Below are 115,343 nucleotides of genomic sequence, written 5' to 3'. Positions count from 1 at the left end.
CATGATTAAAGATATCTGGGAAGTAGATATTTGGAGACTTACCGCCCAGCTCAACCGTTGATGGAATCAAGCTTTCAGCCGCACATTTCAATATGTGGTGGCCGACTTCTGTCGAACCGGTAAATGCCAATTTCGCCAAACGATCGCTGGTTGCTAACGCTTGACCCGCTTCACTACCAAAACCATTGACGATGTTGACTACGCCTGCTGGTAGAAGATCGGCGATCTTCTCCATCATCACCAAGATCGATGTCGGTGTTTGCTCGGCTGGCTTCATCACCACACAACAGCCCGCAGCCAGTGCAGGTGCCAATTTCCAAGCCGCCATTAAAATCGGGAAGTTCCAAGGAATGATCTGGCCGACTACACCAATTGGTTCAGGGAAGTGGTAACTCGCCGTGTTTGAATCGAGCTCTGCTGCGCTGCCTTCTTGCGCACGAATACAACCCGCAAAGTAACGGAAGTGATCGACAACCAAAGGAATATCTGCTGCCAAAGTTTCACGCACAGGCTTGCCGTTTTCCCACGTCTCAGCGACTGCGATTTCTTCTAGGTTCGCTTCAATGCGATCGGCAATTTTAAGTAGGATGTTGGAGCGCTCAGTCACACTGGTCGAAGCCCAACTTGCACGAGCTGCATGCGCGGCATCAAGTGCCAAGCTAATGTCCGCCTCGGTTGAACGTGCCACTTGGCAATACACCTGACCATTCACTGGGGAAGTGTTATCAAAATACTCGCCGCTGACAGGCTTCACCCACTCGCCACCGATAAAATTATCGTATTGCGCTTTAAAGTTCACCACTGCGTTATCACTACCCGGCTGTGCGTAAATCATAGTTAGATCCTTCTTAGATTTTTAGTCGTTGTTCATTCGTTATTGAGCTTATGTTGTCGAGCTAGCATGGCGGCTTCCCTTGAGGACAGATCTCATGAAAAGAGCTCTAAAAAAGAGTGTCACCATGTTTATACTTTCTGTTTAAAACACTGATACTGCGTGTTTTCTTCACAACAGTAACAACGCAAATCACACGCCAGAACTTCAAAACTTGTTGTTAATAAATTGTAAAACTATGATTACCAAACGTTTACAACCCAAAGTGAGTTGGCATTGAACGGACGTCTGGAAACCACACCAGTGTTCAACTGTTCCAAATTGGTACACCCTCACTGTTACGACATGGAACAGTCATGCACCTTCAACAAGCAAACACCTCAGATTGGCTTTCATCCTCTTGGCACCGCAGCACAGAAGCGGGTCTAAAACAGAGACGACTTCCTGAAGACATTCGCCTGCCACAATCAATCCTTAAACAGCGACGTCATCAATCGTCCGACTTGATTCATATCGTCGAACGTAATACTCTCCCTCTGTTTAATCAGATGTTTGCACGCACTGACAGTCGTTTGATCCTGACGGATATTGAAGGGGTAATTCTGGCAAGTTGGGGACAGGAGCGGTTTAAGGAGAAGCTGACATCAATTGCACTCAGCTCTGGAGCATGTTGGCAGGAACAACTTAAAGGCACCAACGCGATTGGCACCGCCATTGTTGAAGCGAAACCCGTATCCATCATTGGCGAACAACACTTCATCCACCAGCATCGATTTATCAGCTGCTCAGCAAGCCCAGTGTTCGATCATCAAGGTCAAATGGTTGGCGTCTTGGACATTACTAGCGAGCAACAACAACACGACAGTTCGGTACAATTGCTGGTTCAAAATATGGTTCAGCTTGTTGAGAACCAGCTACTGAGTCACATTCCACAAGGCACCACTCGAATCGATCTCGCGTGTGAGAAATCTTTATTACACAGTGGTTGGCAAGGGATTGTGATAGCCAATGAAGCTGGCGAAGTAGTGGCGCACAATCAGGTTGCCTCTCAACTATTAGATCAAACCTCGATCGTCGGCGAATGCATAGATACCCTCTTCAACCGAACCTCATTAGATACGCCTTTTGTGTTTGAGAAACAGCTCCTCAAACAAGCAACTGCAAAGCGCACTCGCTCTATTTCGGCATCGTGTGATTTGCACCATGGTGAACAACAGATAGAACACGCTTGGCAGCAAGCCAATAAGGTTATCGACAAAGGGATCAGCTTGTTGATCTTAGGTGAAACAGGCGTTGGTAAGGGCGAGTTTGTTAAGGCGTTACACAAGCAAAGCCAACGTAAATCGGCCCCCTTGGTGGCGGTGAATTGTGGTGCACTACCGAAAGATCTTATCGAATCAGAACTGTTTGGCTACGCACCGGGCGCTTTCACTGGCGCAAGCCACAAAGGATTCCAAGGTAAGATCCGCCAAGCAGACAAGGGCATTCTATTTTTGGATGAAATTGCCGACATGCCATTGGAGGCTCAGTGTCGATTGCTGCATGTTCTACAAGATAAGTCAGTAGTGCCTGTTGGCTCAAATCAGAGCTACCAAGTCGATTGTCAGATCATCGCCGCGACTCATAAAAACCTAGAACAGTTGGTCGCTACGGGGGAATTTCGACAAGATCTCTTTTACAGACTAAACGGCTTAGCCTTCACCTTGCCAAGCCTGCAACATCGACAAGACAAGCACGCCCTAATCGAACACATTCATCGTAAATACGCAGAAGACGAACAGACAATCTGCCCGCATTTGATGAGTTTACTGTGCGCCTATTCTTGGCCAGGCAATATTCGCGAGTTAGACAACTTACTTAAGGTTGCTTCTCTATTGGCAAGTGATGAACGACAACTCACCTTAGAACATGTACCTAGCCACCTTGCTCAACATCTCACGTCGTTAGCACACGATAATCAGCATCAGCTAATGACTCCTAATGCCATCAAAGGTACAGCGAGTAACGATTTAAGAAGTACCGTTGAAGAAACCTTGTTGCAAACGTATCAAGCGAACCAAGGCAACATCAGCAAGACATCTCGAATACTCGGCATCAGCCGCAATACCATTTATCGAAAGCTAAAGAGCTTGGGGATTCTTCAATAAAATATGCACAATGATTTGGTTCCTCAGATTGAACATGCAACGCATAAACACACACTTTATAAGTGGATATAATGCGCTTCGGATTAAATTAAAACGTGAGCAAAGTCACGTAATGAGTAATCCATATTCAGGACACTCTCAAACTACAACTTCTTGATTTACCGACAAATAAATATCATCAATAAATTTAAAAGATCAATGAATACAAATAGCTAATGAAATAATTACGGCCATTTGCTTGCCTTATAGAACTCGCCCACAAGATATAAATCTGAGCACTATGCAATCCTATTTATAATTTTGATCACCCTATTCTTTTTGTGTTCATTATTTTGAATTTTCCATTCACTTATCTTGTTTAAAATCTCTGGAAAACTACCACTATTTGGCTACAGGGATCATATGTTTAACAGTATACGTACGCGAATTGCGGTGAGTGCAGGTGGAGCAATGGCTTTCACTCTGTTGATCGCAATGGGCATGACCACCAGCGCCTTTACCGATGTGAACCAACAAGTCACTGAAAAAGTAAAGACACAGCTGACAGACGCAACAACGACAGATTTACAAAACACAGCCATTCAACAAGGTTTGAACATTGCCAACCAACTTGATCCTGTACTAGCAAACCTTAAGCAAGCACGATCCATTATTGAGTTAAGTTCAGAAACCAATGCAAGCGCAGACCTTATCGTTAAACAGTTTACTGCCGCCTTGGAAGCACAAAACAAAGCTGTATTTGCAGGCTACATGGTGTGGGAGAACAAGACTTGGCCACAACAAACCGATCTGAATAACGAGATCAGCTTGGACACTGAATTAGGTTTTAACAGTCAGGGCTACCTTGCGCCTTTCTTCTCTCCAAATGATCAGAACAGCTTTGACGCCGTCGCAATGGAGAGCTTTAGCAATACCGAGCTAAACAGCAACGGTGAGCACAAAGACGACTGGCACTTAATGCCATACCAAACCGGTAAGACATTTGTGATGGAACCCTATTTCTATCCAGTTCGCGGTAAGCAAGAGCTCATCACTACCATCAGCCAACCAATCAAACAAGACGGGAAAATCATTGGCTCAATTGGTTTTGATTTGTCTTTGTTTGAGCTTCAAAGCCAAAGCGAATTGCTTGCACGTAACTTGTTTGATGGCGAAGGAAAAATCCTTATTACATCATGGAAAGGCATAACTCTCGCCAACAGCCGAGCTGGAAACATGGTGGGTAAAAAAGTCTCTTCTGAATTGGAATCCGAATGGTCGACAATTCAATCTATCGCTAAGCGAGAAGGGGCTGGTCTTGTTAATTTCGGCGGCGATGAGTACGCAATTACCGCAATTGAGACCAGTGATGCTCCATGGGTAGTCATGGTGTCGGTTCCCAGTAGTCACCTTACAAAAAGCGTCGACAACTACACACAATGGAGTGATGCACAGAATTCAAAAGCACTTGAAAAAGGTGTGTGGGCGGGGCTCATCGCAGCTATTCTAGGCATTGCCTCAATGGCATTCATTGCCAATTCTCTGGGCAAGGTTCTGAACAACTTAGTGGAGCGTTTTAAAGATGCAGCACAAGGCGAAGGCGACTTAACTTACCGCATTGAAGTGAAAGGAAAAGATGAAACCGCTCAGCTTGCACACTGGTTCAATACTTTCCTATCTCGTATGCAAGAGATGCTACTTACCGTTATGGTAACGGCCGACCAAGTAGATAAAAACGCAACAGAAGGCCAAGCTCGTGCTGAAGTTTCACGTGACCAGTTGAACTCTCAGGTTAACGAGGTGAACTCACTTGCAACCGCGATCAATGAAATGAGTGCGACTGCGCAAGAAGTGGCAAGTTCAGCGGTTCAAGCAGCCGCAGCCGCAAGCCAAGTACAAAGCAACAGTCTCAATGGCATGACACGCATGGACAATGCCGCCAGCGCAGTAGACAACTTAGCTGTGCAGGTAAATGACGCACAGCAACAAACGCAAAATTTGGTCGATTCGAGCACCGCTATTCAAGGTATCTTGAGCGAGATTGGCGGTATTGCAGAACAAACAAACCTACTAGCGCTTAACGCTGCGATTGAGGCTGCACGTGCAGGTGAAGCAGGACGAGGCTTTGCTGTCGTGGCAGATGAAGTGCGTAACCTCGCCAATCGCACTCAAGGTTCGACAGAAGAGATTCGTTCGATGTTGGCTCGCCTAGAACAAGAGACTCAATCTATCGTGATATTGATGGAGCAAAGCCAGAAGCAAGCGAATGACACCAAAGGGGAAACCCAAGCAGCACATCTAGCACTATCTGAAATCAACCAAGCGATTGAAGTGATTAACGACATGAACAATCAGATTGCTTCCGCGGCTGAAGAGCAAAGCTCAGTATCAGAAGAGATTAACCGCAATGTAGTGATCATCAATGACACCGCCGTGGAAGTGATGGGCACCATGACATCATCAGTAGCAATCAGTAATGAGCTGACAATGAAAGCCGGAGATTTGCACGGTGAGTTAAGTAAGTTCAAGCTTTCTTAATTACCAACAACGTCTCACAATAACTAGGCCGAGAAACGCGATGTTCTCGGCCTCTTCATTTCTTAATTTCCGCTCAACTTCAAACTCATCGATTGCAATTCATTTATCAAAGTTCATCTAACAAAGATTGCTTAATAAAACTGTCCTAACCAAACTATCCCTATAAAATATCCCAATATAAACACAGCTAATCAGACTCTAATTCCACAAGCTGATTGAGCACTTCTTTATCCAATACAGGGTGATGTTTGCTCGCTAAGATCAATACAATATCGACCGAAGGCAGTGGCGGCATATCATCAAGTATTTTCAAATCAGAAGTCACGCTGAGCTTACCCATCGCGCCAATGGCTAAACCCGCTTTGACGATGGCACGCTGCGCCGAAGCGGTATTGCTACACGCCAACAATTGATAAGGCGTACCCTGCTTAGTTAAACCATTCACTGCTGCAGCGTGATATTTACAGTCCGTTTGAAACAAGGCTAATGGAACAGGCTTGGAACCATCAAACGCATAATCAGGGCTACTAATCCAAACCCCAATATCACTGGTGAGCCAATGCCCCTCTTCGCTGTCGGGCGCTCGGGTGACAATCGCCGCATCAAGCCTTCCGTCATCCAACCACTCTCTCAGCGTAATGCTCGGCAGGCTAAATATTTGGATTGAACAGGTGGGTTCCGCTTTCTGCAACAGGCGAATCACTTTTGGCAGAATAGTGTCGTTGTAGTCTTCAGGGCAGCCGAGTCGCAGAGGTTGTTTGTCTTCGTAACGCTTTACTTGCTTGAGGGCTGTATTGTGGAGCGCTACCAACTGTTCGGCATGAGAACGCAGCGCTAAGCCAGCTTCAGTCAGTATTAAATTACGTCCTTCTTTCTGGAAAAGAGTGACGTTGAGTTCTTCTTCCAGTTTGCGCATCTGAGCACTAAATGCCGATTGGGTGCGGTTGATCTGTTTCGCGGCACGCGTAAAGCTACTGGTTTCTACAAACGCGAGAAAGCCTCGCAACGCATCAATGTCCATATTGAAATCACCACCCATCGTTTTTATTAATGTATTGCATCAAAATTATCCGTTAGTGCCTCGCAATACAATCCCCTAAGCTCAAATGCATGCCCTAGGCTCAAAACATACCCACCAAACGCAAGGAAGCAACGATGCAGCTTTATATTGGAAACCAGAACTACTCAACTTGGTCACTGCGCGCATGGCTAATATTCGACAACTACAACCTCAATGCAGAAGTCATTAAGCTCAAACTTTTCACCTCTGATTTCTACGACACTCTGGCGAAAGTGACACCAACGGCCAAGGTTCCAACCTTAGTTGATGGCGACGTTGCGGTGTGGGATTCACTGGCCATTCTCGAATACGTTAACGACGCCCACTTGAACGGCGCAGCATGGCCCAGTTCAGTGAAAGAACGCGCTCATGCCCGAGCAATTTCCGCAGAAATGCACTCTGGATTTTTTGCCATCAGAAATGAAATGCCGATGAACTGCCGCGCACAACGAAAGCTCACACTCAGTGAATACGCATTGAAAGACATCGCTCGTATTGATGCAATTTGGTCAGCACAAATGGAGCAACATCCAGAAGGCTGGTTGTTTGGTGAATGGTCGATTGCCGATGCGATGTTTGCACCTGTGGCGTTGCGTGTAGAAACTTATGGAATAGAGCTTTCAGAAAAAGCAAAACAATATCAGCAACGCGTGCTCAACAGCCCATCAATACAAAAATGGCTAGCAGAGGCAAGCTTAGAAACCGATGTGGTTGAAGAAGATGAGGCGGGAAAGCCTGTATAAAATACAAGACACCCTTTCAAGGCTCACCAGTCTGTGAGCCTTTATTTAAACCTTAATAATTTGATCGATTGTGATCACCGAATCACAATGTGCAGATGTGATTGTTTATATTCAACTAAATTCAAATCATTAAGATAAACATCATGTTACGAGCAACGATCGCATTACTCAGCGTGGCCAGCTTGGCCGTATCCGCCAATGTCACCCTTCCCACTGGAGAAGACTGGATCAATCATGCCTCTGAAGGGCTCGCACCTTACTGGCTGATGCCTAGCGCTCAGGGAGAACCGGTAGGCAACTTCCCTACTTTCCGTTGTGATGATGGCACCTTGCTCGATGTATCTGATGTGTGTCCTGAATTGAATAGAGGCTGGATCACTCCGCACTTTGGCAAGGAGTTCACGCGCATGAAATCACGCCAAACCTATGCCTACGGCGTGCTCTATCACCTTACTGGAGACAAACAAGCTTTAGCGCTTGCCAAGCAAGGTGCCTACTACCTCATTGATCAACTAGAAGATAAGCAAAATGGTGGCTTTATTGGCTACACAAAAAAGGGAAAAGCAGGACAGGATTGGCAGCAACGTACCTCTCAAGATCAAGCGTATGCATTAGTTGGCCTTGCCATGTACTACTACCTGACCCAAGACAAAAAGGTAGAAGAAGCACTCATCGCCCAACAAGCTTTTATCTTTGATAAATATCGACTTAGCGACAACAGCGGTCTTGCTTGGGTACTTGCTGACGGTGAAGATGGCAGTGCAAAACGACGCGAACTGGTCGCGCAACTTGATCAAATAAACGGCTATCTGTTGTTAGTCGCACCTCTGCTCAAAGAGCCCGTCAAATCCAAATGGCTTGATGACTTAAACTGGCTCACGCAAGCCATGATTGACCAATACCATTCTGAAGATCAACAACGCTTCTACGGGGCTATTCACGATAAAGCTGCGATGATGCCGAATGCCAATCACAACGATTTTGGGCACACCATCAAAGCATATTGGATGACCTATCTAACCGGTCATGCATTAGATAATTCCGATTGGTCGGAATTTGGTTTAGACGGCATGAAACACACTCTGGATCAGGCGCAATATCAGAAAGACTTTGCCAATGTATCTAACTACTTTGGTGAGCGACTTCAGAAAATGTGGCAAGGGCAAGATATCACGGGCTGGCAAAGCAGACCGCACAGCCAGTGGGCGTCATCATGGGAGTGGGCTGAGCTTGATCAAGCGGCTATGACGGTTTCGCTGGTCGATGGTTCAATGAAAGACGTCCTGCAATACACCCTACCGACCTTTCATGATGTATGGGTCGACCACAAATACGGTGGCGTTGGGCTTGATCCTAAGCGTACTAAAGCTTTCCATTGGGGCAATGGCTATCACCAATTTGAACATGCGCTGATTGGCTATTTATATGCTCAGCAAGTTGACGCTAAACTGGCTGTATTGCACTACGCAAGACCGACCAACAGCAATATGCCAATGGAACCGTATTACTATCAAGGAGACGTGGTTAAGTTGGAGAAACTTGGAGATGGAACGCAGAAGGTCAGCTTCAATAACATTCGACCTTAAGATCTGATATTCGCTCATCGATACTTTTGCTGTGGTTTACAGTTAAGACGAAAAAGATGAGTGACTAGCTGTTCGCAAAGCCTGAGAAGAAAAGATGCTTTTCAGGCTTTTGAAATACAATCGAACAACATTTATTGGTAGGGTTTGAAATGACTTTATAAACAAATTTTCACGATCAGATAAATCTTATCGGGCCTCAAGTGAAACAGCAAAAGACATCGGAAAAATCACTTCTTATTATTCTGCTCAACCAGCTTTTCATTCCACGCTTCGTTGCCGTCTCGCTTACTGACATCATACTCAGAACAGAACTGCGATATGGTCATGTTGTTATCGCCCGTCGCTAACTTTAATGCCAACTGAACTTGTTGAAGCTTGCTTTGAAGGCGAAGGTTTTGGCCTGCCTTTGGGCTTTTTTCTTTGGCGAACTTTAAAGCGGCGTGTTTACGCTCGGCAGCGCCAGCTCGGCGATCCGCTTCTGATAATAGATATTTTAGCTGCGCGACACTCTTGCCCTTCTTAAAGGCAGGCTCAAGCAACTCAACGCATTCATCAAATGATGGATTTATAACATATGGATCAATTCTATGCGCTTGTTGACGCATCCACTCTAGCGCGAGCTTTTCATCTGACATTTTGCAATCTTTACCAATAAAACAGCCGTACATGGTATCGCTCAATAGCAAACCGCTGCAATAAAAAATTGAGTAACTTTTGCCTTTTTAATTAGAGCTTGTCGTTAAGTATCAATAACACCAAATCCAACCGCTGCCTTAACCCCGCAACGAAGAGCCAAACTTGACGCTATTGATACCTCATTAGGCCTTTTTAACGCATCACAAACAGCTCTTCGTGATAATTTTGGTCAACATTGAACTTGTACGTATCGAGTTCTTTTTTAAGCGAGGTTGAGAACAACTCTGGCCCACAAAAATACAACTCATAAACATTTAGATCACCACATTGACTCGCGATTCTCTCTGCGTTTAATCGCGGAGAGTGCAAGGTATCTATTACGTTCAGCTTCACACCGACTTGATGCGCAAGGTGCCATAATTCATCGACTAAATGCTCATCGACACCGCGAGTACAGTAAAACAGTTCAATTCGAGGATGAGTTTTCTCTGTTTTGAGCGCTTCAAGCGTTGCAAAAAACGACGCTATTCCGACACCACCAGCAATCCAAATCTGTGGCTTGTTTAGGTCAAACTCAAGTCGACCATAAGGCCCTTCCACCGTAACCGCATCGCCCGCCTTTACTCGCTCAACTAACCCATTAGTAAAATCACCCAACTCTTTAATCAAGAAACGCAGTTCTGAATCTTCGCTACCTGACACAATAGTAAACGGATGAGGATCTTCATTACCAAAGCGTAAGTACGCAAACTGCCCTGCTTTGTGTCCTCGCCATGATGTACTTGGCTTTAGCACTAACTCCATCACTTCAGCTTTGGGAAAGTAGCGAGTGGAAACGACAGAAGCAGAGTGACGATTACGACGCCCTACAAAGCCCAATAAACTGTAAATCGCCGCAACAGACCCAACCAAAGCAAATGCCACTGTTAGGTAGTAAATTGGTTCGCCCCAATAGGCATGTTTGAGAAGTAATACTGAGTGAAAAGCGATCAATAGGTACGCGACCGACATAAAACGATGTGACAATTTAAACGGTTTGTATTTCACAGCCGCCCACAACGACGCCACCAGTAAAACGAGTAATAGGTAAAAGCCCCACTCTCCAATGTTTTCAGCAAAGCCGTGGAGTCCATTGACCCATGCTTCCCAACCAGACAATGTTCTTGCAGGGCCTGAACCATCGTGTCGAACAGGCTTAGCCAACACTTCAGACATCACTAGCCATTTAGGAATCTGGTACCACAACCAGTGTGTCACACCCAGTGCTACGCCGCCTATACCTAGCCATTTGTGGACTCGATACGCTTTATCCATACCGTTGAGCCAATTCTCAACCATAGGTAAACGCATCGCCAAAATCATGGTGATGGACATTAACATCAGAGACAAAATACCCGAGTACTGAATCATGGCAGAACGCCATTCAAATACGTTGTTTGAAGCGAAGAGTTGCGGTTCCATCGCAAACCAAAAGGCTGACATTGTGGCAATCATTGCCCAGATGATATTGCGGACTGATTTCATTTTTTAACACTCATAAAGACGACATCATTACTTTAGCTTGCGTGATGTAAAGCGACGTCAACATACGTAAATCTATGCAAATGATCTCGCCCGTTGTGCAGTAGTAGAGGTAAAAGAGACAGGCTGCCCACGACCAAACTAACCACTCTGCTGATCGATAGAGGATGCTTCTGCGTAAATATGAGTTGGTTAGTGAACAAGTCGTCGAAACAAAAGTGAGAAGAAGAGAAAATATGAAGGAAATGACCCTTTCAAGACAAGATATCCAAGCAATGGATCAACGTGAGCGTGCTCGTTTAATTAATTCCTTATCGGGGTTCAAAAGCGCTAACCTTATTGGCACCTGCGATAAACAAGGGCTAGAAAATCTTGCTGTGGTGAGTTCTGTGGTTCACCTAGGGTCAAATCCCCCCTTGTTTGGCTTCATCGTCCGACCTGCAGAAAGTCGCCGTCATACATTAGAGAACATCCTGGAAACTAAACATTTCACCATCAACAGCATCGGTGCGGGCTTTGTTCAAAAAGCCCATCAAACTTCCGCTCGTTACCCTAAATCAATCTCAGAGTTTAACGCGGTCGGTCTCACGTCCTATTACGATGATGTGTTCCCTGCTCCGTTTGTCTTGGAAAGCCCTCTGAAAATAGGCTTGGCTTTCAAAGAAAAAATCACAATTGAAAGTAACCAAACCCAAATGTTGATTGGTGAAGTTGTTACGGTTCACGCGCCAAAACGTGCTGTGATGCCGGACGGCTACCTAGATTTAGAAGCGTTAGATTTAGTCACTATTTCTGGGCTAGACAGCTATCATGTCACGCAGAGGTTACATCGTTTAAGCTATGCCAAACCAAACAAGCCGCTGTTTCCACTGACCCACGAAGGTAGCCCAACCTCATGGGAAGCTTTCGAACACAATCTAACTCATTTTGTTCGGTAATTTACTCACAAAGGTGCTAACTTTCGTTCATAAATACTATTCATAACGGTGTGGTTTAAAGAATATGGCTCAATGCCCAGCATCCGATAAGAATGCTCCACTTAATTCTCATCTAACATCTTTATTTCCACCGAACACCTTTATTTCCACCTAACATCTTTCTCCAAGGACCCCTTTGAAGTTAACCCACTTTAAATACAAAACGCGCAAAGGCCCAGACTACCGACATGGCGATCAGGTGTCATTCATGGACATCAAACAGACCTTCGGTATGGGCAGCATCCGTGTGGGCGCTTGGGTAACGAAAGAAGAGAAAGAACTGGCTGCAAATCTGATCTTCGACTCGTTAGCAGACTTGGCTTACATCTTGGCTCTGCCGCCAGAAGCCATTGGCCTTCGCGGCACGCTCGGTTTAGCTTTCGGCAGTGGCGGAAGAAAAGGCGTACAAGCACACTACGCACCAAATCAAAGAGAGTTAGCCCTTGCTAAGAATGCAGGAGCTGGTGCTCTCGCCCACGAGTTCTGGCATGCATTTGACCACTACATCGCTGAGAAAGCGTTTGAAATCGGCGACACCTCTGGCCCTCGTAAGCAAATCTTGTTCGCCAGCGACTGTTGGCTACACGATAGAAAAGTACGCCCTCATCCATTAAACGAGAGTTTGATGTCTCTGTTCGATGCCACACTACTCAGCGACAACAATCTGGATAAGCACGACTACGTTGCACGCAGTGTTATTGCCGACAAGGCAACGTCTGCCCGTTACTTCTCACTACCAACAGAAATGATGGCGCGAGCCTTTGAAGCTACGATCGAGTCCTGCTCAGATATCGAGAATTCTTACTTAGTCGATGGCACGACCAAACCGGATATGTTCCCGCTTTATCCAGACCTCACGCATCGCAAAGAGATTTATGAAGCGCTGCAAGGTTACTTCGCGCCGTTGGGCCGATCTCTAAGTAAATAGCATTTTGAGTCAGTAACACTCTGCAGATTTACGTGAGTGACATGTACCATAAGTTGATCATGTGTAACCTCTGAGATAACATGTACAACAAGCGGAACATGTACAATAGTTAATTCATGAATGATTAACTATTCTGTGTATATTGAAAGATTAAACATATCCAAAAACAACAGGGTAAATAAGTGATGAATATTATTTCTTTTACTGAGGCAAGAAATAGCCTTAAGTCTGTGCTCGATAGAGTGGTAGACGATTCTGATGTTACGGTAATAACCAGACGAGATTCAGAAGATGCCGTGGTAATGTCTCTTGATCATTTTAATTCAATGCAAGAAACCTTGTACCTAATGAGCTCGCCTAAAAACGCTGAAAGATTGGCTGAATCCATTGCTCAACTCGAAGCCGGAAATACAACCGTTCGAGAATTGAATAATGACGAATGATCGAAAGATTGTATTTACAGATAATGCTTGGGAAGATTACCTATACTGGCAAACCCAAGACAAGAAAACGCTCAAGAAACTAAATAAGTTGATTGAAGCTGCCAAAAGAACGCCCTTTGAAGGGATTGGAAAGCCGGAGCCACTAGTCGGCAACCTGTCTGGATTTTGGTCAAGACGAATCGATGACAAGAATCGATTAGTGTATAAAGCAGATGACGATAACTTTTACATAATTGCTTGTCGTCACCACTATTAAAAGCAGTAAGCAGCACATAGAAAGGGCAGTGATGATCAGTTGGCCATCTTTAGTAAAACTCGACGGTGATGATGAACTTATTTACGTCGCGTCCGAGAACGATTTTCAAGCGGAATGCTCAGAGATGATCTTGGGCGAAGAGGATTACCTCATCGATTCAGTTGGCGACAGTTACTCGCTTCAATCGAGCTCAAATCAACTGTCTCTAGCGAAACGAACTGAACACTATTCGACTGAAAGCGTGACCAAACTGATTCGAAACCACGAGTTCCAGAAAGCTGAAGTGTGCCTGATGAAGATCCACTTCTTAACGATAGAAGAAGCGATTCAGTCTTTGGCTTTTGAGGCTCGCTAATACTGCTTAAGAGCTCGTATCAAAGCTAATTCCCAAGACAGATTAAACAAAAACAGCGCCAATTCAGGCGCTGTTTTTCGTTGTTGTCTTAGCTATCTCAAAGAAAGCTAATTCATTAAGCGATAAAAATCTGAGCCAGTGCGTAGCCTAAGCAACATGCGCCTACTACACCGATCAAACCAACCGACATAAATGAGTGGTTGAAGTACCACTTACCAATCTTGGTGGTGCCAGACACATCGAAGTTCACCGTTGCGATATCTGATGGGTAGTTCGGGATGAAGAAGTAGCCGTAAACCGCTGGCATCAAGCCGATAAGCAGTGCTGGATCTAATCCTAAGCCAAGGCCAACCGGTAGCATCATACGTGCAGTAGCGGCTTGCGAATTCACCACAACCGATACGATGAATAGCGCTAGCGCAAACGTCCATGGGTAGTTAGTCACCATTTCCACGATGCCAGATTTGAACTGAGGCATTGCGTATTGGAAATAGGTATCCGACATCCAAGCGATACCGAAGATAGCAATCGCTGCCACCATACCCGATTTGAATACCACGCCGTTTGGCACGTCACGTGGGTCGGTTTTGGTTGCCAGCAAGATGATACCGCCGAAACAGAGCATCATCATCTGGATGATCACCGACATCTTGATTGGCTTCTCGCCATCTACAATGGTTCTGATCTCAGGCACCATCGCCACGATAACAATCACCACAATCGACAATAGGAAAATCAATACTGCATTACGAGCCGAAGTTGGAAGCACTTCATCCAAAGAGGTCGCGGTGGTGCTTTCAATGCGCTTTTTCCACTCAGGATCTTTTAGGCGAGCTTGGTATTCAGGATCGTCGCTCAGTTCTTTACCACGTTTCAAGCTATACAGAGAAAGCAAAAGTGTGCCGAACAAGGTTGCAGGAACCGTCACCATCAGAATAGAAAGCAGAGTAATAGAGTGTTGGATATCAGAAAGTTGTGCGAGGTAATAAACCACAGCAGCAGAAATTGGAGATGCAGTAATCGCCAGTTGAGAGGCAACAGACGCAGCCGCCATTGGGCGCTCAGGACGAATACCATTCTTCAACGCAACATCGCCGATGATTGGCATAATTGAGTAAACCGCGTGGCCAGTACCCAATAAGAAAGTCATCGAGTAAGTCACGAACGGTGCTATCAAGGTGACGCGTTTCGGGTTCTTTCTCAGTACCCTTTCCGCAACTTGAAGCATGTATTTCAAGCCACCAGCCGCTTCGAGGATCGAAGCACAGGTAACAACAGCGAGGATGATCAGCATTACGGTGACAGGTGGTGACGTTGGTGGCATCTTGAAGACAAACACCTCGATAACCAAACCAATCCCAGAAACAACACCTAAGCCAATACCGCCATACCGAGACCCGATATAAAGTACGACTAATAAAAATAGAAACTCAAAATACAACATAAGCAACCTTGCTAAAAAATGTGGACTAATTATATTTTGTCCTTTAGTTCAGCCTTTTACTTATTACTTGGTCACACTATGATTGCAGGCTTCCGCAAATTGTTTTTTATAAGATTATGGTCACGCTAACGCGTCTGTAAGTTTATGAATTGTAATAGGAAGCTAGGCACTCAACCGAGATTTGTTATGTATGATAACCATTATTGTGTCTGTTAGAACCGCCTGACCTATCAAACATCAGACTCATAACTGAACGATATTATTCCAACGCAAGTTAATCAGGCTTCGCCTCATCTAGAAGCATATTACCGAGACAATTCGTCATATTCTTACTGAACACTGACTCGCCTATCTCCAGGCACTATGTCAAAATACTCGCCCTCACGACGACAACACATAAAGAACCACGGATATGAATTTTCAAGCTGCTATTTTTGATATGGATGGACTGCTGCTCGACACCGAGCGACTTTGTATGCAGGTTTTTGAAGAAGCATGTCACGCGCAAGGCGTTCCGTTTTTGCAGGATGTTTACCTAGGCATCATTGGTTGTAACGCAAAAACCATCGAACAGATCTTTAGAAATGGTTACGGCGAAAGCTTAGATTACCCAGCATTGAACAATGAATGGCGCACTCGCTACAGTGCGATTGTTAAGCACCAGGCTATCCCAGTTAAAGATGGCGTGATTGAGCTTCTTGAATGGCTGAAATCAAACGACATTCCAATCGCGGTGGCGACCTCGACTCAGCTTGATATCGCTAAAAAGAAGCTTGAGCTGGCTGGCCTAGATTCTTACTTCACCTCACTAAGCACAGGCTGCGAAGTGACCAATGGTAAGCCTCACCCAGAGATCTACCTGCTAGCGGCAGAACGCCTAGGTGTTGCCCCAGAAACCTGCCTAGCGTTTGAAGACTCAAACAACGGTATTCGCGCATCAATGGCAGCCAACATGATCAGCTTCCAGATCCCTGATTTAGTAGAACCATGTGACGAAGTAAAAGCGCTTGGACACACCATCAGCCCTTCTCTGCATGATGTGTTAGCGCAGCTTCAACAAGCCGCTGCATAAGCTCTGGTTACCGTTGATAACGCTTTAATCAACACAGAATAACCTTTCTATTAAGCCGACTCACAGAGTCGGTTTTTTTGTGGGTATTCCTTTTATAAAAGATAAAAACTCGCGCTTGAAACTGTTACAGTCGATGTGAAACTGATGCTAAGTGACAAGCAACATTGATAACATCTAGAAAGGGAGAAAGAGACACGTGATTGCGAAAATTGAAAGCCAACTGCTTGATTTTGCAAAGCAAGAGATGACACAAGATGCAGCGCACGATATCAGCCATATTAAGCGCGTAGTCAAAACCGCCATGGCTTTATGTACTCAAGAACAAGCCAAGCTTGAAGTCGTGCTGCCCGCCGCTTACCTTCATGATTGCTTCACCTTTCCAAAGAACCACCCAGACCGCGCTCAAAGCTCACAAATGGCAGCAGACAAAGCCATCTCTTATCTCAAATCTATCGAATATCCTGCGTCCTATCTTGATGAGATCCATCATGCCATTGTCACGCACAGCTACAGCGCCAACATCACACCTGAAACGTTAGAAGCTCAAATCGTCCAAGATGCCGATCGCCTAGATTCTCTCGGTGCTATTGGCATTGCTCGCTGCCTGTACGTCGGCCAAAGCTTTAACGCTGATCTCTATAACCATCAAGACCCGTTTGCGAAGCAACGTGACTTGGATGACAAGCATTACAGCGTCGACCATTTCTACGTGAAGCTGTTCAAGCTCGCTGAAACCATGAATACAGAATCCGCCAAGTTAGAAGCCAACAAGCGCACCGACTACATGCGTGGCTTTCTTGATCAGTTGGGCGCAGAAGTTTAACGGATTAAAAAAGAGACACGCGATTAGGGAGAGAGAAGGATATGGAAATAAACCGCTTTAAAGCATCCGACGCTGAAGAGATCGTCACTTGGTTTACATCCCTAGAAGACTACGTGTTGTGGGGTGGGCGAACCTTTGGTTGGCCGTTAAAAGCAACCTCCATCATCAAACGTTCTCAAGAGCCACATGTCGAGCTATATACCTTCTCTGCATCTAAGTCATACTTTGAACCGAACGCCAACTCAAACGCCAGGGACTTGCTTGGCTTTATGGAATTTCAGCGCATGTCTGACAATGAACTTCGCTTTTGCCGGGTCGCGATTCACCCAAACCAACGAGGCAAAGGGCTTGGGCAATCCATGATAGAAAGTGCATTAGAAGCTGCGAAAAAAATACCGGATGTCACCACCATCACTTTAGCGGTATTCAAGCAAAACCACGGCGCAAAACGCTGCTACGACAAAGCGGGCTTTCAGGTGGTCGACAAAGAGCCGAGCGTGAAAGAGTTCAATGGTAAAACATGGCCCTTGTATCAAATGGAATTAAAGCTCAGCTAGCATGTTTTACTTGGCTCGGTCGTTTTAATTGCTAGATCTGACCCCATATCTTAGAAACTCGCATTAATTTGGAACCTTCAATGACCCAAGAGAAATTCGACACCATTTATCAACGTGCGGCTCACCGTAAAGGCGGAGCAGCCGAACTCGAAAAGATTGTTCGCGCGCCCCTTTCCCAAGCCGAGTTATCGCAAATCACCGACGACCGTTGGCTAGCAGCCTTTACCGAAAAGGTATTCCAGTGTGGTATTTCATGGAATGTGGTGAGAAAGAAGTGGCCGCAATTTGAAGAAGTGTTCTTTGAATTCGACATCGAAAAGATGCTGATGCTGCCGAACGAGATGTGGGAGCAGAAAGCGCAAGACCCGCGCATTATTCGTCACCTTACTAAGGTAATGACCATCCCTGCCAATGCCACCATGATCCACAATGCCAAGCGTGAAGCCGATTCATTCTCACAAATGGTTGCCGACTGGCCATCAGAACGTATCACCGAGCTGTGGGATTACCTGAAAAAACACGGCAAGCGATTAGGTGGTAATACTGGTGCCTACACTCTGCGCCAAATGGGTAAAGATACCTTCATCTTGTCATCAGATGTTGAAGCACACCTACGCAGCACAGACGTGGTTGATAGCGGTCGTAATACCAAGCGAGCACAACTGGCAGCGGGTAAAGCCTTCAACGAATGGCAACAACAGTCAGGTCGTAGCTTGAGCGAAATCAGCCAAATCGTTGCCTACAGCTGCGGTGATAATCGAGTTTAGTTGGATTAAAAATGGCTTAAAGCTAAAGGTTGCACACAGTTCCCTGCAAACAAAATGTTATAAGTCATTAACAAATAAGCGTGCATCGCACTTTCATCCGGTGGCATTGTATAGATAAATGTATACAATATAGAGTAATACTCATGAATTATTCTCGACCAACCCAACTCGACTAAACAAGGGTCCTTATCTCTATGACAGTTCTCAAAAACTCTGTCTCCAAAGGTGTAAAAACGAAAGTAACAGGCCAGACTCAAGACGATGTTGTTTACTGCCATATCTTCGACGCGATACTAGAACAAAGGCTGCCACCAGCCACCAAATTAAGCGAAGAAGCCTTAGCAGAAATCTTTAGCGTTAGCCGCACCATTATCCGTCGTGCCTTACTGCGTCTCTCTTTAGAACAAGTTGTGGTGATCCGTCCAAACCGAGGTGCCATGATCGCAGCCCCAACGGTTGATGAAGCCAAGCAGATATTTAAAGCACGTGAAGTAATGGAAATTGCTATCACTGAGCTAGCGGTGAAAAACGCAACCAAAGCGCAAATAGAAGAATGCAGAAAATTAGTCGCGAAAGAGAACTGTGCTTTCGACCAAGGTGATTACGGCTCTGGCCTACGTTTGTCTGGCGAGTTTCACATCAAGCTGGCTGAAATGGCTGAGAACGCACCACTGCTGGCTTTCCAACGCAGCTTGGTATCGCAAACTTCACTGCTGATCGCTCAATACGAAACGGGCAACCACTCGAACTGTTCTCTAGACGAACACTCAGGCTTACTGGATGCGATAGAGTCAGGCAACGAACAACAAGCCGTAGAATTGATGCAAGAACATCTAAGCCATATTCGTTCGAAGCTCAACCTAGACAGCAGCACAGCTTCTAGCGACCTGCATGTGGTGTTCTCTGATCTGCTTAAGAGCAAGTCATAGAATATTCAACAAACGCTTAATAACCATCCGTTAACAACTTTTTGTTAACAGCTTTTTATTAACAGCTTTTCGTTAACAAAACTGGAGAGAAGTAAGCCTCTGCGTTTACTTCTCTTTTTTGTGCCCTCTCCTCTAAAAATAAATACGACGATCGACTCACATCCATCTAAAAATGTTGTCTATTCTGCCCTCAACAACGCTCTTAGCCTCTACAGAATCACTTCCAACAGTGCCATAAACCTTGTCTTTATCTTGTATACATACTTATCAATTCATTCACGCCATAAAACTGTTCACCTTTAATTCAAACCCTTATAAAACAAGCAACTAAAGTTAAAATAAAATTGTACACAATCTCCACAAAAGACTATTTGTTGCATTTTTGTAAATAAATAGTTGACCACAGGGTCAGGATGGATAATTATTGACCTAGAAGTCAAAAAGAATACACATGGAAATATGTCGATTTACAAGGAGGTCTCTTGATTACTTTTTTGCTCAATCAGGAAATAAGACGTGAAGATAATCTGTCGCCAAATATGACAGTACTCAACTACCTTCGTACCAAGGTTAATAAAACCGGTACCAAAGAAGGTTGTGGGTCGGGTGACTGTGGTGCATGTACGGTAGTTCTCGGTGAAGTGGTTGATGGACAACTGCAATACCGCTCGGTGAACTCTTGCCTTACTTTCGTTTCAGCGCTGCATGGCAAGCAACTGATTACAGTAGAAGATCTACAAAACCGAGATCGCTCTTTGCACCCAGTACAGAAAGCGGTGGTGGATTTTCACGGTTCCCAATGTGGTTACTGCACGCCGGGCTTCATCATGTCGATGTTTGCCCTAGGCAAGAACAAACCCGATGCGAGCAAAGAAGACGTCATGGAATCATTGGCGGGTAACCTATGTCGCTGTACTGGCTACCGACCAATTGTTGATGCTGCGATGTCGCTTTCAACAGACCAGCCTTTGATTGACCAATTTGCAGAACTTGAACGCAACACCATCAAGAAGCTAGAAGGTATTCAAGACACTGAAGCCAACTTACGCCTTGGTCACCTCACCGCTTTTTCCCCGAAAAGCACCGATGAGCTGGCCAAGCTTTTTCAAGCACATCCGAACGCTAAGCTGGTTGCTGGCGGTACGGATTTAGCATTGGAAGTGACGCAATTCCATCGCGAGATTGAAACACTGATCAGCGTAAACCTTGTTGAAGACATGAAGGTATGCGAAGAAACCGACATCGATTTAATTATTGGTGCCAACCTGCCTATCAGTGACTCTTACGCACTACTGAAAAAGCACTATCCAGATTTTGGTGAGCTACTGCACCGCTTTGCTTCACTGCAAGTGCGTAACCAAGGCACCATTGGCGGTAATGTGGCGAATGCTTCACCTATCGGTGATACCCCTCCTCTGCTGATTGCTTTGGACGCGAAAATCAAACTTCGCTGCGGAGACGAGTCACGCACTATGCCAATTGAAGATTACTTCATCAGCTACAAAGTGACGGCGCAAAAAGAGAGTGAATTCATCGAACAGATCATCATTCCTAAGCCAACCAACGACAGCTTCCGAGCTTACAAAGTGTCGAAACGTTTAGACGACGACATATCTGCGGTGTGTGGTGCGTTTGATATTCAAATTGAAGATGGCAAGGTTTCTTACGCTCGTATCGCTTTCGGCGGTATGGCAGCAACGCCTAAGCGTGCAACTCGTTGTGAAAATACGTTATTAGGCAAACCGTGGACAGACGCTAATATTAAGTTAGCGATGCAGGAACTGTATAACGACTTTGAGCCGCTATCTGATTTCCGTGCAAGCCAAGAATATCGTTCATTGTCGGCGGCCAACATGCTGCGTCGCTACTTCATTGAACGACAGAATAAAAACAACCAAATCGAAACAAGGGTAACGTCTTATGTCTAAATCAAATTCCTCTGTTCACAAGAGCAATGCGATGACCCACGAAGAGATGGTTACCATTGCAAAACAAGACCTAAAAACTGGCGTAGGTAAAAGCGTTAAACACGACAGTGCAGCCAAGCAAGTGACGGGCGAAGCGGTATACATTGACGACCGCCTTGAGTTCCCAAATCAACTGCACGTATACGCACGCCTGAGCACGCAAGCACACGCCAACATCACCAAGATAGACCTATCTCCATGTTACGAATTCGAAGGTGTGGCAATTGCTATTCAAGCGAAAGACGTACCGGGTGAATTGGATATCGGCGCCATCCTACCGGGTGACCCACTGCTTGCTGATGGCAAAGTAGAATACTACGGCCAACCTGTGATTGCCGTGGCAGCTAACGATCTAGAAACGGCACGCAAAGCCGCACACGCTGCAATCATTGAATATGAAGAACTGCCTGCGATTCTTGATGTAAAAGAAGCACTAGAGAAAGAACACTTCGTGACAGAGAGTCACACGCAACAACGTGGTGACTCGAAAGCCGCACTGGCAAAAGCAAAACACGTGATCTCTGGCGACCTAGAGATCGGCGGCCAAGAGCACTTCTACCTAGAAACCCAAATCAGTAGCGTAATGCCAACCGAAGATGGTGGCATGATCGTCTATACCTCGACCCAAAATCCGACCGAAGTTCAAAAGCTGGTTGCGGAAGTGATTGGCGTACCGATGCACAAAGTCGTGATTGATATGCGTCGCATGGGCGGTGGTTTCGGTGGTAAAGAGACTCAAGCAGCCTCTCCAGCGTGTATGGCCGCGGTGATTGCTCACCTCACCGGACGACCAACCAAAATGCGTCTGCTACGTAACGAAGACATGCAGCAAACTGGTAAACGCCACCCGTTCTACAATCAATATACGGTCGGTTTTGACGACAATGGTGTGATTCAAGGTGCCGATATTACCGTTGCAGGTAACTGTGGTTACTCTCCAGACTTATCAAGTTCTATCGTCGACCGCGCAATGTTCCACTCAGACAACGCCTATTACCTAGGTGATGCAACTGTGGTTGGTCATCGATGCAAAACCAACACGGCATCGAATACCGCTTACCGTGGCTTTGGTGGCCCGCAAGGCATGATGACCATCGAGCACATCATGGACGAGATTGCGCGTTACCTGAAAAAAGATCCTTTGGAAGTACGTAAGGCGAACTACTACGGCGAAGAAGGCCGTAACGTGACCCATTACTACCAAACCGTTGAAGACAACTTTTTACCTGAGATAACCGAACAGCTTGAACGCAGCAGTGACTATCACGCACGTCGTAAAGAAATCGCTGAGTTCAACAAGCAAAGCCCTATCTTGAAGAAAGGCCTTGCTATCACACCCGTGAAATTCGGCATCTCGTTTACTGCGACTTTCTTGAACCAAGCAGGTGCGCTCATCCATATCTACACCGATGGCAGTATTCATTTGAATCACGGTGGTACGGAAATGGGGCAAGGCTTGAACATCAAAGTGGCACAAATCGTTGCACAGGAGTTCCAAGTCGATGTCGAACGTATCCAGATCACCGCTACAAACACAGACAAAGTTCCGAACACATCACCAACCGCAGCCTCATCGGGCACCGACCTCAACGGTAAGGCCGCGCAAAACGCCGCAATGACCATTAAGCAGCGCCTGATTGACTTCGCTTCTTCGCACTTCAAAGTGTGGCCTGAAGAGGTGGTGTTTAAGAACGGCATGGTGCAGATCCGCGACGAGATCATGACCTTCAACTCGTTTGTTGAACTGGCTTGGTTTAACCAAATCTCGCTGTCGAGCACTGGTTTCTACCGCACTCCAAAGATCTATTACGATCACGAGAAAGCGCGCGGTCGCCCGTTCTACTACTACGCATACGGAGCATCTTGTTCAGAGGTTATCGTCGATACCTTAACCGGCGAGAACAAGATTCTGCGTGTCGATATTCTGCATGACGTAGGCGCTTCATTGAACCCAGCAATTGATATCGGCCAAGTCGAAGGTGGCTTTGTGCAAGGTGTTGGTTGGTTAACGACGGAAGAGTTGGTTTGGAACCAGCAAGGCCGCTTGATGACCAATGGTCCTGCGAGTTACAAGATCCCAGCGATTGCTGATATGCCAATTGATTTCAGAACGCATCTTTTAGAAAACCGTAACAACCCAGAAGACACCGTATTCAACTCGAAAGCCGTGGGTGAGCCCCCTTTCATGTTGGGTATGTCGGTATGGAGCGCACTGAAAGATGCCATTAGCTATGTCGCCGTCGATGGCGCGATTCCTAAGCTCAACACACCTGCAACGCCAGAACGTATTCTGATGGCGATTCAGGAAGTCACTGAAACGGCTCCGACTTCGGTCGATGCTCAATCAGAAACGGCTTAGGGCTCGGTTTATATAGACCGCTTAGGGCGCAATAAATTGCTTAGAGCACCTATAAATAGCTTAGGAAGCATAGAAGGGATTTAGGAGGACGTATGTTTAAGGATAATTGGATTCACGAACTGGCAAAACTGGAAGAGAACTACGAACCGTGTGTAATGGTGACAGTACTTGAAGACAGAGGCTCCGTTCCACGCGATGCGGGCACCAAAATGCTTGTCACTCGTGACCGAATCATTGCTACGATTGGTGGTGGCCACCTTGAACATGTGGCTACTAAAATGGCGCGTGAGATGCTGATTGCCAGCGAGAAATCACTCAAAGTGGAACGCTTCAACCTAGGTGCTCGTTTAGGTCAATGTTGTGGCGGAATGGCAACGTTAAGCTTTGAGCCGATTGGCACTCAGCAGAACCATCTTGTGCTGTTTGGCGCAGGTCATGTTGCCAAAGCGCTGCTGCACATTGTCGCAACCCTACCCTTCCGCGTGACCTGGATTGATGAACGTGAAGAAGTATTCCCTGAAACGCTGCCACACGGTGTGAAGAAGCTTGTCTCAGACGATCCGGTTGGTGAAGTGAAACACATGCCACCGAACAGCTACTACCTAGTGATGACGCACAACCACCAGCTCGATTTCGATTTAACCAAAGCGATTATCGACCGTGAAGACAGCCGTTACTTCGGCATGATTGGCTCGCTTACTAAGCGCAAGAAGTTCGACTTCCGCTTAGAGCAACGCGGCTATAGCCAAGAACAAATTGAAACTATGCTTTGCCCGATTGGCATTAGTGCGGTGAATGGCAAACACCCTGCCGAAATTGCGGTGTCGGTTGCTGGTGAACTGATCGCACACTATCAAGGCCAAGCACTTGAACAAAAGCGCCCAACCAAACAATATCGAAATCAGGATTTGACCGATCAACACAGTCAACCAAGCGACGTAGGCGAACCACCATTGGAAGAGAAGATCGCCTAATAAAAGTCGCAAAGCTTCAGTGGCCATAACGTCGCTGAAGTCATTAAAAGGAAGTAAACATGACAACGCAACGCAAAGCTTATCGCGCCAGCATTTTACACAGCGTCGCCGACCCAAAAGATGTCGGTATCGATGAGTCTTACGACTATTTTGAAGACGGTGTTTTAGTGGTTGAGAACGGCCATGTCGTCGACTTAGGCCATGCCGATGAGGTATTGGCTCGCCAACCTAAAACACTCGAAGTAAAAGAATACAAAGACAAACTGATCACCTCTGGCTTTATTGATACGCACATCCACTACCCTCAAACAGGGATGATCGCGTCTTACGGTGAGCAACTTCTTGATTGGTTAGAGAACTACACCTTCCCAGAAGAAAAGCGCTTCAAAAATCCAGTTTACGCACACAAAGTGGCGAAGCTATTTCTAGACGAATTGGCAAGCAACGGCACCACCACAGCACTGGTGTTTGGTACCGTACACAAAGAGTCGGTTAACGTATTCTTTGAAGAAGCCGAGAAGCGTAACCTACGAATGATCGCCGGTAAGGTATTGATGGATCGCAACGCGCCTGATTACCTCACCGACACACCGGAATCTGGCTATGCTGACTCCAAGGAACTGATTGAGAAATGGCATAACCGCAGCCGACTACTTTATGCTGTGACGCCTCGTTTTGCGCCAACCAGTACTCCAGAGCAACTTGCCACTGTCGGTAAACTGCTAGAAGAATATCCAGACGTGTACATGCACACGCACCTTTCTGAAAACGAGAAAGAGATCGAGTGGGTGAAATCGCTGTTCCCAGAGCGCGACAGTTACCTAGATGTCTATGACCATTACGGACTACTTCACAAACGTTCGGTATTTGCCCATGGTATTCACTTGTCTAACTGCGAATGTAAGCGCCTAGCGGATACTGAATCTGCCATCGCCTTCTGCCCAACTTCTAACCTTTTCTTAGGCTCGGGTTTGTTCCGATTACCAGAGATGGAAGAGCACGGCATTCGTGTCGGTGTCGGTACTGATGTAGGCGCAGGCACCAGCTTCTCAATCCTGCAAACAATGAGTGAAGCGTACAAGATCATGCAGTTACAGCATAAGAAACTGCACCCAGCTAAGTCGCTGTTCTTGGCAACACTAGGCGGCGCACGTTCGCTGCATTTAGAAGACAAGATTGGTAACTTGGAAGTCGGCAAAGAAGCGGATTTCGTGGTGCTCGACTTGCACGCAACACAACTGATGCGATTTAGAATGGAACAAACCACCAAGCTAGAAGAGAAGTTGTTTGTATTGATGAGCTTGGGTGACGACAGAACCGTTAGCGAGACTTACATCTACGGCGAAAAGGCCTACGATGTGAACTTCAAAGATTACAAGAAACTCGTTAGTTAGGCTTAAAACCGAGTAACAATCGCTAGATAGCGACAAGCCGTCGTTAATTAAAAATCCGTCCAGATTTATCTAGCCTTTAAAGACCAGTTGCTGATGCCACTGGTCTTTTTTGTGCTTCATTCAAATAAATATAAATTAACCGCTCACAGACAACGATCTTCGGTGACGCCAACTCATTATATTGATAGGTTAATGTTTATACATCTCGACTTCATACTTCACTTTAGCGTCTCTCTCGAACATTCGTTTCTCAGCTAAATGGAAGCACTAAATCTAGAAAGGAATTCTATGTTCGAACAGGTCGTCAGCATTCTGTTTCCCGTTTTTGCTTTAGCCAGTGCTGGCTTTGCGGTGGGTCGTTGGCTCAAGCCCGATTTCAAACCGATCAATCGCATCAACATGGATGTGTGTATTCCTGCTTTGGTGTTTGCATCGCTAACCACCATGCCTCTCGACACAGAACAACTGCCACTCATCACCGCCTCTTTGGTCGCGGTGTTGGTTCCTGCTTTATTGATGATACCAATCTGTAAGATCTTTAAGCTCAACTTCAAAGCTTGGGCTCCGCCACACATGTTCCGCAACAGTGGCAACCTCGCGATTCCTCTGTTCACGTATACCTTTGGCGAGAGCGCATTAGCCCCTGCTGTACTGCTGTTTGTGGTGTCGGCTTGCGTGCACATTAGTGTTGGCTTGGCACTATTAAGCGATGGTAACCCGATCAAACAAATCCTCAAGATGCCGATATTCTTAGCCGCAGCGTTAGCGATGACGCTCAACTTATCTGGCATTGCAGTGTGGAATCCAATCTACGAAGCCACCTCACTACTCGGCCAAGCAGCCGTGCCTATCATGCTGTTGTCGCTAGGTTCGCAAATGGTCAACTTGAAGCTCAGCGGACTCAAAGTTGGCTTGCTGTGCACGGCTCAATCGCTGTTTACTGGTGCCATCGCCTTCGCCATCATCTACTTCTTTATCCCGCTGCCAACGCTGCACCTACAAATGATGGTGCTGTTCACCATGCTGCCACCTGCCGTGATGAACTACCTGTTTGCAGAACGCTTCAATGTCGAGCCTCCCAAGGTCGCATCTATGGTGTTGTTCGGCAACTTCCTGAGTGTGGTGACTTTACCTATCTTGCTGTCATTCGCGCTGTCTATGTCGTCTTAAAGAACCGCGAACCTTCAGGTTTACGACCTTGAAAACTTAGCCAATCAATAAAAAGGGAGCGCAACTTAGCAAAGTTGACGCTCCCTTTTCAGACTATATTTTCTATTTATCTCAAGCTGTGCCTCTCTCCGCAAGCACCTCTTTAAATGCGAACATGCCATTTAATGCCGAAGGGAATCCCGCATAGACCGACATCTGCAGTATCACTTCTTTAATCTCTTCTTCACTGCATCCTACATTGAGTGCCGCATTCAAATGCACCTTAAGCTGAGGGGCACAATTGCCGAGTGCGGTAAGGGCTGCCACGGTCGCGATCTCTCGCGATTTCAAATCCAAACCGGGGCGTGAATAGATGTCACCAAAGGGATACTCGATAGTATATTTGGCAAGATCAGGGCAGATGTCTTGCAGGCTTTCAATAACCTGTTGCCCTGCTTCTCCGTCGATATGATTAAGTCTTTCTAAGCCGATGTCGAAACGTGATTGATTCATAGGTTTGTTCCTTTTTATGATTTACAGGAACACCTTACAAGTTAGAGTCGACTCTAAGTCAACGGACTTTTCCATCTCGATACAAACTAATTTTTTCTTCCAATGCTGCCATGTGCTTTTGTTGTTCTTCGATATGGGAACGCAAATTCTGTTGATGTTGTTCGAGCAACACTTGGCGCTGCGAAGTCGATTCTGGCCCTAACTCCCTTAGCTTTGCGTATTCTAAAATCTCATCCAGTGGCATTGCGGTGTCTTTTAAGCGCTTCACGAACTCAATCCAGGTAACGTCCTTCGATGTATAGACTCGATGACCGCTACTGTTCCGCTGAACATTTTTCAACAAGCCGATTTTTTCATAGTAGCGAAGCGTGTGAGCCGACAAACCCACCAACTGAGAAAACTCACTCACATTCATTACTTCACCTTTTCTATCTGGGTATAGGAACTCAAACTATGCGCACTTATCTAATTTGAGCTCTGCGGTGACTTTCGTCAAACGTAACGCAATCGCGAAACACACTAAGTAAGGGCTCACATACCAAAAGATACTTTCTAGTGGCTGCTTCACCTGCGCTTCTCTGGTTTTTATGTATTGGTTTTTCTGCATCTCATATTGACTCAGCATACCATCCACCCACACTGCATCGCTTTCAACCAGCGACACGCTCGGCGCAGGAACCGCAAAATCCGATGCGTTGGGTAACAAGGTGAAATCGACATCTTTGAACGTGATCGCCGTATTCAGATACCACAAACACGCTTCATGGTGCTGAGCGTGATTATCTAAAGATGGCTGACCGGTGCAGGTATCACTTCTTAATTTATCCAAAGAAAACTGCTGAACCGATTCTAAAATCGCCACGGCTCTGGTTTGTTCTGTTTCAACCCAATCACCCGCTACTTTCGCACGAATCTCAGATACTGCACCCAGCATCCCGATACCCGCTAGAAACGGCCATAAATAATCCATGAGCTTCCACTTGCGTCGGCTCAAGTTGAACCCACACCAAATCGGAAGATGAAAAAGGAGCGTTAGCCCAAGCGATAGCAAAACGAAATTCAAGGAGCTAGAGAGCATGAGTTCACTATCAAAGAAGTTCTTCATAATGAGAGACTTGCCTGTGTAACAAAGAGAAATTTGATACTAGGTTCGATATTTGAAAAGAGTGTAAGAGGAAAGTAAAAACAGCACCAACAATTGGCGTTGGCGCTGTTTATTTAAGCAACTAACGGCTTTTCCATCGGGATGCAGTCGAGGCTAATACCTCTAGGCGAGTGATAAGTGGAAAGTTCATCACCGATAAAACCACACGAACGATAAAATTCCGCAGCATTCAGGGTCGATTCTAGCTTCATTAACGGCAAGTTGTGTTGAATCGCGAGTTCCTCTAAGAACTGCAACATCTGCTTCGCTGCGCCTTATCCGGAAAAATCTGGGTCCACAAAAATAGCATCAATCATACCGGTTTCGATGTTGATTTTACCGCTGCCAATCACTCGACCATCAACTTCTGAAACGTGAAAGGTTTGGACTACATCGCTTATGAATCCATCAGACATTCCACCCTGCGTCCATATTGACAGCTGTTCTTCTGAGTAATAAGCCGAGCACTTCTCGACAATGGCACGGCTTCGAATATCGAAAATATCCTGAGCATCAGACTCAGCCGCTTTTCTAATTGTAATCATAAGCCTACCTCTGGTGATTAAAAGATACTACTTGCTAGTAAATCGGATAACTACTCAGTGACTAACGCTGGACATTGCTTCCCCTTAGCTGACATAAGATAAAAACCAACGGCACCAACAACTGAAATTAATATCACACTAAACCAAGTGAAAGTGTACCCATAATCATCGATAAAGTAGCCAATCACGATAAAACTAGGCATAACGAAAACCGTTCGCAAGGTAATGAGCACGCCTTGAATGCGTCCACGATGACTCGAAGGGGAGTTGTTTGCTAAATATATGCCCTCTTTTGTCAAAAGAAGAACCTCGCCCGCAGATAGAAATAGCCAAGCAAAAAAATGAACAGGAATGTTGGGAAACAACATGACGAGCATATAACCAAAGGCAAACATAAAGCCTGCATAAGCAAGGCTTACGGTTTCAGCCTTACCTGACGTGAACTTCATTAAGATTGGCGTAATCAGCACCACTACAACACAAGCGTAAGTCATGAGTTGCCCGAAAATAATTGGGCCTTGCTCTCCAAACACATGGCTCAAATACAATGGACTCGCCATAGTCATTTGATTTAGCGAATACCACAGCAATCCACATAGAAAAGTGAACAACAAAAGCCGTGGCCTTGATTTTAAAACTGACCAAACCGAACCAGAAACGGGCTGTTCCAGTTCACTCTCGCTGGTCGATTCCGTTCCAGGTTGCAACTTCACAAATGCAGCCACAATAAAAACACAAAAAAGAGCCGCAAAACCGTTGCCGAAAAATATCCAGTCAGTGTGATTCCAGAACAAGTACCCAGCCATAACAGGACCAAGAGCTGAACCAAAGTTATAGGCTAGATAACTCAGTGACATGACTGCATCACGATTCTGAGGGGTAGAAAGGTCCGCAACTAAAGCATTACTCGCGGGCAACGCTAAACCGCCAAAGAAATAGGCACAAAACAAAAACACAGGTACAACTACCGGAGCATCGGCAAAGAAACCACAAATAATCAATAATACAGCACACATAAACTCGCCAAACACCATGACCCGTTTATGTCCCAACCTATCCGCTAATCTCCCACCTAAAAAGCTCCCTAAAAGGTAAGAGCCCGTCACACCCATGGCAAGGGAACCTGCGACTGTTGCGGAATAACCCAACTTATCGGTTAACAGTAAGACTAAAAATGGAACGATAAAGTTACCCATTCCCAGAATCATTCTAGCCAGTGCTAAATAATAGATATTATTCGGTAAATATCTATAAATAGAAATGGCTGAGAAAAGCTTATGAATCATGAAGTTCCTAAAGTATGTAAGTGCTTGATTATGAATTTCTATTCGATAGTACTGAAATCGAGATTTCTAGGAACAGCAACACTAACAACCTGACTTCCCGCGATTAAGTCATGCAAGCAGCGTCTGTTTTTACGTAAAGCAAACAGATAGTTTAGCAACGCAATAAATTGACCAATCAAAGGTATATATATAACGACTGTCATCGGTAGGACTCGTTTACCCAGTATATTGAACAACCCCATTTGTTCGCCCTTCATATCGACAATCGCGATTTCCATTACATTTTTGCCAATAGTCTGCCCTTTCTTATGCAGCAAATAACCATTCAACAAAAGGAACACGAACCAACCGTAAGCAGTGACAGCTATTAGTTCTGCTGTATCAGCCGTCCCTGTTTCAAATATTTTTTGGAAATAATCGGTATAGAGATAAATGGGCATGACAGTAGCCACAGCAATTAGGACATCAATAAAAATGGCCCAAAAGCGTAGCCATCTAGATGCGAGTTTTACTTCAGGTATATTTTCAACTGTCGATGACAGGCTTTCTAATGATTCGTGCTCATTTTTCCCCAAATTGTTGGCTGACACACTAACAACTTGAGTGCCTGCGATTAAGTCATGCAAGCAACGTCTGTTTTTTCGGAAAATGAAAAGAGAATCCAACATGGATATTAAATGGCCAGTGATAGGTATAATAGTAAAGGGAATCATAGGTATCATTCGTTTACCCACTATTTTATATAACCCTATAGGTTTACCTTCCATATCGACAATCGCAATTTCCATTAGATGTTTGCCAATCGTCTGTCCCTTCTTATTCAGTAAATACCCATGTACCAGTAAAAACATCAGCCCTAAATAGGCATAGACAGCAGCGACTTCTCTAAGATCTATCACCCCTGTATCGATTGTTTTTTGGAAACAATCTGTATACATAAAGATTGGCGCAATGATGGCAACCGTAATAACACCATCAATAAAAAACGCTAAAAAACGAGGCCATCGAGATGCAGGGATAACTTCCTTTGTATTTTCACCAATTTCAGAGTTGTCGCTACCTGAACTTTTCTTTGAAACAATGACAACTTGAGTGCCAGCGATTAAGTCATGTAAGCAACGTTTGTCTTTGCGAAAAACAAACAGATAATCTAACGTTGATATAAATGGACCAATAAAAGGTATGTAAGCTACAGCCACCATAGGAACGATTCGTTTGCCCACTATGTTTAGCAAACCTATTTGTTTACCTTCCATATCGACAATCGCAATATCCATTAGATTTTTACCAATTGTCTGCCCCTTCTTATGAAGTAAGTACCCTTGGCACAAAAAGTAAACCACCCAACCATAAACAGTCAGAGCAACTTGTTCTGTTAGTTCAATGGTTTCATTGGAAAGCAATTTATCGTACAAACCGCCATATAGGAAAACAGGAACAATGAAAATCGCATACACGAAAGCATCAATGATAGATGCCCATAAGCGAGACCATCGAGACGCGAGTACAATTGTAGGGGTGTTTTCTATTACTTCAGACATGTCCTTTCCTAAAGTCAAAATGCCTATAAATTAAAAAACGTCAGAAACTCGAAGCTCTGACGTCATCTTGAATTAGATTGAATCACTATATAGAAGGGCAGTTACCGCTTTCAGCCATTGCGACTTTGCGTACTTGAGCTTTCCCTACTTCTTCATCGACTAACTCAACACCTGCACCACCGACAAAAACGCCCATTTTAATGTATTGGTTAACGAAGTAATTCCGACCTTCAGCAGTAAAAAGGGATACGTGATTTTCAGAAAATTCAGATTCCGTACTGACGACATGCTCTTCATTTCCTTTGACCTCGTGATAAAAGAACACACCTGGAGCCGTTTCACCTACGCATTCTCCATCAACATATACGTACTTTTTGAGCGCACCACCGACAAAAGTATCTTCACGATAGATATAGATGCCTGTATTACCTTCTTTAGGAACAGGGAACGTTTTCGCCTGATCAGAAACTGAAGAATCGACTGTTGGCACAGAAGCACACCCAGATAATGCGAGAAGAAGAGCAGAGCAAAGAAATGCCTTATTTTTCATGTAATAACCTAGACTTTATAAAAACGCGAGAAACATAACATATGCAAATGGTTTGATTTTAAACTTGCATGCAGATGTGTGAGCTACGTTGCATAATGAGTAGTTAAAATTCAAAAAATCAGTTAAATAGAACTAAACCATTGTTCTGTATGAACTTAATCACTTACATGCAACTTTGATCAAATGGTTAGAGGATCTATTTTTTGTAATCACCTCTAATGAACAGGAGACGTTACGAGGTGAAAGCCTTTAGATAGTGAGAGCTAGAAAACGTACGCCTAGCGATTTAACTAGGGTTTATAGATTGGAGACAAAAAGGGTAAGGACAGCTGACTATTTCAAAGCCAGCACATGCTCGATAAAGTCAGACTTCTTTTCACGGTACTCTTCTTGCGGCCAACCTTCACAAGACATTTTGAGGGTGTTGTATTGCTGAACTAATGCCGGATTGGCACATAGCTTGTCACGAAACCTTAGAAAGCATTCGAACTCAGAACCATTGGCGACCACTTGCAACGCCACATCATCCCCTGATGTAGACTCCAACATACACAGGTCCGGCGTTCTTAAGGTATCGAGTTTCTCATTGAAGCCGAGTGTTGTGAGTCTCCCAATGACATCCTCAAGTTCGCCAAGCTCAACACCTACGAAGATATCCAAATCGCCCTTCGACACTGCTGATGGAATAGAAGATGCACCTACGTGCTCAACTCTCGCGTTAGGGATTAGCTTTTTGATGTCACGTTCGTATCGGATAAACAGCTCGTTGCAAGCCGCTTGGTATTGTTCCGCGGGGTAAAATTTCATATATCCTCACTCCGAATCACAAACTATTGAAGACACCAATTGCTAACAGAAGTAACACGATGCTAATAGCTCCGATATAAGAGATTCTGGTTCGCTCTTTTTCAGTTGGAATCAATGGGGGGAAGCGCCCTAGTGTGAATACTTTACAGACTATCCAACCAGCTCCGTAACCAATGAACTCAATCAAGAACGACTGAAAAAATACCTAAAGAATGAGCTTAATGCCCTAAAATACGCGACTATCAAGTCTTCCATTTTCTGCCTTAATAAAAATCAACTTGAAGCAAAAGTGCCATGGGTAGAGATTCATATAAAGTATCTATACAGAGTTGTCTTCTTAAATAGCTAGGTTAAACCCTAATCTTTATTAACTTCATCATTAAAACGCTTAAAAAGTGGTTTCAATTGCCTTCGAATTGAGTGGCTTTCCATCTTGTTGGCAGCCCTAATCCCATATGTAATAAAGTTTCTTTTACCAAGGTGAGTATAACGACTGTATAATTTTCGCTTAAACAAAGGCCTCTCAGATTGCCCGTTGTGATGACGAATATTGTTATATTTTATCATCGTTTTTTTAGCTAACCTTACGCCTCTTCGCATTCTTTCAGAATAACGCGCTAAAGATGAAGAACGAATAAAAATATCCTCTCCATTAAACATGAAACCTAAATATTGCAGATGTTTATCTGCCTTTAACTTTTCACCGTCCTTTCTAAATATTCGAATTTCTGTCTTCTTAGGATTAACCGATAACTGTAGAGACTGAATTGTCTCCATAGCAAAGCTTTCTACCTTAGACTTATATTCTATCGGGACGATAAATAACATATCATCACAATATCGAAAATATTTACCATTGTGAACATTCACAAACTCTTTCATCTTTATGTCAAAATCAAACATGTAAATATTTGATAATATAGCACTTAAAGGGGTTCCCTGTGGTATACCAAATGAAAGACTATGAGGTTTAATCAATTTGCCCCCTCTAACTTTCTCTCGAAACTCCTGGGGGCTACATACTCTTCTTTTTGAGTAATTGTGGTAGTTAAGTGAAATTCCTAATGACTTGTACAATTCGTCTTTTTTAACAAAGGAATGCTTGGTTATCGATTTAAAAACATTAAAGTGGTCTTTGGGAAGTCTTTGTACTTGCAATAAGTTACACCACTCTCGCTTTAAAATATCATGGTCTAATGAATCAAAAAAACCTGAGATGTCTAACGCCACAGCACAACATTCACCTGATGTTTTTATTGTATTAAAAGCGTCTAAAGCGAAGTCAATATTACTTTTCCCTAAAGAGCGGAAAGCTAAAATTGAATCACTAAGCCCTTCTTTTTTTAATTTCTCTTCATAGCTTTGATTCAAAACTTTCGAATAGTACGCGTATATATGGCTATCTACATGAGCCGGATATGAAATTGGCCTCGATTTTGAAGGTAATGATACAACTTTCTTGCTAATTGGATCTTTACCAATTTTATTAGCTTCAATTGTGTAGTGAATTAGTGGATAAAAAGCATGTTTAGCTACCAGTATAGGATCAGTGACTATTATTGATGCTTTTTTAAGACTGATGGGTAAATCAAAGTGCAGGTATGTACGAGGACGAAACCATTCTTTAGGTACAATTCTCATTTTTACTCCGAGAGCAAAACCGAGGGAGCTAGAACAGCGGCAATTCTAAATGCTTCCTCGGATTAACTGGCCGTAGGGGCCGTCAAAGCCGCGTCATGTTAAACATAAATTATGCTATCACTATAACAATAACTCTGGAGGTACCTATCAAGACACTTATCCAAGTATTGCTGTCATTCTGCTCAATTAGCTTATTGAGTAGGTTTGACAGCCTGTTCAGCACCTTTCAATCAATCACGTTAGTAACTATTGAAAGCATAGAAATCATACACTAGAAATATTGTAAGACCATGATTATTAGATACTTTTAACAAACGCCATATCTTTTAACCAAAATAAAGCTGACTTGTTACATACTAATTAAAACATGATAACCAAAAACTTAGTTCTGCTCTTCCTTTGCTCCAAAAACAAAAAGCCCCGGTTATAGGAACCGGGGAAACAGGGTGGGATGAGTTTGGTGCGTGCCCGTAAACCAAACTCTCCCCAAGCCTCACCTAAGACTCATGCTCTTAGGTAAAGGATTCACATCATTATTGAAGCGTAGCGCCTTGCTCTACCCAAGTGCCGATGAGTGCGCGCTCTGCGTCGGTCATTTGAGTCATGTTGCCGAGCGGCATCACCTTGGTTGTTACGGTTTGAGCAACAATCCTTGGTACGTTGGCTTTAATCTCTTCTGGGGTATCAAACATCACACCGGCTGGCGCCGCAGCAAAAGCGGCATGGCTCGGGGTTGATGAGTGACACACAGAACAGCGCTCTTGAATGACTTTGTTGATAGTTTCAAAGCTGACGCCCGCGCTAGCCGTTTGCATTGCGTGATCTGCTGGTGCAGCTTGAGAACTAGCCGTAGTTGAAGCAGTACCGTTTTCAGCAAGCTCGTTTGTCGCCGATTCAGTCGCGCTTACTTGCACTTCTTGAACCACTGGCGCTTGCACAACCGGAGTCATCTGCTTTTTCGCGTAAGGTGAGGTCACAAACGCAAGCGTGATCATACCCAATGCCGCTACAGGTACTGTCCAGGCAAACTTCTGGCTACCATGACGGGTGTTGAAGTAGTGGCGCACCAAGATACTGAAGATCGCTAGCCCAGCAAGAATCAGCCAGTTGTATTCCGAGCCATAAGTACTTGGGAAGTGGTTACTGATCATGATGAACAGTACTGGCAGTGTCATGTAGTTGTTGTGACGAGAACGCAGTAAGCCTTTCGCTGGCAGTGCCGGATCCGGTTCGCGCTTCTCTTCTATCGCTTTCACCAAGTTACGTTGCGCAGGCATGATAACGCGGAATACGTTACCCACCATGATGGTACCAATGATCGCACCAACGTGAATATAAGCACCACGACCACTGAACACTTGAGTTAGGGCGTACGTCGCAGCGACGAGCAGCACAAACAGCACAACGCCAAGCAACACGGGGGTTTTACCTAATGGTGAGTCACACAGTAAGTCGTAGATAAACCAGCCGGCAACGAATGAACCAATACCAATCGCGATTGCCGTTGTTGAATCAAGGCCAGAGCCCGGTGCAATCAGGTAAATCTCCGCGTTAAGGTAGTAAACCACACCCAGTAGACACACACCGGTGATCCACGTGAAGTAAGCTTCCCATTTAAACCAGTGCAGGTGCTCTGGCATCTCTGGTGGCGCAAGTTTGTACTTCTCTAGGTGATAAATACCACCTCCGTGAATTGCCCATAAGTCGCCTGAAAGGCCCGTTTTTGGGTTTACTCGGTTAAGGTTGTTCTCTAACCAAACAAAATAAAATGATGCGCCTATCCACGCAACACCAACAATCATGTGAGCCCAGCGTATTGCTAGATTCAACCATTCTGTAATATGCGGATCCATAATAAACTCCTGTATCACAACGCTTTAGCTAAGCGTTGCTCTTCCTTATTGTCGTCCGTTGGCAGATCGTCCAAATGCAATGCCACTCGATCGCTGTCGAAATAAACTTCATCACAGTTGTGCCCTTCGCCGCCTCTATCGACGATCAAAAACTGGTCTTGATCGGTGAGGGCGAGAACTGGGTGATGCCACACCCCTTTGTGATAATTCACTCCTTGACGGCCGTTGCTCAAGAAAGCTCGGCTATTGGCTAATGTTGGATCGTCGCCTTTTGGCGCAACAACAATTAAATAGGGTTGACCAAGTAATGGAATGAATGCCTGAGAACCAAGTGGATGACGCTCTAACATTTTGATGGTCAGTGGGTAGCTCAACGGTGTGGCTTGGAAGATGCTGAGGATCGCTTCTCCGTCTTGGTCTTGCACATCCGTTGTCGCTAGCTTGTGGTAACGACGTGTTGATCCACTGTTGATCATGAAGAAATCACTATTATCGGACTCGATAACATCGCCAAACTCTGCAAAAGCCTGCTTGGTTAACGGTTCGATGGATAAACGACGTATTCCATTACTCATACTCATTTCCTTACCTATTTCGCTTTCGTACCAAACAGACGCAAACGGCTAATACCGCCATCTGGGAATATGTTTGCACGTACATGTGTAATCGCACCAAGGTCGTTAACCTCAGAAATGAATTCGTGAATTTCGTGCGCTTGCAGCTTTTGTGCAGGCAACAGTTCACGCCAGAATAGGCTTTGTGTTTCGACTTGGTCGTCGGTACCGCCTTTCACGTAAGCAGCTTGAATCGAGCAGCTGTCTGGGTAGTTACCTTTGAAGTGGGCTGTATCAACGACGATGCGTTCGATGTTGCCTGGGTGGCCTAGTGCCACGATAACCCAGTCGTTACCTGGTGTACGACGACGCGCTGTTTCCCAACCGTCACCCATGTTTTCACCGCGGCCTGGGCCTAAGATGTTGGCTTTGTTTCCGTAGTGTTCGTCACTACATGCGAGTGCTCGGCCACCGTGTTCAACCGATGCTAGGTCAACTTGTTGCTGAGAATCTATTGCTTCCCAATCGACACTTGGTCGACCATAAACACGTAAGCGTGCGACACCGCCATCTGGGTAGATGTTCAAACGTAGGTGCGTAAATACTTGGTCACTTTCGATTGCTTCAAGATGATGATGATCACCCTGCAATGCCATTGAAGGCAGAATTTCTTGCCACTCTGTTGCGTCTGTTGGCTCACCTTGTGGTGAATAACACGCGTCAATTGATGCCGAAGGTGGGAAGTTACCTGTGAAGAATGAGGTATCAATATCAACGCCAGCAATAGTGCCAGCTAGGCCAAGGCGAACGACACAGTAGTCGTAACCTTCACCACGTTTACGTCTGCTTTCCCAACCGTCCATCCACTTGCCGTTATCGTCGTATAAGTCGTCTTTCCACTCTGGCGCTGCGTGGCTGAGTAGACGGCTTTTATCCGCGAAAAAATCGTCTGTTGCGAAGATAGCTTCTGCGCCGAGTTTTTCGTCTGCAAGGTTTATGTATTGTTCAAATGTTTGGGTCATGTCCGTGTAATCCTATCCAATTAATCAAGTAATAATAAAATGAGAACTTAGTGGCTTATTCGCTTATAAAGCATGCTCTTAGCGCACTAAGACTGGGCTGAGATAGCTGTTAACTCCGTTAACTTACATATCCCAGAGACGAAACATCGCGATCTTGTTGATCTCTTGAATCGCCGTAGCAAACTCAGTTTCACTATCATTTCCTAATCGCATCTCGAACGACTCAAGAATTTGGTAACGATTGGCTCCCTTCACCGCCATGATAAAAGGGAAATTGAAGCGACTTTTGTAGCTGTTGTTGTAAGAAGTGAATTTTTCAAATTCTTCGGCGTTGCACTGGTCGATGCCCGCCCCCGCTTGTTCTTTGGTCGACGACTCGGTGAGTTCGCCGTTTACTGCTGCTCGACCGGCTAAATCCGGGTGAGCGTTGATCAAAGCCAACTGTTTGCCTTGGTCTGCACTTAACAAGGTCGATGCCATTTTCAGATGAAGATTCTCGATATGGTCATCTTCGGCATTCAAACCTTGGTCATACACCACTTCTGCAACCCATGGGCTGTGCTCGTAAACATCAGCGAAGTGAGCGACAAAGGTATCGCGGTCCATGGTTGTTGGTTGGCATGATCGAAATTCAGTCACGTTAAGCCTCCTTGCTTCACTGCTACTTTTGCTGTTGATGATTAGCGTTATTTGGTTGATATGGATGATGTTGGTGCCAGTGGTTGGCGATATCGATTCGACGACATAACCACACGCTGTCGTGCTGTTTTACGTAGTCTAAGAAACGTCTTAATGCAGCAATACGACCGGGGCGACCAATCAGACGACAATGCAACCCAACCGACATCATTTTCGGTGCGGTTTCGCCTTCCATATAAAGGGTATCAAACGTGTCTTTCAGATATTGGAAGAACTGCTCACCAGAGTTAAAGCCTTGCGCCGTTGAAAAACGCATGTCGTTCACATCAAGTGTGTAAGGGATCACCAATTGCGGATGACCAGTCTCGGTGTGCCAATAAGGCAGGTCATCATCATAGGCATCTGAGTCGTAAAGAAAGCCGCCTTCTTCTGCGACTAAGCGACGCGTATTTGGACCTGTTCGACCTGTGTACCAACCTTGTGGGCGTTGACCCGTCACTTGTTGGATGATCTCGATCGCTTTGGTCATGTGGTCGCGCTCTTCAGACTCATCAATGTATTGATAGTCGATCCAGCGATAACCGTGGCTACAGATTTCATGCCCCGCTTCGACCATGGCTTTGGCAACCTCTGGGTGACGCTCAATCGCCATTGCAACCGCAAAGACGGTCAGTGGGATTTCATATTCATCGAACAAGCGAAGAACACGCCATACACCCGCACGGCTACCATATTCATAGATGGACTCCATGCTCATGTGACGTTCGCCTTTGATCGGCTGTGCTGACGGGATCTCTGAAAGAAAGGCTTCAGACTCGTCATCTCCATGTAACAAACAACGCTCACCGCCCTCTTCATAGTTCAATACAAAAGAAACCGCGACGCGCGCATTACCTGGCCATTGAGGGTTTGGAGGGTTAGCTCCGTAACCGATCAAATTTCTTGAATAATCCTTATTCATCCAAGTACTCCTAACATAAGTGGTTGGCTTAGCCGCTCTTTAAGTAAGTCACCAAATGATTCAACCAAATGGATTCTCGATAAACAGAGCAACCTTACCCCTGTACATTTATTGTATACAATTATTTATCTCAATGTAAAGATTTTGTTATTCAAGTTAAATTTACGTGCCATTATCAATTAAAAACAATAACTTAATAAAGCCAAAGCTCACCAAAAAACGATAATCAAGATCTATAAAATCAGAAAAAACGACACAATGGTTAACATTTTTCCAACAATTTGCTTTACTAATTGTGTACAGTTCGTACATAGTTAGTGATAACAAAGTGACCAGTTGCATTCTTTGCAAGGTCGAAACAGACAGATAAACCACGGAACAGAGGAGCGCCAAAAGCGCTATTAAAGGACTATGGGAAGATTAACAACACACGTATTAGACACAACTCACGGCTTACCGGGTGCAGAGATCAAGGTAGAGCTTTATAAGGTCAATGAAGACTCAACAGAAAAGCTGGCGACGGTAATCACTAACTCCGATGGCCGAACCGATGCGCCGATTCTGGCAGGGAATGATTTCCGACCGGGGAAATATCAATTGGTGTTTTACGTAGCCGATTACTACAGAAGTAAAGGCGTGGAATTGGATGGCGTGCCTTTCCTAGACGATGTTGTTATTCGCTTTGGTCTAGATGATCCAGACGCGCATTATCACGTTCCTCTTCTCGTCTCGCCTTACAGTTTCTCAACCTATCGGGGCAGTTAGTCCCGTGTCCTAGAACTTCGAACTAGGCCCAACCATCGAATAATAAACAGATTCGTGCGTGCATCTAAAATGATGCGCGCTCATTAAACACGCTCATATAAAAATACTAATAACGTTATTAGTTAGAGAGTTGATGACTAATCAACTGATAGCTAAAGAAATAGCGGCTAGGAAAAAACCTTAAAACTTAATATTGAAATCTCGCTGTATTCAATAAATGGATCACAACATAAAAGGACTTGCTGACATGAGTGAGAGTAAAACAGAAATACTCAACCAAGATGCGAATAACGGAATTTTAGAGAAACTCTTTAAAATTAAGGCACACGGAAGCAGTGTGAAAAATGAGTTGGTCGGCGGTGTCACCACCTTCGCAACCATGGCTTACATCATCTTCGTTAACCCACAAATTATGGCCGCATCGGGTATGGATGCGGGAGCGGTATTCGTCGCAACCTGTATTGGTGCAGCTATCGGTTGTTTGTTAATGGGGTTATTTGCGAACTGGCCTGTCGGCCTTGCGCCGGGCATGGGCTTGAATGCCTTCTTCTCGTTCACGGTAGTAAGCGAAATGGGCTACAGCTGGGAAGTGGCACTGGGTGCGGTGTTTATCTCCGGCATCTTGTTTGTCGGGATGAGTTTCTACAAAGTCCGCCAATGGATCATTGAAAGTATCCCTGTGAGTTTACGTTACTCCATGACTGCGGGTGTTGGTTTGTTCTTAGGTCTAATTGGCCTTAAAACAGCAGGCATCGTCGTCGAAAACCCAGCAACACTGGTATCACTAGGTGACTTCACTAAACCTGAAGCGCTACTGGCAGCTATCGCTTTCCTTATCATCGCTGTTCTTAGTGAGCGTAAAGTATTTGGTGCGGTGTTAATCGGTATTTTGAGTGTAACGCTCGTCGGTATGATGCTTGGCTTAGTGCATTACAACGGCTTCTTCGCGGCTCCACCAAGCTTAGCGCCTACGTTCCTAAAAATGGACATTATGGGCGCTCTCGATGTTTCAATGATCAGCGTTATCTTGGCTTTCCTTTTTGTAAACATGTTCGATACCGCGGGTACTTTGATGGGCGTGGCTGAGCGTGCAAACCTAACTAACCCTGAAACAGGAAAAATTGAAGGCCTAAGCAAAGCGCTTAAAGCCGACAGTATTTCAAGTGTGGCAGGTGCGTGTGTGGGTTGTCCGCCAGTAACCAGTTATGTAGAAAGTGCAGCAGGCGTTGCAGCAGGCGCACGAACAGGCCTATCAGCGATTGTGGTTGGCGTGTTGTTCTTAGCAGCGATTTTCCTATCGCCACTTGCAGGCATGATCCCCGCTTACGCTACCTCTGGCGCGTTAATTTACGTAGCGTTCGTGATGATGAGCAGCATGCAGCACGTGGATTGGAAAGACTTCACCAACGGTGCTCCCGCAGCCATTACAGCGTTAATGATGCCTCTGACCTTCTCTATCGCGAATGGTATCGCACTGGGTTTCATTACCTACACAGTGCTGAAACTGGCGACAGGTAAAACAAAAGACGTCTCGATTTCGATGTACTTCCTAGCGGCTATTTTTGTCGCGAAGCTCGTGTTCATCGGTTAATCACCCAACGTAACTATCGCTTGGCTTGTTCGCAGGCCGAGCTATCAAGACACATGCTAGAACAACATTTTTAAGAAAAAGCTAATTGTGCTAATCAGCGGAACACACAAATATCCGCTCGGTTAGTGCACCTTTTTTATGACCCTACGTAGTTTGTAGAAGTCATTATTTGACCGCCAATCGCCTGTAAACGGAAACACAGGCAGAGGAATATCAAATGAAACTTCTGTACACCCTAAATGAAAGACCGCCTCACGGCTTAACCTTCCTACTCGCATTACAGCACATGCTCGCCTCGATTGGTGGCATCGTCGCTGTTCCCCTTATTGTCGGCGCGTCAATTGGCCTACCTAACACCGAGATCGTTTCGCTGATCAATGCTGCGCTGCTGGCGTCAGGTATTGTAACCGTCGCTCAATGTCTCGGTTTTGGCCCTGTTGGCATTCGACTGCCCGTGGTGATGGGTTCGAGCTTTGCCTTTTTGGGCGTCGCCATTTCAATCGGTAACGAAGGTGGCGTCGCCGCGATCATGGGCTCAGCGCTTATCGGCTCGTTCGTGGTGATTGGTGCCAGCTTCTATATGGACAAGGTTCGGAAACTGTTCCCAACCGTGGTAAGTGGTGTAGTGGTTACCTTAATCGGCTTAACCATTTTACCGGTTGCCATGAACTGGGTCGGAGACTCTCCTGCCAACACAGAACAATTCGCCACGCTGCCAAAGCTGTTTCTAGCACTGATCTCTTTGGGGATTGTGGTTGGCGTATCGGTTTACTGTAAAGGCGCGGTTGCCGCTTCGGCCATCGTGATTGGTTTAGCGGGCGGTTACATTGTGGCGCTATCACTCGGCATGGTCGACCTTGAGCAAATCAGCTCTGCCGCTTGGGTTGGCGGACCTGAGCCCTTCAAATATGGCTTTACCTTTTCTGCGAGTGCCATCATCAGCATGAGCTTGGTGTACATCGTGGTTATCGCCGAAGCAACAGGTGACTTCATGGCTCTGGGTAATAACTGCCAAACCCAAGTCAGCGGTAAAGATCTAAAACGTGGACTGCTAGGCGATGGCCTTGGCAGTACCTTATCTTCAATTTTAACGGCAATGCCATTGGCGTCATTCAGTCAGAACGTTGGTATTGTAGGCATCACAGGGGTAGCAAGTCGCTATGTAGTGGCTGCAACCGGTGGTTTACTAATTTTAGGTGGTTTATTCCCGAAATTAGCCGCTATTGCCGTCACGATTCCGAAACCTGTTCTAGGTGGTGTGGGTTTTGTGATGTTCGGAATGATTGCCTACGCGGGTATCCGCATGTTGATCAAGGCCGCAGACACCAAGCGAAATGCCTTGGTAATCTGTGTTGGTTTAGCGTCTGGCTTAGCCGTCACTTTCGAACCAAGGTTGCTGCAACACTTGCCGCATGACCTTGCGAACTTTCTTCACTCTGGCATTACAACAGGCACCATCATGACGGTTCTTCTAAACCTTGTGTTGCCGAAATCTTCACGAGCAGAAGAGCAAGAAGCGCTGGCCGAAAGCCAAGCGCAAGTTGAGCTAGAAATGAAAGAACAAGCTGAAGAAGAGTTACAGTCAAACGACCAATTAGAGATTCAGCAAGCAAGCACAGAAGCAGATGTTCAAGCGGCATCAGAAAACCCTGAGCCAAAAACGAACTAACTGGTTCACTGACTAACGTAAGCCGATTTTCACAGAATCAGGGCTGATTAGAGCATTGAACGTTTTAACGCCCTGATTCGAATTTATCTTTCAACAGCAAATACCAATAAAGACCCTCTTCCCTGAAAAGGCTGAGATGGCTAAGGACTACTATGAATGGAAACCATCTGGATTAAGAATCCTCTCGCAATCTACACTGGCTCACTGGCTGATGCAGAAGGCGGTATTGTCATTAAAGGTAATACAATCATTGAGCTGGTTGGCAAACACAAAGAACCGACCTTACCCGTAGATTACAGCGTCGACGCCTCTCGTCATGTTGTGACTCCTGGGCTTATCAATGCGCACCACCACTTCTATCAAACCCTAACGCGTGCCTACCCCGGCGCACTGAATAAAGAACTCTTCCATTGGCTACAAAGCCTCTACCCTGTTTGGGCTAACCTCGATGCTGAGATGATGAGCCTTGCCACTGAACTGGCGCTGGTTGAGCTAATGATGTCGGGCTGTACCACAGCGTCAGACCATCATTACTTGCTACCTAACGGGCTAGAGAACGCCATCGATTTACAAGTCGAGGCGGCAGAGAAGCTTGGCGTGAGAGCGATATTTACGCGCGGCTCCATGAGCCTAGGGGAAGATGAAGGTGGGCTACCTCCACGACACACCATTCAAACCGAACAAACCATTATAGATGACAGCCAACGCTTGATTCGCGATTACCACCAGCGTGATGAAGGCGCGATGATTCAAATCGCACTCGCGCCTTGTTCGCCGTTCTCAGTCACCACCGACCTGATGAAAGAGACCGCCAAGATCAGTGAGCGTGAGAACGTGATGATGCACACTCACCTATGCGAAACGCTCGATGAAGAGGACTTCTGTATCGAGAAGTTCGGTCTACGCCCTGTCGATTACCTAGAAGATGTCGGCTGGCTCAACGAACGCACTTGGCTCGCTCATGGTATTCACTTCAACCCAGAAGAGATCAAGCGCTTGGGTAAAGCAGGCATTGGCATCAGTCATTGCCCGACGTCCAACATGATGTTGGCTTCCGGTATTTGTAAGAACAACGACCTTGAAGCCGCTGGCGTAAAAGTCGGTCTTGGCGTGGATGGTTCGGCCTCTAATGACGGCTCAAATATGATTGCCGAAGTACGCATGGCGATGTATCTACAGCGCCTGCAGTATGGCTCTGCCAACGTTTCACACTTCGACGCACTGCGCTGGGCGACATCAGGCTCGGCACGCGCAATGGGCAGAACGGATATTGGTACGCTAGAGGTTGGTAAACAAGCCGACATCGCGATGTTCAAACTCGATGATATTCGTTTCTCTGGTAGCCACGATCCACTGGCTGCATTACTACTTTGTGGTGCTCAACAAGCGGATAAAGTGATGGTAGCCGGAAAATGGCGAGTTAACGATGGTGCCGTGATTGGCGTAGACATGGAGCGACTGATGCACCGCCACCACGCTGCCGCAATGAAGCTTGGTAAGTTGGCGATGAATAACAACTAACTAAGACACTTGCCCATCAAACACTGCAAGCCAAAGCGCGTGGCTTTGATGGGCAAACACCCAGAACATCCGCAAAGATTCTAAAAACCCATAAACATTCGAAAACACCCGCAAAAATCTGCAGGCATGATTGCCTCTCAGGCTATGTATTAGTCAGTTTACTTAAATAGTTCCATCCCTATCAGAACGAAATATAAACCTTCACTAATTGAAGATAAGCTAATTAAATGCAATCTAATTTAATATTAACTAATAAAACATTCACTAATTAAACTTTCGATTAATATAAAGCAACCCGTACATTATCTGGCACAGATCAAATTTAAAACGCTCGTTCTATTTATATATTCATCAAATTAATCAACAGATTTAGTAATAATGGAAATTATGAGGATAATTATACTTTTATCACTTATCGCATTTATGAATAGAATAAAAACCTCTCGAGACCTTTCCATACCTAGCCTGACAAAAGACACAAGAGTAGTGACTTAAATATCATTAAATTCAATAGATCAACAATCAATCAATATGAATCCAAATATGTGATCTAAATAGAACTTTTCATTATAAATCTACTATAGATTGACCAAATCTTATAAAAACAAAAAACACATTAAAGGGGTCTATTTTAAAAACAAAAAAATAATTATAAGAATAACAATATAAAACTATTCAATAACCCTTCATAAATATTTAAAAATGCCATCGAATGGTAGGGGGATTATTGTCTTTGTAAAAAGCTAATAACAAATCTAACAGGGCTAAACGATGAAAAAAATCACTAAAACACTAGTACTATCTTCGATTTCAATTGGGCTACTTTCTTCTTTTGCTTTCACTTCTCAAGCAGCGCCAGTTCAAGTTAACCAAGCGTCAGCTGAACAAAACATACCTCAAGTCACCTACGATACGATAATCGGTGAGAATGGCGTCTTTATTGATTTAGATACCGACAACTTTATTCTCAAACAGCAAGAGTGGTATCAGATCCAAGCCTATGTCGAAGGTGCTTTAGCACTGCCTGTGACAGAAGCCAGTATGAAGTCGACTTTAAGTATTCCTAACGACATTCCTTTCTCTAATTTTCAAGCACTGGTCGAGCAATACTCAAACATTCACGATACTGCCTTTTATTGGAAAAAAGACCTTTACCCAAGCATCGTTGGCCTTTCATTAAGCTTGGCCAATTACGCACAAATTAAAGACTACATGCTCACCCCTTTGAGCGATGCTTTGAATGAAATGTTGGCCAAAGCATTCTCGCCACTGCCGGAAGATATAGAAGCAGTAGAACGCAACAGAAAAATGGCGATTGCTTACCTAAAAAGCCTGCAGAACTTTTCCATGAAATACCAACAAGAAGTGTCTGACGTTGGCGGAAGTCTATTGGAATTTTCAGCCACACTGGACACGCAAAAATTGCAGCTAGATGTGTTGGAAGGTACCCATAACGGTTATCTAAGCGATGATGGCAGTGCGCTTCAGCAACGAGTGAATGACATCAATGCACGTATCACTCAACTCAACAAAGATTACACTCACTACGTTACGGTCGCCTCTACCGCAGTGACTTATGCTTGGTTCCCTCTGGTTGCAGGGCCAATTATGGGCGTCTACGGCGATAAAGCAGAAAAAGCACGCAAACTTCGCAACGAATTACAAAACGAAGTAAAAGAGCTTCAAGAGCAGTTAACTTACACGCAAAAGATATATAACTCTTATCATCGCTCTTCGGAGAGCATCGAGATGATTTCTCAGCAAATTGAAAATGCGATTCCACATATTAATAAGCTGAAACTGAATTGGCAGAAAATGAATGCCGACTTCACCTCACTGCTCGTTGCACTAGAACAAGCTCAAGATAATGCCGATATCATGAGAGACGATACCATGCTTGGTGCGATAGGCGCTCTTGCGAATACAACAGTTGCAGAAAGTAACTGGAGTAATATTAGTGAGAAAGCAAAAGCGTTCGCAAACAATGCATATATCCAAAAAATGGATTAGTCCCTATACCTATCGAAAAGTAGCGCGACAGATAAAATCGACGCTATATACAGAAACGCTATACACAGCAACGAAACTGCTAAAAATATAACAAGATAGCCAAATTACCTTCCGAATAAGAAGCCGCACCTTAAGCAAATTAAGGTGGCGGCTTCTGCTACCCAAAATTTGGTGACTACTAATTTCGACAGGACATAAATATGAGACTTCTACCTATTATTATTTCTCTTTCATTTTCTCCACAGGCTTTTTCTAGCGACTGGCTTGAACTGAACAATTTACCCAATTCAACCGAATACCCAACCTGGGTTCAATCTGCCTATTCCGATGTTGGCGTCCTATCGCGTTCAACATCCGATTTACACATCAACCTAAGTGACTGGATTGCAGAGCAAAACCTCTATGTCACTAAGCCTTCAAAAGTTGTCATTTTTGCAGATACGATTGAGGTTCCAAAGAACTTCAACTTGCTCGTAAATAATCAAAATATCCTGATTTTTGCACGCAAAATCGTTGGTCAAGGCACGCCGACATTTGTGCTCGGACAACAAGGCTCTGCTGCCTCAATTTCTGTGATTGCGGGCGAGATAGAGACACCGATTAATGTGCTCGCTTTCCAAAGCGATGGCAGCATTACACGAGACGCTCTAACAGGGAAAATCGGTGATGGCGAATCCGTTGTCTTAGCAGGAGAGCACTACCGAAGAACCACCATTGACTCGAACATCACTGGGCAAATGAAATTGGCTTCTGAGCCTTTTACAGACATTGTTAATCGTTCTTTTGATATGGCCGCCAGCTTATACGATACCAACCCAGAACTTAGCCTCGACCTCATCAACTGGGTTGAACAGAGCTTACGCTACTCAGGTTCAGTGGTAGAAGACGATCCAATCCTTTCAGACCTTTACTTGCAAACCGTCGCGTTCAAACAATTCATTAGCTTCAGTACCAAAGAGAGCCACTATGTGCCTTATCTCGATAAGGTGTTGTACCAAGATAAATACGAAGCGTATCTGAAAGCGATGGTCGCGTATCAAGCTCAGTGGGACATTATTCAAGACAGAAGCACCGTCATTGAAGACAAAATAGAAGCCGCTCAGTTAGCGCTCGCTAACATTGAAGACGTTCTTCGCGCTCAAAGCTCGATTATCACACAAACCCAATCCAACATAGACAAGATAGGCGATAGCCTGACCGAAGTAGATAGCCAATACAAAGCTCAGGAGTTAGTGACTCTCGATGCAAGAACGACTTATCTAGTTGGCGTAGAGAATTGGAAAACCCAGCAGCAACTCAACGCAGCTTTGGCGATTTTCAAAGCAATAGCCGAGATTGGCAGTGCAGTGAGTGGCGTGTTCACAGGCAACCTTTCAGGGGTCAATGACCTAACCGAGCAATTGGCTAAAACCCCAGAAGCATTAGAAAAAGCGAAAAACCTCGTCACCAATATCAAGTCTGTCACGGGCATTATTGATAGCGTCACTAAAACGATTTCTGGCATCTCTCAGCTCACCGCGGATATTAAATCAACTATCAAGTTCCAGAAGATATCGGAAGCGATGGATGGCTTTAACTTCAACATCCCAACCATCAATGAAAGCAACCTAGCGTGGGATCTGATGATCACCGAGATCCGCAGCAACTTAAGATATGCCGATAGCTTAGGAATTAAAGGGACGAGACAGTACTTACTTGAGCTTGAGAAACAGGTGCTTCTGGGTAAGGCAATTAACATCACCCAGCTTAACTTTGCTCAGGAACAAGCAAAGCTGGTCGACTTACTGTTAACCAATAACGTAACCATCAATCAACAGCAAAGACTGAATGATGCAATTGGGGGTTACCAGGTAGACACCGACAGCTTCGATTCGATTGAACGTGAACTGTCGAGAGTATTGATGCACTTCAAACGTCCGATGTACGTTGCTTTATCTAACTATGTTCAGGCATACGAATATTGGGCATTGAAGCCAAGCGAGATCACGCCTTCTCTCAACAAAAGCTACTTGGACTACCAATTTGATTTGGCGTCCATCGAAAGTGAGTATGTGAATGCTCTGTCTTCTTTCCAACCCGCGCCACAAGATTTCACCATCGATAACTACACCATTTCCAGCCCAGAACAACTCGAAAGCTTTGCAACAACCGGACAGCTCAACTTCTCTATTCCATTAGAGCAAGTCCAACTCTGTTCGTTTGACCGCGTTAGGCTATCCACGGTACGAGTGTTCTTAGAGGGTGAAAACTTACCTTATGGCAAGCAACTCAACCTGCGTGTCTCCAGTTCAGGCAACTATGCCGATCGATACGAAAATCAAGATTACCAGTTCAGCTCTAACCCCGTGTCACGCGCGTTCTACTATCGCATTGATGATCCAACCACCAACGACATCAGCATCATTACAGATGGCGCCGTAGCGAATAAGTTCGAATACGCGTACTTCCAGCCCACCCCATTCACTTCATGGAATGTCACGCTTAACAACTTTGATAAAACCGAGCAAGCGAACAACCAGTATCTAAAAGATATCGAACAGATTCGCGTCGAATTCTTAGGTAGCGGTATCCCTAATGGCAATAGTTGCTCTAATTAGTTAAGTGCTGCTCTAATTAGCTAAGTGCTGCTCTAATTAATCAAGAGCTTCTCTAACTAACCAAGTGCAACCTCAATTAACCAACTGTTGCTGTCATCCAAAGAACGGAGGTTCAAGGAGTAAGGTTCTGGAGAGAGTTCGTAACAAAAAAGGCCGACATGATGTCGGCCTTGTTACTTCTATTCGATTTTTAGAATCCGATTCACGGCCTAATCCATCAAGCTCTTAGACTTAATCGCCTTCTTAGAAAGCTCTTTGGCAAACGCTTTGATATCTGTTTCAAACTCATCGACGCTTTGGCGGATTTCATCCAATTGAACCGTCTGCATCACTCGGTTTTCCATCACGATTTGGCCATTAACGATGGTCGTGTCGATATTGCTTGGGTTCGCTTGGTAAACCAAAGTCGCGTATGGGTCGTAATTAGGCATCATGTTCGCCGATTGTGTCTCTACAATCACGATATCCGCCTTCTTACCCACTTCAAGAGAACCGATTTGATCTTCCATGTGCAGGGCTTTTGCGCCGCCTAATGTTGCCATCTCAATGACTTGTTCAGGGATCATAATGGTGCGGTCTGAATGCTTCAAACGTTGCATGTTTGCTGCGTAACTCAGGGTACGCATGATATCGACTTGATTGGAGCTCATTGGGCCGTCTGTTCCTAAGCCAATGCGCATGTCGGCACGATACATCTCCCAAGCAGGCGCAATGCCTGTCGCCCCTTTGGCGTTCGCCATTGGGTTGTATGAGATACCCGCGTCAGCTTGCTTGAGAAGCTTTTGGTCATTTTCTGAAAGGTGGATGCCGTGAGCAATCACTACACGCTCATCAAGCACACCGATTTCATCCATGTATTCAACTGGCGATGTCGCTTTGGTTTCGTCTTTGATGCGCTTTTCTTCATTCGGGAATTCAGCAACGTGAATCAGCACCGGCACATCGTATTGAGCAGACAGCTTGTTGATTTCTTGCAGCTTATCTTTACTCACGGTGTACACCGCGTGTGGTGCATAAGCAGGTGTGATTAACTCGTCGTTTTTGTACTGCTCAATAAAGCCTTTGGCATACTCAATCCCACCGTAAGGTTCTTTAGCATCGACCATTGGAAACTTAATCACGGTTTCACCGAGCACGGCGCGCAAGCCAACTTCTTTGGTCGCCTTGGCCATTTCATCCATGTGGTAATACATATCGGCATAAGTGGTTACACCGCTTTGTGCTAGTTCGATAGAGCCAAGCTTGGTTGCGTTGTAAATCAGTTCACGGCTTAGCTTTTCGGCTTCTAGAGGGAAGAAGTAAGCGAACAAGCGGTTCGAGATGCCCTCTTCTCCTAAGCCACGAAACGCGATCATCGGTAAATGGTTGTGCGCGTTCACCATGCCCGGCATAACGATTCCATCTTGAGCATCAATCACCTTTTTGGCGTGATATTGAGTAATCAAATCCTCGTTACCAACTGCGATAATCTGGTCGTCTTTCACCACTACCACGCCATCATCAATCACATCCATTTCAGAGTTGATAGTCAGGACTTGTCCGTTGGTGATGATCAGATCAGCGTTGTATGTTTGCGTCGCGACCGTTGAACCGCAACCTGCAAGCAGAACTGCGCTGATGGTGCATGCCAAGCTTTTAAGCGTCATTGCTAAACCTTAATGTTGTGCGTGTAATATTGTTAGCGGCTTCATCTATAAGTTTCCAGCTTTTCGCTTTTCGCTTTTCGCTTTTCAGAAGAGTAAGTGCCGCCAATTTTCGCGATACTATAACCTGTCATTTAAATAAAATGGCATACCTAATCGAACCGAATTCAAGATAAATGAGTTATTGCACAACGGGTCACAGAAATACAAAACAAACACTACACAGCCAGGTTCCAGGCCATTTAATTTTGGTGAAATTCGACACAAGTATTCATTCTAATCTCCGACCATAAATGTATGGCTCGATTTCTTTTAGATTGCGTGAATAGGTTACTTAATCTTTCCAAACATTAGGATGATAGACCTTTGAAATTCTTATAAATTACATGCTGAAATCCATCACCCGCAAAGTATAAACTTGTATTAAAATCAATTTGCTCATCCCACAAGCAAGATCACTGTCAATGAATATAAGGTTATATTGCTTATTACAGAAATACACTCATCTGACCTGTACCATTGAAAACAACCTTTCTATGCAGCACTTTTTCAATGAAATTCCAATCCAAAATCATACTCACTACCAGTCTTCTGTTCTTGTCGGTTATTACTTGTATCGGCTTAATTCAACAACAAGCAACTAGCAATACTTTTAAAGAAAATATACACCGTAGTGTTCAAGAACTAATCAAAAGCGTCGGCTATACAGTTTCATACCAACTCAACGCTAGCCGTGAGTTAGTGGGTTCAGTAGTCCATTCATTGAATATGATTGATGCTACTAATCATGACCTTGCGTACAAAGCAATATCGACCTCGACTTTGAAGAGTAGCTTTCAAGCGATTGGTATCGGCTACGAGAATAATGGTCTTCTCATATCGAATGATGGTTGGATTCCTGACGAAAGCTATGATGTCCGCTCTCGCCCTTGGTACATCGCAGCGAGCCAATCAAATGACATAGTCGTTACTAAACCTTATGTAGACTCATCTACCGGCGATATGATCATTTCTGTTTCTTCATCAATCAATGATCCCAATGATCAATTTTTGGGAAATGTAGTATTTGATGTGTCATTGAACCCCCTGGCACAACTAGTAAATCAAACCAACCTATTCGACTCAGGTTACCTTTTCATGGTAACAGGTGACGGCACAACGATTGCTCACCCTAACAGTGATTACAACGGTCAGCCTTTAACCGAGTTTGCTCCAGGTGTAGAACTCGAAACGGGTGTAAAAGAAGTTATGCTCAATGACGCACTGCATCTGATCAGTTTACAAAAAGTGAAAGGAGAAGATTGGTATATTGGTGCGCTTGTAAATGAAGAACGTGTTTTCTCTAGCCTAAATGACCTAACCTCACACCTAATATTAATGGCTTCAATTTCGGTCATCGTTATTTCTATTCTCTTGTATTGGGTGATTGGTTACCTGTTCCGACCGATCAAAGAATTAAATTCAGCAATCAAGAACATCGCTTCTGGCGAAGCGGATCTAACTCATCGCTTAAAAACAGACAACGACCGCGAGTTTGCTGAATTGGCAGAGAACTTTAACCAATTTGTTGAAAACCTGCAGGTTCAAATGTTGGATTCAAAGAGAGTGGCGTCAACCTTGAAAAGCCAAGCAGATACAACTCAAAAGACAACACAAGATACAGGATTCAATGTAAATCATCAGATGTCAGAGTTAAGAAGTTTAGTGACCGCCATGGAGCAAATGTCGGCTTCTGCTCGCGATACAGCCAAAAGTGCCCAAGATGCGGCAGAGAGTGCCAATTTTGCTGAAAAAAATGTCGTAGAGAGTGTCGATGTTGTTCAGCAAACCGAACAAACGATCAAAAGCTTATCGCTCAGTATTAAACATGCCTCCACTCAATCCGACAACCTAACCGAAGCAACAAACAGCATTACGAGTATTTTGGATGTTATTAGTGAGATTGCTAATCAAACCAATTTACTGGCTTTGAACGCAACGATTGAATCAGCACGTGCGGGGCAAGCTGGTCGAGGTTTTGCGGTAGTCGCTGACCATGTACGCTTACTCTCCTTGAAAACACAAGAATCAACAACAGAGATACATTCCAAAATAAACCAGCTAAAGAATGGGACTAGCTCAATGGCACAAGCTATAACCGTCAGTGAAGCAAATGCAAGAGACGCTATTTCTTGTGCTAAAAAAGCCACTGAAGCACTCAGTTCTGTACAAGCAAACATCACCCATATTTCTGGTTTTAACGATCAAATAGCAGCCGCAGCAGAAGAACAAAGCTCTGTATCTATTGAGATAAATCGTAATACACAACAAATCAGTCAATTGAGCCAACAAATCGCAGAACAAGCTGTAGAAATGAGCAGTGGTATGGATGCGCAATTGAGCGAGATCGATAAACAACAACAAATCCTAGAACGCTTCAAATTATAAAAGCTAGACCTTCTCTCTAAGTAAAAACGCCGATATACATCGGCGTTTTTACTTGTAGTTATCTTCACTTTATTCTGGTTTCAGCCACGACTTTCTTGAAAAGAACAACGCATACATTGCAGGAATCACCAAGAGCACAACTGGCAAAGAGAACAACAAACCATAGCCCAGTGTTAGCGACATTGGCCCCATAAACACGTCAGTTCCACCTAATCCATAAGCCAGAGGAAGCAAGCCAGCAACCGTGGTCAGTGACGTCATCACAATCGGGCGAAGGCGACTGACCGCAGCTTGCATCACTGCGTCTATCGCATCTAAACCTTCGATTCTTAGCTCGTTGATTCGGTTAATCAACACTAATGAGTTGTTGACCACCACGCCTGTCATGCCTAGAACACCAATCAAACCAAACAAAGACATCGGCTGCATGTGAACCACGAGTGCCATTAATGAGGCCATAATCGCAAACGGGATAACCGCCATTATCAGCAGCGGTTGCAACAATGAGTTGAACATCACCGCCAATACAAAGTAGATCGCCACCATTGCCGCGGGGAACACCACCATAAAGCCACTCATGGTCTCATTGGTACTTTCCGCTTCGCCACCAACGCTAATGGTCACGCTCGATGGATATTGACCTGTAAGCTCTGTGATTAGCTCATCGGCTAATGCGACTGAACTAATACTCTCGTCAGATAAAGCCGCTGATACCGTCACTTCACGCTCTCCGTTATAGTGCTTAATCAGACGAGGGATTTCTATCGGTTCAACCGTTGCTAGTCGGCTGAGCGGTAGTTGTTGCCCTTCTGCCGTGTAGATTTTAGTCGTTTTCAATTTCTCGATATCGCGAAATTGCTCGTCCAGAACAACACGGATATCGACTTCTTGATCGCCAAGCCAAGTGGAGGTCACGCTATTACCGTCAAAGCCGACTCGCAGCGCATTCGATAAGTCACTCACCGTTAAGTTGTATTTCGCCAACCAGTGATACTGAGGAACAATATTCAGCTGAGGATCTTTCAGTGCCTCACTGTGATTAATGCTGGTCACGCCTTTGTAATCTTCTAGCCAAGTCATCACCAAATCCACGGTTTGATTACGTTCACTCTCGGTTCCGCCAAGTACTCGAACCTCGACAGGGGCGCCGGGAGGAGGACCACCAGCATCAATAGAGAACTTGATAAACATGCCATCAGACACCACTTTCAACTCTTCATTAAGCGCCGTAATAATCTGCTCTGCAGAACGGCTGCGCTGGTCAAAGTTCGTTAGGTTGATGATGCCCTGCGATACCGGTGATGAGTAAACCAATTCATAGCTAACCAGTTCCGTTTCCGGCAGGGATTCAATCGCTTTCTCTATCGACTGATGGGCTTCTCGCACCTTGCTTAGCGGCGTGCCTGCCTTCACTTCGGTGTAGACCTCAATGTATTTACCCGCTTCTGTTGGGAAGATATCCACTTTCAACGAAGACACCAAAAAGCCAGAAACGGAGAAGCCAACCAACGCCAATACAATCACTGACTTCTTATAACTCAGAGCGAGACTGAGCAGCGAACGGTAGTGGTTCGCTATCCATTCAAATCGATCCTTTTCTTGTGTCTTTGAGTTGCTCTCTTTCGCCAACGATAAATGCGCTGGCAGCGTTAAGGTACATTCAATGAATGAGAACACGAGCGCAGCAATAACGGTAATTGGAATCACCGCAACCGCCTTGCCCATGGTGCCCGGAATAAACATCATTGGGATAAATACCAAAGCCGTTGTCACAAGGCTTGCCATCAACGGCTTGATCACCTTTAACGTACCCGACACCGCAGCATCAACACCTTTTTTACCCGCTTCCTTCTCTTGGAAAATACTCTCAGCAATGATCACTGAATCATCAACGATAATACCGATCACCAACAACAATGCAGCCAATGTGATGCTGTCTAAATTAAGCCCAATAATCGGCAAAACGATCATCACACCGAACACACAAAACGGGATAGAAACCGATACCCAAAAGGCGACGCGTCGTTGCAGGATCATGCTCAAGATCAGCAGAACCAACACCAGACCTATCGCACCATTGGTGGCCACGATAGAGAATTTCTCACCCATGTCTTTGCCAAGGTCGAGGCTGGTCTGGAAAATGAATTGATCGCCAATGCGTTCGCTTTCTTTGCCCAACAAAGCCTTAATGCTGTCGATGGTGGTAATGACATCCGCACTGCCACTGTTTGTGATTGAGAAAATCACCGCGGGTTTCCCACTCAGAACGGGATCTTCGGTTGCTCGCGCAAAGGTATCAATCACCGTTGCTACATCAGACACACGCGCGACCTGACCTGAATCTAACGCCTTAATTACGATGTCAGAAACATCACCGGTCGACGCCACTTTGGTCATGGTGACGATCTTCTGCTCTTGGCTCCATGACTCTACAAAGCCACCCGATTGAGACAGGTTATGCTGCTCTATCGCGGTGCTCACATCATCAAAAGCAACTTGGTAACGGCGTGCTTTCTCAGGGTCAACTTCGACCCAAAACTCTCGTTCGTTAAATCCAGAAAGCTTGATAGAACCTACGCCACCAAGGTTGTTGATTCTCTTTTCTAGCTGATACGCGTAGTGCTGTAATGACTCAAGATCGGTGTTGCTGTCTGATAAACTCACACCAAAATGGTACACATCCAAAGAGGAGGTTTTCTGTTGAGTCACAACCGGTGGCGAATCAATATCTTTTGGTAAGTTTCCGACTCGATCGATGGCTTGTTGAATATCTCGCAAGATCACCGCCGCGTCTTCACCGGGCAAATATTCGACCTCAATAAAAGAACGCCCTTCTGAGGATTCAGACGAAAAGTAGGCAATGCCATCCACAGAGCGAAGTTCTTTCTCTATCGGATTCGTGATATTCAGTTCAATATCTTGAGCCGTCGCGCCGGGATAGATGGTTTCGATCTCCGCCGTGTCCATCGCGACATCGGGGTACTCTTGTAACTTGAGTTGCATTAACGACATAGCCCCCGTCAGCAACACCATCACCGTAATGATGCGAGCCAAAAACTGACGATTCGCGAAGTATGATAAAAAGTTCATCTCTACTGCCCTTTACCTTGGTTCGAGTTCGATGCAGTTTGAGCAGCTGTTATATTTGTCACCGAAAGATCTGTCGAGGCGTAAACCGACATCCCCGGCTTAAATTGATGCCCTTGGTTGGTGATCTCGACCAATACTGGGTAAGTTAAATTTTGCATCTCGACACCAATACGCTGCACATTCGCTTCCATTTTTATCTCTGGGTTAGTTTCAGACCACACCACGACTTCCTGACCAACGATGAAATGCTTTAAGTCATACTCACTCGCCATAAATGACAGAGTGACTTTATCGATATTGACCACTTCATAAAGCAAATCTCCTTCACTTACCCAAGCTCCAGATTGCGCGGGTTTGTTAGAGATGTAGCCCGAGATAAGAGATTCAATTTGAGTGTTTTCGAGATCCACTAGAGATTGTTGGTAATCGATTTGAGCGACGGAAACTGAAGCTTTAGCACTGAGAAACTCGGCACGTGCTGTATCTAACTCCCCCATTGAAAGGCTGTTCTTTTTGATGAGAGCTTGATAGCGGTTATATGTAGCCTTTCGCAATGCTAGATCAGCCTGCGCAAGGGTAAGATTGGCCTTGGCCTTATCCACGCTAAACTTGAAATCATCGGCTTTAATCTGAGCCAGTATTTGTTCTTGGTTTACGGCGTCACCCACTTCAAGGTTATTCATCTCCACCACACCGGGCACCTCAGCCACAACACTGTGCCTGTTTAACCCTTGAACGTGACCGATCAGCTCTGTTGCTTGAGCTAGTGGTACTTGAGTCGTTGAGACACCGAGAAGTGCTGCCAGCGCGATAATTTTAGTTTTCATAATTCAACCTTCACCTATTGATGTGAACTATTGTTGAACTGGCTTTGTCGAATTAAAGTCGAAGTCGATTCGACATTGAAAAAGAATCTGATGAAGCTCCATTTTTTAATCAACGCTATCAATTAGACATAAATTCGACATAATTTTAGGTAGGCTACATTTTTTCTGGGAGTCGCTGTTTTGATGGGAACAGACGTTTTAATGAGAGCAGATATTTTAGTGGAGCAAGTCGATGCTTGAACGCAGCCGTATTCTAGTCATTGAAGACAATATCGAACTACAAGGCATTATTGCCGACTTCTTAGAGGTTAAAGAGGCAATCGCAGATTTTGCTTCTGATGGCGAACAAGGTCTTAATCTAGCCATGCACAATGACTTCGACGCGATTGTTCTCGATGTCATGTTGCCCAAGCTTAATGGCATGCAAGTCGCGGCTAAATTGCGCCAAAATGGCATAACGACACCGATTTTGATGCTAACCGCGTTAAATGGCCAAGAAGACCTATTAAGCAGCTTCGATTCCGGCGCCGATGACTTTGTCACTAAACCGTTTAAATTTCCAGAGCTGGAAGCTCGTCTTTGCGCGCTGATCAAACGCAATAAAGGCTTGGTTGCTCAAAAGATCTTAAGCTATGGCGAGGTAACGATTGATGAGAAAACCCACACCGCCTCAAGAGACAAACAAACCCTAACCCTGACACCAATCTTGTTCCAAATTCTAAGAGAGTTAGTGAAAGCTCAAGGCGGCGTCGTATCTCGTGAAAGCTTGATATACATGCTTTGGGGCGATGAGATTCCAGACAAAGATGTACTCCGTAGCCATATCTATTTGTTAAGAAACGTCCTCGATAAGCCATTCAAGTTTCCTATGTTGAAGACGATTCCTAAACACGGTTTTCAATTGATTTTATCTGCAAGCGAGCCGCAATAAACATGAAAATTCGAACCAAGCTAGGCAACTCCATCGAGGATGTCAGGATCCGCACCATGCGCACCTTTGCTGTCATCGCACTGGTTTCTTCATGCGTGGTATTTTTTGTGTTCTCGCTTCGTTTAGTTTGGCAGGAAGAAGCTCAAATCGAGAGCCACCTGAAATCATTTAAAGGTGTGGCAGAACAATTCTACAAACGCCTTTCACCCGAAGGTAGCCTAAAGCTCTCAGACAACGTGACGGCTTATTATGGTGAAGGCGACTTTACCGACCAACTAAAAAAACTACCGCCCATGGCACTGGATACAGTGGATCGCCAACGTTTTGAAATAAGACTCTCTGAAAATGACTTTCTTATTCCCGGCGTGGTCGTCTATCACTTTTCCTTCGAAGACCAAGGCAAAAACATTCCGACTTACATCGCCATCAGCTCCTTTGACATGGACTTGTGGGACGACAGTTGGGGCGTATTGATGGCAACCTCAACCTTGCTGATGCTTGGGTTGATCATTGTGTTACGCATTACCCTCAAGCGGGTGTTTGACCAACTGATGGCACCAATTGAAAACCTCAGCACCCAACTCAGCAAACATGAGTCCGATAATTTCCACGTCCCGACCAACACCATTGACGAGCTGCAGATGCTCACTTCGCACCTCAATAGCTACTCAAAGATGAAAGACCGTCTCGCAAAACAAGAGATGATGTTCGCAAAGTACGCGAGCCATGAATTGAAAACACCGATCGCGATTGTGACTGGCGCTGCCGAATTGCAAGCAATGAAGCCTAGCGACCTAGCATTTCAAACCAAACAACGTAATCGTATTCTCGGCGCAGCCAATGGCATGAGCGCCACCGTTGAAATACTGCTGAACATTGTTAAACAAGAGAACTCTTCCACCGAAAAGACACTAACGGCTATCGATGAAGCCGCTATCGATTTATCGAAGTACCGCACGATGTTAGCTCCAGGTGTTGAGCTGCTGTTAAACATTGAGCCAGATACTACGCTTAACATGCCTTTGCCAATCGTCAATATGGTGCTTAAGAACTACATTGAAAACGCGATTCGATTCACCACGCAAGGTAAAATCACTGTAATCATCCACTCTAATACCATTTCAGTTTCTGATACTGGTGCAGGGCTGAGTGATGATACAAAAACAGAACACGGCCTTGGTTTAATCATCGTCAATCGTATCGGAGACAGTTATGGCTGGACATCAACACTGATAGATAACGCGCATTCAGACTCAATACCAGACACTTGTGGTTGTACCGCCATTTTTTCTCGAAGCGACACATAAAGGTCACCCTTCCATAAAGCAACACAGACAAAAAAGGACATCGAATGATGTCCTTTTTTGTATTAATTTGAGGTCAAATAACTAAGCTTTTCCTTTCACACCACACCCTTTAATCACTAGCTGCGTGATGAATTCAGCGGCATCTTCATAGTCTTTATCATCGAGCTTATCTTTCTGCATCACGCTGCAAATCTGCCAGCCAAAATCGGCGTAGGTTTGAGTTGCCGCCCAGATGGTAAACATCAGGTGGTGTGCAGGAACGTCATCCATTAAGCCTTGTGCTGACCAAGTTGAGAACTTATCGAGGATCATCTGGGATTGCTTATACAGTTCGTCACCAATCTCTTTCGGCAATACTTTAGCGCCAGACATCACTTCGTTAGCAAATACCTTAGAGGCGTGCGGATGATCGCGAGAAATGATCAGTTTGGTTTGAATATATTGAGACAAGGCTTCAACAGGATCGCTGAGATCTTCAATTGGACGAGATGCTTCAAGTAAAGGCTGAGTGACGGTTTCTAGAACGGCATTGTAGAGCTTATCTTTAGAGCTGAAATAGTAGAAGACGTTGGGTTTGGGAATGTCGGCCGCTTTTGCGATATCAGCCATTTTTGTTGCGGCATAACCATGAGTGGCGAATTGTTCACACGCGACTTCGATGATTAAATCTTGATTCTTTTGTCTGATCCTAGACATATTGCATCCTTTACAGCTCGTTACTAAAATCATAGTAATCAACGTGCTTCATTAGTCCAGAAGATAATCTCAGAACTCAAGGTCACCGCATTGATAACAATAAAATGGCCGCTCTATTTGTTAAGAAGCGACCATTCCATACCGTGCTTTTGAACTGTTCAAGTTAAAGAATCAATATCGCTCTGAAGTCATTCACATTGGTCAGCGTCGGCCCCGTGGTAAGAAGCACATCGACTTGCTTGAAAAAGTCGTAGCTATTGTTGGCATCGAGGTAGTCTTGCGCTTTAAGCGACAGGCTCGAACCTAGTTGCCATGTTTGAGGCGCGATCCATGCGCCCGCATTGTCTTCCACGCCATCAATCCCGTCGGTATCAGCAGCCAATGCAAATATGTTGTCTTGGCCTTTAAGCTCGTTATACAAGCTCAACAAGAACTCACAGTTACGCCCACCGCGACCATTCCCTTTAACGGTTACCGTGGTTTCCCCGCCGGAAAGTATCACGCAAGGCGTCTCAAATGGGTGCTTGTTATTAGCCACTTGTTTGGCCAGCGCAGCATGCACTTTCGCGACATCTCGCGCTTCTCCCTCTATGCAATCACTCAACACATAAGCGGGAATGCCCAAACCTTCAGCTTCTGCAGCAGCGGATTCCAATGCCGACATTGGTGTGGCGATAATATGGTGCTCCGCGTTCTTCCAACATACGTCATCTGGTTTCACCGTCTCTGACTCTGGATTATTTAGCCATTCAAATGCCGAGCATGGTGTTTCTATTTGGTAACGTTCTAAAATTGCCATCGCATCAAAACGCGTGGTGGTGTCGGGTACGGTTGGGCCCGATGCAATCACACTAATGTCATCGCCCGGCACGTCCGAAATCGCCAGTGACACAACCCTTGCAGGATACGCCGCTTTAGCAAGTCGACCGCCTTTTATCGAAGATAGATGTTTGCGAACACAGTTCATTTCATCAATGGCGGCGCCTGATTTAAGCAACGCCTTATTGATTTGTTGCTTCTCTGCTAGGCTGATGTCACCACCGGGCAAACTTAGCAAAGCAGAGCCACCGCCTGACAGTAGGCAAATAACCGTGTCGTCAGCACTCAAACCACTCACCAATTGCAGCATACGTTGGCTTACCTCTAAGCCCATCGCATCTGGTACTGGATGCGCCGCTTCAATCACTTCGATATGTTCGCAAGGGGCGGTGTGCTCATAACGAGTCACCACCAAGCCTTCAAGATCACGCAGTGCGAGATCTTGTTGTTGCTTAACTTGCCAGACAGCTTCGAGCTCTGCTGCCATTGATGCGGCCGCTTTTCCTGCTCCGATCACCACAGTACGCCCGGCTTGATTAGCAGAGCGATAAAAAATGTCTTGAGGAAGAAAAGGTTCGATGTGATTTTTAGGTAGCGCCTGATTAACAGCACTTGAGAAAAGGGTTTGTAGAAACTGCTTAGCATCAATGTCCATCAGCCACTCCTTAGTTGACGGAGAAAAAAAGAACCCCGATACAAGGCCAAAGGGTGCCTGCTAAGATCAAGTTGGAAAGGAACAACTTCAACCTCTGCCTCGTATCAGGAACGCGTATAAAAGGAGACGAAACTACGCGATTTATAAACAAACTGTTGGGCTACGAATCGATAGCAGCCCTAATTAATTAACGGATAATCGGTTGATTGATTAACCACTAAACGGACAAACCGTTAACTAGATTAACGAATCGAGTGGTCAGAGCGTTTCTCTATCGCTTGGATAAGCGCAGAGTGGTCCCAACCTTCGCCGCCCATTTCGGCACACTCGCCAAACAACTCCTGAGCATTAGCCGTATTCGGCAGTGCAACACCTAATTCTTGTGCGCCCGTTAGTGCTAAGTTCAGATCTTTCTGGTGAAGTGAGATTCTAAAGCCAGGGTCAAAGGTGCCTTCAACCATACGCTCACCGTGCACTTCCAATATCTTAGAGTTAGCAAAGCCACCTAATAGCGCCTGACGTACCCGTGCTGGATCGGCACCGGCTTTTGAAGCAAAAACTAACGCTTCAGACACGGCTTCGATATTCAACGCCACAATGATTTGGTTAGCCACTTTGCACGTTTGACCTGCACCGTTATCACCCACCAGCGTGATGTTCTTACCCATAATTTCAAATAACGGACGTGCTTTATCAAAGGCGTCTTGCTCACCGCCCACCATGATAGTCAGCGCCGCATTGATAGCACCTACTTCGCCACCTGATACCGGAGCATCAAGGTATGACGCGCCGCCTTCGTTGATTCGAGCTGCAATGGCTTTGGTCGCGATTGGCGAGATTGAACTCATATCGATAACCAGTTTTCCAGCAGCGCCACCTGCGGTGAGGCCTTGCTCGACGCCATTGTCACCAAACAGGACGTCTTCCACTTGAGGTGTATTCGGCACCATTAGGATAATGATATCCGCTGCTTCAGCCGCTTCCGCTGGTGAATGACAGACCGTTGCGCCCGCTGCCACAAGGTCGGCAGGTGCTGCATTAAAGTGATCCGACAGAATCAAATCGTGACCTGCTTTTTGAAGGTTACTCGCCATAGGTTTACCCATGATGCCAGTTCCGATAAATGCAATTTTAGACATGTTGCTCTCCTTAACGTTTGAGGGTTACCAGACGCAATTAACGGTACTGGTGCAGCCAACCAAGGCCTTCTGTCGTCGTTGTTTTTGGCTTGTATTCGCAGCCAACCCAGCCTTGATAACCAAGCTCATCAAGATAATTGAGCACGAATGGGTAATTGATTTCTCCGGTACCCGGTTCGTGTCGGCCTGGATTATCCGCCAGTTGAACGTGTGCGATTTGACCAATATTTTGTTGCATGGTCGGCGTTAGATCGCCTTCCATAATTTGCATGTGATAAATATCGTATTGGATAGAAAGGTTATCGCTCCCTACCTCTTTAATGATCGCTTTGGCTTGCTCTGTGGTGTTCAAGAAGAAGCCCGGAATATCACGGGTGTTGATCGCTTCTATCACTAAGCTGATTCCTTCTGCTGCTAGCGCGTTCGCCGCGTAATGCAGGTTAATCACAAACGCCGATTGCGCGTCTTGTTGGGTCACACCTTGCGGAACAATCCCCGCCAAGCAATTCACTTGAGTACAACCGAGCGCTTTTGCGTAAGCGATGGCTTTAGGTACACCCGCTTGAAATTCTTCAACTCGTGCTGGGTCGACCGCGATACCACGATCGCCAGCATCCCAATCACCCGCAGGCAGGTTGAATAGCACTTGTTCTAAGTTGTTAGCATCGAGCTTTGCTTTGATTGCCTGAGCATCAAAGGCGTAAGGAAAAAGATATTCCACACCTTGAAAACCCGCTTCTGCGGCGGCTTCAAAGCGATCCATAAAATCAACTTCCGTGAATAACATTGACAAGTTTGCTGCAAATTTTGCCATGACTCTGTCCTTATTCTTTATCTGTAAAAATCTGGTTATTTGTAGTAAAGCCTCGCTCTATTGGAGACTTTCCGTAGAGCTAAACCTCAGCTCTACGGATACACATGACTTAATGATTACTTGTACGCCAGCGCCGTTGGAGCATCGCCGCGGCCTTCGGCAAGCGGTTCAAATTCGTTAATAGCATTGATCTCAACGCCCATTGCAATGTTGGTTACTCGCTCAAGAATCAACTCAACAACAACCGGGACCTTATGCTTGTTCATCAGCTCTTTAGCTTGCTCAAACGCAGCGGCAATTTGCTCTGGTTCACGCACTCGAATTGCCTTACAGCCTAGGCCTTCAACAACGGCAACATGGTCAACACCGTAGCCCTCAAGCTCTGGCGCATTCTGGTTATCAAACGCCAGTTGTACACAATAGTCGATATCAAATTGGCGCTGTGCTTGGCGAATCAATCCTAAGTACGAGTTGTTCACCAACACATGAATGTATGGCAAGTTAAATTGCGCGCCAACGGCCAGTTCTTCGATCATGAATTGGAAATCATAATCACCAGAGATAGCAACGATATCGCGATCTGGATCAGCAGCTCGCACGCCCAATGCAGCTGGTGTTGTCCAACCTAGTGGGCCAGCTTGACCACAGTTGATCCAGTTACGCGGCTTATAAACATGCAGGAACTGAGCGGCAGCGATTTGCGACAAACCAATGGTGCTCACATAGCAAGTGTCACGGCCAAATGCCTTGTTCATCTCTTCATAAACACGCATCGGTTTCATAGGTGCTTCATCGAAATTGGTTTTACGCAGCATGGTCGACTTGCGTTCCTGACACTCGCTTGCCCAAGCATTTCGGTTCGGCAGTTTGCCTGCATCACGCCACTCTTGCGCCACTTCAACCATTAGCTCTAGCGCTGCTTTCGCATCAGAGACAATGCCTAAATCTGGGCAGAACACGCGACCGATTTGGGTCGGTTCAATATCAACGTGAACAAACTTTCGGCCTTCAGTGTAAACATCGACAGAGCCGGTATGACGGTTTGCCCATCGGTTACCGACACCAAACACAAAGTCAGAGTTGAGCATGGTTTCGTTACCGTAACGGTGAGACGTTTGTAGCCCTACCATGCCTGCCATTAATTCATGATCATCTGGGATCGAGCCCCAACCCATCAAGGTTGGAATCACAGGAACTCCAGTGATCTCGGCAAACTGTTGCAACAATTCAGACGCGCCAGCATTAATCACGCCACCGCCCGATACAATCAGCGGTTTCTCCGATTGAGACATCATGGTTAATGCTTTCTCAACCTGCGCGCGGGTTGCTTGCGGTTTGTAAGGTTCTAGCGGTTCATAGGTATCGATATCAAACTCAATCTCAGCCAGCTGAACATCAATCGGTAGATCAATCAGGATTGGCCCCGGACGACCCGAACGCATTAAATGAAAGGCTTTTTGGAATGCGCGTGGCACTTGTGCAGGTTCCAGCACCGTAGTCGCCCACTTAGTCACTGGTTTAGCGATAGATTCAATATCGACCGCTTGGAAATCTTCTTTATGAAGACGAGCACGTGGCGCTTGGCCTGTGATGCATAGAATTGGAATCGAATCTGCAGTCGCAGAATAAAGACCCGTGATCATGTCAGTTCCCGCAGGACCAGAAGTACCAATACACACACCTATATTGCCTTGATTAGTGCGCGTGTACCCTTCAGCCATATGGGATGCACCCTCTACGTGACGAGCTAAGACGTGGTCGATTCCTCCGAGCTTTTTCATAGCCGCATACATAGGGTTAATTGCTGCGCCGGGAACACCAAATGCGATGTCTACACCTTCACGTTTAAGCACCTCTACCGCTGCTTCAATCGCTTTCATAATTGCCATTCGAACCTCCAGTTCAGATTGTATACAATTAAACTAACTTTTGTGTACTATGAACCATCCTAGCTATTTATCAACCCCAAAATGAAACAATTTTGTTACATCAACCCATCACATTAAGTACGCACTCATCCTGAAAAGCTTACAATTCATTGCTTTACATAAAATATCTTTACGTAAAAATAAATTACAAAAAGACCAAATGATAAATAAATGTTAAATACCGTTTGCTTGTTTACAATTTCTACAATATAAATATCCTTAAAAAGAGCATTTTGTATACAAAGTGACATCGTATTGTTCAAAGGAGACAACAATGATGAATGACGTAAAAGAGAGAGAAGAAGTACAGTGTATGCAGGTACTCGGGAATATGGACAACTCCGAGTACAAAGAGATCTTGTCTAAAGATGCATTAAAATTCTTAGAAGCTCTCGTCAATAAGTTTGGAGATCGCCGTCATGCCCTGCTAAGTGACCGCGACACAAAACAAGCTCAATATGACGAGGGTGAGCTACCCAATTTCAGAAAAGACACCATTTCCATTCGTCAGAATAAAGAGTGGAAAGTGGCAACACCGCCACCAGAGCTACTCGATCGCCGCGTAGAGATCACCGGCCCTATCGAAAGAAAGATGGTGATCAACGCGCTAAACTCAGGCGCGAAAGTCTTCATGTGTTGCTTTGAGGATGCGTCTTCCCCGACTTGGGCCAATATGGTCGAAGGGCAAATCAACCTAAGAGATGCCAATCTTGGCACCATTAGTTATTTCGATGAGAAGAAGCAGAAGCGTTACCAATTAAACGACGATCCTGCACTGCTGATCGCACGCCCACGAGGGATCCACCTTCCTGAGCAATCCATCCAATTCAACAATCAGCCTATCGGCGGTTGCTTGATGGACTTCGCCTTGTACTTTTTCCATAACTATCAGTCACGTGCACAACAAGGTTTAGGGGTTTACTACTACATTCCAAAACTTGAAAGCATGGAAGAAGCACAATGGTGGGACGATATTTTCAGCTTCACCGAACACTATTTCCAAGTACCCAAAGGCACCATTCGCGCGACAGTATTGATCGAAACGCTACCAGCCGTGTTCCAGATGGAAGAGATCTTGTATGCAATGCGTGATCACATCGTGGCAATGAACTGCGGTCGTTGGGATTACATTTTCAGCTACATCAAAACGCTGAAGAACCATAAAGACCGCATCCTGCCAGATCGACACGGCATCGGCATGGACCAAGAGTTCCTTAACGCCTACAGCCAACTGTTAGTACGTACTTGTCACGCTCGCGGCGCACTGGCAATGGGTGGTATGTCAGCCTTTATTCCAGCGAAAGACCCACAAGAGATGGCGCGTGTGACTGCCAAAGTAATTGAAGACAAACAGAGAGAATCTCAAAACGGACACGATGGCACATGGGTCGCGCACCCTGCACTGGTTGATTTGGCAATGTCGATCTTTGATAAGCACCTCGATGGCAAAGTAAACCAAATGGACTTCCAAAGCCCAGAGCATGTGATCAATGCAGACTCGTTGCTAAAACCTTGTGAAGGCAGCCGCGACGAAGCAGGAGTACGTAAAAATATCCGCATCGCGCTGTATTACATCGAAGCTTGGATTCAAGGCTACGGCTGTGTACCTATCTACGGTCTTATGGAAGATGCCGCCACCGCAGAGATCTCGAGAGCCAATATCTGGCAATGGATCCACCACGGGGTAACTCTCGATGATGGCCAAACCTTTACCAAATCACTATTCCACTCTTGGCTTTACCAGGAGTTAGACACGATAAAACATGAAGTCGGAGACTCGCGCTATTCAGCAGGTCGATTTGAAGAGACAGCCGATCTTTTCTATCAACTTTCTACAGCCGAAGAGTTCGCTGCCTTCCTAACTTTACCCAGCTATGGGCTATTACAAGAGTCCAGTTAGGACTCTTGTACCGAGCTGAATCAGTCGATGATATTCACAACTAGAGTAATGATTGGCTGACTTAACTTGGTACACGGCCCCTTGAAAAACTAGGAGATAACATGGGAAGTTTGACTCTACAACAAGCGTTAACCATCATCGATGGCACCTTACAAGCGGGAAACAAGATCCACACTGAGCCTTTGACGGTCGCCGTCTTAGACAGTGGTGGCAAACTGATTTCTCTGCAACGTCAAGACGGCTCTAGCATGATGCGACCAGACATCGCGATTGCTAAAGCGTGGGGGGCACTCGCACTGGGTTGTTCCTCTAGAAAACTCGCCCAAGATGCTGACAACCGACCAGCATTCATCTCCGCCGTAAACGTGCTCGCACACGGAAACATGGTGCCAGTTCCAGGGGGGCTACTGATTCGAGACAAGGATAAAACGGTACTGGGTGCTATCGGCGTCAGCGGTGACATTTCAGACATTGATGAAAGCTGCGCCATTAATGGTATTGGTTGTGCTGAGCTATTCAGTGACGAGATGATCCAAGCTTAATTCGCCAATTCGCTGTACTTGAAGTTCTTAGACAGGAACAAAAAACCGAAGCGATTAGGCTTCGGTTTTTTATTCATAAGTTGCGCCAACAACACTAACGAATAACGTGTGATTAGACAAAGAACGCTAACGTACAAGAACCATTAAGCGCGTCCATTTAGCGTCTTCCTTCAACTTGTTAGATAGCCAGTAATCAACACTAAACGATCCAGCGCCAAGTACCGCTAGCGCTAGATACCCACCAGCAACAGAGACGTTTTTGTAGAAGTGAATCATTTGCCCCGATGAACTTGGGTCGAAGTGAAACATAACACCAGAAACCAAAGAGAAAAGTGCAATCGAGAACGCTGTAAAGCGAGTCATAAACCCAGCTAGAATCGCAAGCCCACCACCGAGTTCAAGCAAAATAACCAAAGGCAAAAAGTGAGCGCTGACTCCTTGAGAAGCCATGTATCCCGCCGTTCCTTCATAGCTAAATAGCTTTCCCCAACCCGCTTGAATAAACAAGTAAGCCAATAAAATACGAGCGAAAAAAGTCAGTGTGTCGTTCAATCTAGTGTTCATAGTTCTAAGCCTTGATAAGTTTCATTGCCGATAGGTTATTCGACTTAGCATTAAGATGATAACGAGAAAAATAGAACAACTTGTTTGAAATTTTAGTAGACATACTCGCATACAAATTACTGACTAAACCCGAAGATTGAACAACCTCAATGCTGTTACCATTGCCTTAAATTCATTGAAACACTCGCTTTGAAAAAGCTAGAGAAGTGCTGGAGAGCCTCGGCTCAACCTAAGCCATCTAAATGAGTCAGAGAAATAACCCCGTTTAACAAGCACAAAAAAACCGAAGCTCATCACTTCGGTTTTCAAATCAGTTTGAGTTAGCTCAGTTCAATAAATTCAGCAAGCCGATCCAGCCAGTCAATTACTCGTAAGCACTCAGCCATGTTTTAAGCAACTGGTTAGTATTCTTCTTCTGACTAGTAGACAGTGATTTAACCAGCTTTTTCTGCGTTTCGACATGCTCTGTCATCATTTGATCAATCAGAATAAGACCATCTTTAGTTAACTGAACACTCACGCTGCGCCTGTCTTCTTTACTGTGCTCACGACTGATCAGCCCTTTAGCTTCCAGTTTATCAAGGCGATTGGTCATCGCGCCTGAAGTCAGCATCATCGACCCAATCAGCTCTGAGGGAGTGAGTCGGTAAGGCTTTCCAGAACGTCGCAAGGTGGCTAGCACATCAAACTCACCGAGTTTCATGTCGTATTTTTTATGAAGCTCGGCAACTTGCGTCTCCATATACTTGGCAATACGCATAATCCGGCCCATCATTGCCATAGGCTCAGTTTCTAGCTCAGGCTTTTCCTTTGCCCATTGCTCTACTACGCGGTCGATAGCATCCATTTGCAATCTCGCTCCGTTATTAGTCTTGATTACTTCAAACTAGTTTAACATAAAGATACTTTACAACCACTAGTTCTCAGTATACAGTTCACACAATAGTTATCTTAACGTAAAGATATTTTAAATGAACATATTATTAGCAATGATCCCCGCGTTCTTTTGGGGAACAACCTATGCAGTGACGCAATTTACGCTACAGGAGTGGCCACCATTATTACTGGGTGCTTTGCGTGCGTTACCTGCTGGTTTGTTATTGCTAGCAGTAAAGCCGACACTGCCTAAAAAAGGCGAGTGGCAGATCATTTTCACATTGGGCCTTATCAATATTGCGACCTTCTTTGGCCTGATCTTCGTGATGGCACTAACGCTGCCTTCAGCGATTTCTGGCGTGGGCATGATCTCTGTGCCTGTGTTCGCAATGATCTTCCATTGGGTAGTGAAAAAGCAGCGCCCGCACCTAATTCAAGCCCTTTCTGGGATTGGCTTGATCACCTTAGCGTGGATACTGTTTAACCCAAGCCAAATCGCACTGAACCCTATCGGTTTGGGTGCCATGTTCGCAGCAATCATGTGTATCGTTATCGGCAGCAGCATTACCAAGTCACTGGGTAACCGCATGCATTGGTGGAAGGTATTAACATGGCAGCTGATTTTGGGCGGTACGATTTTGTCTGTCGCGTCTGGCGTTCATGCGTTCATTGACCCACAACCTTATGTTAATGCTGTCACTCATTTCGATACTCGCAACGCTATGGGTCTATTGTGGGTGATTGGGCTGAACACAGCACTAGGTTACGGCATGTATGTGTGGTTGCTACAACGTATGTCAGTGGTTGATTTCACCTTCGGTGGTATTGCAAACCCAGTTGCGGGCATCGTGACCGGTATGGTGTTAATGGGTGAATCATTTACTCCAGTCCAATACTCACTAATGACTGGCATGATCGTAATGTCGCTACTACCACAGCTCATCCTTGCAGTAAGACAAACCAAACAAGTTAAGCCTGTTACGCAGTAGATACTGTCTCCTAAACGTATTGATAAAAACGCGCCTTACATAGGCGCGTTTTTGTTGGAGGCCAGGCCATCGGTGAACCAAAGAATCACGCCCTACTCAATATGTCGAACCTTGGTCATCAACAGGGCTAAAGCAGTAAATAATTGAATAATGAAGCAGAGAACAAAGATATTGGGTACGCCGAATTCTGATACCAAATAACCAGAAACCGCCAAACCAAAGGGCATCAATAATTTAAACAGAGACCCCGTAATACCTGCAACTCGGCCTAAATGTTGCTCATCGAAAACTTCTTGACGGTAACTCCAGATGCAAATACTGCTGTACACGCCAATCGCACTCACCCACATAAACGCGCCCATTAATGCCCATTTACCATCAAGACTAAACAGCCCATCACCAACAAAAGATGACATTAAAAGTCCGCTAGCTTGGACGCCGTCTATGAATAATACAGGAATAATAAAACCGACCGCTTCAAGTGCAATAGAGACCATAAGTAAAACACCTAAGCCAATGCGTTGACGAACTTTGTCAGCAGTAAACGAACCTAACAGCCCTCCGATTCCAGATGCTGCAATCAGGTAGCCCACCTCCATATGGTTTAAAGCCAGCTCTGCTTTTGCAAAGTAGATAGCTTGAATCCAAAATACCGCTCCCGTGGTATTTATCACCATCACCGCTAAGGTAATGTGCCACATGTTCTTGTTCGCATACAAGATCAGCCAACCCTCTTTCAGTGCACTAAACACCGACTGATGAGCAACAGGCGTAGACGGCTTGAATTCCAATTTATTGAGCTGCCAAAACGCTAGCACATACATCACTGCAATAAGTAAAAACACATTATGTAACGCGGATAACAGAAGCAGACCACCTGACAAAACCGGACCGACCGTTTCTAGCAAACTGTACAAGGAGCTCATTCTCGCGGTAGCGGTATTTTGCATGTGCTGAGGTAAAACATTTTTCATCATCCCGATACGCGCATTGTGATAACCATAGTTAAACGCCATCATCAAGAATGCACACGGGAACAAAGCATATAGAGGGTTAGAAAGCCAACGCACTGCAATATATGAGACAACTAACACCAACACTTGCCCAAGTAACATGCATTGCGACCACTGCTTCTTATTGAATTTATCAACCCACACACCAATGAACAGCGCCAATAAAAGATTGGGTAAAAACTCCACCGCTCTCATCCAGCCCATCATCTCTGAAGACTGCGTTAACTCGTACACCAACAACGGCAGAGCAAGGTCATAAACCTTGGTCCCAAAAGCGACGAAGAACGCCGTCGAAAACAACACAATAAAGCTCGAGCTTTTCCAAATAGAGGACGTCGCCTCTGCTTTTTCTACACCTTCCATTTTTCATTCCTTTTAAAAATAATCGAATAACCCTATTATCGAGATTAAAAGATGAAGAAAAATAGAAAGATCAAAAAAGGATTTCACCTTTATGCATTACTGGAAGGCACTGACATTTTTACGTTCTCGGGTACTCATTAACCAACCAACTAAACTTTCGCTTACAGAAATTACTGAAGCTCTGGGTTGTACCAAACGTAACGCACAACTGATTATCAAAAAGCTAGTAAACGAAGGCTGGATTGATTGGAAGTCAGGCGTTGGACGGGGCAACCTACCCATACTCACTCTACTCAAAAACGTGAACCATGAGTTAGAACTGAGGATTGATGAGTTACTATCGGAAAACAAGGTCGACCAAGCTTTAGAGCTTATTGAAGAGTCGCAACGTGATCAGTTTCTACTTGGTTATATCAGCCGCTATCAGAGCTTGCCGACTACGCTCGATATTCTGCAAATCCCTTTCTATCGAGGCACACATAGCCTAGACCCGATTGAAGTGACACGACGCACTGAAGCACACATCACCCGTTACTTGTTCAGTAACTTACTGCGTTTCAACACACGTACTCACTCGTTTGAAGGTGACCTTGCAATTGACTGGTACCAAGATGAAAATCGTTGGGATTTCACTTTGCGAAAAGGCTTAGTGTTTCATGACGGCTCATCGATTCTAGCGCAAGACATCAAAAGCCATTTCCAACGTTTGCTCAACAGCTCTCACCACAATAGTCAGCAGTTTAATTGCATCTCAAATATCACTGTTGTAGACCCACTTCATCTTTATTTTGATACCAAGGCCAACGCAGGGTATTTGCCATCACTGCTATCCAACTCAGCCGCGGGTATTGCAAAAAAGGTAGGAGATACGATTGTTGGTAGTGGCAGCTTTAAATTGGTCGAACAATCGAAATGGCTTACCAGGCTGGAAGCATTCAAACATTATCATGGTCACCGCCCTTGGGTAGATGGCATAGAGATATGGAATGTCGGCGATAAAGCCAAAGACTATGAGATGCACTGCGATATTGTTCATTCGCACCCGCATTACCGACACTCCTCAATATCGTTCGAGCTTGAAGAGATGGAACAGTGGGAAAAAGGTTGTGAACACGCATTGATAAACCCACATCGCCATCCTTGGTTCGGAGAAGCAAAGCGCGTTAAATCACTGAATGAATTACTCCGCATACTTGGTGTCGCTAAAGATATTCCTCTAGACACTGTCGGCTACGCCTGCGGAATGCTTGCTACGTCTAACCAGCCATCAAGCTCTAAACTTATTAACAACAGTGACCAAGACGCATTGAAAGCCGCCCAGCATCTGGCTGACTCACTAACTAAACCGACCCAACCAATAAAGATTCTGACCTACCAATTGTTTGATCACATCAAAATGGCTCGCCATTATTGTGAGCGATTGAATGAACTTGGTTTTTCTTGCGAATATCAAGTGCTCGAATTCCCAGACTTTTGCCAACAAAGCAATCTACAAAATGCGGATATATTGATCAGTGGTGAAGTGTTTTCAGACAATCTCGACAGCAGCTGGATGGGATGGCTACAAAGTTCTATTGCCTTAGAGGTTTGTTTAACTGACGAGCAAAAACAGTGGCGTAACAAAAGCCTTGAACAGCTATGGGGTCTCAATGACTACCACCAGCGACAATCGGCCTTTCTAGAGCTTGAGGCACAATTAATAGAGTTCGGTGTTTATAGACCGATTTTCCACGTAAAACAGCAACTCAATTATACTAAAACAGTTAATCCAGTTGAGCAGCTGGCGAATGGTTGGATCGATTTCAACCAAATCACTATGCGTCGCTGAGTAGCAATATTTCTAGATAAGAAATCACCCCTTTATAGTCTGATTAAATAAAGGGGCTTTTTGCTTCATAGCATGTCTTTCATATCAATTGAGTATACAGCGATCGACTTAAATCAGTTTCGCCGCTTCGGCCTCAATTTCAACTTTCCATCGCTCGTCAAAGAGCCCTTGTACAAACAGTAATGTCGTTGGGAGACCACCAACATCGAAAGGCAATCGCTGCTTTGCGGCTTGATAGTCAGGCATATCATTCCGGTCAACTAAGTACAGCCTTACACTGATTAAATCTTCGATATCCATTTGGTTTGCCTGAAGCACACCTCTCAGATTTTCCCAAGCCAGTACAATCTGTTGTTCCGCACTTTCAGCCACCACCCCTTCGCTATCAACCCCTAGTTGCCCAGCGATGTGCAATCGCGTTGAACCTGCGGGGATCAACGCACATTGATGATAATTTGCGGCTGGAGCGGGTACTGAAGAAGGGCTCCATATCTTATTCATCATTACCCCTCAGAGGCTGTGACGATTTTTGACATGACGGTGATAATTGGCATATCCGTAAGCATCGCGCCTAAACGGTCAAAATCACCAATATCTTTGCGCCAAGCAATGTATTCATTAAAGTGAGCGGTACTTTCCCATTCTTCACATAAAACCAAGGCATTTTCTGCCAAATCTTTTTGATAAAGCTCCGCAGAAAGGTTGCCGTTAAAAGTACGAGTATCTGGCAATATTTCGTTAAAAAACGCCCCGATCTCTGAAGTTTTATATTCAGTATGGCTCAAGGTAAATTGCACTAAAATAGTCATCATTATCTCCGTTTTCTTATTTTGTTAAGGTACGAGGAGAATCTTACTTGTTTGTTAAAATAGATAAATACAGTAATATTTGAAACATAGTTCGATTTAATAAGACAATGAACCACCATGAAAAACGAATTGCATCGCATGCAAGTGTTCGCCCAAATTGTAGAATCGGGCTCCATAACGAAAGCAGCTGATAAGCTAGATCTCTCAAAGTCTGTCGTTAGCCATCACTTACAAGGGCTTGAGCAACACCTTGGTGTGAAATTACTCACTCGAACAACACGTCGCCACTCCTTAACCGACGCTGGACAACGTTTTTATCAACGATGCTTAGAAATGCGAAAATTAATGTCGCTTGCGGAAGAAGAAGTGCGCGAGTCCTGTTCTGATTTTGCAGGCACTATCACCATCACATCCCCACACACATTGATGACACATCTTATTGGACCTGCAATGTGTGAGTTTATGAAAAGCCACCCTCGTATCGAGCCTCAACTATTGGCCAACGATATGCGCGTAGATCTTATCGAGAAATACATAGACCTGTCGGTCACTGTTGGGGCTCTTCCTGATTCAACGTCTCGTGCAATTAAGCTCGGAGAGCTTCATCAGGTACTGTGCTGTCACGCTGATTATCTTACTAAGGCGCAAATACCGCAGCCAATCATGCCAAGTGACCTCTCCCAATATGACTACATTGCCAATCAGTGGGAAGGAATCAACAGCCAAAGAAGCTTTGAAATTAATAAGGGCAAAGTAAGCACGTATCAATTCAGGGCAAGTCGAATCGGAGATAGCGTTCCGACCATCCGCATGATGGCCTTAAATGGGTTAGGGATTGCCTGTTTACCTAAACAAGCAATTGAAGAAGACCTGAAAAAAGGGACATTGGTAAACATCTTGCCCAAAGATCAAGTTCTTAAAGCCTCTTTCTATGTCGTCCATAATTATGGGTTACAGGTGCCAGCCAGAATTCGCGCCTTTATTGAACACCTAAAACAACACGCTGAATCTTATTCTTAATATCTTTCAACCAAATTGCCATACGTCGCTAAACTGACGATTTATCGACCAACATTAAACCTCACAAAGAATAATGACTTTGTTTAAGTTATCTAAAATAAAATAATTTTCTTCAAAATAACTATATTAGAGATTTAATTTCCACAATAAACTCAAATTAGAGATAAAAAGGCAAAACTTTTCTCCGACTACCTTTCTATACTGTGCCACGTCATTAAGGCACCACAAGCCTATGATTTAAAATAATTATTAATGAGTAGTCACCATGAATTCGAAGTCGCTAACTATCTTGCTTTTTGTCTCTGTTTGCTTAATTTGGGGAACCACTTGGTTCGCTATGGAAGTGGCATTGCATTCTATCCCACCTATTTTTGCCACTGCGTTACGCTTTTTACTTGCAGCACCTCTGCTTGCGGTATTAGCAAAAGTCTTCAACCAACCTTTGCTTTTCCCTAAAGGTAAACGTCAATGGCTGCTTATTGTGGCACTGATGTATTTTGCTATTCCGTTCACTTTGATGATCTATGGTGAGCAATACATCTCTTCTGGTCTAGCGTCGATCATCTTCGCCAATATGCCAGTCGCTGTCATGCTGATGTCGGGTTTATTCTTAGGTCTACGATTGGCGAAACATCAAATCTTTGGTTTGGTCACAGCTGTTGTGAGCCTATGTTTAATCCTTGGCAATGAAATGCAAATGGGTGGTGATGACTACCTTATTGGCACGGTTTGCTTAGGCCTTGCTGTTGCCATTCACGCAGTGATGTATGTTTTAGTTCAAAAGCACTGTAAAGGCATCGAAGTACTTACCTACAACGCCGTACCGAGCTTAATTGCTTCTCTATTCTTGTTCGCAGTTTCAGCGATGGGTGAAAGCGTTAATGTTGAGTCCTTCACTTGGGATTCAATCTCAGCAGTCGTGTACCTAGGTTTTGTGGCGAGTGTTGGTGGCATTGTGGCTTACTTTAAATTAGGACAAGTTTCGACGCCTTTCCAAGCATCTATCTGCTTCCTGATTTTCCCAGTGGTTGCGCTACTGATCTCTTGCTACATCAATGGTGAGGTTCTATCTGAACAGTCTCTGCTTATGATGCTCCCTCTACTTTGTGGCATCTTGCTGACCAAGGCACCAAAGGGAATCTTCAAGCTGCGCTCTTCTTTGAAAACAGTAAGTAGCAACTAAGTTCTATGAATTTACCCTAGAAGCCCACAATGCGCTTCTAGGGTTCTATTTAGCGACTCAAATCTAAGTTTTAACTCACTCCCCTCTCACACTCCTATCTATTTCACCGCGTCCATTCTTTCACTGCCCATCACTCATTGATAATGGCAAGCGAATGACTTAAACGTCGCAATCGACTACATTAGAAACGCTGAGAACAACCGACTCTAGTCTTAATTGCACCATCTGTCTTCAACCAAGGAATGTCATGAGAACTCCCATCAAACACATGCGCCTGATTAAAGGTCAACCTTGTAGGATTGAGGAACTGACTAACAGCGACGACGCATTCTTAGAACCGCACAGACATGAATACTGGGAGTTGGTGTGGTGCGTAGATAGTTTAGGCAGTCAGAGCATTGATTTTGTAGACTATGACAACAAGGTCGGCCGTATTTTTACCATTGCTCCGGGTCAGGTTCACCGATCTGAACTAGTGGGAGAAAGCGCTCGTTTACTGGTGTTTACGCCAGGCTTTGTCAAAACCAACCATCGCAACACACAGCTGGTCGACACCGTTTTTGCCATGCATCAAAGTCGTCCTCCCTACTTAGATTGCAGTGAAGAAGGCAACCGCTACCTACTGCCTATTTTCACTATGATTAAAGAGGAGTGTGCACGAGAAGAGAGCGACTGGGATTTGGTAGAGTCCCTCATGAATAGCTTTTTGCGCTACATATTACGTTTCGCCAGCCAATCATCATTGAAAGGCGAAGTGCGCGACAGCCGAGTAAACCAAGTGGTCGATTTGATTGAGCAACACTACACTACCCACAAACATTGTGAGTTTTATGCGCAAGCGCTATCGATAACTAACAAGCGCATCAATGAGATCGTGAAGGCTGAACGAGGTAAGACGGTCACCCAATTGATCCACGATCGAATCATCTTGGAAGCGAACCGAGAATTGATTTTTTCGACCAAGACAATTAAAACCATCGCCTTTGAACTTGGCTTCGAAGACCCCGCCTATTTCAGCCGTTTTTACCGTGGCCAGATGAATGAGTCGCCTGCAGAGTTTCGAACTCGATGTTCAGATAGTGCAACATAACACGCAGATCATCCCTTTTTAGAGCCCAGTTAAGTTCGGATAATGCTCCCTCTTTATTTCATCCACTTTGGTTACATCCAACTTGTTGGGAGCACTCTCGAATGGCCATCAACCTTAAAACAGATCCTATATCTAAATCCTTTTATCAGTACCTTTGGCCAGCGCTAACTGGCATGGTGATCAAGTCTCTCTTCATCATGGGAGACGCATGGTTCGTCGGACGTGGTGTTGGCCCTGATGGGCTTGGTGCTATCGCTTTGACCATCCCTGCTTTCTCGATATTTACCGCTATCGCGATGATGGTTGGCATTGGCGGTGCAGCGCTTATGTCTATCGAAGTCGGCAAAGGAAATTCAGCGTCGGGTCAAACCCTCTTTAGCCAATCAATGCTCAGTACCGCCGTGCTTAGCACCATTTCAGTCAGCATTGCTCTGTATTTTCTAGACGACATGATTGCGTTAATGGGCGCTTCTGGATACATGGCTGAACTGACTCACGATTACCTGGGTGTAATGCTGCCATTCTTTGTGTTGTACTCGTTAGCTTGGGTCATGTCGTGCTTTGTTCGTAACGACACCAACCCAAAACTGGCGACTTACGCGATGTCGATAGGTGCTGTGGTCAATCTAGTGTTGGATTACTTCTTCGTCTTAAAGTGGGGCTGGGGTATGAAAGGGGCAGCCTACGGTACAGCCATTGCGCAAGGTGTTATCGCTTGTATTCTATTGAGCCACTTTGTACGTAAACAAGGCACCTTGGAACTGAGCCTAAAAGGAGTTGGTTTGGACAAACTGCCAAGCATCCTAAAAATAGGTACACCGACCTTCTTTATTGAGGTAACCGCCGCGATGACAATCTTGCTGTTCAACTACGTGTTGTTGCATCAGTTTGGTGAGAATCATATTATCGCCTATGGCTTAACGGCAAATATCGGGGTATTCGCTTTGTTTGTGATGGTCGGAATCGCTCAAGCCTGCCAGCCAATCATCAGCTTTAATCATGGTGCCAACCAGCCAAACCGAATCGAAGCGATTTTTCGCTTAGGTTTAAAAAGTGCCATTGGTAGCGGCTTGGTGTTTATGGTTATTGTGTACCTGCTTGCGCCTCAAATCGCAGCCCTCTATTTGGGTGATTCAAGTGATTTGATTGCACTGTCAGCCACGGCATTAACGTTCTTCTTCTTTGCTGTACCACTGATGGGCATCAACTTAGTGATCGCCAACCTGTTTCAGGCAACGGCCAAACCTAAACAAGCAACACTGATATCTCTTGGCCGCGGCTTTGTGTTCGTCGCCTTGGGCATCATGATTTTGCCAAAGCTATTCCCAGAACAAGGGATTTGGGCGAGTATCCTGTTCGCGGAAACCGTAACAGCCATATTCAGCCTAAGTATGTTACGCAGCTACAAGAAGCGCTTTTCTGGCTCATTAGAAAAACAGGCGGCATAGGAAGTAATCCGTTTAGAACGTCACGCCTTTGACTACCAAATAGCACATACAAAAAAGCTCCAATATCGCTATTGGAGCTTTTTATTTATCTCACCAGATTGAAATGAACATTAGCGCCAGCTGAACATCCGGACTTCGTTACCCTCTTCAGGCTTCTTAGGAATGTTTAAAGACAGCGCCAAAGAAACCACTGCCATTGCTGCACCAATGTAGAAAACCGTTGCAGGGGAAGACAGCCAAATCACACCAAACGCGACTGGAATAACAACCGCTGCAATATGGTTGATGGTGAAAGAGACACCCGCGGTTGATGCCATGTCAGCAGGATCCGCAATTTTCTGGAAGTAGGTTTTGATCGCCAATGCCAACGCAAAGAACAGATGATCGACCACGTAAAGTGCTGCCGCCCACTCAGCGCTTTGCACCAAGCCATAACCAACAAACACACCAATCAAACCCACATACTCAAAGATCAGCGCCTTACGCTCACCCACTACACCAATAAATTTACCAATGCGTTTTGCGAACAAGAAGTTAAACAGATAGTTGATTAAGAACAGTAGCGTGATGTCAGCAGCCGAGTAACCGAACTTCTCGACCATCAAGAAGCCTGCAAACACCGTGAAGATTTGTCTTCTTGCACCACTCATAAACGTTAGCGCGTAGTAGAGCCAGTAACGCTTTCTCAATACCAACTTTTTATTTTGCTGAGTCTTGGTCTGAAACTCCGGGAAACCAAAGGTCATCACCAAAACCAAAATAAAGCCAATACCGCCAGTGATGCCATACACCCAAGCAAAGTCGAGTTTAAATTGCTCTAGCATCATCCAAATCGAGCCATAAGTGATTAACGAGGCCAACGCGCCAACGGAGATCATCTTACCTAGCATCTCTGGCGCTTCTTCTTTACTCAACCATTGCAGTGACAGAGACTGCTTCAGCGTTTCAAAATAGTGAAAACCCGTAGACATCAAAATCGTAGTCAGCAACAAGCCAGTAAGTGAAGGGAATAAACCGGTAATCGCCGTGCCTACGGTTAACATCGCCAGCGATATCAACATAAAGCGTTGCTCACGAATGAATGCCAACACAAACACCACAGTAAACGCTAAGAAGCCAGGGATCTCACGAACACTTTGCAACAAGCCAATATCGGCACCATCAAAGTTCGCTTTCTCAATCACGAAGTTATTAAGCAAAGCCATCCAGCTCGAAAACGCAATAGGGACAACAATCGAAATCAGTAATAAGAAGTTTTGCGGCGTTTTCCAGCTCGCGGTTCTATCGAACATTGACGGACTCCTGTTCGTCTAATTGAGTGAGCACTCGTAAGGTCAATTGCTCAGTATACGGATTGATCTTCCAATGTTCTGGACTCCAACCTTTTACAAAACGTTGAAAATCAGCCCACGCCACATAGAACATTGGTCGCCAAGCGGCTTCGACTTCATCGAACGAAAGCTGTGGCTGATAGTACGTCAATGCCTCTTCCAAGTATCGGAAGTAAGTCTCTAACATCTGTGATTCAAGCTCTGCACAATCTTGCGGCCTCACCGCACTACTCATGAACAAGGCGACATCTTTCATCGCACAACCATGGCCCACATATTGGAAATCGACGGCAGCTGCGTTTTGGCTTTCTGAATCAAAACAGAAATTGGCAAGCTTGGCATCGCCATGCACCAAAGTTTGATATGGACATTCTTTTAGTAAACGGTCGATGTGCTTGGCTTGGTTCTTCAAGGGTAAATCTGCCAAGGCATTAAACTCATCAGGGCGTGTGTCTAAATGCCAGTATGTGCCGACTTGCCACAATGAGGCTGACTGTTCTTGATCGATATTGATGTACTTTGCATGAAAATTAGCAAGCCACTTTAGGCAGGCATCACGTTGTTTTTGCTCTTCTAGAGTGTAACCAAACGCCAGTTCAGACTGAGTGTCTTTGGTTGCCAGATCGTCAGAAACAGCAAGCACATCAAACTGAGAGATCAACGGGAAGCCGATTTCAGCCAAGTCTTGCATCACAATCAGCCATTCATTGTCTTGTAACTCACAATGCAGCCCTACAGGTAAAGGGCAACGCTCATCCCACTGTTGAGTGAACGATTGATACCATGCCGTTTCCACTTGGTAAGAGTGCACCTTTCGTTGGTGAGAGAGTTTGGTATTCCAACCCTTTGGGTGTTCTGCTTTATCAGGTAACGCGACATGTTTAACAATCACACTTTTCAGTTCAGCATGGCCTTCTTGAGAAAAGACCAAGCGAACTAACTCGCCATAACCACCCCACAGGCGTTGAATCACTTGGACATCAAACCCTTGGTGACAACCCAACGAGGTCGCGATTTTTTGATAAAGCTCATTTTGATAAAGCTCTTGTTGATAAAGCTCTGGCTGATTTTGACTTGAACTCACTTCAGGTTGAGCCCGATTGTTTGACGATATTGATTGAGACATATTACTCGTTGCTATGCTTTATCAGATAGAAGATGTGACCATTGTGGCTGCCTATTCATGTAGTGAACGACATAGCTACAAACTGGCACAATTTTGAAGCCTGCTTGTTCAATTTCAGGCAAGACCGACTCCATCATCACCTTGCCAAAGCCCTTGCCTTGTAGTTCATCAGGGATTCGCGTCGAGGTGATATGTAGTACATCTCCGTCCTTTTGATACTTAACGACCGCGAACTGGTTGGGTTCTAGCTCAACTGTGATCTGGTTCACTTCTTGATCCCATTTTACTGCCTGCATTCTCAACTCCTGCAAATAATTGATACGACAAACAATAAAAGTTTGAAGTATGAGTTCCTTGTAATAGACTAACGCAAGTGCATATAAATAAAACTAAGTACTTACAAACAAAGTAGTTAATTCAGTGCCATCGGCTTAATATAAAAACAGCAATGATAAAAGGCACTCTATAAATCTATGTGAGTACGCCTACTCAATCTAGCACGTAATAACCCCTTGTTAGCAAGTTACCAATATAACTAACAGACGCATGTTGGCGCATGGAGAATATATAATGAACGCACCACTGAAGAAGCCTTTGGAGCATAATCAGGCACTTCAAGACCCTCGTAACCGCACCGTTTCTACGATAAACAGCACCGATGCACTGGCCATGATTGAGCACGGCAGTGAACTGACATTAAATGTCTCGACTCCGGTTGGCACTAAGTTTCTCGCCACCACCAAATTTATCGGTACGCACAGTGATAACTGTATTGTGGTTGAGGTTCCCGAGGTATCCAATGAAGATCTGAACTTTTTCTTTCAAGAAGGTTTTTGGATGACCGCTCGTGCCTATTCTCTACGAGGTGAAGGCGCACTTATTCACTTTAGAAGCCAAATTCACCATAAGATTGGTGAACCTTTCCCTATTCTTGTGCTTTCGACACCAAGCACGATGCAAGTCACTCAGCTGCGTAAAGAAACACGCTATGAAGTGAACTTGGCTTCAAGAATTATCTTCAACGACCAACGAGCAAACTGTGAGATAAGAGACTTATCGAAAAGTGGTTGTCGTTTTGTGACCTCTCCGACCTCTCGTGCAATTCAGATTGCCGATCGAGTGTCTATCGAGATTACACCTGAGAACTACAATGGCCCTCTTATCCCTCCATTGAGAGGCATCATCTGTAATCTGCAAAAATCGACGCACTACGCTCGATACGGTGTGGAATTTGATGATATTGGCCGAGCTAACGCTAAACACTTGTTGGCAAAATTGAAGTTCGATGGCACCAAGCTCTGCTTACGAAACGGCTAAGATCATTTAACACACTGCGCTGATCTAATTCGTGAATTGACCAAATACAAACCACTCACTCGCGAGCAAAGTAGCAACCAATAAAAAAGCCATCGACTCTAGAATCGATGGCTTTTGCGTTTTGGCTGTTTTTATCTGTTTATCTGTTTATCTGTTTATTTAGGCATAAACTAGCTAACTATCTAGTCTAGCTAACTAGCTATACAGCTATTTACGCAGTGCGTTCAGTTTAGCTTGAGCGATACCAAAGATAGTATCAATTGGATAGCTACCCTCATCACTTGCCTCACCTGCGGCTTTGCCTGTAAACAGTTCAATCGCCTCTGTGACATGGTCAATCGCCCAGATATTGAACTCGCCTTTTTCAACCGCTTTCACGATGTCACCGCGCAGCATTAAGTTATGAACATTCGAGCGTGGGATGATCACCCCTTGTTCGTTTGAACGTCCTTTGATTTCACACACATCAAAGAAACCTTCAATTTTCTCGTTCACACCTCCAATAGGCTGAGACTCACCGAACTGGTTCATTGAGCCGGTAATCGCAATATCTTGGCGGTTTGGCTGCTTAGAAAACGCAGACACCACCGCACAGAACTCGGCCATACTCGCACTGTCACCATCGACGCCACCATACGATTGTTCGAAGGTGATATTAGTGGTGAGCGGAACTTTGGCCGTCTTACCAAATACAGAAGAAAGGTAAGCCGACAAGATCATCACACCTTTCGAGTGAATACTGCCACCTAGGTCTACGTTTCTTTCAATATCAATCACTTCACCGTCACCGTAAGCTGTGGTAGCCGTGATTCGGTTCGGCGCACCAAACATATGATCGGTAGTACTGAGTACTGACAGAGCATTGACCTGCCCTACCGCTTGGCCATCAACATGAATAAGCGTTGTACCGTTAGTGAAAGTTTCCATTACGCTGTCTTGCAATCGTCCAACACGCATCTGTTGGTTAGATAACGCCTGGTCGACGTGCGTTGCACGAATCAAGTTCGATTTTGAGCCTCTCGCTACGTAGTTTGACTCACGAAGCAGATTCGCAATGTGTGCCGAGTGCAGAGACAATTTACCTTGATCACCCGCCTGACGAGAACTGTGCTCAATGATGCGAGCAATCGCTTTACGATCACAATGCAGCATGTTGTTGTCATGTACGATACTCGAAATGAAGCGTGCATAATGCATTTCAGAATCCGCAGTACGCTTCATCTCATCTTCAAAATCGGCTGTGACACGGAACAGTTCACCGAACTCCGCATCGTAATGTTGCAGCAGTTGATAAGTGCGGTAATCACCAAACAAAATGATCTTAACGTCTAATGGAATAGGTTCTGGATCAAGCGATACCGCTCCCGTTAACGTGACCTCTTTTTCTAATGAAGTGAAGCTCAATTGACGCGAACGTAGCGCGCGCTTCAGGCCTTCCCAAACATAAGGCTGTTCGAGGACTTTAACCGCATCCATCAACAACACACCGCCATTGGCTCTATGTAAACTACCAGCGCGAATCAATGAGAAGTCCGTAAATACAGTACCTTTAAAAGTTGCCGTCTCGACATAGCCAAACAGAGAGTGATAATTCGGATTCTCTTCAACCACGATCGGCAGCGTCTCCTCCTTCTGGCTCACAATCACGTTAACCTTGTAGCGACGCGGCATTTTCTTATCCAAAGAGGCGGTCGCAACTTCTGCTTGCTCTGTGCTCTCTTCCAAGAAAATATCTGCGTTATCGACAATGTCTTTACGCAGTGCCGTCAGGTACTTTTTGATATCTGCATATTGGCTGTAATCTTGCTTCAACTGCTTGATGAAGTGCGTGATCACATCTCGCGCCGTATCATCATTAAGCTTTTGAATTTTCTCTGTATACGTCTCTTCAAGCTCGGTCAGTTCGCGAGAAATGGTTCGTAGACCCACTTCCAATCCATCAATGGTTTTATCGAACTGGTCTTGCTCTTCCGGCGAAAGCAGATCAAAGCTCTCTTCGGTATGAAGATCATCCCCATTCATTGCGACAAACTGGTAATCACCCTGAGTGGTAATCGTCAGGTTGATGCCCTTGTCTTTCGCTTCTTGGCTAATTGTTTCGAGTGCAGCTTGTTGCTTCGTGGCCAATTGGTTTTTAAGCCTATCTGCACGGCTAAAGTACATCTCATTGTCGAATGCGAGCGGCATGGCTTTAAGCAATTTACGCATCAGCTTTTCAATGTCTTGCTTTAAGCTGCTGCCCACGCCACGTGGCAACTTGAGTACCTTCGGTGTACGAATATCTTCAAAGTTCGCGATATAACACCAATCAAAAAGCTCTTGGACCTCTTGAGTGTGTCGGTTTAGATAGCGCAAAATCATGGTGCGCTTACCCAAACCATTTCGCCCTATCGCATAAATGTTGTAACCCTTTTCCTTGATTGACATCGCGAACTCAACGGCCTTTTGTGCACGTTCTTGCCCGACGATTTCGTCAATTGGAGCCAGTTCTTTGGTCGACTTACATGGTAGCTTATCGAGTTCCGCTACCTTATACAGCTGTTCTGTATTGAGTCTTTGCATCGCCATCGCCGCCTCCTTAGTCCTTCATTACTTGGGTGTAGATAAAATCAGTGTAGATGTAATTTCCTATAAATTTAGTGACTTACGCAACATCGCTGCTCAACTGAGCAAATAACGCACAATTTGAGCCATTTTTAAGAATAACCGGCCACTTTATTTACCAACTTAACATGTGAATGATTTTAATTTGCATTTGATAATAAATATCATTAACATTTTCAGATATTATAAATTGAGGATGTGGATATGGAAATTGAACGATGCTGGATGCACTACCTAAAAGCTGAACAGTTAATGGAACAAGGTCACTGGCCAGAAGCACAGCGCCTGTATGGTGATGTTCTAACGTCTCTTCCTCACCACATCCAAGATGCTGCATACCAAAGCGACATCAAGCCCTGCCAATTTGCCTGTCTACTTGCAGGGCTTCGAGACGCAAGTGTCGCTCAATCAGAGATTTTCAACCGTTTAGGCCATCATCAGCAAGCCTTCGACACCTTGAATCAGTCTTACGCACTGATGCAATTTATCTCTCTCGAAAGTACAGAACTGATCCAACGCACCTATTCACTGCTGGAAAAACAGAGTGAAGATCTACTCAATCACTTGATCGCTTTTTGCAGTGCTCAACGCAGTTCGTATTGGATGCTCGAACTAGAACAAATTCAACGTGCTCATCACCATTTTGGGCAACTTAAAACCACGTCAGAAGTGAAATCTTCACCTAATGTCTTAAATTGATAAGGATATATCATGTCGGACCGGGCCATTCTTAAAGTCAATAACCTCTCCGTTAGCTTCACAACCAATGATGGAATCATTGATGCGGTAAAAAAGGTTAACTTTACCCTTAATTCTAGCGAAACCTTGGCCATTGTTGGTGAATCAGGTTCAGGTAAATCAGTCTCTTCTAACGCACTCATGCGTTTGCTCCCTGATAACGCCATCATTGATGCTCAATCTGAAATAGAATTTGAGGGGCAATCAATACTTGGCAAGACTGAACGAGAAATGCAGTCGATTCGTGGCGACAGAATCGGCATGATCTTTCAGGAACCGATGACCTCTCTCAACCCATACCTGCGCGTGGGCACACAAGTGGCTGAAGCCATTATGTGTCACCGCAATGTATCGAAATCAAAAGCAAAACAGCGTGTGCTAGAGCTCTTCAATCTTGTGCATTTACCAATGCCAGAACAGGCTTACAACAAGTATCCGCATGAGTTTTCAGGCGGTCAGTTGCAGCGCATCATGATTGCGATGGCTTTGATCAACGAGCCCGATATTTTGATTGCCGACGAACCCACCACCGCATTGGATGTGACCGTACAAGCGGAAGTGCTTTCTCTAATCAAAGAAATCCAAAACAAAATGGGCATGGCAATTTTGTTCATCACCCATGACCTTGGCGTAGTAAAACATTTTGCCGACCGTGTTCTGGTGATGTGCAAAGGTGAGCTAGTTGAAGAAGGGATGACTCAAGCCTTATTCGAGAATCCAAGACACGATTACACACGTATGCTGATTAACTCGATTCCTAAAGGCGCTAAGGTTCCTGTTGAGGCGTCAGCCCCAGAGCTATTGTCTGCTGACGATATCCGAGTTCAGTTCTTGGTTAAATCACATTTCATCAAGAGTAAAAGTCAGTACTTCGAAGCCGTAAAAGGCATTTCGTTGAATCTTAAACAGGGCGAAACCTTGGGTATTGTTGGTGAATCCGGATCAGGAAAATCAACACTGGGACGTGCATTAATCGGCTTGCTGCCAAGTACCGGACGTATTGTTTACAAAGGCCAAGACGTTAGCTTATTAAATGATAAAGAGCGTCACAAGCTCAAGAAAGATGTCCAAATGGTGTTCCAAGATCCTTATGGTTCTTTATCACCACGCATGACAGTTGGGGAAATCATCACCGAAGGCTTAACGGTGCATCAACCTCATCTATCCAAGCAAGAACGTTTAGAAAGAGCGCGCAAAGCATTGATTGAAGTTCGCTTAGAGCCGAATTCAATAAACCGTTATCCGCATGAGTTCTCTGGCGGACAAAGACAACGTATCGCGATTGCTCGCGCACTGATTCTTGAACCTTCTTTCATTTTGCTGGATGAACCTACTTCAGCACTCGATCGCTCAGTACAACTGACCGTGATTGACCTGCTGAAAGACATTCAAGCCAAGCACAATATCGGCTTCCTGTTCATCAGCCATGACCTCTCGGTAGTGAAAGCACTGTCGGATCGTGTATTGGTGATGCAGAAGGGTGAAGTGATGGAAGAAGGGTCTGCAGAAGAGATTTTCAATGCACCAAAAAATGACTACACCAAGAAGTTAATCGCAGCATCATTCGACTTAGAAAATAAATCGAAAAAAAATGCGGCGTAACGGGAACTAATCAACATTAACAGCGTCTTATATGTACATTCTGAATAATCTCCTAATGGATTGAAATCTAGAATGGATATAGCAAAACTGGTTTGGCCGCCAAAAGAGAAATGTCGCATGGATGCGACATTTTTCGTTTCTGGCGTATATTAAAAATCAGCTCAGAGATTCGAGCCAGTGATAATGAAGGTTTGCTAAAATTGACGGACTTTAAACAGGGTTAGTTGGTAGTCGGGTCACAGAGCGGCTTCGTTCAGCTCGTTTTTGGAAAAAAGTTTGTTAGCGGCATTAGTAATAACTAACAGTATGGAAAGCTAGTTAGCTTCGTTTACAATATTGCACACTGTTGTTCCTAAGACGAAGAACATTGACTCTTTGTTTATCAATCGTGAGTTCTAGCGTTGGATGCCAAACTTTCTTGTCTCTGTGTGTTACCACAATAACAGTTGAACCTAATGCTTGAGTTTGTTGTGCTATTTTCTGTTCGGTTACTTCATCAAGTGCAGAGGTGGCTTCATCTAAAATTAGGATAGGTGCTTTTTTTATTAGAGCTCGAGCAATTGCGACTCTTTGTCTTTCCCCTCCAGAAAGCCTTGATCCTTTCTGGCCTACACTTTGGTTTATTCCATCGCCTGATAAGTCAATAAGTTCACTCAGTTGCGCTTGCCTAGCAAAGAGTTCTACTTCAGCATTACTTGCCTCTGGGTTACCTAAACGAATATTTTCGGCCAATGTTCCAGTAAATATTATTGGATCCTGAGCGACATAGGCGATGTGCTGGATTAATATGTCGTATGGAATATTCTGGAGGTTTATGCCACCAAGCGAAATATGACCTTGGTTAGGGTCATCAAACCTTAAGAATAATCCTAATAACGTGCTCTTTCCGCTACCACTTACGCCATTGATTACAACTTTTTCACCTTGTACTATTTCTACATTGGCGTCCTTGAAAAGATCCAAATAGCCAACATGATTTAGTTCGAAATTGTAGTTATTAGGACTAATAGCATTTTCCGGTTTGGGTTCAGGTAGAGTTGGTACATTGGTTAGCTGGTTGTAATCTCTTATTGAGGACTTTACGTCGTTGATGGCGAAACCAGCTAAGGCTAATTCTCCTAGTGGTGCAGCCGCTCTGGTAATTAATATCAGCAGCCCCAAAATCAATAGTGGTTGGGTAACCCCTTCTACAACTAGGTAGATAGTGACGCAGGCCAAAGGCAAGACCGTTGCAAGTGCAGAGGTTAAAGTGGCCATGGATGCAGTTAGGTTGATTCTCGAATGTACTTTTTCTTGTGTACACCAACTTTGGTCAATCCTTTCTATCGCTCGTTCAGGTCCTGCCGTTGAGCGAAGCAAATCAAGGTGATCTATGAGCTCGAGCGTTGATTTTGTGGCTTGAACATCAGCGTTGTGTCTTTCGCTGTCAGAGTTACTGAGGTGATTCTGTGCTTTGTATTGCAGCAGCAATGCGCCTATCAATGAGACTGCACTGATTAGTGCAACATCTGCCCCCCCAACGATTCCGATGCCAGCGATCAAGAATAAGGGTACTAATGGCGTGTGCAAAAATGTTTGTAATTGGTGAGCTGGGATTGACATAAAGCCAGGAATGCCTCGTTCGGCAAGTTGAGTTAGTTGCGTTCGATGCTGATCGTTAAACCAAGAAAGTTTTGCTTTACTAAGAGATTGACCGACTGCCGAGTACAAATCTCCGGCTAATTGCGCACCAGATATAAACCCCGCTCGTGTTACTAGAACCGTCACCAAAATAGCGACAATTGCTGCTGATATGACACCTAGTGGCGGGGCTTGTTTTACCAATGATAGTGCAAGAACTGTGTAGGTTAAGGCTTCGAGTGCCGCAACCAACGCCCATCCAGCTCCCACCCTGTATAAACGATATTTTGCGCTCGCGGGAATGTTTGATTTGGAAGATGGGGTATTTTGATAAGTCATACTTCTTCATCCTGTAGTTGAGCATTTTTTTGTAGTGCCAATATAAAGTCGGCTCGTTGGGCTAACTCTGCATCATGGGTTACCATGATTATGGTTTTATTTTCTTTTTGCGCGAATTCAGTTAGGTTTTTCATGATGGATAAGGCTGTTTTTTTATCAAGTGCACTCGTTGGTTCATCTAACAAGAAAATGCTGGCTTGATTGAGAAATATACTAGCTAGAGCGACGCGTTGCTGCTGGCCACCAGAAAGAAGGCTGGCATCATAATCGAGGTTAATATCTACTTCGGCTAGAGCTAAGGCGTCAAAGAATTCGCTATCGCAGGCATTTGGTGCCGTTAGTTGTAAGTTCTGTCTAACTGTCGTTTTAAGTACCCCTATATCTTGAGGAACATAACGTATCGCCATGTGACGTGACATTTCGGTAAGTGTGGACAGTTTATAACTGCCAAGCATGGTGGTTCCTGAATAAGGTACTTCTTGACCGGCTAAAATACGCAGCAACGTACTTTTTCCAATGCCGCTTGGTCCCATAATGGCAGTGCATGAACCTGTTGGAAAGCAGTGGGTGAAGCTATCGATAATGGTTGTTGTGTCATTAATTACCGAGATTTTTGAAGCCTGTAAAGGAAGTGTTTTTGAACCTACATTGACGTTTCCACAACCTATAGGTGTTTGTTTCAAAAGCTTACCAATGTTCTTAGCTGCATTCTTACCTGCAGTGACATAGTCTAATCCGTGACCAAGCTTTAATACTGGTGAAACGACAGCCAGGCCGAAAAAAAACACAGAAGCCATTGCTGATGGACTTAGTCGGTAAGAAATTGAATAAGCTATAGCAAAAGTAGAAACTGCTTGAAGTAAAGCTATAGCGATGGAAGCTGGAAGTGCCACACTCCCTACCCATTTTATAATGCCATTAGTGAAGCGTTGAGTTGCCCCGTGATAACTCGCGAGCGCACCTGATTGAGTTCCATAAACCCGGTTAACTCTAATTCCTCTGGTGTAGTCATTTACTGCGGTGACTATTTCTCCCATTATGTTCATACGTTCTGCACCATATTTAGCTGCGAATCTAGGCAGAAAGACTAGGTAGTATAATGATGCAATAAGGCCAGGAAGTAAGGTTAAGAGCGCTATAGGACCAGCCATATTTAGCATAATGGTAATGGACATTACCGGAACGATGGCGAAAGTTACAAACTCTGAAGGCAGATGAGCAACCATATGATGTAAAGTATTGATGTCTTCTGAAACCAAGCGGCGAAGTTGATTATCACCATACCTAGAGAGAGTCTTGCTTGGAAGGCGCGTTAAGTGTTGTGCCACCTGACGACGTAATCTTGCTGAAAATAGAGATTCAGCATTGTGTACTAACCAAGAGGACAAAGATGAGAGCAATGCGCTAAAGATCCAAAGCCCGATGGCTCCGTAAACCCATTGGTTAGATAGATCATCGATTAATTGTATTAAACATAGCAATGCACCAATTTTTGCCACTGCAGAAACAATTTCACTTAGAGTCCCTAAAGTAAGTTTTGCTAATGAAGGTCTTAAGGCTGGTATTAAGGCTGGTGTAACGTAATGTTGGCTGATCTTATTTATCATTTTCGCACCCTAGTTAACCCACAAAGTTGAGATAGAGTGAGTTTTGGTGAGCTTATTGAGCTCTCTCGATATTTCATATAAAGCCTATTGAAATGAGGTTGATAGATTTTAATTATTTCTATTAGCGCAAAATTATTGATAAATTTTAGTATTATTGAGATGTGAAAACTCTCCTGCCATTGACTTTTCAATCGCCACTTTATCACCTTCAGTTAATCGTCCTTTTGAATATAGAAAACATCCAAAAGAGAGTATTTTATTCACTGTAAGCCGTATGTTTATAGAGTTCGATTGGCGCAATACAGACAAATGCTTGGCTAAATTTTTATGATTCCAACTACTTAACGCTTTGCAGTCAATAAGTGCGCTACCGCTATCTCTGTGTAGTCAAGTTTGAAGCAATAGATAAAAGATGCTCTACAGTTTCTATAAGTTTTAGAGATATTTTTCACTACAATCATGCTGTCCGCCTTTTGATTTAAGACTCTTAAGGAATAATTTTTCACATAAATTCAATAGTCTAATTTTAAACATTCTTATCTATGAATCGATTAAATAACCCCAATACTGCTTCTCAATTCCATTTTCCTCTATTTATAATAAAAGGCAGCTCTAATACGGAGGGACTTAACGTCATGTGAACTCTGTTCGCTAAAGTTAAGTTGAGTTCAAGAGTAGTCGTTCGAAAAAGCCCTTAACCAGAAAGGTCAAGGGCAAAATTGACCGAGATTAAAAATCCGCTGTAGCAGATAGCATCACCGTACGAGGGGCACCCAACGCAAGGCTAGCGTAATGGGTGGTAGTCCAATATGCTTCATCGGTTACGTTGTTGACCGCAAGACGCCAAATGACACTTTGATTGGCGATGGTAGAGTTATAGCGAGCACCTAAATCAAAAATAGTCTGTGCAGACAGTGATTGAGTGTTTTGTGCATCAATATATTGCTCTGACATGTAATTTGCTTGACCAATAAGAGTAAGTTGACGCATCACTGGTAGGTTCCATTCCAATGCTAACTTAGCTTGAAGATCGGGTAGCTTAGTCGCTTGCTTTCCTTCAGTCGTGACATCTGTTGCTTTAGTGATCTCTGCGTCGGTATAAGCGATACCACCAGTCAGCGTGTAGTCCTCTAACACCGTACCGTAGAACCCCCATTCAATACCTCGATTACGTTGCTCGCCACCAAAAGAGTAAATGTTAGTGTCTGGGTCTTGGTATCCGTTGGGCTTTTTGATCTCAAACAAGCTAAAAGTATGAGCAAAGTCGTTCATATCGAGCTTTAAGCCGGCTTCTGTTTGCTTGGTTTTTTGTGGTTCAAACGCTTCACCCACGTTAGCGGCCCCCGAGCCTGCCGTTTTTCCGTTTGTTAGGCCTTCGGTATAGTTACCGTAAAGAGAAACTGAGTCAGAAACTTTATACAACGCAGCAATAGCCGGTGTGTAGGTACTTTCCTTAAGCTTTGTGGTAGGAAAAGCATTTCCATTCCAAGTAACACCTGATTCGTAATCAATACTCTGATGACGTAAACCTAATGTGAGTTGGTATTTGCCATTAGCTAAAGATAAGGTATCGGCTACACCAAAGCTGATCTGTGTGGAATCGACCGGTAATTCATAATAGTTGTCATATGTGGAATCTTCAGGCCCCCACACTGGGTTATATATATTAGGATTCCAGGACTCAGGATTATTGTTCCCTGTCGGAGAATCATTTTTATCTTCTCTAAAGTAGGTACTATTAAGCACCAAATAGTGCTCTATAGGCCCTGTGTCAAAACTGCTACGAATCCCTACCTCACCGGAAGTGCGTTTGCTTTCTAACTTAACGGAGCCAAGAGACACCTCAAGAGTTCCGCTGTCGTCGATGATTTTAACTCTTTGTGGTACATTAGAATCAAAGTCTGTACGACTGGCACCCACAGCACCGTAAGCTGTTACGGAATTACTCAAATCCAGTTCAGCACGAATCATCATGCCTTTATCTTCACTGTCATTGTATGCCCAACTAGGGCTGAGTAAGGTATCTGACGAAGGGGGGGACGGGACGTCAACGCCAGAAGCTATGCTCAAACCTCGATTTGCACCATCAACTCGCTCTGTACTAAAGTATAAATCAGCTTCAATCAACGCAATATCATTACGCCAATCAAGGCTCAGCGATGCGAGTTGCGCTTTACGACTTTGACCATCAACTGACGCATCCCCATCTCTGAAAACCCCATTAAAACGAACCCCAAATTGTTCGTTTTCACCAAAACGGCGACCAATATCAATATGACCGCCAAATTGAGAATCCGACATATAAGTGCCAGTAAAGGATGAGATTGGTGCTTCTTGAGCTCGTTTAGTCACCAAATTGATCGAACCGCCAACTGAACCGTTCGGTGGCATACCATTAAGCAAAGAAGCCGGGCCTTTCAGTACATCGATGCGTTGGTACATCTCTGGAGAGCTACGATAGTAAGGAGCGATTCCATATAAACCATTGAACATAACATCGCCAATATCCGAACTGAAACCTCGGATCTTAAAGCTTTCTTTGTTTAACCCGGTTTCCCCACTGGTAAAAACAGAAGGATCAGACGCGGATATTACATCGGATATATCTTGTGCATGTTGGTCTTGAATGTGTTTGTCTGTGTACCCAATGGCATTAAATGGGGTATCTAGGAAGTCTTTATCGCCGAGCATCCCTATGCTGCTCGCCTTTGAGATTTTACCTGCCGCATACGCCTCATTGGCTTGGCCGTAAACGGTGATAGATTCGTCGGCCTGCTCTTCAGCGTGAGTGATACTGATGGGCAATGCAGACGCGCTGATCTGAAGCGCGACCAAAAGAGCGATACGACTTAGAGTTGGTTTACCACTAAATGATTGTTTTTTATGACAGGTCGCTACCTGATGAGTCATGGTTGATTCCTTTTTATCCTGTTTTAGGCTGGCTCACATCCGCACTGGAAAGCAGTGACGGTTTTTTGCTGGACTACGTTGGTCTAGCTTATTGTTTTGAAATCTAGCTCTGATAACCTTTTATAATGTCGTCAATCACGATTTTCAGTGATGTGATGCTGGCAGAAGTGATGTACCAGGCGTCAGCATCGACAAAGATTACTTTGCCGTTTTTCCATGCTTTGGTTTGTCGAAGAAGAGGGTTTGCCAAATGTTCCGCATCAATAACCGGCTTGCCTTCCATGACCGCTGTGCGATCAATGATGTAAAGAATGTCAGGGTTGGCTTGATTAATAAATTCACTGGAAATAGGCTGGCCATGTAAACTGGCTGCAATTTCAGTACTCGCAGGTTTTACACCCAGTACATCGAAGACAAAGCCATATCGAGACTCGATACCAAATGAGCTAAAAGAGCCATTGTTATGCATCACAACTAAAGCTTTTTCTGAGCGTTCGGCCGTCAAGGCTTGAACCTCATCGACCTTGGCATCGATTTCAGCCACTTTCTTTTGAGCGAGTGTTTGTTTATTAAAGATTTCACCGAGATCAATAACGTGCTGTTTGATTATGTCGACGTGATGCCCATGACTGTTACGGAAATCAATATCAAAGTGTACCGTTGGTGCGAGCTTAGACAGTTCTTCATACTGATTGGCGTGCAGTGGGGTCATCAAAACTAGATCGGGTTTAAGAGCATAGATTTTTTCCATGTTGGGTTGAACGATTGCTCCAAGGTCCGAAATGTCAGGAGTGTTTTTATACTTTGCCAAAAAGTGGGGTACAAAATCTTTCACCATACCTGCAATAGGTACGTTTAACTGATCTAAGAAATCCACTTCATTCATATCGAGAGCTGCCACTCGCTGAGGTCGATTTGAAATCACGGTTTGACCTAGATTATGTTCAATCACGATGGGGGTTTCTAATGGTTGAATAACTTGAGATTGAGCCACTTTTGGTTCGCAACCCGTTAAGGTTACAAGAGAGCTACAGACGATCGCGACAGCAATATTTAGGGTGCTCTTAAACATGGGGATTTCCTTATGTTTCAGTAATTTGCCAATAAACAGGCGATGAACAGACTTTATAGCTGGCTTCTTGCTCTCATCGTGATGATAAGGAAGTACCCGCCACAAAGGACGTTGACCAAAATAGAGACTGTTGTTTTATAATTAAAAAAGTGTTCAACCATCAATTGAGCAGTTAAAAACATCACAATAGCGATGGTGCAAGCAACCGGTAAGGTGTGTCTGTATTGCGGAGAACCCGTGATGGAATAAGCAATGTTGGCAATGAAAACCCCCATGAACGCAGTTGGTCCAATTAAGCTAGTAGAGATGGCCACAAGAATTGCGATGACAGAAAAATATTTAGGAATATAGTGCGCATCGTTGAGCCCTAAAGACATTGCCTGATCTCGTCCTAACCCAATCACGTCTAGCTCACTCACCCATTTATTGGCAAAGAGGGCGAGAATACTCAACACCGTGCCAGCAAATAAAAGTGTGGACGGCTTCGCTCTTTCAAACGAGGTGTAACTTAACCCCTGGAAAATAGAGAACTCTCCAGGACTTATTCTAATCTGGATAAATTGAGCAACCGTTGTCAGCACCATGGTCAGCACAAACCCAATCAACAACACTTGATGCATATCATGTTGAAATCGCTTGAGCACCCAGAATTGAATAACGAATGAGTACAACAAAATGAGTACCGCTGATACGACAAAATTACCTACCACACCCAAAACTGCACTACCAGAGGTGCCAACAAATAATAAGAGCAGAGCTTGCCATACAAGATAAATGGACTCGTAACCCATAATAGATGGCGTCAATATGCGATTTCTGGCCAAGGCTTGAAAAATGACAGCAGAGATAGCCACACAACTTCCCCCGATTATGATCGCACTGAGTTTAATGAGCCTTCTTGGGATGATGTACTCAAGGTCAAACCCTGAATTAATGAAAATAAAAGCGATAGATAACAGGATCACGAGTACAACACTCACTCGAAAGTTTAAGTTGAGTGATGTCATGCTTTTGCTCCCTTAAGCAAAAAGGCAAGAAACATAACTCCACCTACGGCACTTGCGGTCAAACCTACTGGTACCTCAAACGGAAAAAGCACAACCCGACTAATGACATCGCAAAAAATCAGTAGCGAGGCACCGCCCAATGCAACAATAGGTAAAGTGTTTTTGAGGTGGTCGCCGTATTTTAGCGCCACTAAGTTAGGGATAACTAAGCCAACAAAATGAATGGCGCCCACCGTCACTACTGTGACTGCAACCGTGATTGAAACGAGTATCAACCCTAATGCGGCGGTCATGGCGTAGCTGATGCCCAAATTGGAGGCTATATCTTCCCCCATCCCCATCACTGTAAATCTATGAGCATAGAGGTAGGTCAATAAGGTTATAGGCAAGATCAAAAAAATGATTTCATAATGCTCTTGGACCACTTTGGAGAAGTCCCCCATCAACCAGCCAGACATACTTTGTAAAATATTGTTTTGATAGGCGTAAAATTCAGCAAGTGCACTGAGTACACTACCAAACATCAAGCCAATCACTGGAACCAACGCAGTATTGCTGAACTTAACCTTACGTATTATAGCGATGTAGACCAAGCCAGCGGCAAAGCAAAACAGGACAGCAAAGAACATACGTTCCAATTTGTCTGATGATGGCAGCATCACGATTGAAACCAAAATACCGAGTTTGGCCGCATCAAGGCTGCCTGTAGTTCCAGGTTCAACAAAACGATTTCTAACGATGTGTTGGAGAATAACGCCGCACATCGCCAAGCCGGACCCCGTAAGAATCAGAGCAACTAGCCTTGGTAGCCTGCTGGCTATAATAGGCAACCAAGCTTTCTCATTAAACGTCGGCAATAATGACCACTCGATCTGGTTCGCACCAAAAAAAAGAGATGTAGCGCACAAAGTAAAGAACGCCAGAATCATACGAAAAGTCATTTAGAATGCTCTCCAGAATAGTAGGAATATTGAGACGCATCTAAATTCAGGGAAAAAGCAAATAGAATGAAGTACTCATAAAATAGAATTATCATAAAGAAAATGTCGAATCCTAAAAAATGGTAACTATGTTTCTTTTTAATAAAAAATAAGGTCACAACTAAACTCTCAAAATTTTTAGAGCTACTACAGATGTAAATTAATTAGGGTCACAGCAGGGACTCACGACTTTAAGTACAGTTAAATTCACCTTAATGATAATGCGAATTGTTACCAATTCGGAGTGATGCTACACTTGGTGCATATTAAATACAATAAGTTCTTGTGAATTTATAATAAAAACATGTAATTACTAAACTATGACTCGGGACTAACATGCTTAACTTCAAGAAAAAACCTAAAACTAACCTGTCAAATTAGTAAATAATTTATTCAAGAGTCTATTGGCAATTCTATAAATACTGGAAGCGACAAGACGAAATAACCGAATTCCACGTGACTTTTTACATCAGATGGGACCATCTCAAAAACATGGTCTTCTTAAGCTACGGTTTAGAGGAGTTAATAAAAATGGTGGGATGATGAATAAAAAGTGTGGTCAACTAAAATTGGCCTCGGTTTTAGAGTTTCCCAATATAATCGTTCCGATTCATTGGGAGTTAGGCCACCGTTATACTGATGTGGCGTGAGTTGACAGTAATATCCGATAATGTAGCGGGTGATCTCTTGTTTAGTCTCAACGAAGCTACGATAACCCACAGTTGGCACCCATTCCGTCTTCAGACTTCTAAAGAAGCGCTCCATTAGTGCATTATCCCAGCAGTTTCCTCTGCGAGATAAACTCTGTTTGATTTGAAAACGCCACAGTAATTGGCAGTATTTACGACTGGTATAGTGACTACCTTGATCGCTATGGAACACGACACCTTTAGGCTTGTCGAGATACTCATAAGCCATTGAAATAGATTTACTTGTTAACCGAATGCCCGGTGACGAAGACATTGACCAACCGATCATTTTTCGGGTAAAAAGATCGATAACAACCGCTAAATACATCCACCGATTACCTGTCCAAATATACGTAACATCGCCTGCCCAGACTTCATTCGGTGCGGTAACAGCAAACTGCCTACCTAAGTGATTTGGAACTTGAATATGTTCCCGTGAAGCTTTTCGGTAACGATGTTTTGGTACTTGGCAGCTCACTAAACCAAGAGTTCTCATCAGTTTTGTTGCTCGGTATCGGATCAGCTTTACGCCCTAACTTGTAATTATATCTGCGATGGTTCTCGCTCCCGCAGAGCTATTACTTGCAGCGTGAGCTTTATTAACTAAGCTGCGAAGTTTTACTCTATCGGTATTAATTACCGTTGGACGTTTAAGCCAATAGTTATAACTGCTTCGATGAACATTGAAGACTTCGCATAATGTTTATACGTTGTGGCTATGCTTGAGTTTCTTGATTATCAATAATTGTTCAGTGAGTCCGACATCAACAGAGCCGTGTTTTTTTAATATTTCATTATGCTCTTCAAGACGAGCTAGCTTCTTTTTCAATTCCCGAATTTCTATTTGTTCAGGGGTCATAGGTGCAACTTTGGGCGTTTTTCCTTGGCGCTCTTCTCTGAGCTGGCGAATCCACTTATCCATCGTGGACTGCCCACGTTCATGCCTTGAGCTGCCTCAGTCACTGAGTAGTTCTGATCTAGGACTAACTGCGCTGCTTCTAACTTAAATTCTGCGCTAAATAGTCGTCTTGTGCGTTTTGTCATAGTGTCACCTGTTTACTTATGAGGTGATGATATCACCTCTAACTAAGTGACCAAATTCACTATGCCACTACAATATAAGCAGTTCATGTGGAGTATGAACAGAAAATTACGGAAAGGACCACCTATAAACTAAGAACTAATCATTATATATTTGACCAACTTTGGATTGTAAGAGCATCGGTGAAAAACACCCTAAGAAGGTTTGGGGCAGAAATGTTTTAGCTTACCTGCCCCATATTGAACAATGTGAACGCGTAAATATAAGCAGTGAGATCGATAGCTTTACTGAGCGACATTCCTGCACCATGGTTCGCATTGACATCAATGTGAATCATCACGGGCGAACCACCTTGATGCTTTTCTTGAAATTAACGATACAGAGACTTGGTCGACTCTCTGACGATTAAATCAATGGGTGGTAGTCGAGCTTCATGCCGCTCGCCAGATAACAGATTCAAAATCGATTGAGCACATACCTCTCCAATTTCTTCAATAGGCTGTCTCAAAGTCGTTAACGCTGGCGTGAAATACTTAGACGTCGGCAAGTCATCAAAGCCAATCACAGACACATCTTCTGGCACTTTATAACCGTGGTCAGACAGCGCCTTAATCGCACCGTAAGCCGTTTGGTCATTTGCAGCAAACAAGGCAGAGAAGTGAACCTTAGATTCAATCAACTCTACCGTTTTCTCGTAGCCAGACTCACTACTGAAATCACCCTGTTTAACGAGTTTTGGCATCACTTTAATGCCCGCTTCTTGAAGTGCTTTCTTATAGCCTTCAAAGCGGTTTCCCGAATCAGGTTGACTTGAAAGCCCCTTAATATGAGCAATATTCACATGCCCTTGTTGCAGTAAATGTAATGTTGCCATGTAGCCGCCCAACACGTTATCAATGTTGATGGAGCGGACGTTATTCTCAACAAAATCGTAGCCAACCATCACGATAGGAATGTCTTGTGCATACTTGGCAATTTCTTCCTGAGTAATGCTTCCTGTCACGATGATCATGCCATCCACGTTGCTTTTTGCGAGATACTCCAACGCGTGCATTTCTAACTTTTTCTGCCAATGCCCTGTCGCGATCACTAACGAATAGCCTTGAGCGATCAGCGTTTTTTCCATGTCGTTGAGGATACGACTGGTATAAGGGCTGTCAGGGTGTTGCACCAACACACCAATGGTGAGTGAACGTCGGTTGGTGTTTTCTTGCATTTGAAAATTAGGTTTGTAGCCAGTGTCTTTAATCGCTTGCTCAATATTTTGGCTTTTATCGTCAGACACATAAGTGGTTCGATTAAGGAAGCGAGACACGGTGCTGGGAGAAACACCAGCCAGTCTTGCTACATCGTATACTGTTGTTTTTTTTGTTTTAGTGCGCATCTCGAACCCCTAATCAAGTGACATTCGGGGAGCTTTAAGCTCCCCATCAGTTTCAACCTGCATACCACTGCTTTAGCTGAAAATCGTGTCATTAAGTTAATACAAGTAGGCGAAGATCATCCCCGGTCTGAAGTAACGACCAGCCGTATATTTCAAGCCAGTACTCAGTAACCATTTGTGTAAGCCTGCCAGCTTTTCTAGCGGGATTTCACCGCACACCATTTTAACAAAATTATCAGTATCTTTCGTCAAGGTTGGATTAATCCGACCGTCAGACAGCACACAGTTTTGAAATTTAAGTACACTTAGCCAGTTTTTCGCATCATTTTGCGTCAACTTAAAGGCTTCCATAAGATCTTTCTCATTGACAGACACCGAGCAATTGAACCCTTCTGGCGCTGCAAATGGAATTTTTGAATAGTCATAGAGTGCGGTATACACGGTATCCATCAATGTTTCTGCTTGCTGGTTTTTACCTGCCAGACTCAACGCCGTTGCGACACTAAACTGCACACCAATCCACACATCTTGAGCTTGAAATGCCTCATGCGGCGAACCATCGGCCAACGTCATATTCGCAACCCCAAGCTTAGGGCTGTTAATCTCAAAGTTGTGCTTATAAACATAGTCTAGTGCGCGTTGGATGTTCTCTTGCGGAAAAATACCGTCTAAGCCGATGAGCTTTAGGTAACTGTCGGCCAACAAGGCATCACCAAAACTGTTGTCAGAATCTGGCACTAAATCTAAGTATTCTTGAGTAAAGGCTTGTGGCGCAGTCTCACTCATCAAACGTTTCTTAGAGACTCTTTGAGATACCTTACTGATGCTGATGGAAGTATCCGTTTCATTGAGATAGGTATTGAGCGTGTTCTTGTCAGCAATCGCATCGCCAGTCAATGAAAGTCCTAAGGTTTCCAGAGCTTGATAGCCTTCACCTGTTAAATGCTTGGCTTGAACTGGCGTCACGAAGAAGTGGTAGTAACCCTCTTTGTCATCCCACAAGCTTTGCTCAACCGTGGCTAACGCCTTTTTAGAACGCGTTAAGTAACCGCTAGCTCGCACGCTTTCACCCATCAATTGTGCAAGTTCACTCGCGGCTTGCAGGCCTGCCACCCAAAGGCTCGCACAGTAAATTGAGATGCCATGAGACGCGAGGTTATCAAAGGTATCGTCTGTGCCACGGGTGAGTGGTAAATCGTCACCCTCAGCAATCAAGTTTGATAAGAAATCGATGCTTTCGGTTACTGCTTGCCAGCACTCTTTAACCACAGAGAGATCTTGCGTGTTTTGATAATGGCGGTACACCATCAGAATGTATTTCGGCGCTAAGTCCTTCCACTCTTTCACATTATGCCAGCTGTAGGCGTCAGGCTGGATATCGAATGGGCTGCCCAAGTCGTGGATTACTGCGCCTCGAATGGCACGTACGCCTTGGTACTTTTCATCAATCAATTCAGCATTCGGTGTCGCTTCGTATTCCCAGTAGCGGCGCTGAGTGAAATCTTCGGCTAAAATAGCTTTCGAGAACTCTTTCATCACACAACCATCAAGCTCAGGCAATAAGTAAAGCAGCGAGAATGAGCCGTAGAAATACACGTCCAGAGAGTTAAAGAATGGGTAGTCGACACACTCTTTCACTAAGAACTTGTCCTCTTTATCCCATACTGTCGATTCCGCTAAGAAGGACAATGAATTCATCGCCATCGTGGCATAGCGCAGTGCAGAATCAGGCTGTGATATCTTGCTTTGAGCTTGCTCTAGGAAAGTTGTTTGTTGTGCGACGATCTGCTTCTCTATGGTTTCGAGCTTTGGCAACATGTCTTCTAACATAGGTAATGCAGGCTTTACTTGCGGGTAGAATTGCGTGTAAGCCTTATCTGAGTGCCAACCATTAAGCATGACTTTGCTGTGTGCCATCACCTGTGCAAAACGCAGATCAACAGACTCACCCGCTTCCAATTCAACCTGAACCACCACCAATGCGCTCAACGCTTCACGCCCTGTGTAAATGCCGGTTTGGAACTCAGTGTTGGTACGGCCTGTTTTCAGTGCGAACTCTGTTTGCTGAGCAGTCTTAGAGGTATAAAGCGTTGGTTTGACAGAAATCGAGACCTTACCAGATTCAGTCAAATGGTTATCTGCTTGAACACCAAACACCACTTCGCCTTCAATATCACTTTGATAAGGCGATTGGCTAGACAATTGAACACCCGTAAAGCTGCCGCTTTCACCCTTTAAGTTAACCACTTCATGCTTCTGAGCAATCGGATTTTGAGACAAGGTACATGCCGAATCCTGAATACCATCACGGCCTTTTTGGTAGGTTGAGCCAATCAAGTTTTGAAGCGGCTGAGCAAGCGTAATCACGCGTGGTTGCGATGAGTTATTGGTTAATTCGAAGTGATTCCAGTGCATCGGTAAAGAACATAGGCGTTTGTTCTCTTTAACGATCGGAGAGACTACCTTACGCTTTATATTAATATCTTCGAAGCTACTGTATTTATATTCAGCCAGTGGATATAAAGCTTGGTATTCTATATCCCTGCCATTAACACTATCTATATCACTGCCACTGATACTATCCATATCATTATTATCACCCGCAGTGAGTGATAATAATCTCGTTGTATCATTTATTAATAAACCATTAAAGAAATCTAAGGCTACATATAATTGACAAATAGTTGAACCTGAATCTTCTTCAATCAACAATTGAGTCTTATTTGAAAATTCAACGTTCCATTTTGTAAAGTTAGCTTTATTTTCTTGGTAGAATCGACCATTTTTTAATGCTGCTTGAATGAGACTAATCGCATTCGACATTTCTCTACTTTCAATCTTTTTGCCATCAAACAAAGCAGGATAGAAGTTCAGGTGAACGCTTAGCTCTTGTTCATTAAAAACTTGCAGCGTGTCGATGGTTGGCACATTCATCACTGACGCATAAAAATCATTAAAATTAATAACTTGCTCTGAACAATCGACAAAGATTCCCGGAATAAAGCTGAAGTTAGGCGTGTTGCCGTTTGGTGTGAGTGTAAATGTGTTACCAATTCCGCCGACCGCCATACCGGTATTTTCTGGTGTAGTCGAAATTGGCGTGTACCAAGGTTGAATAAATTCAACTGCATCACCTTTTTTACACAAGTGTTCTGAATTTCCTGAGTAGCTCGTATATGGAATTTTATTATTCATTTTAAAACCGCCATTGAATATTTTTTTCTTCTTGTTAATATCTTTTAAAAATGGAGACATCAACATGTTTAAAATTATAAATGAAAAATTTGGAAATATTGACTCTGTCACATTAATAAACCACCAACATGGTATAGAACTTCAAATAATCAATGGATTTGGTGCTGTTATTAATAAGTATATCGTAAATAACAGTCCATTCTCTTTTATTTGTGGTTATCAGAATTATGATGAACTGATCAACCAACATCCGTTCTTTTCCCGCAGTGCTAAATTATTCCCTTTTCCAAACCGTTTAAACTTAGGTCGTTACAGTTTCGATAACCAAAACCATCAACTCCCAGCTAACTTTCCTTGGTCTGATCACGCCGTACACGGCCTGCTCTACAACCAACCTTTTTCAATCACAAACAGCGTAGCCACTGAGGAATCCGCCAGTGTGACGTTGCAGTATCAAACGTCGTCATTGCACCCTGCTTTCCCGTTTGCGTTCAACCTTGAAGTGACCTTCACTATCGACATCACGGGTAGACTCTCTTCCTCAACGACCGTTTCTAATCTGGGTGATTCAGCCTTCCCATTCGGTGATGCTTGGCACCCTTATTTTTCACTCGGCACTGAGCTAGCACAATGTGGACTCGCTATGTCGCCTTGCTCTGAGGTCATACACGAAAACGACCTACCCAATGGTGAAAAGCACGCTTTTGACCGTTTGTCTTTGGACGATTCACTCACCAATCAAAGCTTAAATCATTGCTTTGAATTTGATTCCAAGACAACCAATCAACTTGCGTTTACGCGCTCAGATTCGTCTGCCGCAATTCGCTACCAACAAGATGAAAGCTACCCATTCGTTCAGCTGTACACGCCGACGAGCGAGCAAAGTATTGCAATAGAACCAATGACTTGTCCAGCCGACGCATTCAATAACCAAATTGGCTTATTGACGCTTAGCCCGAACCAATCTCAAACCTTTACTTGGCAATGCCAAGCCACCTATCAGCCAACATAAAGAAAGCAAAGTAAAGCAACTGCTGTATGCGAAATCAGCCCCCAGAGAACGCATTGCTAACGAAACAACTGCAACGAAAGAAGCAAACTAAAGAAGCAATAAAGGGCGCATAAAGCGCCCTTCTCTTTGTTAACCTAAAATCACCTCGATGGTGTGCTCACCAGAGGTAAACACTGGCGCTTTGTTACCTGAAATCAGGTCACCATTCACCTTCATCTCTACCACTCCCTTACACACGTTATTTGGGTTGGTAACATGAATGTTGTAGGTCGCGCCACGGAACTGACGACGGACTTTGAACTCAGGCCACTCAGCAGGAATACATGGGTCCACCAGCAAGCCATCCACTTCAGGTCGAACACCCAGAATCCACTGCGTACCCGCCACGTAAGTCCAAGATGAAGTACCTGAAAGCCATGCATTTCGGCCTAAACCAAATTGCTTATGTTCATCACCCAAGATGTTTTGTGGATAGCAGTAAGGCTCAGATTCAAAGGTATCGATGTCGTCGTTCTTAGAAGCTGGGTTGATTTGGCGGTAGTACTCGTAAGCACGCTCACCGTTGCCCATTTTCGCTTCTGCGATCATCACCCATGGGTTTGAATGCAAGAAGATACCGCCGTTCTCTTTCGCACCTGGTGGGTAAGTCGATACACCACCTAGCTGCGGGTCAAAGCCGTTGTAACCCGGTGTTGAAAGCTTAATGCCATTCGCTGTATTCAGCTTGTTGTAAACCGAATCTAGCGCTTGCGTTGCACGTTCTTGTGTTGCAAAACCAGAGATCACAGGCCAGCTTTGACCGTTGGTGTAGATCTGCCCTTGCTCATTTTTATGAGAACCGATCGGCAAGCCTTGCTCATCAAAATAACGAACAAACCATTCGCCATCCCAGCCGCATTCATTGACGGTGCTCTGCATCTGTTGATACTGATCTTTAAACTTAGCCGTCAGTTGCGCTTCACCACGCAACTCACACAAGTCCAACATGTCGAGAAGTGCTTTGCCGTACATGTTAGCCACCATCATCGATTCTGCACCCGTTGGCAGGTTCACCGTGTCATTCCAGTCAGCGAAACCTAACAGCGGTAGGCCGTGCTCACCAGTATTGGTATAAGTAAATTCAATCGCGCGGCACAGGTGGTTCCAAACCGTTCCCGTTTCAACTGGATTGCCCGCTTTGTCTTTTTGATAGAACGGAATATCTTTATTCAAGAAGTCTGCATTGCCCGTTTCTTTCACATATTGAGTTACCGCGTAGATGATCCACAGGTGATCATCACCGTAGTAATCAGGGCGATCTTCCTCTTCACGCGAGTCACCCGCGTTCGCTTCCATCGTTGATGGGAAGAACTGATGCATCGCAGAACCGTTGGTGTTCTGAACAGAAAGCAGACGCTCAATGAACTCACGCGCCTCTTCTGGCATGTGAGTAATCACGCCCAACGTATCTTGCGAAGAGTCACGGAAACCGATACCACGAGCCCCATAACCAAGCTGATACAGAGACAGGTAACGAGACCAGTTCTTGGTTGTGTGGCACTGACGTGGGTTATGTACATTAAGCATAGAGTTCATTGCCGGATCTGGCGTTTCAACCTGAACCGCTTGCAGGTAACCATCCCAATGTTCAGCCAGTTCAGCGAAAGCAGAATCGACCACTTGATGGTCACGATATTTAGCCAGCAGAGGAAGTGCAGCTTCTAGGCTCTGTTCTTGCGCGATTTGTACAATCGTACGTTCTGTCTGCTCTGGAGATAACCAACCTAGGCGCAGGTTAAGTGCACCAATGTTGTCGCCACGTAAACACTCAGTATTACCTAATTCATCATTGTTTAGTGCTTCTGGTGCTGCCCATGTGCCGTAGCCCAAATTCCCTAGGAACGATTGGCGATCACCATCAAAAGACGTCGCAGGGCGATCCGCTGTCATCAGATTTACCGCGTAGTCACGCTTCATGAAAGCATACTGCTCAAGCACGGTGTGACCCGACTCTTGTTGGTGTGCTTTTAGCGTCATGGTTTGTGGAACCCAATCGGCATTCAGTAGTTGCTTAAGTGCATCGAAGTGTGTGAATTCGTATACAGGCACCACATCAACGTGCAGCGCTTTGTCTGAAATATTGGTCACTTTGATGTCTTGTAGCAGCACTTGGTCAGCTTTTGGTACAAAGAAGGTCGCTTCACAACGCACACCAAAGGCTTCTGCAATGATGGTGGTGTATGACAAACCCGTGTGATTTTCAAACTTATCGAGCGGCTTCAGAGTGGGTGTGTAGAACGGTGAGAATACTTCTACATTGCCCGCTTCATCACGCACCTTGAGGTACATTGTCGAGCCTTTGAAGTCTGAGTTTGGCAATTGAGCAATGTACTTAGTGATACGGTTGAGCGCAGGATCGCCCTTACATAACAACACGCCGCCGTTGCTATCTACAATGCCACCGAAATCTAATGTGCCCACATAGTTACACCATTTGATCGGTGTGCACGGTGTGGTTGCTACGTATTCTTTGTTTTTATCGTCAAAATATCCGAATTTCATCATCACTATCCCTAGCCCCTCCCAAATCAGGAGGAGCCAAAACAATTTGTCGTAAGTTGGTTGGTGTCAGCTCATGGCTGACTTAACCGTTTGAAATAGCCGTTTGAGTCAGGCTTCTCTCACTCGCCCTTGCAAATCAACTGGCTCTTGCAAATCAGCTCGCTAGCGAGTTCTCACTCAGAGCATCGAACAAGTGGAAAGCATCCAAATCCAAGTAAAGCGTCAGATCTTTTACATCCACTTCAGCTGCTTGGGTTTCAACCATCAACGGCTGACCGCCAATTTCTGTTTTCAAAAGAATGCTTGCGCCCAGTAATTCCTTGTCTTTGATTCTCACAGGGAATGGCAGCACGCGGTCGTGGTCCACTTGCTCAGCACGTAGGTGAATGTCTGTTGGACGAACACCAAAATGCAGCGCTAGGTTCTTAGACGCCAGAGACTTAAAGCGCTCAGGCAGTGGGATATGAACATCGCCAATTTCAACGAAGTACTCGCCTTCTTTTTCAATCAGTTTTGCTTCCAACATGTTCATTGACGGGTTACCAATGAATTGCGCGACAAACTTGTTTGCAGGACGTTGGAAAACCTCGGTCGGAGTACCAACTTGAGCAACATAACCGTCTTTCAGGATCACGATGCGATCCGCCAGTGTCATCGCTTCGATCTGATCGTGGGTTACGTAGATCGTTGTGGTTTTTAGTTCACGGTGTAGGTGTTTGATCTCTTCACGCATCACGCCACGCAGTTTGGCATCTAGGTTAGATAACGGCTCATCAAACAAGAAAACTTTCGGTGTGCGAACCATCGCGCGGCCCATTGCTACACGCTGACGCTGACCACCAGAAAGCTCTTTTGGCTTACGGTTCAGTAGCGGGTCAAGCTCTAGCATTTTCGCCGCTTTTAGAACTTCTACGTCGATTTCAGCTTTAGGCATACCTTTCAGTTTTAGTGCAAAGGCGATGTTCTCGTACACCGTCATATGTGGGTACAGAGCGTAGCTTTGGAATACCATCGCTAAGTCACGGTCTTTCGCGTCGACTTTATTCATCAACTTGCCGCCAACCACGATGTCACCAGAACTGATACTTTCAAGGCCAGCAAGCATGCGTAGCGTTGTCGATTTACCACAGCCAGATGGGCCAAGGAAAACCACGAACTCACCGTCTTCAACCGTAAAATCAAACTCTTTGACGACTTCAACATCACCGAATGATTTTTTGATATTCTTAAATTCTACTTTAGCCATTATCTATTCTCCTCAGCGCGCTCTTGAAGCATGTTTCGGTACGCAATTGCGCTCTGTTTCAATGTTCTTTCTTGGGTGGTGTAGTCAACATGGACAATGCCGAAACGCTGGCAGTAGCCGAATGCCCACTCAAAGTTATCCATCAGGCTCCAAGCGAAGTAACCATCGACTTTCACACCCGCTTCAACCGCGTTATGCACCGCTTCGATATGACCTTGGAAATAACGAACTCGTTGCTCATCCATCACTTGTCCGTTTACGCGCTCGTCGTTACCTGCAGCACCGTTCTCAGTGATGTAGATAGGCGGCATATTTTCGTAACGAGCATCCAGTCTTACCAATAAATCGGTTAGACCTTGTGGGTTGATTTCCCAACCGATGTAAGTATGTTCAGCGTCAGTCTGTTTTACTGATTCAATATCCCCGTTCTCGTTGAAGCGAGCGACATTGCGTGTGTAGTAGTTAATACCGATGTAATCAACCGGTGCACTGATGATGTCTAGATCGCCTTCTAAAATCATCGGCATGTTCATCGCTTGGCGCTCAACGACCAGTTGTGGGTATTCGCCCTTCAATACTGGGTCAATGAACCAGTGGTAGTTCTCTGCTTCGCAGTAGTCGGCTGCCCCTTGATCTTGTGGCGTCAGCGGGTAAGCCGGGGTCGCGTTGAATACCACACCATGCTTCGCGTGAGGTGCATTCTTGCGAAGGATCGGCATTGCCAAACCATGAGCCAACATTAGATGGTGAGACGCTAGGTAGCCCTCTTTTTCACCCTTGATACCTGGCGCGTGTTCGCCCCAGCGGTAGCCCAGGAATGCAGACACAAACGGTTCATTGAGCGTGGTGTACACGTCAATGTTATCGCCAAAGTACTTACTCACCACTTCTGCGTATTCTGCGAATTTGTAAGACGTTTCACGGTTTAGCCAACCGCCTTTATCTTCAAGGTATTGCGGAAGATCCCAGTGGTACAAAGTCACATACACTTTCATGCCACGAGCATGACACTCGTCGATGATCTGACCGTAAAACTCTAGGCCTTGCTGGTTCACTACACCGTCTTGCGGCAAGATACGCGGCCATGCAATTGATAGGCGGTAAGCATCAACACCTAAGCCTTGAATCATCTCGATATCTTGTTGCCATAAGTGGTAGTGGTCACACGCCACATCACCATTGTCGCCGTTATCGACCTTGCCCGGCGTCTTGCAGAAAGTGTCCCAGATAGACGGTGTACGACCGCCCTCTTCAACGCCGCCTTCAATTTGGTATGAAGATGTCGCGACACCGAATACAAATTCCTTACTGCGTAACTTTGAATCACTTGGAAGTTGATATTTATTCATTTTTATAACCCTTAAACCTAACCTTTGACTGCGCCGGACGTTAAACCACTGATCATCTGTTTCGATGCGAACAGGTAAGTAATCACGAGCGGTAAAATAGAAATTGTGGTGCCTAGCATTACCGCGCCCCATGGCGTATTCGGAATGCCTTGAACGCTTCGTAGCGCCTGTGTAATCACGTAATTATCTGGGTTGTTAAGCACCACGAGAGGCTGCATAAACATGTTCCAGAAGAAAACGAACTGAACGATAGCCAGTGTTGCTAAGGCAGGCTTCATCAGTGGCAATACCACACTCCAGTACGTTCTGAACTCACCAGCACCATCCAATTTCGCTGCTTCAAGTAGCTCTTTTGGAATCGATGCAATCACGTGCTGACGCATCAAAAAGATCCCAAATGGTGTGGTGGTGAACGGTAGCCATACCGCCATGTGGTTATCCAACAAGCCTAAGAATTTCACGATCATGAAGTAAGGGATCAAGCTAAGCACAGGCGGAATCGCCATTGAGCCAACCAGCATGCCGAACAACACGTTCTTACCGCGGAACTTAAACACAGCAAACGCGTAGCCACCCATGCTACAAAACAGCAGCGAGATGGTGGTGCCTAAGAAAGCCACGTAAATCGAGTTAAACATCGCTTTCCAAAACGGCATGATTTCAAGCAATTTGGCGTAGTTAATCGCCAGGCTATCGCCTATCGCAAAGCTAATGCCCGTACCGAAAATTTCAGAACGGTCACGCGTTGATAGCAGTGCCGACCACACAAATGGGAAGACTGTAATCAGCGCTGAAACAACCAGTAAGATGCCTAACATGACCATCAAGATCTTAGTCAGAATGTACATGCTGCGTTCGCTTGGCATCAGTCCACTTAGTGGTGAGGTATTTGTCTTAATTGATGTCGACATCTTAATGTTCCCCTAAGCCTTTCTTACCGAAGAGTAAAAATTGAACCAATGTACAAGTCGCGATGAGTGCAAACAGTAACCACGAGATAGCAGATGCTGTGCCCATTTCTAGCCATTCCCAACCCACTTTGTAGAGGTACATCGAGATAGTTAAACCAGATTGGCCAGTACCACCTGTACCACGTGTTAGTACGAACGGTTCTTCAAACATTTGCAGGTTACCGATGATGGTCATCGTGATAGCAAAGAAGATGAATGGACGAATCATTGGTAGTGAAATGTTCCAGAAGCGGCGGAAGGCATTGGCACCATCCATACGTGCGGCTTCTAAGATGTCTTTAGGAATCGTCATTAAACCTGTGGTGTAAAGGACGATGTTAAAACCGGTGTATTTCCAGAAAACCATGATTGCGATAGACGGCTTCACCATAGTGGCATCGTCTAACCAACGGATTGGTTGGAAATCGTTAACCCAAGCAAATGCCCAACCAAACAACGTGCTATCGGCCAGAGCCATCAGCGTTTGGTTAATAATTCCTGAGTTAGGAGAATACATATTGAAGAAAATCAGTGACGCTGCGACCGTTGATGTAATGAACGGTAGAAAGTACGCCGATGTTAGCCAGTGACGCATACGGTCACCCATTGAAACCAACATGTAAGCCACTGGAATAGCGACTAAGTGCTGAGCCACGCCTGAAGTGATCGCTAGCCAAAGCGTGTTCTTCAATGAACGCCATAGCCATGGGTCCGTTAAAGCAATGTGATAGTTCTCAAAACCAACGAACTCCATCGCATCCATACCTCTTACCGGGTTCCACTCGTGGAACGACAGGTAAACAGAGAACAACAGCGGGAAGATCCCAAATACAGAAAAAATGATCAGAAACGGCAGAAGAAATCCATACGGTGTAAGCGCTTTCAAATTTAGACGAGAAAAAAGGCTTTTGTCCGCAGGTTCTATCGTTGTGCTCGCTGTATGATTCATAGTAACGACCTCTTAAAAAGGAAGCGCGTTATCCACGCTTCCTCACTTACTTAAAGTAAAAACAAATTAAAGATTACGCGTGCGACGCTTGATTAGACGCTCTGCCTCTTTAAGCGCAGTCTTGATGTCCTTACCTTCATCAAGTACTTCCATCAATGCGTTCTCTAAGATAATAGAACGTGCAACGTGGTCGCCTTGTGCTGGAGAGACGGGTTTGATGTTTTGCGCCACTTCAGCAAAAAGAAGACGGGCTTTTTGTCCACCGAGGAACTCCATCTCTTCTTGGAAAAGCTCATCGTCATACGTGGTGATGTTCGCAGGGAAAGCGGCAATCGTTTCGAAGTGCTTAAGCTGTACTTCACGGTCAGTCGTCATGTATTCAATAAGCGCCCAAGCTTCATCTGGATTGTCTGATTGAGTTGGAATTGAAAGGAATGAACCACCCCAGCTGCCGTAGATACCATCAGGTAGGTTTTCTACTGCCCACTTACCTTTAGTTTCAGGTGCAATCCAGTTGTTTAGGTGACCAAGAAGCCAAGCGCCAGAAAGTTGAGTTGCAAATGTGCCGTTGCGGAAGCCTTCGTACCATTCGTTAGACCAAGCCAAAATGCGGCCGTCTAAGCCTTTGTCGCGAATCTCTTTTGCTACTTCAAAAGCATGAACAAAACGCTCAGATGTCACCACTGGGTTGCCATCTTTATCGAAGTACAGACCTTCACCTTCAGGAACCGTCGTGAAGATGATCGCTTGTGCCACGTCGGCTGCCGAAGCGATAAGTTGTACGTTTTGCTCTTTCAGTTTTTCACCAGCAGCTATGTATGAATCCCAATCTTTGATTGCTTCTTCTACATCAATGCCCGCTTTTTCGAATACGTCGGTGCGGTAGTACATAACACCTGGACCTAGGTCGACAGGGATACCATACATATCGCCGTCAGCGCCTTTGCCTTGTGCCCATGCGTAAGGTGCGAATCGTTCTTCGTATTTATCTGCACCGTAGTTTTCAGACAGGTTAACTAGGCCGCCAGAGCCAACAAATGGACCAATTTTCTCAACGTCGACAACAATCACATCACCGGCACCAGAGCCCGTTGCAAGGTTCGTTGTGAGTTTCGTGTGGTGGTCACCGTGGTTGTTCATAAGGTAATCAACTTTAATCCCCGTTTCCTTTTCGAAATCAGGCAGTAATACCTTCAGGCTGCTATCGAAATCAGGGAAACCGTCGAAACGAATTTCTTTGTCTGCTGCATTTGCAGCTGTTGTACCTAATCCTAAAGCAACCGCGCATGAAAGCGCTAAGGTCTTAAATTTCATGTTCTATCCTTAATATTTTTATAGGGTAACTGGTAAATCCGATACCGAGTTTCTAGTGACCAACGTCGGCAGCAATTTAAAGTTCACGTCATGTTTTATTTTTTTTAGCTTCTGTAGAGTGAGCTGTACTGCTTCAACGCTCATCTCTTCAATAGGGAAATTAATGGTGGTCAAACTAGGGGTCAGATAGCGCGCGAAGATGGTGTTATCGAAGCCCACCAGTGATACATCTTTAGGAACAGACAGTCCCTCTTGATGCAACACCTCGAAGGCGCCAAATGCCATGTGGTCATTCGAAGCAAATACTGCTGTGAAATGACACTTACGATTAATCAGCTTCTTCATAGCACTGATGCCCGTCTCTTCAGTAAAGCCCGCTTCCGAGACTAATGCTTCATCGTATGGCACACCCGCTTCTTCCAAGGCCTTTCGATACCCCTGCAAACGCCCCCTAGCATCTGCTTTATCTAAAGGCCCGGTAATACACGCGATATCTGTATGTCCCTTTTGCAAAAGATATTGAGTAGCGAGTAGCCCCCCGACTTCGTTATCAATATCAATGCAACTCATCGCCATTTCTGGGATGAAGCGGTTAATTAAAACCACAGGGGTCCCCTGTTCTTCCAATTCAATTAAATAATCATCACTGAGCAGTTGAGTATGAAGAATCAAAGCATCAACACGACGCCCCAACAGAAACTCCACAGACTCACGTTGCCCTTGCTCAGTATTCGAACCCGCTGTAACCACAGCGTGGTAACCAAAGCGGCGTAGGTTTTCTTCTATGCAATGCAAAATGCCTGAATAGAAAGAACCGCCAAGTTCTGGAACAACAACACCCACACTACCAGTACGACTTGAAGCCAAGGCTTG

90 protein-coding genes and 3 pseudogenes (2 of these 93 running past the window's edge) are annotated in these 115,343 nt (G+C 44.8%); 40 read left to right on the top strand and 53 right to left on the bottom strand.

The features are described from left to right. A protein-coding gene (locus L3V36_RS05105; protein ID WP_016785531.1) for an aldehyde dehydrogenase family protein crosses the window boundary here: on the bottom strand, positions 1-835 show its 5' portion. The gene continues 686 nt to the left of window position 1, outside the view; only the first 835 of its 1,521 coding nucleotides appear in the window; its start codon is at positions 833-835; the stop codon falls past the left edge of the window. A 353-nt stretch (positions 836-1,188) separates the two neighbouring features. On the opposite strand from L3V36_RS05105, the gene L3V36_RS05100 reads away from it, so the two are divergent. Then, positions 1,189-2,979, top strand: a complete 1,791-nt coding sequence (locus L3V36_RS05100) for a sigma-54-dependent Fis family transcriptional regulator (protein ID WP_208774334.1) — start codon at positions 1,189-1,191, stop codon at positions 2,977-2,979. Positions 2,980-3,381: 402 nt separating this feature from the next. Next, positions 3,382-5,496, top strand: coding sequence for a methyl-accepting chemotaxis protein (locus L3V36_RS05095; RefSeq protein WP_208774336.1), 2,115 nt, complete (start codon positions 3,382-3,384; stop codon positions 5,494-5,496). A 187-nt stretch (positions 5,497-5,683) separates the two neighbouring features. On the opposite strand, the gene L3V36_RS05090 is transcribed toward L3V36_RS05095, so the two are convergent. After that, complete coding sequence (locus tag L3V36_RS05090; RefSeq protein WP_208774338.1) at positions 5,684-6,535, bottom strand: LysR family transcriptional regulator; 852 nt, start codon at positions 6,533-6,535, stop codon at positions 5,684-5,686. 116 nt (positions 6,536-6,651) lie between these two features. Here L3V36_RS05090 and L3V36_RS05085 point away from each other — a divergent pair, with 116 nt between their 5' ends. Together L3V36_RS05085 and L3V36_RS05080 are read left to right on the top strand one after the other, a co-directional pair. Next, a complete protein-coding gene (locus L3V36_RS05085; protein WP_208774339.1) occupies positions 6,652-7,299 on the top strand; it encodes a glutathione S-transferase family protein in 648 nt (215 codons plus the stop codon). 143 nt (positions 7,300-7,442) lie between these two features. Then, positions 7,443-8,885 (top strand): N-acylglucosamine 2-epimerase, encoded by a 1,443-nt coding sequence (locus L3V36_RS05080; protein ID WP_208774341.1) that lies wholly within the window; start codon positions 7,443-7,445, stop codon positions 8,883-8,885. A gap of 227 nt (positions 8,886-9,112) precedes the next feature. Here the strand turns inward: L3V36_RS05080 and L3V36_RS05075 are convergent, their stop codons facing one another. Next, positions 9,113-9,520, bottom strand: coding sequence for a hypothetical protein (locus L3V36_RS05075; protein WP_026012354.1), 408 nt, complete (start codon positions 9,518-9,520; stop codon positions 9,113-9,115). Between the two features lie 193 nt (positions 9,521-9,713). Then, complete coding sequence (locus L3V36_RS05070) at positions 9,714-11,045, bottom strand: ferric reductase-like transmembrane domain-containing protein (protein ID WP_208774343.1); 1,332 nt, start codon at positions 11,043-11,045, stop codon at positions 9,714-9,716. Positions 11,046-11,278: 233 nt separating this feature from the next. Between L3V36_RS05070 and L3V36_RS05065 the strand changes: the two genes are divergently transcribed. The 5 genes from L3V36_RS05065 (at position 11,279) to L3V36_RS05045 (ending at position 14,001) form a co-directional block, all read left to right on the top strand. Further along, a complete protein-coding gene (locus L3V36_RS05065) occupies positions 11,279-11,980 on the top strand; it encodes a flavin reductase (protein ID WP_108185366.1) in 702 nt (233 codons plus the stop codon). A 175-nt stretch (positions 11,981-12,155) separates the two neighbouring features. Continuing rightward, complete coding sequence (locus L3V36_RS05060; protein WP_208774345.1) at positions 12,156-12,947, top strand: CLCA_X family protein; 792 nt, start codon at positions 12,156-12,158, stop codon at positions 12,945-12,947. A gap of 185 nt (positions 12,948-13,132) precedes the next feature. Then, positions 13,133-13,390, top strand: a complete 258-nt coding sequence (locus tag L3V36_RS05055; RefSeq protein WP_208774347.1) for a type II toxin-antitoxin system prevent-host-death family antitoxin — start codon at positions 13,133-13,135, stop codon at positions 13,388-13,390. Continuing rightward, positions 13,380-13,646, top strand: coding sequence for a Txe/YoeB family addiction module toxin (locus tag L3V36_RS05050; protein ID WP_017069754.1), 267 nt, complete (start codon positions 13,380-13,382; stop codon positions 13,644-13,646). Before L3V36_RS05055 ends, L3V36_RS05050 begins: the two co-directional genes overlap by 11 nt. A 31-nt stretch (positions 13,647-13,677) precedes the next feature. Continuing rightward, positions 13,678-14,001, top strand: a complete 324-nt coding sequence (locus tag L3V36_RS05045) for a DUF4144 domain-containing protein (RefSeq protein WP_208774349.1) — start codon at positions 13,678-13,680, stop codon at positions 13,999-14,001. A 115-nt stretch (positions 14,002-14,116) separates the two neighbouring features. Here the strand turns inward: L3V36_RS05045 and L3V36_RS05040 are convergent, their stop codons facing one another. After that, positions 14,117-15,445, bottom strand: coding sequence for an anaerobic C4-dicarboxylate transporter (locus L3V36_RS05040; RefSeq protein ID WP_208774351.1), 1,329 nt, complete (start codon positions 15,443-15,445; stop codon positions 14,117-14,119). A 412-nt stretch (positions 15,446-15,857) separates the two neighbouring features. Here L3V36_RS05040 and L3V36_RS05035 point away from each other — a divergent pair, with 412 nt between their 5' ends. From L3V36_RS05035 to L3V36_RS04990, 10 genes are all read left to right on the top strand, one after another. Next, complete coding sequence (locus L3V36_RS05035; RefSeq protein ID WP_102448156.1) at positions 15,858-16,517, top strand: HAD family phosphatase; 660 nt, start codon at positions 15,858-15,860, stop codon at positions 16,515-16,517. A 196-nt stretch (positions 16,518-16,713) separates the two neighbouring features. Continuing rightward, the gene (locus L3V36_RS05030; RefSeq protein ID WP_102448155.1) at positions 16,714-17,340 is read left to right on the top strand and encodes an HD domain-containing protein; all 627 of its coding nucleotides are present in this window, start codon (positions 16,714-16,716) and stop codon (positions 17,338-17,340) included. Between the two features lie 41 nt (positions 17,341-17,381). Then, a complete protein-coding gene (locus L3V36_RS05025) occupies positions 17,382-17,897 on the top strand; it encodes an N-acetyltransferase (protein WP_102448154.1) in 516 nt (171 codons plus the stop codon). Positions 17,898-17,977: 80 nt separating this feature from the next. After that, positions 17,978-18,664, top strand: a complete 687-nt coding sequence (locus tag L3V36_RS05020; protein WP_017076950.1) for a DNA-3-methyladenine glycosylase I — start codon at positions 17,978-17,980, stop codon at positions 18,662-18,664. Between the two features lie 194 nt (positions 18,665-18,858). Next, positions 18,859-19,593: a GntR family transcriptional regulator gene (locus L3V36_RS05015; protein WP_017075215.1), complete on the top strand. Its 735-nt coding sequence runs from the start codon at positions 18,859-18,861 to the stop codon at positions 19,591-19,593. A 482-nt stretch (positions 19,594-20,075) separates the two neighbouring features. Next, entirely contained in the window at positions 20,076-21,521 is a 1,446-nt protein-coding gene (gene xdhA, locus L3V36_RS05010; protein WP_102448153.1) for a xanthine dehydrogenase small subunit, read from the top strand. Further along, positions 21,514-23,919 (top strand): xanthine dehydrogenase molybdopterin binding subunit, encoded by a 2,406-nt coding sequence (gene xdhB, locus L3V36_RS05005; protein WP_017061607.1) that lies wholly within the window; start codon positions 21,514-21,516, stop codon positions 23,917-23,919. The genes xdhA and xdhB overlap by 8 nt, the downstream gene beginning before the upstream one ends. Positions 23,920-24,011: 92 nt before the next feature. Beyond that, the gene (gene xdhC, locus L3V36_RS05000; RefSeq protein ID WP_004732871.1) at positions 24,012-24,893 is read left to right on the top strand and encodes a xanthine dehydrogenase accessory protein XdhC; all 882 of its coding nucleotides are present in this window, start codon (positions 24,012-24,014) and stop codon (positions 24,891-24,893) included. A gap of 59 nt (positions 24,894-24,952) precedes the next feature. Further along, positions 24,953-26,287, top strand: a complete 1,335-nt coding sequence (gene guaD, locus L3V36_RS04995) for a guanine deaminase (RefSeq protein WP_102448152.1) — start codon at positions 24,953-24,955, stop codon at positions 26,285-26,287. Positions 26,288-26,575: 288 nt separating this feature from the next. Beyond that, positions 26,576-27,457 (top strand): AEC family transporter, encoded by an 882-nt coding sequence (locus L3V36_RS04990; protein WP_054541472.1) that lies wholly within the window; start codon positions 26,576-26,578, stop codon positions 27,455-27,457. Positions 27,458-27,568: 111 nt separating this feature from the next. Here L3V36_RS04990 and L3V36_RS04985 read toward each other — a convergent pair whose 3' ends face one another. From L3V36_RS04985 to puuE, 15 genes and pseudogenes are all read right to left on the bottom strand, one after another. Then, entirely contained in the window at positions 27,569-27,949 is a 381-nt protein-coding gene (locus L3V36_RS04985; RefSeq protein ID WP_054541471.1) for a carboxymuconolactone decarboxylase family protein, read from the bottom strand. A gap of 58 nt (positions 27,950-28,007) precedes the next feature. Beyond that, entirely contained in the window at positions 28,008-28,364 is a 357-nt protein-coding gene (locus L3V36_RS04980) for a MerR family transcriptional regulator (protein ID WP_054541470.1), read from the bottom strand. A 36-nt stretch (positions 28,365-28,400) separates the two neighbouring features. Next, positions 28,401-28,919, bottom strand: coding sequence for a hypothetical protein (locus L3V36_RS04975; RefSeq protein WP_102448150.1), 519 nt, complete (start codon positions 28,917-28,919; stop codon positions 28,401-28,403). A 248-nt stretch (positions 28,920-29,167) separates the two neighbouring features. Beyond that, positions 29,168-29,638, bottom strand: a pseudogene (locus tag L3V36_RS04970) (GNAT family N-acetyltransferase). A 50-nt stretch (positions 29,639-29,688) separates the two neighbouring features. Further along, positions 29,689-30,924: an MFS transporter gene (locus L3V36_RS04965; protein WP_102448149.1), complete on the bottom strand. Its 1,236-nt coding sequence runs from the start codon at positions 30,922-30,924 to the stop codon at positions 29,689-29,691. A gap of 38 nt (positions 30,925-30,962) precedes the next feature. Continuing rightward, positions 30,963-32,465: an RDD family protein gene (locus L3V36_RS04960; protein WP_102448148.1), complete on the bottom strand. Its 1,503-nt coding sequence runs from the start codon at positions 32,463-32,465 to the stop codon at positions 30,963-30,965. Between the two features lie 85 nt (positions 32,466-32,550). Beyond that, on the bottom strand, positions 32,551-33,015 hold the full coding sequence (locus tag L3V36_RS04955) for a DUF2846 domain-containing protein (RefSeq protein WP_102448147.1): 465 nt from the start codon (positions 33,013-33,015) through the stop codon (positions 32,551-32,553). Between the two features lie 333 nt (positions 33,016-33,348). Continuing rightward, entirely contained in the window at positions 33,349-33,822 is a 474-nt protein-coding gene (locus L3V36_RS04950; RefSeq protein WP_102448146.1) for a GrpB family protein, read from the bottom strand. 16 nt (positions 33,823-33,838) lie between these two features. Beyond that, positions 33,839-34,077 (bottom strand): annotated as a pseudogene (locus L3V36_RS04945) (hypothetical protein). 102 nt (positions 34,078-34,179) lie between these two features. After that, positions 34,180-35,463, bottom strand: a complete 1,284-nt coding sequence (drt2, locus tag L3V36_RS04940) for an antiviral reverse transcriptase Drt2 (protein ID WP_102448145.1) — start codon at positions 35,461-35,463, stop codon at positions 34,180-34,182. A 533-nt stretch (positions 35,464-35,996) separates the two neighbouring features. Further along, positions 35,997-37,316 (bottom strand): urate hydroxylase PuuD, encoded by a 1,320-nt coding sequence (locus L3V36_RS04935; RefSeq protein ID WP_208774352.1) that lies wholly within the window; start codon positions 37,314-37,316, stop codon positions 35,997-35,999. 14 nt (positions 37,317-37,330) lie between these two features. Continuing rightward, positions 37,331-37,891 carry an ureidoglycolate lyase gene (locus tag L3V36_RS04930; protein ID WP_208774353.1) on the bottom strand — a complete coding sequence of 187 codons (561 nt, stop codon included), beginning with the start codon at positions 37,889-37,891 and terminating at the stop codon, positions 37,331-37,333. A gap of 14 nt (positions 37,892-37,905) precedes the next feature. Further along, entirely contained in the window at positions 37,906-38,892 is a 987-nt protein-coding gene (gene alc, locus L3V36_RS04925; RefSeq protein ID WP_017086623.1) for an allantoicase, read from the bottom strand. A 123-nt stretch (positions 38,893-39,015) separates the two neighbouring features. Beyond that, positions 39,016-39,531 (bottom strand): 2-oxo-4-hydroxy-4-carboxy-5-ureidoimidazoline decarboxylase, encoded by a 516-nt coding sequence (gene uraD, locus L3V36_RS04920; protein WP_017067791.1) that lies wholly within the window; start codon positions 39,529-39,531, stop codon positions 39,016-39,018. Positions 39,532-39,553: 22 nt separating this feature from the next. Continuing rightward, positions 39,554-40,492 (bottom strand): allantoinase PuuE, encoded by a 939-nt coding sequence (puuE, locus tag L3V36_RS04915; protein ID WP_017076962.1) that lies wholly within the window; start codon positions 40,490-40,492, stop codon positions 39,554-39,556. A 411-nt stretch (positions 40,493-40,903) separates the two neighbouring features. On the opposite strand from puuE, the gene uraH reads away from it, so the two are divergent. From uraH to L3V36_RS04885, 6 genes are all read left to right on the top strand, one after another. Continuing rightward, entirely contained in the window at positions 40,904-41,257 is a 354-nt protein-coding gene (gene uraH, locus L3V36_RS04910) for a hydroxyisourate hydrolase (RefSeq protein WP_017067789.1), read from the top strand. Positions 41,258-41,504: 247 nt separating this feature from the next. Further along, a complete protein-coding gene (locus L3V36_RS04905) occupies positions 41,505-42,848 on the top strand; it encodes an NCS2 family permease (protein WP_017061593.1) in 1,344 nt (447 codons plus the stop codon). Between the two features lie 217 nt (positions 42,849-43,065). After that, on the top strand, positions 43,066-44,517 hold the full coding sequence (locus tag L3V36_RS04900) for a nucleobase:cation symporter-2 family protein (RefSeq protein ID WP_102448141.1): 1,452 nt from the start codon (positions 43,066-43,068) through the stop codon (positions 44,515-44,517). Between the two features lie 156 nt (positions 44,518-44,673). Further along, entirely contained in the window at positions 44,674-46,038 is a 1,365-nt protein-coding gene (locus L3V36_RS04895; RefSeq protein ID WP_102448140.1) for an 8-oxoguanine deaminase, read from the top strand. 771 nt (positions 46,039-46,809) lie between these two features. After that, complete coding sequence (locus L3V36_RS04890; protein WP_017086619.1) at positions 46,810-48,048, top strand: alpha-xenorhabdolysin family binary toxin subunit A; 1,239 nt, start codon at positions 46,810-46,812, stop codon at positions 48,046-48,048. Between the two features lie 200 nt (positions 48,049-48,248). Further along, a complete protein-coding gene (locus L3V36_RS04885; RefSeq protein WP_208774355.1) occupies positions 48,249-50,645 on the top strand; it encodes a hypothetical protein in 2,397 nt (798 codons plus the stop codon). 209 nt (positions 50,646-50,854) lie between these two features. Here the strand turns inward: L3V36_RS04885 and L3V36_RS04880 are convergent, their stop codons facing one another. Continuing rightward, positions 50,855-52,291, bottom strand: a complete 1,437-nt coding sequence (locus L3V36_RS04880; protein WP_208774357.1) for an amidohydrolase — start codon at positions 52,289-52,291, stop codon at positions 50,855-50,857. Positions 52,292-52,840: 549 nt separating this feature from the next. Here L3V36_RS04880 and L3V36_RS04875 point away from each other — a divergent pair. Beyond that, positions 52,841-54,715: a methyl-accepting chemotaxis protein gene (locus L3V36_RS04875; RefSeq protein WP_208774359.1), complete on the top strand. Its 1,875-nt coding sequence runs from the start codon at positions 52,841-52,843 to the stop codon at positions 54,713-54,715. A gap of 69 nt (positions 54,716-54,784) precedes the next feature. Here L3V36_RS04875 and L3V36_RS04870 read toward each other — a convergent pair whose 3' ends face one another. Together L3V36_RS04870 and L3V36_RS04865 are read right to left on the bottom strand one after the other, a co-directional pair. Next, the gene (locus L3V36_RS04870) at positions 54,785-57,805 is read right to left on the bottom strand and encodes an efflux RND transporter permease subunit (RefSeq protein ID WP_208774361.1); all 3,021 of its coding nucleotides are present in this window, start codon (positions 57,803-57,805) and stop codon (positions 54,785-54,787) included. A 2-nt stretch (positions 57,806-57,807) separates the two neighbouring features. Beyond that, the gene (locus tag L3V36_RS04865; protein ID WP_208774363.1) at positions 57,808-58,632 is read right to left on the bottom strand and encodes an efflux RND transporter periplasmic adaptor subunit; all 825 of its coding nucleotides are present in this window, start codon (positions 58,630-58,632) and stop codon (positions 57,808-57,810) included. Between the two features lie 232 nt (positions 58,633-58,864). Here L3V36_RS04865 and L3V36_RS04860 point away from each other — a divergent pair, with 232 nt between their 5' ends. Together L3V36_RS04860 and L3V36_RS04855 are read left to right on the top strand one after the other, a co-directional pair. After that, positions 58,865-59,563, top strand: coding sequence for a response regulator transcription factor (locus L3V36_RS04860; protein ID WP_208774365.1), 699 nt, complete (start codon positions 58,865-58,867; stop codon positions 59,561-59,563). A gap of 56 nt (positions 59,564-59,619) precedes the next feature. Continuing rightward, complete coding sequence (locus L3V36_RS04855) at positions 59,620-60,870, top strand: HAMP domain-containing sensor histidine kinase (RefSeq protein WP_208774602.1); 1,251 nt, start codon at positions 59,620-59,622, stop codon at positions 60,868-60,870. 81 nt (positions 60,871-60,951) lie between these two features. Here the strand turns inward: L3V36_RS04855 and L3V36_RS04850 are convergent, their stop codons facing one another. The 5 genes from L3V36_RS04850 to gcl form a co-directional block, all read right to left on the bottom strand. Next, on the bottom strand, positions 60,952-61,566 hold the full coding sequence (locus L3V36_RS04850; protein ID WP_102452582.1) for a TetR/AcrR family transcriptional regulator: 615 nt from the start codon (positions 61,564-61,566) through the stop codon (positions 60,952-60,954). Between the two features lie 163 nt (positions 61,567-61,729). Then, positions 61,730-63,040 carry a glycerate kinase gene (locus L3V36_RS04845; protein WP_108175136.1) on the bottom strand — a complete coding sequence of 437 codons (1,311 nt, stop codon included), beginning with the start codon at positions 63,038-63,040 and terminating at the stop codon, positions 61,730-61,732. Between the two features lie 242 nt (positions 63,041-63,282). Next, complete coding sequence (locus L3V36_RS04840) at positions 63,283-64,179, bottom strand: 2-hydroxy-3-oxopropionate reductase (protein WP_017105663.1); 897 nt, start codon at positions 64,177-64,179, stop codon at positions 63,283-63,285. Between the two features lie 37 nt (positions 64,180-64,216). Further along, a complete protein-coding gene (gene hyi, locus L3V36_RS04835) occupies positions 64,217-64,993 on the bottom strand; it encodes a hydroxypyruvate isomerase (RefSeq protein WP_017075254.1) in 777 nt (258 codons plus the stop codon). 116 nt (positions 64,994-65,109) lie between these two features. Then, positions 65,110-66,882, bottom strand: coding sequence for a glyoxylate carboligase (gene gcl / locus L3V36_RS04830; protein WP_108175137.1), 1,773 nt, complete (start codon positions 66,880-66,882; stop codon positions 65,110-65,112). 313 nt (positions 66,883-67,195) lie between these two features. On the opposite strand from gcl, the gene aceB reads away from it, so the two are divergent. Next, positions 67,196-68,821: a malate synthase A gene (aceB, locus tag L3V36_RS04825; protein ID WP_208774367.1), complete on the top strand. Its 1,626-nt coding sequence runs from the start codon at positions 67,196-67,198 to the stop codon at positions 68,819-68,821. A 101-nt stretch (positions 68,822-68,922) separates the two neighbouring features. Further along, positions 68,923-69,363, top strand: coding sequence for a heme-binding protein (locus tag L3V36_RS04820; RefSeq protein ID WP_017088617.1), 441 nt, complete (start codon positions 68,923-68,925; stop codon positions 69,361-69,363). 126 nt (positions 69,364-69,489) lie between these two features. On the opposite strand, the gene L3V36_RS04815 is transcribed toward L3V36_RS04820, so the two are convergent. Both L3V36_RS04815 and L3V36_RS04810 read right to left on the bottom strand, forming a co-directional pair. Then, entirely contained in the window at positions 69,490-69,927 is a 438-nt protein-coding gene (locus tag L3V36_RS04815; RefSeq protein ID WP_102448128.1) for a DoxX family protein, read from the bottom strand. A gap of 364 nt (positions 69,928-70,291) precedes the next feature. Next, positions 70,292-70,774: a MarR family transcriptional regulator gene (locus L3V36_RS04810; protein ID WP_004732835.1), complete on the bottom strand. Its 483-nt coding sequence runs from the start codon at positions 70,772-70,774 to the stop codon at positions 70,292-70,294. Between the two features lie 124 nt (positions 70,775-70,898). Here L3V36_RS04810 and L3V36_RS04805 point away from each other — a divergent pair, with 124 nt between their 5' ends. Then, complete coding sequence (locus L3V36_RS04805; protein ID WP_017088615.1) at positions 70,899-71,792, top strand: DMT family transporter; 894 nt, start codon at positions 70,899-70,901, stop codon at positions 71,790-71,792. Positions 71,793-71,884: 92 nt separating this feature from the next. Here L3V36_RS04805 and L3V36_RS04800 read toward each other — a convergent pair whose 3' ends face one another. After that, positions 71,885-73,168, bottom strand: a complete 1,284-nt coding sequence (locus L3V36_RS04800; RefSeq protein ID WP_208774369.1) for an MFS transporter — start codon at positions 73,166-73,168, stop codon at positions 71,885-71,887. A 91-nt stretch (positions 73,169-73,259) separates the two neighbouring features. On the opposite strand from L3V36_RS04800, the gene L3V36_RS04795 reads away from it, so the two are divergent. Then, positions 73,260-74,996: an ABC transporter substrate-binding protein gene (locus L3V36_RS04795; protein WP_102448126.1), complete on the top strand. Its 1,737-nt coding sequence runs from the start codon at positions 73,260-73,262 to the stop codon at positions 74,994-74,996. A gap of 108 nt (positions 74,997-75,104) precedes the next feature. Here L3V36_RS04795 and L3V36_RS04790 read toward each other — a convergent pair whose 3' ends face one another. Further along, positions 75,105-75,500, bottom strand: coding sequence for a RidA family protein (locus L3V36_RS04790; protein WP_017083048.1), 396 nt, complete (start codon positions 75,498-75,500; stop codon positions 75,105-75,107). Then, the gene (locus L3V36_RS04785) at positions 75,500-75,808 is read right to left on the bottom strand and encodes an antibiotic biosynthesis monooxygenase family protein (protein ID WP_208774371.1); all 309 of its coding nucleotides are present in this window, start codon (positions 75,806-75,808) and stop codon (positions 75,500-75,502) included. The genes L3V36_RS04790 and L3V36_RS04785 overlap by 1 nt, the downstream gene beginning before the upstream one ends. 114 nt (positions 75,809-75,922) lie before the next feature. On the opposite strand from L3V36_RS04785, the gene L3V36_RS04780 reads away from it, so the two are divergent. From L3V36_RS04780 to L3V36_RS04765, 4 genes are all read left to right on the top strand, one after another. Then, positions 75,923-76,825: a LysR family transcriptional regulator gene (locus L3V36_RS04780; RefSeq protein ID WP_208774373.1), complete on the top strand. Its 903-nt coding sequence runs from the start codon at positions 75,923-75,925 to the stop codon at positions 76,823-76,825. Between the two features lie 265 nt (positions 76,826-77,090). Beyond that, positions 77,091-78,008 carry a DMT family transporter gene (locus L3V36_RS04775; protein WP_017083045.1) on the top strand — a complete coding sequence of 306 codons (918 nt, stop codon included), beginning with the start codon at positions 77,091-77,093 and terminating at the stop codon, positions 78,006-78,008. Between the two features lie 247 nt (positions 78,009-78,255). Then, positions 78,256-79,098: a helix-turn-helix domain-containing protein gene (locus tag L3V36_RS04770; protein ID WP_208774375.1), complete on the top strand. Its 843-nt coding sequence runs from the start codon at positions 78,256-78,258 to the stop codon at positions 79,096-79,098. Between the two features lie 101 nt (positions 79,099-79,199). After that, complete coding sequence (locus L3V36_RS04765; RefSeq protein ID WP_208774377.1) at positions 79,200-80,546, top strand: MATE family efflux transporter; 1,347 nt, start codon at positions 79,200-79,202, stop codon at positions 80,544-80,546. A gap of 110 nt (positions 80,547-80,656) precedes the next feature. On the opposite strand, the gene L3V36_RS04760 is transcribed toward L3V36_RS04765, so the two are convergent. From L3V36_RS04760 to L3V36_RS04750, 3 genes are read right to left on the bottom strand one after another with little or no spacing between them, the layout of a single operon-like run. Further along, complete coding sequence (locus L3V36_RS04760) at positions 80,657-81,838, bottom strand: MFS transporter (RefSeq protein ID WP_108116954.1); 1,182 nt, start codon at positions 81,836-81,838, stop codon at positions 80,657-80,659. After that, on the bottom strand, positions 81,828-83,003 hold the full coding sequence (locus L3V36_RS04755; protein ID WP_208774379.1) for a phosphotransferase: 1,176 nt from the start codon (positions 83,001-83,003) through the stop codon (positions 81,828-81,830). Before L3V36_RS04755 ends, L3V36_RS04760 begins: the two co-directional genes overlap by 11 nt. Before the next feature lie 11 nt (positions 83,004-83,014). After that, positions 83,015-83,299, bottom strand: coding sequence for a GNAT family N-acetyltransferase (locus L3V36_RS04750; protein ID WP_004732803.1), 285 nt, complete (start codon positions 83,297-83,299; stop codon positions 83,015-83,017). Positions 83,300-83,573: 274 nt separating this feature from the next. Between L3V36_RS04750 and L3V36_RS04745 the strand changes: the two genes are divergently transcribed. Next, positions 83,574-84,320 carry a flagellar brake protein gene (locus tag L3V36_RS04745; RefSeq protein WP_004732802.1) on the top strand — a complete coding sequence of 249 codons (747 nt, stop codon included), beginning with the start codon at positions 83,574-83,576 and terminating at the stop codon, positions 84,318-84,320. 207 nt (positions 84,321-84,527) lie between these two features. Here the strand turns inward: L3V36_RS04745 and L3V36_RS04740 are convergent, their stop codons facing one another. After that, entirely contained in the window at positions 84,528-86,888 is a 2,361-nt protein-coding gene (locus L3V36_RS04740) for an ATP-binding protein (RefSeq protein WP_017077005.1), read from the bottom strand. A gap of 240 nt (positions 86,889-87,128) precedes the next feature. On the opposite strand from L3V36_RS04740, the gene L3V36_RS04735 reads away from it, so the two are divergent. Together L3V36_RS04735 and L3V36_RS04730 are read left to right on the top strand one after the other, a co-directional pair. After that, on the top strand, positions 87,129-87,623 hold the full coding sequence (locus L3V36_RS04735) for a hypothetical protein (protein ID WP_004732800.1): 495 nt from the start codon (positions 87,129-87,131) through the stop codon (positions 87,621-87,623). A 12-nt stretch (positions 87,624-87,635) separates the two neighbouring features. After that, the gene (locus tag L3V36_RS04730) at positions 87,636-89,264 is read left to right on the top strand and encodes an ABC transporter ATP-binding protein (protein WP_017083021.1); all 1,629 of its coding nucleotides are present in this window, start codon (positions 87,636-87,638) and stop codon (positions 89,262-89,264) included. A 318-nt stretch (positions 89,265-89,582) separates the two neighbouring features. On the opposite strand, the gene L3V36_RS04725 is transcribed toward L3V36_RS04730, so the two are convergent. From L3V36_RS04725 to L3V36_RS04685, 9 genes and pseudogenes are all read right to left on the bottom strand, one after another. Then, the gene (locus L3V36_RS04725) at positions 89,583-91,223 is read right to left on the bottom strand and encodes an ABC transporter ATP-binding protein (protein WP_208774381.1); all 1,641 of its coding nucleotides are present in this window, start codon (positions 91,221-91,223) and stop codon (positions 89,583-89,585) included. Then, positions 91,220-92,830 (bottom strand): ABC transporter ATP-binding protein, encoded by a 1,611-nt coding sequence (locus tag L3V36_RS04720; protein ID WP_208774383.1) that lies wholly within the window; start codon positions 92,828-92,830, stop codon positions 91,220-91,222. The genes L3V36_RS04725 and L3V36_RS04720 overlap by 4 nt, the downstream gene beginning before the upstream one ends. Positions 92,831-93,559: 729 nt before the next feature. After that, positions 93,560-95,740 carry a TonB-dependent receptor gene (locus tag L3V36_RS04715; RefSeq protein ID WP_208774385.1) on the bottom strand — a complete coding sequence of 727 codons (2,181 nt, stop codon included), beginning with the start codon at positions 95,738-95,740 and terminating at the stop codon, positions 93,560-93,562. Between the two features lie 103 nt (positions 95,741-95,843). Next, entirely contained in the window at positions 95,844-96,812 is a 969-nt protein-coding gene (locus L3V36_RS04710; protein ID WP_017094254.1) for a siderophore ABC transporter substrate-binding protein, read from the bottom strand. A 53-nt stretch (positions 96,813-96,865) separates the two neighbouring features. After that, entirely contained in the window at positions 96,866-97,819 is a 954-nt protein-coding gene (locus tag L3V36_RS04705; RefSeq protein WP_011154636.1) for an iron chelate uptake ABC transporter family permease subunit, read from the bottom strand. Then, positions 97,816-98,760 carry an iron chelate uptake ABC transporter family permease subunit gene (locus L3V36_RS04700; RefSeq protein ID WP_011154635.1) on the bottom strand — a complete coding sequence of 315 codons (945 nt, stop codon included), beginning with the start codon at positions 98,758-98,760 and terminating at the stop codon, positions 97,816-97,818. The genes L3V36_RS04705 and L3V36_RS04700 overlap by 4 nt, the downstream gene beginning before the upstream one ends. 598 nt (positions 98,761-99,358) lie before the next feature. After that, positions 99,359-100,532, bottom strand: a pseudogene (locus L3V36_RS04695) (IS3 family transposase). Positions 100,533-100,900: 368 nt separating this feature from the next. Continuing rightward, on the bottom strand, positions 100,901-101,914 hold the full coding sequence (locus L3V36_RS04690; protein ID WP_004732795.1) for a substrate-binding domain-containing protein: 1,014 nt from the start codon (positions 101,912-101,914) through the stop codon (positions 100,901-100,903). A gap of 96 nt (positions 101,915-102,010) precedes the next feature. Continuing rightward, positions 102,011-105,109, bottom strand: a complete 3,099-nt coding sequence (locus L3V36_RS04685) for a GH116 family glycosyl hydrolase (protein WP_208774388.1) — start codon at positions 105,107-105,109, stop codon at positions 102,011-102,013. A 64-nt stretch (positions 105,110-105,173) separates the two neighbouring features. Here L3V36_RS04685 and L3V36_RS04680 point away from each other — a divergent pair, with 64 nt between their 5' ends. After that, entirely contained in the window at positions 105,174-106,121 is a 948-nt protein-coding gene (locus L3V36_RS04680; protein WP_108207053.1) for an aldose 1-epimerase, read from the top strand. 129 nt (positions 106,122-106,250) lie between these two features. On the opposite strand, the gene L3V36_RS04675 is transcribed toward L3V36_RS04680, so the two are convergent. From L3V36_RS04675 to L3V36_RS04645, 7 genes are all read right to left on the bottom strand, one after another. Then, positions 106,251-108,665, bottom strand: a complete 2,415-nt coding sequence (locus L3V36_RS04675; protein WP_208774390.1) for a glycosyl transferase — start codon at positions 108,663-108,665, stop codon at positions 106,251-106,253. 151 nt (positions 108,666-108,816) lie between these two features. Continuing rightward, the gene (gene ugpC, locus L3V36_RS04670; protein ID WP_017083014.1) at positions 108,817-109,908 is read right to left on the bottom strand and encodes a sn-glycerol-3-phosphate ABC transporter ATP-binding protein UgpC; all 1,092 of its coding nucleotides are present in this window, start codon (positions 109,906-109,908) and stop codon (positions 108,817-108,819) included. Next, positions 109,908-111,257 carry a GH1 family beta-glucosidase gene (locus tag L3V36_RS04665; RefSeq protein ID WP_208774391.1) on the bottom strand — a complete coding sequence of 450 codons (1,350 nt, stop codon included), beginning with the start codon at positions 111,255-111,257 and terminating at the stop codon, positions 109,908-109,910. The genes ugpC and L3V36_RS04665 overlap by 1 nt, the downstream gene beginning before the upstream one ends. Before the next feature lie 17 nt (positions 111,258-111,274). Next, entirely contained in the window at positions 111,275-112,123 is an 849-nt protein-coding gene (locus L3V36_RS04660; protein WP_017077012.1) for a carbohydrate ABC transporter permease, read from the bottom strand. A gap of 46 nt (positions 112,124-112,169) precedes the next feature. Beyond that, entirely contained in the window at positions 112,170-113,156 is a 987-nt protein-coding gene (locus L3V36_RS04655) for a sugar ABC transporter permease (protein WP_009846152.1), read from the bottom strand. 66 nt (positions 113,157-113,222) lie between these two features. Further along, positions 113,223-114,470: an extracellular solute-binding protein gene (locus L3V36_RS04650; protein ID WP_017083012.1), complete on the bottom strand. Its 1,248-nt coding sequence runs from the start codon at positions 114,468-114,470 to the stop codon at positions 113,223-113,225. An 18-nt stretch (positions 114,471-114,488) separates the two neighbouring features. Next, a protein-coding gene (locus L3V36_RS04645; protein ID WP_009846150.1) for a LacI family DNA-binding transcriptional regulator crosses the window boundary here: on the bottom strand, positions 114,489-115,343 show its 3' portion. 153 nt of this gene lie beyond the right edge of the window; only the last 855 of its 1,008 coding nucleotides appear in the window; its start codon lies off the right edge, out of view; its stop codon occupies positions 114,489-114,491.

The organism is Vibrio sp. G-C-1, from assembly GCF_021728015.1.
Classification (GTDB): Bacteria; Pseudomonadota; Gammaproteobacteria; order Enterobacterales; family Vibrionaceae; genus Vibrio; species Vibrio splendidus.
The sequence above is the reverse complement of the archived record's forward strand: the minus strand, read 5'-3'. Positions and strand labels throughout refer to the sequence as shown.

What these genes read in the sequence shown, in the direction of transcription:
- L3V36_RS05100 (WP_208774334.1), top strand. Translation starts at nt 1,189, where the DNA reads ATGCACCTTCAACAAGCAAACACCTCAGATTGGCTTTCATCCTCTTGG.
- L3V36_RS05095 (WP_208774336.1), top strand. Translation starts at nt 3,382, where the DNA reads ATGTTTAACAGTATACGTACGCGAATTGCGGTGAGTGCAGGTGGAGCA.
- L3V36_RS05090 (WP_208774338.1), bottom strand. Translation starts at nt 6,535, where the DNA reads ATGGGTGGTGATTTCAATATGGACATTGATGCGTTGCGAGGCTTTCTC.
- L3V36_RS05085 (WP_208774339.1), top strand. Translation starts at nt 6,652, where the DNA reads ATGCAGCTTTATATTGGAAACCAGAACTACTCAACTTGGTCACTGCGC.
- L3V36_RS05080 (WP_208774341.1), top strand. Translation starts at nt 7,443, where the DNA reads ATGTTACGAGCAACGATCGCATTACTCAGCGTGGCCAGCTTGGCCGTA.
- L3V36_RS05075 (WP_026012354.1), bottom strand. Translation starts at nt 9,520, where the DNA reads ATGTCAGATGAAAAGCTCGCGCTAGAGTGGATGCGTCAACAAGCGCAT.
- L3V36_RS05070 (WP_208774343.1), bottom strand. Translation starts at nt 11,045, where the DNA reads ATGAAATCAGTCCGCAATATCATCTGGGCAATGATTGCCACAATGTCA.
- L3V36_RS05065 (WP_108185366.1), top strand. Translation starts at nt 11,279, where the DNA reads ATGAAGGAAATGACCCTTTCAAGACAAGATATCCAAGCAATGGATCAA.
- L3V36_RS05055 (WP_208774347.1), top strand. Translation starts at nt 13,133, where the DNA reads ATGAATATTATTTCTTTTACTGAGGCAAGAAATAGCCTTAAGTCTGTG.
- L3V36_RS05050 (WP_017069754.1), top strand. Translation starts at nt 13,380, where the DNA reads ATGACGAATGATCGAAAGATTGTATTTACAGATAATGCTTGGGAAGAT.
- L3V36_RS05045 (WP_208774349.1), top strand. Translation starts at nt 13,678, where the DNA reads ATGATCAGTTGGCCATCTTTAGTAAAACTCGACGGTGATGATGAACTT.
- L3V36_RS05040 (WP_208774351.1), bottom strand. Translation starts at nt 15,445, where the DNA reads ATGTTGTATTTTGAGTTTCTATTTTTATTAGTCGTACTTTATATCGGG.
- L3V36_RS05035 (WP_102448156.1), top strand. Translation starts at nt 15,858, where the DNA reads ATGAATTTTCAAGCTGCTATTTTTGATATGGATGGACTGCTGCTCGAC.
- L3V36_RS05025 (WP_102448154.1), top strand. Translation starts at nt 17,382, where the DNA reads ATGGAAATAAACCGCTTTAAAGCATCCGACGCTGAAGAGATCGTCACT.
- L3V36_RS05020 (WP_017076950.1), top strand. Translation starts at nt 17,978, where the DNA reads ATGACCCAAGAGAAATTCGACACCATTTATCAACGTGCGGCTCACCGT.
- L3V36_RS05015 (WP_017075215.1), top strand. Translation starts at nt 18,859, where the DNA reads ATGACAGTTCTCAAAAACTCTGTCTCCAAAGGTGTAAAAACGAAAGTA.
- xdhB (WP_017061607.1), top strand. Translation starts at nt 21,514, where the DNA reads ATGTCTAAATCAAATTCCTCTGTTCACAAGAGCAATGCGATGACCCAC.
- xdhC (WP_004732871.1), top strand. Translation starts at nt 24,012, where the DNA reads ATGTTTAAGGATAATTGGATTCACGAACTGGCAAAACTGGAAGAGAAC.
- guaD (WP_102448152.1), top strand. Translation starts at nt 24,953, where the DNA reads ATGACAACGCAACGCAAAGCTTATCGCGCCAGCATTTTACACAGCGTC.
- L3V36_RS04990 (WP_054541472.1), top strand. Translation starts at nt 26,576, where the DNA reads ATGTTCGAACAGGTCGTCAGCATTCTGTTTCCCGTTTTTGCTTTAGCC.
- L3V36_RS04985 (WP_054541471.1), bottom strand. Translation starts at nt 27,949, where the DNA reads ATGAATCAATCACGTTTCGACATCGGCTTAGAAAGACTTAATCATATC.
- L3V36_RS04980 (WP_054541470.1), bottom strand. Translation starts at nt 28,364, where the DNA reads ATGAATGTGAGTGAGTTTTCTCAGTTGGTGGGTTTGTCGGCTCACACG.
- L3V36_RS04975 (WP_102448150.1), bottom strand. Translation starts at nt 28,919, where the DNA reads ATGGATTATTTATGGCCGTTTCTAGCGGGTATCGGGATGCTGGGTGCA.
- L3V36_RS04965 (WP_102448149.1), bottom strand. Translation starts at nt 30,924, where the DNA reads ATGATTCATAAGCTTTTCTCAGCCATTTCTATTTATAGATATTTACCG.
- L3V36_RS04960 (WP_102448148.1), bottom strand. Translation starts at nt 32,465, where the DNA reads ATGTCTGAAGTAATAGAAAACACCCCTACAATTGTACTCGCGTCTCGA.
- L3V36_RS04955 (WP_102448147.1), bottom strand. Translation starts at nt 33,015, where the DNA reads ATGAAAAATAAGGCATTTCTTTGCTCTGCTCTTCTTCTCGCATTATCT.
- L3V36_RS04950 (WP_102448146.1), bottom strand. Translation starts at nt 33,822, where the DNA reads ATGAAATTTTACCCCGCGGAACAATACCAAGCGGCTTGCAACGAGCTG.
- drt2 (WP_102448145.1), bottom strand. Translation starts at nt 35,463, where the DNA reads ATGAGAATTGTACCTAAAGAATGGTTTCGTCCTCGTACATACCTGCAC.
- L3V36_RS04935 (WP_208774352.1), bottom strand. Translation starts at nt 37,316, where the DNA reads ATGGATCCGCATATTACAGAATGGTTGAATCTAGCAATACGCTGGGCT.
- L3V36_RS04930 (WP_208774353.1), bottom strand. Translation starts at nt 37,891, where the DNA reads ATGAGTAATGGAATACGTCGTTTATCCATCGAACCGTTAACCAAGCAG.
- alc (WP_017086623.1), bottom strand. Translation starts at nt 38,892, where the DNA reads ATGACCCAAACATTTGAACAATACATAAACCTTGCAGACGAAAAACTC.
- puuE (WP_017076962.1), bottom strand. Translation starts at nt 40,492, where the DNA reads ATGAATAAGGATTATTCAAGAAATTTGATCGGTTACGGAGCTAACCCT.
- uraH (WP_017067789.1), top strand. Translation starts at nt 40,904, where the DNA reads ATGGGAAGATTAACAACACACGTATTAGACACAACTCACGGCTTACCG.
- L3V36_RS04905 (WP_017061593.1), top strand. Translation starts at nt 41,505, where the DNA reads ATGAGTGAGAGTAAAACAGAAATACTCAACCAAGATGCGAATAACGGA.
- L3V36_RS04900 (WP_102448141.1), top strand. Translation starts at nt 43,066, where the DNA reads ATGAAACTTCTGTACACCCTAAATGAAAGACCGCCTCACGGCTTAACC.
- L3V36_RS04895 (WP_102448140.1), top strand. Translation starts at nt 44,674, where the DNA reads ATGGAAACCATCTGGATTAAGAATCCTCTCGCAATCTACACTGGCTCA.
- L3V36_RS04890 (WP_017086619.1), top strand. Translation starts at nt 46,810, where the DNA reads ATGAAAAAAATCACTAAAACACTAGTACTATCTTCGATTTCAATTGGG.
- L3V36_RS04885 (WP_208774355.1), top strand. Translation starts at nt 48,249, where the DNA reads ATGAGACTTCTACCTATTATTATTTCTCTTTCATTTTCTCCACAGGCT.
- L3V36_RS04880 (WP_208774357.1), bottom strand. Translation starts at nt 52,291, where the DNA reads ATGACGCTTAAAAGCTTGGCATGCACCATCAGCGCAGTTCTGCTTGCA.
- L3V36_RS04875 (WP_208774359.1), top strand. Translation starts at nt 52,841, where the DNA reads ATGAAATTCCAATCCAAAATCATACTCACTACCAGTCTTCTGTTCTTG.
- L3V36_RS04870 (WP_208774361.1), bottom strand. Translation starts at nt 57,805, where the DNA reads ATGAACTTTTTATCATACTTCGCGAATCGTCAGTTTTTGGCTCGCATC.
- L3V36_RS04865 (WP_208774363.1), bottom strand. Translation starts at nt 58,632, where the DNA reads ATGAAAACTAAAATTATCGCGCTGGCAGCACTTCTCGGTGTCTCAACG.
- L3V36_RS04860 (WP_208774365.1), top strand. Translation starts at nt 58,865, where the DNA reads ATGCTTGAACGCAGCCGTATTCTAGTCATTGAAGACAATATCGAACTA.
- L3V36_RS04855 (WP_208774602.1), top strand. Translation starts at nt 59,620, where the DNA reads ATGCGCACCTTTGCTGTCATCGCACTGGTTTCTTCATGCGTGGTATTT.
- L3V36_RS04850 (WP_102452582.1), bottom strand. Translation starts at nt 61,566, where the DNA reads ATGTCTAGGATCAGACAAAAGAATCAAGATTTAATCATCGAAGTCGCG.
- L3V36_RS04845 (WP_108175136.1), bottom strand. Translation starts at nt 63,040, where the DNA reads ATGGACATTGATGCTAAGCAGTTTCTACAAACCCTTTTCTCAAGTGCT.
- L3V36_RS04840 (WP_017105663.1), bottom strand. Translation starts at nt 64,179, where the DNA reads ATGTCTAAAATTGCATTTATCGGAACTGGCATCATGGGTAAACCTATG.
- hyi (WP_017075254.1), bottom strand. Translation starts at nt 64,993, where the DNA reads ATGGCAAAATTTGCAGCAAACTTGTCAATGTTATTCACGGAAGTTGAT.
- gcl (WP_108175137.1), bottom strand. Translation starts at nt 66,882, where the DNA reads ATGGCAATTATGAAAGCGATTGAAGCAGCGGTAGAGGTGCTTAAACGT.
- aceB (WP_208774367.1), top strand. Translation starts at nt 67,196, where the DNA reads ATGATGAATGACGTAAAAGAGAGAGAAGAAGTACAGTGTATGCAGGTA.
- L3V36_RS04820 (WP_017088617.1), top strand. Translation starts at nt 68,923, where the DNA reads ATGGGAAGTTTGACTCTACAACAAGCGTTAACCATCATCGATGGCACC.
- L3V36_RS04815 (WP_102448128.1), bottom strand. Translation starts at nt 69,927, where the DNA reads ATGAACACTAGATTGAACGACACACTGACTTTTTTCGCTCGTATTTTA.
- L3V36_RS04810 (WP_004732835.1), bottom strand. Translation starts at nt 70,774, where the DNA reads ATGGATGCTATCGACCGCGTAGTAGAGCAATGGGCAAAGGAAAAGCCT.
- L3V36_RS04805 (WP_017088615.1), top strand. Translation starts at nt 70,899, where the DNA reads ATGAACATATTATTAGCAATGATCCCCGCGTTCTTTTGGGGAACAACC.
- L3V36_RS04800 (WP_208774369.1), bottom strand. Translation starts at nt 73,168, where the DNA reads ATGGAAGGTGTAGAAAAAGCAGAGGCGACGTCCTCTATTTGGAAAAGC.
- L3V36_RS04795 (WP_102448126.1), top strand. Translation starts at nt 73,260, where the DNA reads ATGCATTACTGGAAGGCACTGACATTTTTACGTTCTCGGGTACTCATT.
- L3V36_RS04790 (WP_017083048.1), bottom strand. Translation starts at nt 75,500, where the DNA reads ATGATGAATAAGATATGGAGCCCTTCTTCAGTACCCGCTCCAGCCGCA.
- L3V36_RS04785 (WP_208774371.1), bottom strand. Translation starts at nt 75,808, where the DNA reads ATGATGACTATTTTAGTGCAATTTACCTTGAGCCATACTGAATATAAA.
- L3V36_RS04780 (WP_208774373.1), top strand. Translation starts at nt 75,923, where the DNA reads ATGAAAAACGAATTGCATCGCATGCAAGTGTTCGCCCAAATTGTAGAA.
- L3V36_RS04775 (WP_017083045.1), top strand. Translation starts at nt 77,091, where the DNA reads ATGAATTCGAAGTCGCTAACTATCTTGCTTTTTGTCTCTGTTTGCTTA.
- L3V36_RS04770 (WP_208774375.1), top strand. Translation starts at nt 78,256, where the DNA reads ATGAGAACTCCCATCAAACACATGCGCCTGATTAAAGGTCAACCTTGT.
- L3V36_RS04765 (WP_208774377.1), top strand. Translation starts at nt 79,200, where the DNA reads ATGGCCATCAACCTTAAAACAGATCCTATATCTAAATCCTTTTATCAG.
- L3V36_RS04760 (WP_108116954.1), bottom strand. Translation starts at nt 81,838, where the DNA reads ATGTTCGATAGAACCGCGAGCTGGAAAACGCCGCAAAACTTCTTATTA.
- L3V36_RS04755 (WP_208774379.1), bottom strand. Translation starts at nt 83,003, where the DNA reads ATGTCTCAATCAATATCGTCAAACAATCGGGCTCAACCTGAAGTGAGT.
- L3V36_RS04750 (WP_004732803.1), bottom strand. Translation starts at nt 83,299, where the DNA reads ATGCAGGCAGTAAAATGGGATCAAGAAGTGAACCAGATCACAGTTGAG.
- L3V36_RS04745 (WP_004732802.1), top strand. Translation starts at nt 83,574, where the DNA reads ATGAACGCACCACTGAAGAAGCCTTTGGAGCATAATCAGGCACTTCAA.
- L3V36_RS04740 (WP_017077005.1), bottom strand. Translation starts at nt 86,888, where the DNA reads ATGGCGATGCAAAGACTCAATACAGAACAGCTGTATAAGGTAGCGGAA.
- L3V36_RS04735 (WP_004732800.1), top strand. Translation starts at nt 87,129, where the DNA reads ATGGAAATTGAACGATGCTGGATGCACTACCTAAAAGCTGAACAGTTA.
- L3V36_RS04730 (WP_017083021.1), top strand. Translation starts at nt 87,636, where the DNA reads ATGTCGGACCGGGCCATTCTTAAAGTCAATAACCTCTCCGTTAGCTTC.
- L3V36_RS04725 (WP_208774381.1), bottom strand. Translation starts at nt 91,223, where the DNA reads ATGACTTATCAAAATACCCCATCTTCCAAATCAAACATTCCCGCGAGC.
- L3V36_RS04720 (WP_208774383.1), bottom strand. Translation starts at nt 92,830, where the DNA reads ATGATAAATAAGATCAGCCAACATTACGTTACACCAGCCTTAATACCA.
- L3V36_RS04715 (WP_208774385.1), bottom strand. Translation starts at nt 95,740, where the DNA reads ATGACTCATCAGGTAGCGACCTGTCATAAAAAACAATCATTTAGTGGT.
- L3V36_RS04710 (WP_017094254.1), bottom strand. Translation starts at nt 96,812, where the DNA reads ATGTTTAAGAGCACCCTAAATATTGCTGTCGCGATCGTCTGTAGCTCT.
- L3V36_RS04705 (WP_011154636.1), bottom strand. Translation starts at nt 97,819, where the DNA reads ATGACATCACTCAACTTAAACTTTCGAGTGAGTGTTGTACTCGTGATC.
- L3V36_RS04700 (WP_011154635.1), bottom strand. Translation starts at nt 98,760, where the DNA reads ATGACTTTTCGTATGATTCTGGCGTTCTTTACTTTGTGCGCTACATCT.
- L3V36_RS04690 (WP_004732795.1), bottom strand. Translation starts at nt 101,914, where the DNA reads ATGCGCACTAAAACAAAAAAAACAACAGTATACGATGTAGCAAGACTG.
- L3V36_RS04685 (WP_208774388.1), bottom strand. Translation starts at nt 105,109, where the DNA reads ATGAATAATAAAATTCCATATACGAGCTACTCAGGAAATTCAGAACAC.
- L3V36_RS04680 (WP_108207053.1), top strand. Translation starts at nt 105,174, where the DNA reads ATGTTTAAAATTATAAATGAAAAATTTGGAAATATTGACTCTGTCACA.
- L3V36_RS04675 (WP_208774390.1), bottom strand. Translation starts at nt 108,665, where the DNA reads ATGATGAAATTCGGATATTTTGACGATAAAAACAAAGAATACGTAGCA.
- ugpC (WP_017083014.1), bottom strand. Translation starts at nt 109,908, where the DNA reads ATGGCTAAAGTAGAATTTAAGAATATCAAAAAATCATTCGGTGATGTT.
- L3V36_RS04665 (WP_208774391.1), bottom strand. Translation starts at nt 111,257, where the DNA reads ATGAATAAATATCAACTTCCAAGTGATTCAAAGTTACGCAGTAAGGAA.
- L3V36_RS04660 (WP_017077012.1), bottom strand. Translation starts at nt 112,123, where the DNA reads ATGCCAAGCGAACGCAGCATGTACATTCTGACTAAGATCTTGATGGTC.
- L3V36_RS04655 (WP_009846152.1), bottom strand. Translation starts at nt 113,156, where the DNA reads ATGAATCATACAGCGAGCACAACGATAGAACCTGCGGACAAAAGCCTT.
- L3V36_RS04650 (WP_017083012.1), bottom strand. Translation starts at nt 114,470, where the DNA reads ATGAAATTTAAGACCTTAGCGCTTTCATGCGCGGTTGCTTTAGGATTA.